This window comes from Croceicoccus hydrothermalis, assembly GCF_022378335.1.
Lineage (GTDB): Bacteria > Pseudomonadota > Alphaproteobacteria > Sphingomonadales > Sphingomonadaceae > Croceicoccus > Croceicoccus hydrothermalis.
The window spans coordinates 57,284-170,008 of record NZ_JAIQCI010000014.1; the positions used below are offsets into that span (position 1 = coordinate 57,284).

Below are 112,725 nucleotides of genomic sequence, written 5' to 3' on the forward strand. Positions count from 1 at the left end.
CGCACGGCGCGCAAGGCCGCCTCGTCGAGCCGGGAGGAGCGGCTTCCCTCTGCAACATTCAGCGTATCGACCCGGCCCGACGGATCGACCAGCACGCGCAGCAGCACCGTGCCTTCCTCGCGTGCGCGCCGCGCGATGAACGGATATTCGGGGGCGGGATTGTCGCGCTGCGCCGCGGCGACGTCGGGCGGGGTGATCGGTGCGGGCGCAGGAGCAGGCGCTGCGGGCGCGGATGCCGCCACGGGCATGGGCGGCAGGGCAATGGGCGCAAGCGGCACGTTTGCCACCGGCGCGGCCGTGCGGGCGAGCGCGATGCTTGGCACGGGCGCGACCGTTTCGCGCATCGGGGCAGAGGGTGCCTGTGGCTGAGGCTGCGTATCCGGTTCGGGGTTGGCGACAGGTTCGGCCGGTTCGGGCACATTGGCGGCGAGCGGGATGTCGAAGCTCTGCACGACCGGGGCCGGGTCCGCGTGGTTCGCCGCCACGCCAAGGGTCAGCAGCCCCGCGAACGCGATGGCGTGAATGGACGCGACCACCGCAACGCTGCGCCAGTCGAACGTGGCGGCGCGATAGCCGGACGGCACAAAGGCCGCCGCGGAACCGGCATCGTCATACAGGGGTGCCGGGGCCGCCCGTGCCGACCGGGCGGGGCGGTCCTCCGGCTCCATCGCTATGTCCGATTGATCGAAAAGGCTCGAATTGCCGGAGTGCAGATACACGCGATTCCCCTTAATCAGCGATATTGCGAATGATTTGCACCCCGGCGATCCGAAAATCAATAGCGGACGCTGAGTGTGGCGAGCGCCTGGCGCCCCGCGGCCGGCACCGCGAAATGCGGATTACGCAGCTTTGCCACATAGCGTTCGTCGGTCAGGTTCTGCACGTTGAGACGCAGGCCGAGATTGTCCGTAAACAGGAATTCGGCATTCGCGTCGAACCGGATATAGCCGTCCGCGCTAATCAGATTGCCGCCATCGGCGTAACGCTTCGACGCGCCATATGCACCGCCGCCTACCGCAAAGCGCGGCGTCACCTGATAATTGGCGGTGACGGCATAGTTATGCTTCGGCGTGTTGGGCAGGGCATTGCCAAAATCCGGATTGGGGACGATCTCGCCTTCGCGGTTGATCATCTCCCTGTCCCGCAGCTCGCTGTCAACATAGGTGTAGCCGGCTAGAAGCGTAAGCCCGCCGACCGTGCCCGATGCGCTGATCTCGGCGCCCTGCAGACGTCCCGAACCGAACACATTGGTCAATTCGCCATTCGCGTCTGCTTCGAGGATGTTGTTGCGGTTCACCCGGTAAAGGGCGCCCGACACCAACATGTTGCCGCCGAACAACTCGGCCTTGGCACCGACCTCCCAGTTTTCGAAGCTTTGCGGTTCGCGCGTTTGATTGTTGCTCCCAAGATTATCCGACCCTTCGCCCACCGTGGTGCCCGGGGGCGTCTTGGAGTCGGCGTAGGATGCGTAAATGCTGGTATTTGTGGTCGGCTTGAAGATGACGCCCGCCTGATAGGTGAAGAAATCGCCGCTGTTGGACGCATCATAACAACCGCCGCGACCGCAACCCGATGCCGACGCGGAAAAGTCGGTCCACCGTATCCCCGCATTCACCAAAAGCGAAGGTGCAAGCGTGATCGTGTCGAACATGTAGAGGCTGTAATCTTCGGCATGGGCGAAGCTCGGGCTGTCGCTGACCGTGATGGAACCGTTCCACGGATCGGACGGATTGGGATTGTCGAGGCTGGTGCAATTGAAATTGCCAAATGCTTCTTCGGGGCAATTGCGGTCGCCGGTATCCACGCTGTAGCCTCGGTTCGTGCTGTCCGAGGCGGTAAATTCGAACCCGGTCGACAGGCTGTGGCCGATGCCGCCGGTATCGAAAACAGCCGCGATATTGGTGTTGCTGCCCATGCTTTCATTCAACGAATTGCGGCTCTTGGTGGCGCGCCAAACATTGCCGTCGGCCACGTTGCCCGCGCTGTCGTCGGGGTTGGTCACAATGTAATTGTTGCGCGACCGGCTGATCCGCGTGCCGTGCGACAAGGTGACGCCGCCGCCCAGATAGCCTTCGAACTGAAAATTGCCCGAATCGACGCTGGTGTCCTGAAAATCGCGGGACAGCAGGCCGTAGAAATTGTCGAAATCCGTGTCGGCGGGCCGACGCACCCCGCCATCGAGCTGATCGCGCGAGGTCAGCGGGATACCATAATCGGGAATGCCATCCGATTCATAATGGTAATAGGCAAGGCTGGCCGTGATCGGCGTGCCCACGCCCCAGGTGATCGAGGGCGATACGCCCCACCGATCGCTGAATACGGCGTCGCGGCCCGCAACCTCGGAATCCTGATACATGCCGACGACCCGCACGGCGAGCTTATCCGCGATCTGGGTATTGACGTCCGCCGTCGCGCGATAAAAATCGCTTGTTCCGATCGTGCCTTGCGCGCTGAACGCGGTGCCTTCACGCGCGACCTTGGACACAAGGTTGATGGCGCCCGCCGCGGTCCCGCGCCCGCCGAAGGTTGAGCTTGGCCCCTTTGCCACCTCGATCGCTTCGAGCGCGAAGGTTTCGCGCGTCTGCGAACCGATGTCGCGCAGGCCATCGACGAACACATCGCCCGTCGCATCGACCCCGCGAATGAGCGGAATGTCCGCCGCCGCCGTACCGCCTTCGCCCGCGCCCAGCGTGATGCCAGGCACCGTGCGTAGCGCATCCTCAAGCGTGAAGGACGCGGTGTGTTCGATCACGTCCTCTGTCACGACATTGACGATGCGCGGCGTATCGATGAGCGGGGCGGTAGCCTTGGGCGAACGCTGCGCCTCTGCGCGATAGCCGTCGCTGACCGCATCGTCGGTGATGGTCATCCCCTCCAGCCGGGTTTCGGCCTGTTCGACGGTGCCGGTCGCCGTGGTTCCCTGCGCCAGCGCGGGCGAGGCGAAGGCGGCGGCGGTGCCGATGCAGCCAAGGACGAGCGAACGGTTGCGAAATGCGGTTGAGCGGTCGGTGTTCATGAGTTCCCCTTCATGGTGAGCCCGATCGGTCGGGCGTCGTGATGGGGGCGCTATTGCGAACCATTTTCACTACGTCAAGCTTATTGCAAAAGATTCGTAATAGCATTTCGTGTCGCGTCAGCTATCCGCCCAGCGACGTAGCAGGTTGTGATACAAAGCGGTAAGCGCGATCACCGTCGCATCCTCGCCGCCGTGGCGGGCGGTGAGGTCCTGTACCGCGCGGTCGAGCCGGAACAGCTCCTCGCGTTCCGCATCGCTGCGCACCATGCTCTGTAACCAGAAGAACGAGGCGGTACGGGCGCCACGGGTCACCGGCTCGACCCGGTGCACGCTCGACGCGGGGTAAAGCACGGCGTGACCCGCCGGCAGCTTCACCCGGTGCTCGCCGAACAGATCCTCGACCACGAGCGCGCCGCCGTCATAATCCTCCGGCTCCTCCAGAAACACGGTGCAGGAAAGGTCGCTGCGGATGACGAAGTCGGTTCCGCGCAAGCGGCGGATCGCATTGTCCACATGCGCGCCGAACGTCTCGCCGCCCTCATACCGGTTGAACAGCGGGGGAAAGACCTTGAGCGGGAGCGCGGCGGAAATGAACAGCGGCGACCGGTTGAGCGCCGCTGCAACAAAGGCGCTTGCCTTGTTCGCCGTGTCGGATCCTTCCTGCAATTGCCGGTTCTTCTTGGCGAGGCGAGATTGATGGCCCGACGTCTCGTTCCCGTCGACCCACGGGCCGGCATCGATCACCGCGCGCAACTCGTGCACCTGTTCGCGCGACAGGAGTTCGGGAATGGAAAGCATCATGATCGCGGTCTCACAGCATGGCGCGCCAGGCGGCGCTGTATCGGATGGTTCCGCCAGCATCGGTCACGCGGGCGGGCAGGTGGCGGGCGTCGGCGAATGACATCGCGTCACCGGGCGGCATCGCCATCAACGCGGTGGCAAGCGCGTCGGCCTGCATGCAATCGCGGTGGAGGACCGAGACGGCGCGCGATCCGCCGCGCATCGGCGCCCCGGTCGTGGGTGCGATGGTGTGCGACCAGTCCTGCCCGCCGGCGGAGCGCCGCCGATGCCAGTCGCCGGAGGTGGCAAGCGCCCAGTTGCTTAACGCGACGCGGGCCGGCGGGGCGTCGATGCCGGGCGCATTTTCAAGCCCGACCCACCACGGCTGCCCGTCGCGGCGGACCCCGCATCCCCGCAATTCCCCGCCGATCTCGACGAGGTGATGCCCAATTCCCGCACGCGATAGCAGGATGGACGCGAGATCGACGGCATATCCCTTGGCAATGGCACTGAAATCGAGCGTCACTCCGCCGGGCTGTATGATGGTGTCGCTCTCCGCATCGAACATGATGGCGCGCCAGGCGGATGTATCGCCTGCGGGTGCGGGCATGGTCGCGGGCGGCGGTGCGGCGCCGAAACCCCACGCCTCGCTGACCCGGCCCAGCGCGGGGTCGAACGCCCCGCCGGTGGCCCGTGCGATATTGAGCGCGCAGTCCAGCACCAGCGCGAATTGCGGCGGCATCGCGAAACGCGTGCCCGGACCGGCGCGGTTGAAGCGGCTGAGCAGCGAATCGGGGTTCCACTGGCTCATCTGCGCGGTGACGAGCGCGATCGCGACCGCCATGCAGCGCCGCGCGCAGTCCGCGCCATCGCCATCGCCATCGCCCACACCGACGATACGCCAGGATGTTCCGATCGCCGCGCCATCGACGGTGAAATCCACGCCGTCCGCAAGGGGCAGGAACGACTGCGGCCGCCCCGCCATGGGCGGGACGGCCACGTCGATGGCGGCTTCGGCCAGCGCCGTCACGCCGGATTGAATTCCAGCACGGCGGAGTAGCTCGCACGGCGTCCACCGTCCGCTTTGGCGGATGTCTCGATGAAATACATGCCGGGCACCTCGGCGGTGAGCGTGACCAGCCCGTCCGCGTCGGTGGACATCGTCTCGATCCCCGCCTCGTCGCGATAGCGCGTGTCGCCCTTCACGAATTCGATCTCCATCTCGGCGGGCTTTCCGTCGAGGAGGAAGCGGAACTGTGCCGGTTCGCCCGCGATCAGATCGTTGGGATGGGTGACGGGCACCATCTCGATGCCCTTGCCGGTGGGCTGCAACGCCGTTTCATTCGGCGCGCCAAGCGTCACGAAGGTTTCGACCCGGCTCGATACCGCGGTGAGCTGCACCTCCGTGGCGCCTGCGGGAATGGCGGTGTCCGCCTCCGCCGCGGTGCCGCGCCACCGTTTCGCCTCGCCATTCAGCATGTAGCGTCCGAACATTCCCTCGCTCGCCAGCGCGATGCGATAGGTGCCTTCGGTTTCGAGCGGCACGTCGAACACGCTGCGATATTTGCCGGTGCCGATGATGGCGGGCGCAACCGCATTACCGTCGGGACCGGTCACGACCAGATCGTCCAGTCCCGCGGCATGATGGTCGAAATTGAACAGGGCGTTGGAAATGGCGGCATCGACCGTCACTGTCTCGCTCTGCCCCGAAAGGACGGTGGCGGACGGCAGCAACCAGCGGCGATGCGCCTGCGCCGGGGTGGCGAGCGTCATGCCGACGACGCCGGCGAGAGCGAGGGCGGTCAGTGTCCGGCGCAGGCGCCGTCCGGGTTTCGTGCCCTGCGATGTCATGGTCATGCTGCGGCTCCTTGTGTGGGTCGTGTGGTGTGGGTCATGGATTGATGGTGAGCGTGACGGTGCCGAGTTCCTTCGAACCCTTTGCCGATTTGGCGATGCGTCCGCCGCCCCAGCGGAACGGGATCGACACGATCTCGCGCCCGCCAACCTCGCGCGCGGCCTCGACGCGAAGGACGTAGTTTCCGGCGGACAGTGCACGGGCGGCGCGGGCGGGCACCTTGATCGCGTGGCGGCCGGGCGCGCGGGTCGGCCCGGAAATCCCGTTTATGGGCAAGTCAAGCGATCGGCCCGACTTGCGCCACCAGGTCCGGATGTCGCTCAACCATTTGCGCCCTTCGCCTCCACGCATGTCGGTATCGTACCACACGGCGACATCGGCGACGGCCTTGCCCGATCCGTCCTCGATCCATGCGGCGAGATAGGGGCGGTGATATTCCGCCACCGAAAGGCGGGGAATTTCCACGCCTACGGTCATGTCCTGTGCGGCGGCGGGCGCGACGGCGAATGTGGAGCCGAGCAGGCCGACCGTGACGCGCGCCGCGATGCGCGCATGGGGGGCGGGGGTGGAAAAATGCATCGTCGCGTCGACCTCAATGTTGGATGAAAATGATGATGAGCAGCGCCGGTATGGCAAACCCCGCCCCGACCAGCGGCCAGGTCGAACGCCGTTTCTTCGCATGGAGCCAGAGCAGGAACAGCCCGCTCAAGGCAAAAACGAAGCAGGCGATGGAGAATATATCGATGAACCAGCCCCATGCCGTGCCGGTATCGCGCGCCTTGTGCAGATCGTTGAGATAGGAGATCCAGCCCCGGTCGGTGCGTTCCATGATGACGTCGCCGGTCGGCAGATCGAACGCCACCCATCCGTCGCCGCCGGGGCGGGGGAGGGGGACGTAGACTTCCTGTTCCGACCATTCGGCGGCGCGCCCGGCGAGCGCGGCATCCAGCGTTTCGCGCGACCATTGCACGATCGATGCGGGCATTTGCGGATCGTCTTCGCGCTGCGCCGCCTGAAGAGCGCGGAGCAGGGAGGGTTGCAGCGTGTCCTCGACCGTGACCACGACGGGGTCGGCGGAAATGTCCGCGGCGTGGTTCAGGGTGATGCCGGTAAAGGCGAAAAGCAGCAATCCGACGAGACAGATCGCGCTGCTGATCCAGTGCCAGAGGTGAAGCTGTTTCGACCAGAAGGGGGAGACGCGGCGCCCCCGTGCCGCCGCCCGTCGCGGTGGCGCAGCAGGCTGCGCACCGGGCGCGGGCATGCCGCCCGCGTCGGCTGTCGCCGGAAACGCACGGGGTGAGCGCATGGATTGATTCGTCGAGGTCATCGACGGCGTGTTAGCTGTTATTGCGAAAGATATGCAATAGCGAGTTTTGCAAGGCGCGCGCAATACCGGCCGCGAAGGGCGCTGGCGGCAGAAACGACTGGACCCCGGATCTCGCCAAAACGAGATCCGGGGTCCTTTTGCTACGTCCCGCGCGGGGCGTAGAAACTGTTTGGCCGTTCAGGTCAGGCGATCAGCCTTTGACGCCCTGGGGAATGACGGCGCTCGCCTTGAGATAGACGCGGTTGTCGTCGATCTTCTCCACCTCGTCGAGCGAGATGAAATGGTGCATGTTGTCACCGGCGTCGGACTTCGTCAGCTTGATGCGGTTGTCTTCGACGTCGTCCACGGTGCCCACATGCTGACCATTGATGTCGGCAACTTCCATGTGTTCCTTGATGCGGATCTTCTCGAACATAAAAACCTTCTTTCTTTTTTTGTGTGCTGCCTTGTTGCGGCGCTTGTATGATAAACGGACGGATCGCCGCATCGGTCCACGCTTCACCGTGTAAAACGCTCGCTTCGTGGCGTGGCCCCGCGTTGGTCGGATAGGAACCGCCCGCCGCCCGTTCCCTGCCCGCAACCCGATGAAAAAAAAGCCGCATGGCACCACATGCCGCGCGGCGGGATAAGGAGCAAACATGGACGACGATCGTATCTGGACATTCGAGGAAGAGCTGTGGACCGGCGGCAAGGATGCATATGAACGCAAGGTCGGCGATGAATGCCTGATGGCGTTGCCGACGATGCCTTTCGTGTTCGATGGCCGCGCCGCGAAGAACGCGGTTGAGGACACGCCGAGCTGGGAAAAGGTCAGCTTCGAGGACACGAGCGTCGAACGGCCGCAGGAAGGGTTGATCGTGATTGCCTATCGTGCGCGTGCATCGCGCGGCGATGAAACCTATCACGCGGTATGCACGAGCACGCTGATGCGGATCAAGCATGAGGAATGGAAAGTCGTACAGCATCAACAGACGCCGTTCGACACCAATGTCGCATCGCCGGATTGATCCCGCGATCACGCGAATTTGAAAAGGCCGGGCGGATCGACCGCCCGGCCTTTTCATGGGCGGGTTCGTGTCCGCCGGGACATGGCAAATGCCCCTCCCTCGATGAAGAGGAAGAGGCATTCCCGTGGCCCCGAACCGCCAGAAGGGCCAACGGTATTCGTAAGGCGTCGTTCGCGAAAAGGGGTCAGCGCCCCTGTTCTTCCTCGAACTGCACCGCATTGGCGCCGGTGGCGGACAGGCGGACGATATCGCCCTCCACATCCGAGACGAGGCCGATTGCGATGTAATGGTGGTGCCCGGCATGGCTTTGCTGTTCGAAACCGGCGCTGGCGCTGTCCTTGGTCAGCTTGATCCGGTCGCCCTCGACCCGGTCCACGGTTCCGACATGCGCACCATCGGCGCCCACGACCTGCATATGCTCGCGGATGCGGCCCGTGTCGGCGGGCGCGCTTACGGGTGTGGTGGACGCAGGTGCGGCGCGGGCATTTTCACCGTTGCGCGATTCGCCTTCCTTCACACCGGTGCGTTCGGGTTCAATTCCGTTTTCCTGGGCCCAGCGACCGCCGCTATTGGTGGCGGCGCCGGTGACCTTGCGGGAATCGTTCGGTTCGTATTCGCCCATCGTCACACACTCCGCTTTGCTGCTGTTTTATTCTGGTCGCCGCCCGGCGCGCGAAGGGGGAGCGCAGCCAGACGACTTGCTGTAAAAAGCGCATGGAGATGGCTTCGGTTCCGGCGGTTTCGCCTTGATTGCGCCGCATTTCCGCCTTTTGCCGACGAGCCGACATGCACGTGCGACCGGAGGAAAAATTGCGGCTTTCACCGGTAATCCACTGCCATCCGCCGCAAAGGGGATGCATAGCGGCAAATCTGTTGTTAAACACAAGATCAAGCGCAGCGGAGCCGATCCGACCCGCTGTATCGTGTGCCTCATGCGTATGGGGCGCAGCTGCCGTTCTGACCGTTACGAAAGAAGCCCCGCCCATGTCGCTGACCGAAGCCCGCAAGACCTACAAGCCGTTCGAATATCCGTGGGCCTATGATTTCTGGAAGCGTCAGCAGCAATTGCACTGGCTGCCGGAGGAGGTGCCGCTGGGCGAGGATTGCCGCGACTGGGCACAGAAGCTGACCCCGCACGAACGCAACCTGCTCACGCAGATCTTCCGCTTCTTCACCCAGGCCGATGTCGAGGTGCAGGATTGCTATCACGACAAATATGGCCGGGTGTTCAAGCCGACCGAGGTCAAGATGATGCTGACCGCGTTCTCCAACATGGAGACGGTGCATATCGCGGCCTATTCCCACCTTCTCGACACCATCGGCATGCCCGAAAGCGAATATGGCATGTTCATGGAATATGCCGAGATGAAGGACAAGCACGACTATCTGCAACAGTTCGGCGTCGACACGGACGAGGATATCGCCCGCACGCTCGCGATGTTCGGCGGCTTTACCGAAGGGCTGCAGCTGTTCGCCAGCTTTGCCATGCTGATGAACTTCCCCCGCTTCAACAAGATGAAGGGCATGGGGCAGATCGTGTCCTGGTCGGTGCGCGACGAATCGCTGCACTGCGAAGGGATCATTCAGCTGTTCCACGCCTTCTGCGCCGAACGCGGCTGCCTGACGCGCAGCGTGAAGGAAGACATCATGGACGCGTGCCAGAAATCGGTGCGGCTCGAGGATGCGTTCATCGATCTCGCGTTCGAGCAGGGGCCGGTGACCGGCATGACGGCCAAGGACATCAAGAAATATATCCGCTACATCGCCGACTGGCGGCTGGGGCAACTGGGCCTGCCGGCGATCTACATGATCGAGGAACACCCGCTGCCGTGGCTGACCCCGCTGCTCAATGGCGTGGAGCATGCCAATTTCTTCGAAACGCGCGCCACCGAATATTCGAAGGCCGCGACGAGGGGCAACTGGAACGACGTGTGGGCCAGCTTCGACAATCGCAAGGCGAAGGCCAACGATACCGAAGAGGCGCAGGACGACGGCCCGGGTCTTTTCGGCGAGGTGCAGGCGGCGGAGTAACGCCTGCGGGAACCGTGCCACGGTCAGTCCGTTCATCATCCGGAAAGGTCGAAAGTCACGACTTTAACAGGAGAGAACATGGCCGACGCACCCGCACCTCGCAAACGTCCGAACTGGCTCTGGATCGTCATACTGGCGCTTCTGGCCTTGCTCGCGCTGCTCTGGATCTTCGGGGCGTTCGGCGGCAACACGGATGCCGAGCCGGATCTTGCCGAGGCGGTCGGCGTCGAGGACGCAGGCACCGAAGTGTATGAACCCGCCGTCACCGGCGACATGGACACCACCACCGGTGCGGCGACGGGCGAAATCGACGTGACCGGCGCCGAAACCGATCCCGCCACGCTCGCCACCCTGCCCGACATGGTTGGCGAAACGATCGCGTACAGCAATCTGCTGGTCAATCGCGTGATCGGGGACGAGGCGTTCACCATCGGGACGGGGTCGTCGGAAACGCTGGTCCGCTTTGACGAGAAGCGCACGCCAAACACCGCGATGGAAGGCAATGTCGACGTCAATCCCGGCGCGACCGTTTCGATGCGCGGCGAGGTGCGGAGCCTTTCCGACGATACGGACCTCCCGGCGAGTGTGCGCAACGATCTTTCGGCGGGGCGCGGCGTGTATATCTGGGCGACCGACGTACGCTGGCCGCGCGAAGTGACCATCGATCGTCAGCCGTAAGCCACACGCGAAACCACGCAAAAAGGGCGGCCCCCAAATGGGAGGCCGCCCTTTTTCATGTGCGCTTGCCGGCCGTCACTGCGCGACCGTGATATCCTCGATCCGCGTGATCACGGCATCGCCGCACACCACGTCGACATAGGCGTAGGATTGATAACCCGGTACCGCCTCCCCGCGCACGGGATGCCAGCCGGCCGCCTCGTTCGAAGGCTCCACCGAAAGACGCATGATCTGTCCGGGCGGCTGCATCCGGTTCGTCGGCCCTTGCGTCAACGACACGCTCGCCCGTTCGGGCAGAAGCGCCTCGCCCTGCACGATGAGCGTGGGGCGCGCATCCGGCCCCGGCATCGCATTGACGAACGCGGTCCAGTTGCGCGTTTCGGTCGGGCAGACCGGCACGGCCATCACCTGCTCCTCATCATTGCCGGTCATGGCCGTCGTGCATCCCGTCACCATGGTCCCGACGGCCAGTGCCGCCGCGATGCGTCCCGTGTTCTTCATCTCTTTCGTTCCTCTGATCGAATGCGCGCCTGTTCCCTGGCCATCGCGCTCTTGCGATTCGCGGCGCAGGGATGCAAGGCATCGGCCATGAGCGATAGCACGAACGACATGAATGGCACGCTGCGCGATGCCGCCGCCGCGTCCAAGGCCTGGCCTTTTGAGGAGGCGCGCCGGATCGTCAAACGCTATCCCGGCGGCAAGCGTGACGCGGACGGCAATCTGGTGCCCGTATTGTTCGAAACGGGATACGGGCCGAGCGGGCTGCCGCATATCGGCACGTTTCAGGAGGTTTTGCGCACGACGCTCGTCCGCCGCGCTTACGAGGCGCTCACCGGCGGGCATCCGACCCGGCTGGTGGCCTTCAGCGACGACATGGATGGCCTGCGCAAGGTGCCGGACAACGTGCCGAACGCCGCCGCCCTCGCGGATCAGCTGGGCAAGCCATTGTCCCGCATCACCGATCCGTTCGGCGAACATGACAGCTTTGCCGCGCACAACAATGCGATGCTGCGCGCGTTTCTCGACCGGTTCGGCTTCGATTACGAGTTCATCGCGGCATCGGACCGGTACGGTTCCGGCGGTTTCGACGATGCGCTGCGCAATGTGCTGCGCCAGTATGACAAGATCATGGGCGTCATGCTGCCCACCCTGCGCGCCGAACGGGCGGCGACCTATTCGCCGGTCCTGCCGATCAGCCCGACAAGCGGCCGCGTGCTTCAGGTCCCGGTCGAGGTCGTCGATGCCGAGGCGGGCCTTGTCAGTTTCGAGGATGAGGGCGAGACGATCGAGCATTGCGTGCTGGGCGGCGGCGCCAAGCTGCAATGGAAGGTCGATTGGGCCATGCGTTGGGTCGCGCTCGGCGTCGATTACGAGATGTATGGCAAGGACCTCACCGACAGCGGCGTGCAATCGGGCAAGATTGCCAAGATCCTGGGCGGGCGCAAGCCGGAGGGGCTGATTTACGAGCTGTTCCTCGACGCCCGGGGCGAGAAGATTTCCAAGTCCAAGGGCAATGGCCTCACCATCGACGAATGGCTGCGCTATGGCAGCGAGGAAAGCCTGGGCTTCTACATCTATCGCGAGCCCAAGAGCGCAAAGCAGCTTCACATCGGCGTCATTCCCAAGGCCGTCGACGAATATTGGCAGTTCCGCGAAAAGCTTGCCGAGCAACCGATCGAGCAGAAGCTCGGCAATCCGGCCTGGCACACGTTGCGCGCGAATACCGGCGGGGCAGGGGCCGACGCACCGGGCGAGGGCGACAGCCTTCCCGTGACCTACGGGCTCTTGCTCAATCTGGTCAGCGTGCTCGGCGCGCAGGCCGATGCCGATCAGGTATGGTCCTATCTCGGCAATTACATCGCCGATGCCTCGCCCGCGGCGCATCCCGACCTTGCCGTGCTGGTGGACCGGGCGCTCGCCTATAACCGCGATTTCGTGGCGCCCACGATGCAGCGTCGCGCGCCGGAGCCGAACGAGGCCGCCGCGCTCGCCGCACTGGATGCCGAACTCGCCACGCGGGGCGAGGATACGCCGGCCGAGGAATTGCAGAATCTCGTCTATGAAATCGGCAAGCGCGAGGAATTCGGGTTCGAGAAGCTGCGCGACTGGTTCCGCGCGCTTTACGAAACCCTGCTCGGCAGTGCGCAGGGGCCGCGCATGGGCAGCTTCATCGCGCTATACGGCGTCGGCAACAGCAGGGCGCTGATCGCGGAGGCCATCGCCCGCAAACCGTGAGGCGCGGCGTTCAGTACCAGCGCCGGCTGCGATACCAGCGGGTCACGACATATTTGACCCCGGCGAGCACCGGCGTCCCGGCGTGCAGCGTATCGACATTGGGCGTCCCGTCGTCGAGCGCGTTGTTCCATGCGACCAACGTGCCGCGCTGCGGCGGGATGGACACGTTGACGCGCGGAAAATCGGTCGTGCCGCCTTCCTCCACATCGTTGAGATAGACCATCAGAGTCCAGGCCCGCTGTCCCCCCGTGGCGACCTTCTCGGTCCAGTAGGGCGCGTCGGTATCGAACCAGTCGTGGTGCGCCTTGAACTGCTGCCCCACCTCGTATCGCTGTCCCTGAAGCGTTTCGCCGAAATTCTCCTCCACGCCGAGCAGATCGTCCATGCGCCGGTGCAGCATACGGATGAACGGGTCCGACGGGTCCATGTCGCCGGAATAGCTGGTGCGGGCGGACCGCCCGTAATCGACATCGAACACGGGCGAGGGGCGCGCGACCCGGTCGATCATGCCGCAAAGCCGGTCGCATTCCTCCGCCGAGAAGAAATCGGCCACGCCGAACAGCTGCAGGTTTTCATCGACGAGCTTCTCGACCGAGCTATCGGCCTCCAGCCGGGCGAGAACATGCCGGTTCAGCGCGGCAATCTCGCGCTGATTGTCTTCATCGATCTGGGAGACTCTGGCCATGGAATCCTTCGTTCGTGGATGGCGCCCGGAAATTCTGCATTGTTCCTCTATGCCAGGGTGATAAACATGAAACCATGGACAGGATCAACACCCCGCATGACCGCTATTCTAGCGTTGCCATCGCGCTCCATTGGATCATGGCCGTGTTGATCATCGGCAACTGGTTCATTCCCATCCTGACCGAAGAGATGCCGCAGGACGTGCACCGCGCCGCGATGGGGTGGCACACGGCGATCGGCATCACCGTGCTCCTCCTTGCCGTCGTGCGCATCGCATGGCGCATCGTGCATCCGCGCCCCCCGCTGGAGCCCGGCGTGCGGCCGTGGGAGCGGGCGCTGGCGAAAACGACCTACACGCTTTTCTATATCCTGATCGTGGCGATTCCGGTGGCGGGGTGGATCATGGTTTCGGCGGGGAATGAGGGGATCGCGGCGAATATTTTCGGCATCCTCGTGCCGACACTTCCCATCGCGAACGAATCCGCCGGGGGGGTCGCCCATGAAATGCATGAAATCCTGGCGTTTTTCCTGGCCGGGCTGGTCGTGCTGCACGTGGCGGGCGCGTTGAAGCATCATTTCGTCGATTCCGACGGGACGCTGGCCCGCATGGTGCCCTTCTTGCGCCGATAGGGACCGGCCCCGTGCGCCGTTTGCGGGCGCGGGGCGGGGCTGCCTACCAAAAGAAATCGTGGATGACGTCGACGATGCGGCCATTGAACGTATCGACGAGCAGCACATCGTCGTAATACCGGATCCAGCGGTAATCGCCATAGACCGACGGCAGGCGATAGCGCCACGGATCGTTGATCCAGTAACGCTGGCTATAAAAAGGCGCACCGATCGAAAAGCCGATGTTGAACCGGTTGTAGCGCCAGTCGCGATAGGGCGGGGCGTAACGGCTCACGCGGTAAAGCCGGCGGTTCGCCATGCGGTAGCGTTGCCAGTCATAACGATCGCTGTCGCGCCAGCGCCGGTCCCATCGCTGCCCTGCGTGGCGATCCCCGCGCCAGTCCCTGTCACGCCAATTGCGATCGTTCCGATCGTCGTCGCGGTTTCGCCAATCGCGCCCATCTCGCCGATCGCGCCTGTCCCAACGGTCCTGCCGGTCGTCACGATCCCGCCAGTTCCCGCCATCGCGCCGCTCGCCGCCGTCATTGTCGCGCCAGCGGTCACGATCCCGGTCGCGATCGTCCCGACGTTCATCGCGGCGGTCATCGCGGCCTCGATCATCGTCCCGGTCGCGAAGGCGATCGTCCGTATTACGGTTCCAGCGGTCGCGCCCGTCCCTCCACCCGCTCTGACCCGTTTGCGCGGCGGCGGCGTCGCGAATGGTGCGGCGATGCTGCACCGCGGCGTCTCTGGCCCGCTGCGCCGGGGGGGCGGCGCTGCGTTCCGCCTGCCTGTCCGTACGGCGCGCGGGGCGGTTGGCGGCAGGGGCAGCGCGCTCGCCCGTGCGGCGGCCGGATACGTCGTTGCGAGGCTCTCGCGGGATGTCCCGCCCGATGGTGCGGTCTGGTCGCATGCCGCGTTCCGGGGCCATTGCGGCGCGATACGCGTCGGCAAAGGGCGCCATGATACCGGCGGCGTCGAACCCGTGCGAAGCGTGGGCGGGAGGGGCGGCGGCAATCATGCTGGAGGCCAGCGCGGTGGCCGCCATGGCTTTCAATCGTTCGGCCTTTTTCATGCAAAGCTTCCTCGGCTGCAACGCGCCCCTCGCCGCGCTGGTGGCTATGATGTTTCGATCATAACATGGCGGTCTGTCGCGACCGTGAACCAGCCTGCCGATAATCGTTCAGTATGAATACCTAGATCCTGAACGACGCCGCATCGTCCGAAAATGCGCCAATCCCCATGAAGTCAGAGCGACGTGACGAGATGGCCACCGTCCACCGGGATCACGGCTCCCGTCATGTAGCTGCCCGCGTCTGAGCATAGCAGAAGCAAGGGACCGTCCAGCTCGTGCAGATCGCCGGTGCGGCGCTGCGGTATGGATTTCACGAAACGCTGCCCATCCTCGCTATCGAGGAAATCCGAATTGATGTCGGTGCGAAAGTAGCCGGGCGCGATGGCATTGACGCGAATGCCATGCCGCGCGAGTTCAAGTGCCATGTTCTTCGTCATTTGCACGACCCCCGCCTTCGATACGGCGTAGGCGGTAAGATGATACCCCTGACGCAGTCCGAGGATGGAGGCGGTGTTGACGATGCTGCCGCCCTTACCGCGATCGCGCATCGCCCTCGCCGCTGCCTGCGCCATCGCGAACGCGCCGTTGAGATTGACCGACAGCACATGATCGAACGTGGCGCTGTCCTGATCGAGTACGGGGGCCGCTTCGGTCATGCCGGCATTGTTCACCAATATGTCGAACGTGCCCATCTCCTGCGCCGCGGCAATCGCGCGTTCGGGACCGTCCGCACAGGTGACATCCATCGCGACGGTACGGACCTCGATGTCGAACTGGCGCAATTCCCGCGCTAGCGTGTCGAGCCGGTCGGCCCGCCGCGCGGCGAGCGCGACATGCGCGCCGTTTCGGGCAAGAACCCGCGCGAAATGGGCGCCGAGCCCGCTCGACGCGCCCGTGATCAACGCCACCTTTCCGGTCAGATCGGCCGAAATTCCCGTCACAGCTTACGCAACGGATCGGTGCCGTCCCAATTGGCCGCCGTATTGCGAATATGCGCGAAGAATTCGGCGCCGCCTTCGTCCAGCTTCACATATTCGACAACCCCGCCGGGGCCGAAGCCGGGATCGGCATAGATGACAGCACCCGATTTTCCGACGGTTCCTTCGACCAGGATTTCCGCGCCTGCGTCCCTGCATGCACGATACGCGTCCTCTATATCGTCCACGACGATACATACGTGCTGCACCCGGTCGTGAACCGCATGTTCGCCGGTATAATGGGCAGGAGCGTCGTTTTCGGGGCGCACCAGCTCGATCTGCATGTCGTTCCAATAGGCGATGGCAACGCTGAACACCGCGTCGGTGGGTTGCCCCTTGTACTTCATATCGCCGAGCTGAATGTTTTCGAGCAGAAAGAACGGACCGACACCCATCGTCTTTGTCCAGTATTCGATCGCGTCGTCGAAATCCGCGGGCAGATAGGCAAGCTGCATGATTTCGCCGATACTGGCGAGGCTTCCGGCCTTTGGCATCGTCTCTCTCCCTTATCCGAACAGTTGCTCGGGATTTTCCAGCAATGTCTTGAACGTCTGCAGGAACTGCGCCCCGGTCGCACCGTCTATCGCGCGGTGGTCGACCGACAGGGTAAAGGACATGCGGGTTTCGAATGCGATCGCGCCATCCTCCGTCTCGACTGGTACGCGCTTCGACGTACCCACCGAAAGGATCGCGCCCTGCGGCGGATTGATGATCGCATCGAAATTCTCGATCCCGAACATGCCGAGGTTCGACACGGTGAACGTGCCGCCGTCCATATCCTCGTAACCGAGCGCGCCCTCCTTCGCCTTTTCGATCACGCCTTTCGTGGCATTCGCGATCTGGTTAATACGCATGCGGTTTGCCTGACGGATGATCGGCGTGACGAGCCCTTTGGGGCTGGCGACGGCGACGGACACGTCGGCATGGGCGAAACGGTGCACCGCATCGCCATGCAATTGCACGTTGACGTCCGGGTGCCGCGCCAGCGCGCGTGCGGCGGCCATCACAATGAGATCGTTGACCGACGCCTTGCACCCCAGCACGAGATTGGCCGCCTTGCGTATCTCCGGCATCGGATCGGCATTCACGCTGATCCTGAGATAGAAATGCGGAATCTCCTGCTTTGCCGCGGTCAGGCGTTTGGCCACGACCTTTCGGATCCTGTCGAACGGAACGATCTCCGCATCGTTCGCGACAAGCCGGAACGGCGCGCCCGAAACGGCACCGCCATCCTCGTCCGGCATTTTTGCCAGCACGTCCTTTTTTGAAATACGCCCGCGCGGTCCCGTTCCGCCGATCGAGGACAGGTCGATATCGTGGAGCGCCGCGATCCTTCGGGCGAGCGGGGAGGCAAAGATCGCATCCTCATTCGGCAGGACGGTCGTGCCTCGGGGCTTTGCCGTGTTCGGCCCGTGTATCGCCTGGTGCACATCCTGATAGGTGATGCGCCCTTCGCGGCCCGATCCCTCGATCCCGGAGATATCGACGCCTTCCTCTTCGGTGAGTTTGAGCGCCTCCGGGCTGCTTGGCCGGTTTGTGTCGATCTTCACGCGTGCTTTCGGCTCGGCTGTCTCCGGCTCGGGTGCGGGTTCGGGGGCGCTTTTCTCCGGGTCGGATTTCGCCGCGCCGCCGCCGGGTTTGAAATTCGCGATGAAGGTTTCCACCTCCTCCTCGCTCGCATCTGCGCCGTCGTCGAACACGGCGAGGAGGGCGCCCACCGGCAGTTCGGCGCCCGCCTCGGCGATGACGCGGCGAACCTTCGCGCCATATTCGGCATCGACCTCATTGGTGATCTTGGCCGTCTCGATCGAACAGATCGTATCGCCCTTTGCAAAGTCCTCCCCTTCCTTCACCTGCCATTCGGCGATGGTGCCCTCTGTCATTTCTATGCCCCATTTGGGCATGGTGAACGCGCGTAGCCTGGCCATGTTCGATCCCCTTCCTCAGCGATAGTCCAATGCCTTGCGAACGGCGGTCTCGATCTTGCCCGGGTCGGGCAGATAGGCGCTTTCCAGTTCGCGGGCGAAGGGGACGGGGGTGTGCGGAGCAGTCACCATCTGCGGCGGCGCCTTCAAACTGGCGAAGGCCTTGCCGGAGGCAAGCGCGACGATATCGGTGGCAAGGCTGCACCGGGGCGGCGCCTCGTCCACCACGACGAGCCGGCCCGTCGTCTCGACGGAATCGAGCACGGCTTCCTCGTCGAGCGGGCTCGTCGTGCGAAGGTCGATTACGTCGCAACCGATGCCATCCTTGGCGAGCGTATCGGCGGTCTTTTCCGCCAGGCCCACCATCATGCCGGTCGCGACGATAGTCACGTCCTCGCCCGCACGGGCAAGCCGGGCATGGGCGAAGGGAATGGTGAAATCGGGATCGTCCGATACTTCCCCCGACAGGCCATAAAGCGCCTTGTGTTCGAGGAAGATCACCGGGTCATCCTCCCGGATCGCTTCGCGGAGAAGGCCCACGACATCGCCCGGTGTCGAGGGCATCACGACCTTGAGCCCCGGCATCCCGGTCAGGATCTGATGCACCGACTGGCTGTGTTGTGCCGCCGCGTTGAACCCTGCGCCATAGACCATGCGGATGATGGCGGGGCATTTCGACTTGCCGCCGAACATGTAGCGGAACTTCGCGATCTGGTTCCAGATCTGGTCGAGCGAGACACCGATGAAATCCGCGAACATCAATTCCGCGATCGGCCGTTTCCCGGTGAGCGCGAGTCCGCCCGCCGCGCCGACGATGGCGCTTTCCGATATCGGCGTGTCGATCACCCGGTCGGCGCCGAACGCGTCGTAGAAACCGGTGGAGGTCGACCATATGCCGCCGATGGCTTCCGGCCCGCCAGCCGTGCCCATGCCGCCGACGATATCTTCGCCCAGTACGACGACGTTCTCGTCGCGCTCCATTTCCTGAAAGATCGTTTTGCGAACCGCGTCGCGGTAAACCATTTTAGCCATCTGCGCGATCCTGTGATTCAGTAGCTGATGTATACGTTTTTATGAACGTCGTCGGGCGTGGGTCGCGGCGCGCCGCGGGCCTCTTCGACCGATTCCTCGATCAGCTGGAGCACCTCCTCGTCGACCTTGTCGAGATCGGCAGCGTCGAGCAGACTGGCCTCCGTCACCTTCTTGCGAAAATTGACGATGCAATTGCGTTCTTCCCAAAGCCGGTCGAGCTCGCCATCGCCGCGATAACGCTGCGGGTCGCCCTCGAAATGGCCGTAGAACCGCTCGGTATCGAATTCGACGGACGCCGGGCCGTTGCCCGCGCGGACATACTCCAACACCTCGCGCATGGTGTCGTACACGGCGAAGAAATCGGTGCCGTCGGCGCGCCAGACCTTCATGCCGAAAGCCTCCGCGCGGCTGGCGATGTCCTTGTTGGTGCCGACGGCGTAATCGACGCCGGTATGTTCGGAATAATGATTGTTCTCGAACACGAAAATGCACGGTGCCTTGGTCACGACGGCGAAATTCATCGCCTCGAACGTGGTGCCCTGATTGCATGCGCCGTCGCCCGAAAAGGCGATCGAAACATTGCCGTTGCCGTTGATCTTGGCGGTAAGCGCCGCGCCCACGGCGATGGGTGCGCCCGCGCCGACGATGCCATTGGCGCCCAGCATGCCCTTGTCCGTGTCGGCGATGTGCATCGAACCGCCCTTGCCATTGCAAAGCCCGTCCTGGCTGCCCCAGATTTCCTTCATCATCCCCTTCACGTCGCACCCCTTGGCCAGACAATGGCCGTGGCCGCGATGGGTCGACACGATCTTGTCGTTGTCGGACAGATGTTCGCAAACGCCGACCGCGACGGCTTCCTGACCGCAATAAAGATGGGTGAAACCGGCGATTTCCCCGGTGGCGATTTCCTCGTGCAGCCTTTCCTCGAACTCGCGGATGATCTTCATCCGCCGATAGGCTTGCAGCAGGTCTTCTCGGCTTAGCTGCATCTCACTCTCCCGTTGTTTTCGCCGTTCACAGACCGAGAACGGTCTTGGCGATTATCGTTGATTGCACTTCGTTCGTACCGCCGAATATGGTCCATGCCCGGCTGTTGAGATAGCGGGCCGATGCGACCTGTGCATCGGGGGAACATAGCGGGTCGGGCGCATTCTCGCCGTAGAGCGGGCGCGCATTGGGAAGCTGAAGCCCCGCCGGCCCGTAGAGATCGACCGCCAGCAGGTCGATGTCCTGCCGCAGGTTCGATGCGATCATCTTCGTGAGCGAGGTCTGCGGACCCGGTTCGCGGCCATTCGCGATCTCGGCGAGGATCTTCAGCTCGATCATTTCCAGCGCATCGACCTCCAGCCGCAGTTTCGCCACCCGACGCTGCCAGTCGCGGTCGTCGGAAAGCTTGCCGCCCCTGCCATCGGGCTGCTCCGCCGCCGCGATCATGACCTGTTCGATGTCATAGGCAAGCTTGGGTGCGTGACACGATCCGCCCCGTTCGTTTTCGAGCAGGAATTTCGCGATCGTCCACCCCTGGCCTTCCTCCCCGACGAGATTCGCGGCCGGCACGCGCACGTTCTCGAGGAACACCTGATTGACTTCGTGATCGCCGGCCAGCGTCACGATCGGACGGATCTGCACGCCCGGATCGTCGAGATCCATGAGCAGGAAGGAAATGCCCGCCTGTTTCCGGCCGTCCGTATTCGTGCGCACGAGCAGAAACATGCGGTTGGCGAAATGGGCATGGGTGGTCCAGATCTTCGACCCGCTGATCACGTAATCGTCGCCGTCGCGCACCGCCCGGCAGGAAAGCGAGGCGAGATCGGACCCGGCATTGGGTTCGGAAAATCCCTGGCACCAGTAATCCTGTCCCGAAAGGATGCGCGGCAGATATTCGCGGCGCTGTTCCTCCGTCCCGAAATTGAAGATGACCGGCGCCACCAGTTTCAGCCCCAAAACGGTGAGGTTTGGCGCCCCTGCAAGCGCGCATTCCTTTTCGAAGATATAGCGCTGCGTCGAGGTCCAGCCGGTGCCGCCATATTCCTCCGGCCATTGGTAGCCGAGCCAGCCCATGTCGGCGAGGATCGCGTTCCAGTCCTGCCCCACGTCGGGTTCGACGAACACGGTAGGCGAGCTGGCGGCGCCGCGCTTGATCCGGTCGGGCAGATTGTCGCGAAGGAACGCGCGAACCTCGTCGCGAAAGGCGATTTCCTGCGATGAGAGATCGATATCCATGTTAACGTTCCAGAATGGTCACGGCAGAAACGCCGGGTGCGCCATAGACATGGCTGTAAGCGGTTTTCGGGGCGCCGGGCACTTGTCGCGGACCGCCGTCGCCGCGCAATTGCACGACATTTTCGTAAACCTGGCGAAGCCCCGACGCGCCGATCGGTTCGCCGCAAGCAAGACAGCCGCCATCGGTGTTGACCGGCAGGCGGCCATCGATTTCGGTCCATCCCTCGCGAAGATAGCGTTCCTGCTCACCATCTGCGACGAAGCCGTTTTCGGCCATGTGCATCAATTCGGCGCCCGCTTCGGTATCCTGCAATTGTGCGATGGCGATTTCTTCGGGACCGATGCCGGCGATTTCGAATGCATCGCGGCTGGCGATATTCGTGGCGGAACCGCCGCGCTCGACGTCGATGGACGGAGCAAACACCTCGAAACTGCCGGGCGGGCGGGTGCGCATCGTCGCGGCTTTCAACCTCACGATCGGCTTGCCAAGCTCGCGCGCTTTCTTCTCGCTCGCAAGGATCAACGCGACGCCGCCCTCTGCAGGCGAGCAGAACATGTATTTCGAATAAGGGTCCGACACCATCGGCGCATCGAGAATGACGTCCAGCGGGACCGGTTCGCGCCGCCAGGCATGGGGCGCCCTTGCTCCGTTGCGAAATGCCTTTTCCGCAACCCGGCCCAGCGTTTCGCGCGAAATCCCGTGGAGATGCATGTAGCGCATGATCTTCATGGCGAAGAATTGCGTCGTCACCATGTATCCCGCATCGCCGTACCATTCGGGAAGGTTGTATTCCGAAGGTTTTGCGTCGAACGCGCCGCGCGGATGCTTGTCGAACCCGACGGCAAGGCCGATGTCCGCCTCGCCCGCCTTGATCGCCATCTGTGCCGAGAACAGCGCCGATCCGCCCGCCGCGCACCCGTTGCGCACATTGATGAACTGCGCACCGGTCAGGCCAAGCTGCTCCACCATCGTATCGGGATTGCCGGCCGCATCCGACGCGCCATACGCGAAATCGACGTCTGTCCATTCGATCCCGGCGTCGGACAGAGCGTCGCGCACGGCATAGACGCCCTGTTCGAGACCCGAACGTTGCTCGGTCCGGCCGAAGGGGTGAATGCCGATACCCACGATGCAAACGTCGGTCATGCCGCTACTCCCTCGGGCCGGAAGGCGGGGATGGCGACGCCTTGTGCCGCATCGAGGTCGAGCGGTACCTGCGTCAGTACGAGCGCCATGCCGATTTCGATGTCGCCGAAATCCACGTCGGTGAGCCGCGCCTCCACAATGGTTTCGCCCGGCAATTCGACATAGCCGATCGCCCATGGGGTGAATGCCTCGGGTCCGGCATAGGGCGGCGATTTCGGCCGGAAACGCTGTATCGTGTAGCTCCACAAGGTCCCGGTCCGCGACAGGGGATAGGGTTCGAAACGCTCGCCCGGCGGGCAGGGGAACACGATGCGCCCGGTCTCGCGGTTGCGGCCGCCGACCAATCGCGGCGGGGCGTCCTTCGTGAACAGTCCTTGGGCGATGGGTTGCATGGTGATCCTCGAAAGCCTGCGATTGGGTTGCGGGGAAACGCCCGCCAATCCGTTCGGGCAAACTAAAGCGCAAAGCGGCCCGGTTGGCAGGCTCCCTAAAACGATAGGGTGTGCGCGCGCATGGCTGTGCAAGGGTGCGCGCCGAGGAGAATGCGATGAGCGAGCTTTGGGACTACATCATAATCGGTGCGGGGTCTTCGGGCTGTGTCCTTGCCGAGAAACTGAGTGTGGACGGACGCTCTCGCGTGCTCGTGCTGGAGGCCGGGGGCGAAGCTTCGTTCTGGAACCATATCCCCAAGGGCGTCGCCAGGCTGGTGAAGGACCCCGCCAAGATCTGGATGTACAAGGTCACGCAGCCCCGCGACTATGTCGATGGCGAGGATGGCGACGATGGCGACCCGCCGGGCGAATTCTGGATCAGGGGAAAGGGGCTTGGCGGGAGTTCAGGTGTCAACGGCATGATCTGGAGCAGGGGGGAACCTGCCGATTATGACGCGTGGGAAAACGATTACGGTGCCACCGCATGGAACGGCGATGCCATGACGCAGGCGTTCCGCAGCCTGGAGGACCACGCCGATGGCGCATCGGACACAAGAGGCGAAGGCGGGCCGGTGCATGTCGATCCGCAAATCTACAGCTATCCGCTTGCCCAAGACATGATCGCCGCAGGCGAGACGCTTGGCCTCAGACCCGTGCGCGATCTTAACGGGACGACCGGGCCAAGGGTCGGATATTACAGCCACAACATCAAGGCCGGGGTGCGGCAGAGCGCGGCGACCACATTCCTCGAACCGGCAAGGGCGCGGCCCAACCTCCGCGTCGTGACAGGCGCACTGGCGCAGCGGATCGTGATGGAAGAAGGCCGCGCCGTCGCTGTCGAGGCCCATATCGACGGCAAGCCGGCGCGGTTCGATTGCGCGGGCGAGATCGTCGTGTCGGCAGGGGCGATGGAAAGCCCGCTGCTGCTGCAACGCTCAGGCATTGGCGATCCCGAACGGCTGGTGCGCGCAGGCGTCGATCCGTTGGTAGATGCGCCCGACGTCGGGGAGAGGATGATCGAGCATCTCTCGCTTTCCATGCCGTTCCGCCTGGATGACGATAGGGGTACGCACCGCAATTTCTTCGGGCTGGGCCTGATGCGGGCGATGGCACGCTGGGCGATGCGGCGGGACGGCATCATGGCGACCGGCCCGTTCGAGGTCGGCGCGTTCGACAATGTATACCACCCCGACGGAAGGACGGATGCGCAATTCTATCTCGGTGCCTACAGCTTTGCGGTGGGCGGAGACAATGATCCGGTCCCGCTCGACAAGATCGACCGGCGGCCGGGCCTTACCATATATGGCTCGCTATTGCGTCTGACGAGCGAGGGTGCGTTGCGTATCACCGGTCCGGACGCGGGCGATCCGCCAAGAATTGAACCGAATTTCCTGTCGACCGAACATGACCGGCAAAGCGCGGTCGCCATTGTACGACGGATGCGCCAGCTCGTCCGGGCCGCGCCCCTCGGCCAAAGCGTTGGGCGCGAGGAGATCCCCGGCGATGACGTCGACGATGATGCGCAAATCCTGTCCGCGTTTCGGCGGCTGTCGTCCTGCGGGCTGCACGGCATTGGGACGTGCCGGATGGGAAGCGATCCGCGTGCCGTAGTCGATCCGCGGCTTCGCGTGAACGGGGTAGGGGGGCTTCGCGTGGTCGATTGTTCGGTGATACCGGGCCATGTCACGGGCAACACCAACGCGCCGGCGATGGCCATCGGCCTGCGCGCCGCCGATCTCATTCTCGAAGACCGCCCATAACGCGTTTTGCAAAAAGGAGGCCGACGATGGCACAAGGCAATACGATTACCCGGCCCTCCTATGGCTGGACGGCGCTCGAACCGGCGCGTTCGCTCTTGAATGTGGCGGCGCTCATGGCGAGCTGGCCCATGCTCGGTGCCGCGCCGCGTGGCGACGGGCACCCGGTCATGGTCTTGCCGGGATTTGCCACCAATGACGCGATGACGGCGTTGCTGCGCATGTTTCTCAAGCGGATCGGGTATGATGTGCACACGTGGGATCTGGGCTGGAACTTCGACCATCGCAGCACCGGCGAAAACGGCGAACATATCGCCGCCCGCATCGCTGCAATAGCGCGCCGGACCGGACGGAGCGTCAGCCTCGTGGGATGGAGCCTGGGCGGGGTCATCGCCCGCGAAGCCGCCCGCCGCGATCCCGCCGATGTGCGCCAGGTCATCGCACTGGGCAGTCCGTTTACCGGGAACCCGGATGCCACCAATCTGGGCGAGCTGTACGAATTGCTTACCGGCAATCGCGTGTCGGATATGGAGCGGCACCCGCGCTATGTCATGGGAGGCAGGCCGCTTTCGGTGCCGTCGACGGCGATCTACTCCAAAAGCGACGGCATCACTGCATGGGAAAACTGCGTCAGCGAGACCGACGCGCAAACCGAAAATATCGAGGTGTGGAGCAGCCATTTCGGTTTTATGGCCAACCCCGCGGTTCTTTATGCCGTGGCCGACCGGCTGGCCTGCGCAGAGGATGGCTGGACCCGGTTCGTGCCGGGCGGGCCATTTCGCGCGTTCTACTTTCCCACGACCTGAACGCGCTCAGTCGCCAGGGAAATTATCGGGCAGGCCATACACCTCGTGCGCGGACCGTAGCCGGTTCATGTCGAGTGCGAGTATGACGATGTCGTTCGTCACCCCGCGCGCATCGCGAACCTGGTTGCGCAGCAATGCTTCGGGACGAAAGCCCATATCCGCGAACAAGGAAAGGGCCGATGTCTGATCCGGCGTCATGCGCACGACAAGCCGCTCGATCCCGCTTTGCTGCGCAACATCCATGCTGTCCTGCGCCAGCGCACGGCCAAGCCCGCTTCCCCGCGCGTCGGGCGCGATGAGGATGCGGATCTCACCCACATGCGCCGACCAGCTCAATTCGTCGCGAACCAGCGCATTGCTGCCTACGACGCGGTCGCCGGAAAAGGCCAGCGTGCTGCGGATCGTGCCACGCTCGCATTGATCGAGCCAGGCATCGACGACCTTGGGATTGCGAATGTCGCGTTCCAGGAACATCAAATCGTGGAGGGGAATGTCGCGGGCAAAGGCGATGACCGCGTCGCGATCACGCCGATCTAGCGTGCGGAGTTTCCATTGCGCGTCATTGCGGTTTGCGCGTTCCCCGTTCGTCTTCGCGCCCGTCATACCGAACGCCTCGCCAGCCAGCTGTCGATATGCGGCCACAATCGTTTTACGGCCGCCGGCCCGGCAACGAGGCTAACATGCCCGCCCTTGGACACCAGATCATGCGTGTCGCGGGACGAGGTGTTCTCCATTAATGGCATCGTCGATTCCTTCTTGACCACATGATCGTGCACGGCGGTGATGTTGAGCACCGGCATCGAGATGTTGGACATGTCGGCAATCCGTCCTCCGATATCGAGCCGGCCCTCCGACAGCGCATTGTCCCAGAGCAGATCCTTGATAAGCTGCCGGAAATAGGTGCCGGGCACGGGCAGTGTTTCGGCCGCCCACCTGTCGAACATTCGATAGGATCGTACGAAATCGTCGTTCCACATATTGGACCATAAATGCATCTTTCCCGCCGTGCGATTGGCCGGGCGGGCAAGATCGAACGCGCCGAGCATGATGTCCGGCGGGATGACGTCGAGTTCCTCGACAAGATGTTCGAGATCGAAATGCCGCCGGTCCGCCCATTTCTGGAAAAGCGTCATGTGATGAAAGTCGACCGGCGTTGCAAAGGCGACGAGATTGCGCGCCGATGCGGTTCCGTAAAGCGCGGCGTGAATAACGGCGAGCGTTCCGCCCATGCAATATCCGGCCAGCGTCACCTGCGTTTCGCCGGTCAGCTCGCGAATGCGCGAAATGCTTTCGGGGATGAATCCGTCGACATAATCGCCAAGGCCGAGTTCCGCCTCGTCCCGGCGCGGCGGGTTCCAGTCGAGATTGAACACGTCAAACCCACGCTCGGCCATGAATTCGACGAAGCTCTGCCCCTTGGCGAGGTCGAAGATATAGCCGCGATTGCTCGGCGGCGACACGAGCAGAAGCGGCGTGCGGTATATCTCGTCGAGCACCGGGCGATAGCGATAGAGCACCGCCGTCCCCTTGCGATAGACGACATCCTTCGCCATCGCGCCGACCGGCTGCGTCCCGGCGGCAAGGAATTCGAGCCCCTTGATATTGCGTTTGATCGCACGGTCGATTTCGCGCCGGGCGAGTTCGGCGATCTCCTCGCCCGACGGCAGGGTCAGCGCGCTCACGATGCGCTATCGCTGGCGTCGCCTGCCGGCGGTTTGCGCGTGCGTCTGGGTTCGTTGCGGGCAATGGATTTGGCCGGGGTCTCGTCGCGTTCGACCGCGATGCGCAGGCGTTCCAGACCGTCTTCGAGCGACGCCATGCGTTCGGCGAGCTCCTGCATCTGAGAGCGGGTCGGCAGGTTCATGGATTGCAGCATCTTCTCCATCTGCTCGGTCATCGCCTTCTGCGCGACGACCGAATATTTGGTCGCCGGTCCCATTGCGGCGCTGAACTGTTCGGATTGCGTGACGCGGGTGGACCAGTCGTTCATTTCCTGCTCCCATGCTGCGACGAATTCCTGCCACAGGACGGTCGGACTTTTCGGCGGTTTCGGCATGTTCGGTCCTCTCGCGTAAAGACGATGCAACACGGGCGACCCGTTCGCCGCCATTCGTTCGCGCAAGCATCCGGTCCGCAAGGCCGGTATTATGCACCGATCGGGCAATCTGCCAACTCGCCTAGCTTTTTGCGCAGCACACGAACGCGATCTTTTCCTGTTAGATCACCCTTCGACAAAGGGGACGGACATCGTGAATTTCGATCTGACCGAAGACCAGGAAATGTTGAAGGCGGTGGCAGAACGTTTTGTCACCGACCGTTACGATGTCGAAAGGCGGCGCCAATATCTCGATGAGGCGGGCGGTTTCGGCGCGGAAAACTGGAGCCTGCTGGGCGAACTGGGCATCATCGCGGCACCGTTCGACGAAGCGTTGGGCGGGCTCGACCTCGATGCGACGGGGGTGGCCGTCGTGTACGAGGCGCTCGGGCGCGGTCTGTTCGTGGAACCGTTGATCGAAAATGCGCTGATGGCCGGGCGAGTGTTTGCCGCAATTGCCGACGAAGCGCAGCGGACCAAATGGATGGATGCGATCCTGTCGGGGGAGAAACGGCTTGCGATGGCGCATGCCGAACGCGGATCACGCAACGGCAGCTTGTGCGTGAGGACACGCGCCGATGTGTCGGGCAAGGACGCGACGCTGTGCGGGCACAAGCCGTTTGTCGTCGCCGGGTTCAACGCCGATGCCTATATCGTCAGCGCCCGCCACGATGGCGGGCCTAGCGATGCTTCGGGCTGGGCGTTCTATCTTGTTCCGGCCGATGCGCGCGGGCTGACCGTGAAGCCGTGGCGGATGGCCGACGGGTCGATGGCCGCGACGCTCGACTTCGACGAAACGCCGGCGATCGTGCTCGACGCCGGTGAGAACGCGGCGGACGTGCTGACATCGGTGGAAACGCTGGTGTCGCTCGCGCGGTCGGCGGAAATGCTGGGCATCATGGAGCGCATGTTTGCCGATACGCTCGACTATCTTCGCACGCGCGAACAGTTCGATCAGCCAATCGGCAAGTTTCAGGCGATACAACACCGCATGGCGGCCCAGTATGCGATATTGACCCAAGCACGCGCGCTGGTCGAGCTGGCCGTGGTGAAGGAAGCCAAACCGGAATTTGCGAAGGCCGTCGACGGTGCGCGCGCCTTTATCGCGGGACACGCGCTCGAAATGGGCCACGAGATGATCCAGTTCCACGGCGGCATGGGCATTACCGACGAACTCGCGCTGGGTTTCGGGCACAAGCGGCTTCTGGTGCTGTCGCGCTGGCCGGACGATGCCGATACCGCGCTCGACCGCTATATCGATGCGGCCTGATCCTGATGCGAAAGACCTGGCATCGTGCGGAATGTCGGATCATTCGCGCAGGCACGCAAGGCCTCAGCCTTTAGCCGGGCGGTCCTTGATCCACGCGATCCCGCGCCGCAGCAGATCGTAGAACACCGGAAGCTCCCACGCGCAACGATCGAGGCTCGGCCACCAGTCGAGCATCGGCTGCAGATCGTAATGCCCGCGGCAATGCCCCAGCGTGTTGTAGAGCACCGCGCCCTTGCCATGGGTCTTGATATAGACAACCGGATGGGTGCCGGGCGCATCCTTCGCCTCGGCAAAGCCGGTGCCTTCCTCCGTGCATTCGGTTTCGAGCAACACGTGCAGATCGCCATGCGTTTCGAGGTGATAGAGTTCGTCCGTCGTTTCGAACGGTTCGACCCCGCGCGTCAATTCGTGATCGTCATCCGCCACGGTCACCGTATATGGCGCGATGGGGGGGTGCGAAACGAATTGGCTGCCCAAAAGGTCCATCATCAAGGGCGCGTGACGCGGCGCATGCCAGAGCCCGTCCTCCATCATGCGCAGGATCGAATTCGTCCCGTGCAGCGCATACCAGCGACCGCCGTTTTCAAGCCAGTCCTTCAGGGTCTCCTGCACCTTCAGCGACGGGGTCACATCGCAGGTATAGGTGATGAGGATATCGGCCCCGGCGATGGCTTCGACATTTTCGTAATCCTCGAGTACGCGGGTACGCACCCGCGGGTCTTCGGCCAGGAGTTTGAGCAGTTCCAGCCGCGCGAAATCGATATCGTGCCACACGCCCGCGGCGATCAGCACGCAATCGATGCGCGGCGGATGATTGCTTTCGTCATATCGCGCGAGCGGGTCGGAGCCGTGATCAGTATCGCTCATTTGCGCGCCGGGCCTCCAAGCTCACCGTCGATATATTTTTTCATCGTGTCCTGAAACTGACGGATGCGGATTTCCTGATAATTGGCATAGTTCACGAGGCCGTTCTTCGAGCATTTCAAACCTTCCTGCACATAGGGAAGGTTTTCCATATCCTGTTCGAACACATGGCCCAGCACGCCAAGTTCCGGCGCGTCGGTCCATTTCTGATCGCGGGTGAGGAACTTGCGCTCCGCGCCGCGCGGCTTTTCCTCGCCCTTCTTGGTGCGGGCGATCACGCGCACCTCCATCGTGCACCAGTCCGGCGTATCGCCCGGCAACCAGCGATAGACGATGTTCGGCATGAACCCGCCCCACGGCGCGAAATTCGGGAAGACGTTATAGACCAGCGCGTCGAGCACTTCTGAATCGGTGGCGTGCGAATGATCGTATCCGGTCTGCTCGGTATAGGTCTCTCGCATCGTATTGCCCAACGCTTCGCGCGCGGTCTTGTCGTCGGGCACGTCGATCGCCATTGGGTCGCCGGCGGCCTCGTAATTGTCGGAGGAACGGCCGTTGTATTTCACGAATTCATCGACGATCCACTGCTCGCCCGCGCCCTTTTCGACATGCGGCGACATCACGCCGAACGGCACCAGATTGACGTTCACATGGTCGCCCCAGGTCCGGTATCCCGAATTGGAATCGGCGGTAAAGGGCAGCAATTGCGGATGGGTAACCACCGTGTGGTAGCTTTCCATGAAGGCTTCGGACACGACCTTCCAGTTGGCCGGCACTTCCTTCGCGACATAAAGGACGGTGGTGCATTCCTCGTGGCGCCAGCGTTCGAAATGATCGGGGAGAGGCTTCAGATATTCCTCCAGGCTGGGACCGCCGCGTTCCTCGCGAAGGAAGATATAGCCTTGCCACTGGCCCACTTCGGGCTGCGGCAGGTCCATGTCCGCATCCTCCAGATGGCGGAAATCCCATTTGCAGGGCATGTGATCGAAACTGCCGTCCTTGCTCCACGTAAAGCCGTGGAAGGGGCACGTGAACTTGTCGGCATTCCCGTCCTCGGTGCGCAGCTTGCGTCCGCGGTGGAGGCAGACATTGTGCATCGCCCTTACCGAACCGTCCTCCTGACGCGAGATCAGGAAGGAGCGGCCCGCGTTCTCGAACACGACATAGTCGCCGATATCGGGCAGGTCTTCCTCCCGCGCGGCGAATTGCCAGACATAGGGCCACATCCGTTCCCGCTCCAGCTTCGCCCATTCCTCGCTGGTGTAGCGTTCGGCCGGGATCGGGTCGGAGCCGCGATATTCGTAACTGTCGCTCGTCAGGGATTCGGGGGCCGGCCTGCTGTCCGCCTCCATCAGCTCGTTCCAGCTCGGTCCTTCGCAACGGTCGGCGCCAAGCGGCAGGTTGGGGTCGCGATCGGCCATCGTGTCTGCATCCTCGATCAGAATTTTCAGGTTTCGGTATCTTGTTTTGACAACAGGTCTGAACCATCGCGCGGGTGGTGTCACCTTGCCGAAATCATAGGTTGCCGACCGGCCCAAAGGCGTGAACCCTTCGCATCAAACCGAATGGACAGGAGAATGATGCGTGGGTGACAAGCTTTCGGGTAAGGTGGCGCTGATCACGGGCGGCACGTCCGGTATCGGGGCCGCGGCGGTGCGGCGATGACGGGCGAGGGGGCAAAGGTGGTCTTCACCGGATCGCGCGAGGATGCGGCGCGCCCGCTTTGCCAAGAAACCGGCGCCACCTTCGTATCGCACCGGGTGCAGGATGCCGAAGGATGGGAAGAGGTAACCCGGCGGATCATGAACGACCATGGCCGGCTCGACATCGCCTTTGCCAATGCCGGCACCGAAAAGAACGACGCCAGCGTCGAGGATGTTTCGCTCGAGGCATGGAACACGCTCGTCGCGATCAATCAGACTGGCGTCATGCTCACGGTACAGAACGCCATTCGCATGATGAAGCAGAACGAGGGGCAGACCGGTTCGATCATCGTGAATTCTTCGATGAACGCACGCGCCGCGATGGGCAATTTCGTCGCCTATTCGGTGACGAAGGCCGCGATATGCGCGCTCGCCAAATCGGCGGCGATCCATTGCGGTAAAAGCGGTTACAAGATTCGCGTGAATGCCATTCTGCCGGGCGTAGTGGAAACCGACATCATCGCCAACATCATCAATTCGCAACCCGATCCGGAGGCGACGCGCGCCATATACGAAGGGATGTCGCCGATGAACCGGCTGGCCTCGCTCGACGAGATATCGGGGCTCGTCGCCTATCTGTCCAGCGATGAGGCGGCGTTCATTTCCGGCGGCGAATATGTGATCGACGGGGCAACCACCGCCGGGATGATGGGGGTATGACCATGCAGCTTACCGACAATGTCGCGCTCGTCACCGGCGGGCTTCGCGGGATCGGCCGCGCCATCGTCGACCGCCTTGCAGGTGCGGGCGCGCATGTCGTGCTCACCGATCTTGATGACGAGGATAGCGAGGCGGTCGGCGAACTGCGCGCCGCCTTGGGCGACACGGTCCGCTACGTCCGCGCCGATGTGACGAGCGAGGACGATTGGCGCGGCTTGCACGACATGGTGGCCCAGGGGCATGGTCGGCTCGACATATTGATCAACAATGCGGGCACGGATCTTACCGGCGCGGTCGAGACGATTTCCATGCAGGACTGGCGCCGAATCATGGCCATCAATGTCGATGGCGTTTTCCTCGGCTGCCGGACCTTCACGCCGATGCTGAGCGAAACGGGTACGCGCCGGAAAGGCGGGTCGAGCATCGTGAACGTCAGCTCCATCATGGGGCTTGTCGGCTATGGCGAAGTGTCGGCCTATAACGCGTCGAAGGGGGCGGTTCGCCTTTTCACAAAGGGGCTCGCGATCGAATTCGCGACGAAGAAGATGCCGGTGCGCGCCAATTCGCTGCATCCCGGTTTCGTGCGCACGCCGCTCACGACGGCGGGGTTCAAGCGCTGGGTCGAGAAGGGCGTCGCGGAAAAGGAGCAGGATCTCATCGATGCGATGAACGCGCAGACGCCCGTCGGACGCATGGCCGAACCGGACGAGATCGCCGGCCCTGCGCTGTTCCTCGCGAGTGACGATGCCAGCTACATGACCGGGGCGGAACTCGTCATCGACGGCGGCTGGACCGCGCAATAATATTTTTGGAGACACGCAATGTCGATTTCCCTTCCCGATTGCATCGCGCTCATTACCGGCGCGACCGGCGGCATCGGCCGCGAGACGGTCAAGGCGCTCAACGACGCGGGCGCGACCGTCATTGCGACCGACCTTGCCGGTGATGCACCTGATCTCGGTGCGGATCATTACGTCCGGCACGACGTCACCGATGCCGATGACTGGGCCAAGGTCGCCGATATGGTGTCGCGCGAATATGGCCGGCTGGACGTGTTGGTGAACAATGCCGCCATTTCCATCGTGACCAGGTTCGAGGACACCGACCTGTCGCAGTTTCACAAGGTCAATGCGGTCAATGTCGACGGCGCCATCATCGGGGTGCAGACATTGCTTCCGCTGCTCAAGAAAGGCGGCGAGCATCGCGCGGGCGGCGCCTCCATCGTGAATTTCAGCAGCGTGGGTGGCCTGCGCGGCGCGCCGTTCAACGCAGCCTATTGCATGAGCAAGGCGGCGATTGCGATGCTGTCCAAATGCCTCGGGGCGGAGTTCAGCGCGCTGGGCTACAACATCCGGGTCAATTCGGTGCATCCCGGCGGCGTCGATACGGGCATGATGGATTCGATCATGGAACGCTATGTCGAACTGGGCGCCGCCCCGTCGAAGGAAGAGGCGCACAAAGGGGTGGTCGCATCGCACCCGATCGGACGGCTGGCACGGCCCGGCGAAATGGCCGGCGGCGTCGTATATCTCGCGTCGGAGGCGGCGAGCTTCGTCACCTGCACCGAATTTGTCATCGACGGCGGTTTTACCCAGGTCTGAAGTGGCGTCCAGCGGCGCGCACGGCTTGACCGGCAAAAAGCCCCGCCGAACCGATCGGCGGGGCTTTTTTAGGCGAGGGCGGATGGCGCGGGATCAATCCCTTGAAGGACCGCCCAGCACGACATCGTTCAGCAATTCGTGGAATCTCTGTATCCGCTTTTCCTGATGGGTGAGGATGCAGCCGTCGAAGCCCCGCGAATTGAGGCCCTGCTGCTGCGACGTGCCGATCGATAGATCCTGATCCGCGACGAAGCCAAGCGTGTTGCCATCGCCGTAATAGCCGTGCCGCACCAGCGCATCGTGCCGCAGCGGGAGCGTGCCGACGGGCGTCTCCACCTCCTTCATCCCCTTCACCGGGGGGTAGAGGCACCAGTGCTGAAACACGCATTTGGCCGGGTCGGTCGGATGCGGTTCGGTACGCAGGATCTGACACTGTTCCGGGGACATGGTGATCGTAAGATTGGGCCACAGCGTGCAGTGGAAATAATCGACGAGCTGCTGATCGCTCATCCTGTCGTAATTGGAATATCCGCGTTCCGGCCCTTTTTCGCGCTTCGCCTTGATCACCGCCTCGCGCAGGTCGCCAGTGCGGCCGTGATAATCCTCCACCCGAATGCCCCATGTCTCGGCCACCTGGCCCAGCGTTTCGGGCACTTCGCCCGAATGATAATCCTCGCGCGTGGTGGCCTGATGGCCGACCATCCACATGGCATTATGCCCGTTTTCATACATCTCGAACACGGTGCTCGGCAGGCCGTCGTTGATGAAAGTCGCAAGCTCCGGGTGGATCGTGGGCAGGTGGTAGCTTTCGTTGAAATTGTCGCGGATGATCTTCCAGTTGAAGTCCGCCTCCGCGGACACGGCAAACACCCTGATCCAGTTTTCCAGCCCGTAACCTTCGAGCCGTTCGGGATAGGGTGACAGCCATTCGAGCAGCGGCTTTGCATTGAGATCCATGTTCCAGAACACGAACGGCCCCCATGTCTCGCAGCGCAACTTTTTGAGATGCACCTTGCCGCATGGATTGCCGCCGGGAAAATCGTCCGGGTCCTGCACGTTAACGAGCGTGCCGTCGGTATCGAACTGCCATCCGTGATAGCCGCAAGTGATCCGGTCGCTCGACGCGATATCACCCAGGATCAGCCGGTTTCCGCGGTGCGGGCAGGCATTGTAGAACGCCTTTACCGAACCGTCGCCCTGCTTGACCATGATAACGCTCTCGCGCCCGAAATTATGGCGCACGATGTCGCCTTCTTCCTCGAGATCGGCGATCACCCCGCCTAGGTGCCACACATGCGGCCAGAGCTTGTCATACTCGCCCTCCATCCATTCGCGGGAGGTGTATCGGTCCGCGGTGATCTTGTCGCCGCGCACGGGCTGATCGAAATCTGGGGAGTAGCGGGCGGCTCCGGATTGAACATTCATGGCATCATCCTCTTTGTTCTATTTTCGCGCGGACCGATTGCGGCCATTCGCGCCAATCCGAAAAATCGCGGCCGTCACGTTGTCCGGCGGGGGCGTCCGGGTTTTCGTCGAAGAAACCGCGGTTTCCCGGATTGTCGGTTACCCAATCGGTGATAAGTGTCCGGGCCGCGATCTTCCACTCACCATTCCGGCAGGTATATTCATCGACGTAGCGCCCTGCGATGATGAGATCGCGCCTGTGTCCCGCTTCGTCGACGATGTCGTGATATGCCTGAAAATAGGTTTCGGCCGAGGCGTGGTTGCCACCGCGCATGGCGATGTGCTGTTGGCCGAGCTGATGATGGGTACGGTGCATGGATTGAAGGAATCCCAGCGCGAAATCGGCGAAGGCAACCGGCCCGCCCTGCATCAACCCGCAATCGACCCATGCATCGTCATGAAACGCCGACAGGAGCATCGCGCGATCGATCCGGTCGAGCCCGCGCGTATAGCGAAACGCCGCGTCGGTGATCTGACGGCGCGCGAGGATTTCGCGAAGCTCCGCCTCAATGTCGAGGGGCGCACTCACAAGGCTTCCTGCATCTGCATCACCGTGTCGCCTTCGGGAAATTGCAGCCAATCATGCGCGCTGCGGGTCCAGCAATGCGCGGTCGGCACCATCTCGGCGGCATTGTCGAGCGTGCCGCCCTTTACAAACACGATACCCGCAGCCTCGGCCGCATCGGTATCGGTCAACACCGGCGAACCACAAGTGGGACAGAACAGCCGGCGCACACGATTGCCATTCTCGGCAGTATCGACATAGGTTGCGAGTACGCCGGACAATTGCAGATCGTCGCGCCGCGTAACCCCGATGAGCGAGAGCGGCGCGCCGGATTGCTTCTGGCAATTGACGCAGGAGCAGGTCACCGCCTGCATCATCGGCCAGGCAACAGAATAGCGTACCGCACCGCAAAGACACCCGCCCTCGCGCCGCGCCCCGGTCACCCTTCGCGCTCCAGCGATGCCCAAAGATCGTAAACAGGATCACTGCGGTCGGCCCGCCCCGCAAGCGGCAGCGTTTCGTAAAGCCCGTCATGCTGCATCGTGCTGGGGCGGGTGGAGTTCCAGTCGGTGATAAAGGCCCGCTCGGCAATGTACCATCGCCCGTCCCGCCGTTCGTATCGGTCGAGATAGCGCCCGCCGGTCAGCGTTTCGCGACCATCGGCGATCATCGCCGCGATGACGTAGAGTTCGCCCACGCCATGATCGCCCGACACCTCGATCCATTCGTTCGCGATGGAGTGGAACACGGTCTGCGCGGCGTTTACCACGAACCGGCATATGTCCTCGGCGAATTGCCGCGCCGTGCCATTCGTGACCTGAAGCGAAACGGGCGCGTCGGGAAGGAATACCGACAGGAGGAGCGCCTTGTCCGCGCGGTCCACCCCCCGGCAATAGGCCGCGCACAAATCGTGGATTTCCGCGCGTGATAGCGCCGCGTCCAGCCGTGCGTCGTCCCGGTCCGTGCTGCCCTTGGTCATGGGGTTTCCTTCGCGCGTTATGCGGTTTGCAAAATGGTTGAGAATGCCGCGGCCGGGGTCGCTCGCCCGCTTGGCACCATGCATGGCATAGCCGGCAAAATCCGCCGACGAACCTGGCCGCGAAACGGTTGATGGCGCGTTCATGTTGCCCGCCATGACATATTGGCGATGAACGATCCGCCATTCCCCCGAACGACACTCGTGCCTGTCGAGATAGCGCCCGAAGATCAGCCGCTGCATCGCATCCTCGGCATAGGCGATGACATAGCTTTCCGAGACGGCCCGTTCGCCGTCCACCGCGATCCAGCAATGCCCCGTGCGGTGCGCGGTGGGGGGCGTATCCTTCTGTGCATCGGACAGGATCGTTGCGAGATCGGCGGCTACGCCATCGAAAAACCCGTAATCGACGGTCGCATCATCATGATAGGACGCGGCGATCAGCGCGGCATCGGCCCGGTCCACACCCCGCGAATGCAGTGAAAGGGCGTTTTCGATGTCATGCCGCGCGACGAGATCATGCGCACAGGGCCGCCTTGCGATCAGCGCCATCGTGCGCGTCCCTCCGCACGGCTGTCTCGCGACGGTTGCGCGCCGGATCGGGCGGCGGATGCCGGCGGCGGCCTGTTCAGTTCGCGGGTCATCGCTCTCTCCCAGCGCGCGAGGAATGCGCCCTCAATCAATTTGGTGGCGGGTTATTTGAAAAACCGTCCATGTTGCCGGTTTTTGTAGACAGCCCGGCCGGCGGCTTCCTACTGAAGTTTTGAATAGGCAGGCTGGTGCTGCCTTCCCCTCGGGAGATCGACCATCGCCGCGCGCCGCACGAAACTTCTCAATTCGATCCGCGGCGACGGCGTTGCCGAAGGCGATGTGCGCTGGCAGCAGAAAAAGAGTTCGAATACGCGGGCGGCCATACTCGATGCTGCGATGCAGATCCTGGTTGAGGGGGGCTATGGCCAGCTGACCACCGTGGGCGTGGCGGGCAGGGCGGGCGTTTCGCGCGGTGCCATGCATCACCATTTCGCCAACCGGGACGCACTGGTCTGCGCTCTGGTCGATCATGTGCTCTATCGCCGTATGCGTCATTTCCTGGGTGAATATCTGCGCGATATCGCCGCCTTGCCAAAGGAAAACGCGCTCGCGATCGCGACCGAGCTGTATTGGCGCAGCGTGCACACCGACGAATATGCCGCCTATCTCGAACTCGCCCTTGCCGCGCGCAGCGACCATGCGCTCAATACGGCTTTCCTCCCCGCGGCCGAACGGTTCGATGCGATCTGGAACGCGGAAATGGCGCGCAGCTTTCCGAACTGGTCGCACATTCATGAACAGATGCGGCTGACCAACGACATCGTGCAATCGGCCTGTCTCGGGCTGTTGCTGCACGAACCGGTCATCGGGGAAACGCGCACTTGGGAACAACGCGCCCTGCTGATCGAGATCGTCAAACTCGTCCACGCCGGCCTGCGCGGAAAACAGGCAGACCTGCCTGATTTACTGTAATAAGGGATAGTATCGCGCCTCCATCGGGTTTGCGACGAGGGTCGTACGATACGGGAAGAGGAACTTTCGATGACCCAGCAGGCGCATGTTCCGCCGCCGATGGACGGACGCGATCCATCCAACCTGCGCGCCGATCCGATCACCGGCGACCGCTATTTCTCGCACGGATTCGCGCATTCTACAATTCATGCGGTCACCGCGGCATGCGCATGGTGAACGAAACGTGGTCGATGGAATCGATTACCTGCCCCTATCATGGATGGCGATGGGGGAAGGACGGCGTGCTGCAATCGGCACAGGATGCCGAGGTCGATTTCTCACAAGGAAATCCGTGCGGTGCATTGTCTCTGATCGAATTGCGCTGCGACCGCTGGGGCGGGTTCGTGGGGTACACGATGGATGACGATGGGCCGGAATTGCGCGACTATCTCGCGCCGATGCCCGCGCTTTATCGCAATCACCCGATGGACGCGGCGGTGCGCGTTGCATGGTACCGAATCAAGGTCGATGCCAACTGGAAATTCGTGACCGATAATTTCAGTGAAAGTTATCACACCCGCACCGCCCATCCGCAGGTGCCGCCTTGGATCGACCAGGACGTCGACAGCGGCCGCCACGAAATGTGGCCCGCCGGGCATGGCCGGACGGTACAGCCGATGCGCCCGTCGCTGTCCGACCGCCCGCCCGAGGGGGTGGACCACATCTTCCGCCACATATTGTCGGCATGGGACATCGAGCCCGACGCCTACGAAACCTACGAGGATTTCGCGCTGCAGGGGTGGAGGGATCTGAAGGCGGCGAAGCAGCGGCTCTGGAAGGAGCGCGGCTACCTCCACTATGAACACATGAGCGACGAGGAAATCACCGACAGCCCGCACACGGTGATCTTTCCCAATGTCACCATCAGCTTCCTTCCCGACAATCTCATCTTCTTCCGCTCCGAACCTGTGAAGGACGAACCTGAAAAATGCTGGTTCGATCTGTGGTGCATGGCCTTTCCGGTGGAGGGGCAGGACGAGGTGGAATCGATCATGGCGGGGCCAAAGCCGCTGCGCGAGGCGATGGCATGCGAACATTGCGACTTCGACGGAGGGCAGGGCGTGCCCGAACTCGCCGGGCAAATCGTGTATCAGGACATGGAACTGGCCGAAAAAATGCAGGCCGGCATGCATTCGCGCGGGTACCGCGATGCCCATCTGTCGGATCAGGAAACGCGGGTGCGCTTCTTCCACAAAGTGCTCAACGACTGGATCGAAGGGAGAAAGCCGTAATGGCCAATGTCTATATCGCCGGATGCTCGCGCGGGATCGGGCTCGACCTTGTGCGCCGTCATGCCGAACGCGGCGACACCGTCTTTGCCATGAACCGCAATATCGGGACACAGGGCGATCTGCGCGCGCTGGCCGAACGCCACCGGAACGTATCGACATACGAACTCGACGCCGCCGATCTCGACGGAATAGCGGATGCCGCAGCCGCCACGGGCGGGGGGCCGGTTGACCTGCTCTATATCGTGGCGGGGGTGACGGGGCCGCTTAACGACGAATTGAACACGCCGATCGACTGGGACGGATGGGACTGCGCGATCGACATCATGGTCAAGGGGCCGCTCGCCATATTCAAGGCGTTCTTGCCGCGCATGCACGAAGGTACGAAGGTCGTGCCGTTTTCGAGCCAGCTTGCCGCATCGACATGGCCGGCGGGCGGCATGTATGCCTATGTCGCGTGCAAATCGGCATTGAACGGCGTGATGCGCGGCGTGGCAAAGGACGTGAAGGACAGAGGCATCATCGTCGCCCTGCTGCATCCCGGCTGGGTGCAGACCGACATGGGCGGGGAGCAGGCCGACATCACCGTCGAGGAAAGCGCATCGGGCATTGTGGCGCTCGCCGACGGATTGTCGATGAACGACAGCGGCGAATTCTTCGCATGGAACGGCGAAAAGCACGCCTGGTAAGCGACGGGACGAAACGCATATGGCATTCACAGGCCCTATCGAGGACCGGCTCGCGATCCGGGAGCTACTCGAAACCTATTCCAACGGCGTCACGGAAAAGAACGCGGAAAGCTGGGGCGCATGCTGGGCACTCGATGCCTATTGGGCGCTTCCCGAATTTCCCGACCTCGACGGGCGCGAGGCCATCGTCGATGCATGGGTGAAATCCATGGATATCTATGGTCTCGACAATTGCACGAAGCCGATGATCTACGTCACCACGCCCGGCAGTATCGTCTTCGATGGCGACGCCGCCCGTGGGCACAGCTTTACCTCCGAGATATTCCAGGACCCGGAAAGCGGTCGGGACATGCGTGTTCGCGGGCGTTACGACGATGAAATCGCGCGGATCGACGGGCGCTGAGTGTTTACCCGACCTATCGCGTGATGCATATGACATCGTCTGCGGCGTAGGCCGACGCGTGCCGCGTATCGTCCCCTTGCGAACCGTTCGCGGCGCGGTCTATTCCACGGGCGGCATTTCGGAGACGCGTTCGTCGAGCACGTAGCTGCGCATCGTCGCCGCATCGAACAGCTTCGGCTCGTCCTCCGCGATCATGGCGGCGATTTGCGGATCCTGAACTGAGGCGAAGAACGCCTCCATCCGCTCCTGCGAAGGGAAATCGATCTCGAGCACGGCATCGACCTCGTCCCCGCGTTCCTCCCCGTCGATCGGGGTCGTGAAGCGCCGGACATAGCGGGTCGCATATCCGGCTAGAACCCGTTCGCCGATCAACCGGTGAACCGTTTCATAATAATCGACGAACGCGGCATGGCTCATGCCCGCCCGGCGCCGAAAGATCGACATCAACGTGATGGCCATGATGATGCGCGCTCCTACATTTCCGGCTTTGGCGCGTCCTGGTCGCCCGCGACATACCAATTCAGCCATTCGTGGAAATATTGGTTCCCGCGCTCGTTCTTGCCGAAGATCAGCGCCTCGTGCGCGCCGCTTTCGAGGCCTTTCTGAATCTCCATGCCGATGACGTAATCCTCTTCATAGGTCACGTTGCGGAAGAAATCGCAATATTGCTCGAGCGCCTGTGCGTCTTCCTCGTCCTTTGGCGGATCGCGGCGCAGGTAGTTCAATACGGTGCGGTTCCTGTCCGGCGTCGGTCCGGGGAAAAGCTGCGCCACCTGCGTGATTTCCGGCGCGACGAAGATGGATACGTTGGGAAACAGGATGCGCACGAAGTCATATCCGTAATTTTCCCGCGTGCCCCATTCCTCCTCCGGCACGTCGTTCAGAAGAGTGCTGATCTCGTGCTGCGGAAACCCGATCCGCATGCTCGGCCCGAACCCTTCGTAATGCATGCAGTTGGACGGTGTGCGCGGGTGGATCGTTTCGGGGTGAAGCGAGGAGAAATGATACCCTTCGAGATAGCCGTCGAACGCGATTTTCCAGTTCGCGCCGTGGATCGTCCGGCTCCCCACGTAATGCCAGTTCGCGAAATCCAGATCCTCGAAATCGCCGAGATAGCCTTGAAAATAGTCGTCGAGGTCGATTTCGCCATCGGGGTCGAGGCAGACGAAGATCATGCCGCCGCGCTCCTCGCAGGGCAATTGCTTCAACCCGCGTTCGGCCTTGTCGACCTTGCCGAAGGTGCCCTGTTCAGCAACGCCCATCAGCCGCCCGTCCTGTCCGAACGACCATGCGTGATATTTGCACACGAAAACCGGGCAATTGCCGCGCCCTTCCTCCGCCACCGGCGCGCCGCGGTGCGAACATACGTTGAGGAAGGCGCGGACCTTGCCCTTCTTGTCGCGATTGATGAGGATCGGCATGCCGACCGCCTCCATCGCCTTGTAATCGCCGTTGTTGGGCAATTCGGCGGTGAAGGCGAGCATGAGCGGGACCGTCTTGAAGATCCGCTCGATCTCCGCCTCGAACTGTTCGGGGTCGGTATAGGACCGGGTGGGGACGGTCATCGTCTTGTCGGTCTGATGGGTCTTTTTATTCTCGACATAGTCCATCATGATGCCGGCGACTTCGCCCATCTTCTTCTTGCGATCGATATATTCCATATGCTGCGCCTCTCCGCATGCGTTTCGGCACGTTTCTGTGTACCTGCTTGTCGGGATTTTTTACCAAACCGCGCCGGTCCCGATAACTGCGAAAGGTGACAGGTGCCTCGCCTTTTCGACAATGGAAGAAGCGTGCGTCGCATGGCACGCCATGACGGATGAGCGGGCCCGCGCATGTCGGCGCATCGGGGAGGAAACGCGGATGAACAGCTACGAGAACGACGAACCGCACTCGGGCGGTACCACGGTTGAAGCGACGGGCGCCGCGCATGGCGGCGCGGGCGGAACGAAGCCGTGGGACTGGCTTATGATACCGCCTGCTCATCTGCGCCCCTTTGCCGATGCCTGGCGCGGGTTGACCATCGCCGACCTTGCGGAGCGCCGGGTTGCCGAGGACCCCGAATTCGTCGCGATGATCGATGACAAACGCGCGCTGACCCGGCGGGAATGGCTGGCCGATGCGCATGCGCTGGCCTCCGCCATGCGCGCGCGCGGGTTGCAGGCAGGCGACGTGGTCGCGTTTCAGGTACCCAATTGGCACGAGGCGGCGGTGCTCAACCTCGCCTGCGCGATCGCGGGTTTCATCGTCAATCCGATCGTGCCGATCTACCGCGATGCGGAGGTGCGGCAGATGCTGCGCGATTGCGGGGCGCGGGCGTTCTTCACCTGTACCGAATTCCGGCGGTTCGATTTTTCGCAAATGGCGCAGCGCCTGCGTAATGAGCTGGCGGACCTTGCTTTCACCTTCACCATTCGCGGGTCGGGTCCGGACAATTTCGCCGCGCTTGTCGACGAAGGGCGCGGCATGCCGCAGCAACGCGCCGCAATCGACCCGAACGGGGTGAAGATGGTGCTCTATACCTCCGGCACGACCGGCCTGCCCAAAGGGGTGCTGCACAGCCACAACACAATCGAACACATCCTGCGCACGAGCTACGAGCATTGGGGCGTGGCGGCGGGCGATGCGATCATCATGCCATCGCCGGTCACGCATATATCGGGCTATGCCAACGGGCTGGAAAGTCCGCTGGTGTCGGGCACATCCGTCATATTGATGGAAGCATGGAACGCGGACGAGGCGATCAGGCTGATCGAGAAGCATGGCGTGACGGGGACCGTGGCGGCCACGCCCTTTCTCGTGGAGCTGGCCGATGCGGCGCGCGACGCGGGCACCCGCCTGCCGACGATGCGATGGTTCGCGTGCGGCGGCGCGGCGGTTCCGCCCGATCTCATCCCCTGCGCACACGAAGCGTTCGACAATCTGAACGCGTTTCGCGTGTTCGGCGCCTCGGAGGTGCCGCTCGTCACCTATGGCTGGCCGCAGGACGAGACGCTCGCCGCGACGACCGACGGGCAGGTCGTTACCTATGACGTGCGCGTGGTCGACGAGGCCGGTCGGGATGTGCCAGCCGGTACGGAGGGAGAGATTCTCGCACGTGGTGCATCGATGATGCTGGGCTACGCCGATGCGGATCAGACCGCAGCCGCGATAACGCGCGACGGTTATTTTCAGACCGGCGACCTCGGCAATATCGAAGCGAACGGCGCAATCACCATTACCGGTCGCAAGAAGGATCTCATCATTCGCGGCGGCGAGAATATCAGCGCGGTCGAGATCGAGGACGTGCTTCGCACCCATCCGCAGGTTCGCGATGCGAGCGTCGTTGCCATGCCGCACGAACGGCTGGGCGAGGGGGTGTGCGCCTATATCATCTCCGCAGGTCCGCCCGCCAGTGTCGAGGCGCTCTGCCGCCATGTGCAGGACAGCGGCCTTGCGAAACAGAAGACCCCGGAGCGGTTCGAATTCGTCGACGACTACCCCCGAACGGCGAGCGGCAAGATCCGCAAGGATATGTTGCGCGCAGATGTTCGCGAAAAACTCGAAGGCTGAATGCCCGATCCTTCGCATGCCGGTTGGCGGAGGGTCGGACAAAGGTTGACGAAAGCGGTCCAGGTGGGACTATTACTCTCAGCGACGCGTAGAACGCGCGCGAGAGGATGACAAATCACATGGCACGTTTCGACAAGATTCTGGAAAAGGTTACGATCCGCACGCCCGCCGATGTGCGCGGTGCGGCGGAAAACCTGCGCGATATTTCACGCGAACTGGGCGAATATCGAGTCGCCGTATGCCATAATATCGCCATTCGCGAACAGATGAACGATGCCGATGGCCGATGTCTTGCCACCGACGTTTTCGGATGGACCGACGATGATGAGGATCGTTGGTGGCGTACGCCGCAACTCGCGCTGGATTCGCCGCTGCCGACCGCGTGCCGGTATGAAAGCGAACCGTTCTGGTGCAACGAGGAAGGCTTCAGGACCATCGTACCGAACCCGATGCTGGCCTCGCTCGATTGTCGCGATTTTGTGAAGCGCGGGCTGACCCCGGCGGCGATCGTGGTGCCGACGCACATGCCGTTCGGCCAGATCGGCGCGGCAAGCTTCATCCCGCACGACCGGACGAAGCTCGATCTAGCGGAGGATTTCGCGCGCAACGGCACGGTGCTCGGCCTGCTCGCACGGCTGTTCATGGTCGGCTATGTCCATGCCATGTGCGACAGCCGCGAGGTTCCCATTGCGCCGCAATTGACCAAGCGCGAAGTGGAATGCCTGCACTGGGCCGCGATCGGCAAGACCGACACCGAAATCGGCATGATCCTCGAACGCAGCCGCGCCACCGTGCGTTTTCACATGAAGAACGCCAGCGACAAGCTCGACGCCGTCAACCGGGGGCAGGCCTTGTTCAAGGCGACGCAACTTGGCTATATCGCGCCGCGATAGGTTCAGCCGCCGGCGTGGCGTTTGATACTGGCTGCGATGTCCGCCTTGGACGGATTGCCGCGCAGGCGAAGGCCGCCGTTCACTTGTAGCACCTCGCCGGTCATGAAACATTCGTCGCTCGCCAGGAACACGGCGGCGGCCGCGATATCATCGCTCGTGCCGTAGCGGCCGAGCGGGTAACCCGGCACGAAGGCTTCGTAGATGCCGGGCACATCGCCGGCCTCGGCCGTCATCGGCGTTTCGGTCAGACCGGGGGCGATAGAATTGGCGCGTATGCCGTCATGGCCGAATTCGTTGGCGATACAGCGGATGATCTGATCCGTGGCGGCCTTGGTGCCCATGTAGGCCGAATGATCCCAGAGCATGATGCTGGCCGTGGCGGAGCTGATCTGAATGATCGACCCGCCCGCGCCCCCCTGCGATTTCGCCATCTTGCGCAGCATCGCCTGATAAAACTGAAACGGGCCGATGAATTGGAGGGCGGCCATGTCCTCAAGCTGTTGCCGCGTATTGTCGAGGAATGGGGTAAGCAGGCCCCACCCCGTCGCGTTGACCGCGATGTCGATACCGCCCATTTTCCGCACCGCCGTATCGGCGAGCGCATTCACGCTGTCCTCCTGTGTGAGGTCGCATGTCGCGTAATCGCAGCCGGTCTCCTGTGCGAACTGATCGAGTACGTCGTCCTTGCGACCCGACACCAGAACCCGGGCGCCTTCGTCCATGAAACGGCGGGCCATGACCTGACCCATGTTGCCCGCGCTGCTCGCGCCCAGGATCAAGGCGCGCTTTTGCTTCAGTTTCGCCATCGGTCACTCTCCCTCGTTCTTGTCATATCGCTTTGCGGCGCCCCACACCCGGCGTGCCCGCCCGGATGCGCGCGATCAGTGCCGCACCATCGCACCACCGTCGACGAAATGGCCGTGGCCCGTCATGAAGCGCGCATCGTCGCTGCACAGGAATGCCACCACATCGGCGATGTCCTCCGACCGTCCCAGCCGGCGGAGCGGCGCCTTGTTTTCCCAGAAGGTCCGATATTCCGGCATTTCGGCAAAGGCAGGTGCGGTCATCGGCGTGTCGATGGCGCCGGGCTGCACGCAATTGGCGGTGATGCCATGGGGGCCAAGCTCCGCCGCGACCGATTTGGTAAGCCCCAGCACCGCGTGTTTCGACGCGGAATAGGCGGCCAGCCCCTCATCCCCGAAGGAGGAGGTGGTGGACCCGATGGTCACGATCCGCCCCGCGCGCGATAGTTTGAGAAACGGCAACGCATCGCGAATGAGGTGAAAGACGGCCATTACGTTCACCTCAAACACCGTGCGGAAATAAGCATCGTCATGCCCGTCGAGCGGACAGAACGCCGAAATCCCGGCGCACGGTACCAGGATATCGATCCCGCCGAGCCGTTCTGCCGCATCGCGGACCAGTGCAGTGTTCGCGCCATCTTCGGTAAGGTCGCCGGTCATGTCAACCTCGCCTGCACGATCGGCGGTAAAGACATGGGCCCCGTCGCGGCGCAGGCGGGCGGCGACCGCGGCGCCGATGCCCGACCCAGCCCCGGTGACGATCGCGCGGCGCGCGTGGAGACGGGCCTCGTGCATCATGCGATTTTCAATATCTGCTTGCCTTCGTTCGCCCCTGTAAACAGGCGCATGAAGGTGTCGTAGCTGTTCTCGATTCCCTCCTGCACATCCTCGTCGATGCGCAGCCTGCCTTCGCCGACCCATTCCATGATTTTTGCGCCGCCCTCGGGAAAACGGGGTGCGTAATCGGCGATGAGGAAGCCGTGTATCGTCGCCTGATGCACAATCAATTGCCATAGGTTGCGCAGGCCGACGCGTTCGTCCGCGTTATATTCACTGATCAAGCCGCAAAGGACGATGCGGGCATGGGCGGCGAGGTTGAGCATCTCGGCCTCCATGATCGGGCCGCCGACGTTCTCGAACACCATGTCGAGCCCGTCGGGCGCCGCCTTCGCGATCTCGCCGGAAAGGTCCTCGATGCTCTTGCCGCGATAGTCGATAGCGATGTCGAAGCCGTAATCATCGATGAGGCGGCGGCATTTTTCCGGGCCCTTGGCGATACCGATCACACGGCATCCGTGGATCTTGCCGATCTGCCCGACGACCGAACCGACCGCGCCGGCCGCGCCCGTCACGCACAATGTCTCTCCCGGCTTCGGCTTTGCGACGTCGGTCATCCCGAAATAGGCGGTGAGCGATACGGCGCCCATCGCGGTCAGGAAACGGGTAGGCGAATCCACAGCGCCGATATCGACCGGCGCGGTGAAATGGCCGGGCGTCACGACGGAATACTCCTCGATCGCGTTCAGCCCAATCACCCATTGGCCGACCGGGTAATCCGGATTGTCAGACGCATGCACGATGCCCACGGTCGTCGCACGAACTGGATCGCCCAATGCGATCGGCGGCATATAGCTCGGCTCGTCATCCATCCATCCGCGCATCGCGGGGTCGATGCTGCAATAATGGTTGCGCACGACGAAGCCGTTCGGCGGGGGGGAGGGCACGGTTTCGCTCACCAGTTCAAAATCGTCGCGCGCCGGATCGCCTTCGGGCCGGCGGCGGAGCAGGAAACGTCGGTTCTCGGTCATGCATGCATCTCCCTTGGCGTCAGAAATGTCGGATTTTGAAGGGGCGGGCACACCTCACAAAAAGGGCAGTAACGCAAATCCGATCAACATGCGCAAACTGCGACAACCGAGGCTGCGGTAAAAAGCTGGCCCGGGCATATTCCGTGGGGAGGAAGACCTTGAAGAAAAGCTTTTCGCGCGCCATCGCGGCCGCAGCCTTTGCCAGCTCTGCCATGTTCGTTGCACAGGCGGCGCATGCGCAGGCGTCCAACGAGGATACGGACATCGTTCCTGATCCGGAGGGGCCGACCCCCGCCGCGGGGCCCGTGACGCAATCCACCAACGCCAATCAGATCATCGTGACCGCCCGCCGGCGCGAGGAATCGTTGCAAAACACGCCGATCGCGATCACGGCCATCAACGCCGCGATGCTGGAAAACAAGAATTCGCTCAATATCGGCGATCTTCAGGGCGAGGCGCCCAACCTCCTCATCACGCAGCAGAACTCGGGCGCGGCGGCGGCGAATCTCTCGATCCGCGGCCTGACCTATGCCGACGTCGAAAAATCGCAGGAGCCCACCGTGGGCGTTGTGATCGATGGCGTCTTCATCGGCACGAACACCGGCCAATTGCTCGATTTCTTCGACATCGAACAGATCGAGGTTCTGCGCGGGCCGCAGGGGACCTTGTTCGGGCGCAACACGATCGGCGGCGTCATCAATATCCGTCGCACCCGCCCCACCTTTACCACGGGGCTGAAGGCAGAGGCATCCGTCGCACGCTTCGGAACCTATAGCGGTCGGGCCGTCGTCAATTTCGGTATCGGCGACATCATCGGGGTCAAGCCGTTCTTCTTCTACAACGAAAGCAACGGTTTCTATCGCGACAATGAAACGGGCGACCGGCGTGGCGGATCGAAGAACTACAATTACGGTGTCGCCATTGCCGTCGAACCGAGCAGCGATTTCGACCTCTTGATGACGGTCGAGAAACAGGAACAGGATTTCGAAGTCGTCAACCCCGGCATCTCGCGCACGGGGGAGGTGATCTGCAATTTCGCGCCGGCCGATCAATGCAATCGCAACACTACCGACGATCTTTACACCGTGTTCGGAAGCCCTGCATTCGGCACCTATAGCGCGCCGGCGCTCACCGCCGAGATGAACTGGGATACCGGCCTTGTCCGGCTCACCTCCGTCACCGGCTGGCGCAAGTCCAGCGAGGATCAGCAGCAGGATTTCGACGGGACCAGCGTCGATCTGTTCTTCTCCAACCGTGTGCAAAGCTACAAGCAGTTCAGCCAGGAAATCCGCGCAGCAGGCGATCTGTTCGACGGGTTCGATTATGTCGTCGGCGGATTCTACTTCAATTCCGATTTCTCGTTGCAGCAATTCACGCGCGTATTCCGGTTCAACGACCAGCTGGACGTGCGCGATGCCGATACCAATCCCCGTTCGGTCAATGGCGCCACCGAAAGCTACGCGGTTTTCGGCGATTTCAACTGGGAAGTGTTCGATGCGGTTCGGCTCTCGTTCGGTGGACGCTGGACCAAGGATAGAAAATCGCTCTCGAACGGTTTTCTGCAAACCGGCCTGATCGGACAGGGAGAGGCGACATTCGACAAGTTCACGCCCAAGGTCGGCGTCGACTGGCGGCCGAACCCGGACATGCTCCTTTATGCCAGCTGGTCGCAGGGCTATCGTTCGGGCGGGTTCAATCCGCGTGCGCAAACGCCGGAAACCGCCGCCCTTTCGTTTCAGCCCGAAATCGTGGACAGCTACGAAGTCGGCGCCAAGCTCGACATGCTGAACAATACGCTTCAGTTCAACGTCGCGGCTTTCCTGTCGAAATATGACGGCCTGCAACAGAACACGACCATTCCCGGCGGGCCGCAAGGGAACCAGACGATCACGTCGAACGTCGGTTCCTCCACGATCAAGGGTATCGAGGCCGATGCCACATGGCGGCCCGTCACCGGCTTGCGTTTGAACGCGACGCTCGGACTGCTCGATGCCGAATTCGACGATTTCATCGCGGGCAATCTGGTTGGAGGCGTGCTCGTGCCCTTCGACTATTCCGCGAACGACCCTATTTACAGCCCGGATGTGACCGCCTCCATCGGCGCGCAATATTCGCAGCCCGTTTCGTTCGGCGAACTGGTCGGGACGGTCGGCTATCGCTTCATCGGCGAATATGATCAGCAGATTTCGCTCGGCCCGCTATCAGGCGATTTGGTCAACGGGCCGGTCATCGTGGGTGGCAACGATCCGCGGGTGCGCACCGACAAGCAGAATCTGCTCGATGCGACACTCACTGCGAATTTCATGATGGGCAATACGGAGGCCTATATCAGCGCATTCGGCCGCAATCTGCTCGACGATCGCGGGACGACGGCGGCGTTCACGGTCGCGGGGCTGTTCTCCTTTGCCTCCGCGCGTGAACCGCGCACCTATGGCGTGACGGTGGGCATGGATTTCTGATCGCCCCCCGGTCAAACGAAAGAAGGGACGCGCATCCACCGATGCGCGTCCCTTTTGTTTTCGATGTGGCGGGGCGCGGTTATTGCGCCGTCATGCCGCCGTCCACGACAAACTCGCTCCCGGTGATATAGGTCGAGCGGTCGGAAACCAGGAAGAGCACCATCTGCGCGATATCGTCTGGCTTACCCATGCGTTTCATCGGGATGCCCTGGGTGATGATGTCGTATTGTTCCGGATTGTCCTTGATCGCGACCTTCTGCATGTCTGTCCAGATCATGCCCGGATGCACGGTGTTGACGCGGATGTTCTGTGCGGCCACCTCCATCGCGATGCTTTTCGACATCACGCGCACCCCGGCCTTGCTCGCGGAATAGGCGGTGCAGCCGGGAATGCCGATCATTCCCGCGACCGAAGACAGGTTGACGATCGAGCCGCTTTCCTGCGCCTTCATCATCGGCAGCACGGCGCGGCATCCCATATAGACGCTCTTCATGTTGATATCGATCTGACGGTCCCAGCTTTCTTCGGTCAGATCGTCCATCATGCGAAGGACGGCAATACCCGCATTGTTGACCAATGCATCGATGCGCCCGGTTTCCTCCTTCACACGAGAGATGAGGGCGTTCCACGCGCTCTCGTCGGTGACATCCTGCTGTGCGGCGACGACCTTGCAACCGTTGGCGGACAGCTCCTCTGCCCGTTTCATCACGGCATTCCCGTCGATGTCGGTGATGTAGACGGTCATCACATCCTGGGCGAGCAGGCGAGCGGCGGCATAGCCGAGCCCTGCGTCCGATGCCGCACCTGTCACGATGGCGGTTCTGTTCTGTGTCATGAAATCTCCCGGTTGTGTTGTATGGTTGTCCCTGTGGTTTGACGCGGCGAACGCACAGGGCAACTGTGACAAGGGGGAGTGTCGGTCCTTGCGTAGAATCGTCACATTTTGTCGTCGGCGGCAAACCGGGTGTGTCGAAGCAATATTCACCGGGCGGTGATCGCTTTTTCGCGCCGGAGAAAATACGCCGGTAACGATCTGGGAAGATGTGCAATGGGTGGAAAGTGGCGGCTGTGGCTTGGGGTCTGTGCTCTGGCACTATCGGGGGGCGGTGCGGCGGCCTGGGCGGACATGACGCGCCAGGCATCGGCGACGACGGCGCAGGGTTCGGCGCCGCTGCACGCAATGCAGGATGGCGCGGTGGATCGGACGTCGCCCTACTCCGCCCCGCTTCGCGAACCGGCCGAAAACAACCTGTATTTCGGCGATCTGCACATGCATACGAACCTGTCGCCGGATGCATTTCTGACCGGGACACGGGGGGTCGCGCCGGAAGAAGCCTATCGCTTCGCCATGGGGGATACGATCACCGCCGACAATGGAATGGATGCGCGCCTGCGTCGCCCGCTCGATTTTATCGCCATCACCGATCATGCCGAATATCTGGGCGTCTTTCCGCGCCTGCTCGCCCGCGACGATGCGTTCGCCCAATGGGATCTGGGACGCAAATGGCTCGGCTATCTCAAGGCAAACGAGCAGGCGAAGCTGATCGTCGATTTCGCGGATGCCATTCAATCGAGGGAACGGAAATATCGCACGCCCGACCGTGTCGTGCGCAGCGTATGGAACGATGTCGCCGATCTTGCCGATCGTTACGATCGTCCGGGCCGTTTCACCGCTCTCATCGGCTATGAATGGACGTCGATGATCAACGGCGACAATCTGCACCGCGTCGTCCTGTTTCGCGGCGATGCACAGCAGGCGAAAAACGTCCTGCCCTATACGGCGCAGGATTCCACGGACCCCGAAGATCTGTGGAACGCCCTGGCGAAATACGAGGCGGCGGGCACGCGGACGCTGGCAATCGCGCATAACGGCAATGTGTCGAACGGGCGCATGTTCGCACCGGTTCGCAACAATGGACAACCGTTGAACGCGCAATATGCCGAAATGCGCAGCCGCTGGGAACCGGTGTACGAGGTCACGCAGGTGAAGGGGGACGGAGAAGCGCACCCCAGCCTGTCGCCCGGCGATCGCTTTGCCGATTTTGAAACCTGGGACAAGGGCAATATCAGCCTCACGGCCGAGAAGCAGGAGTGGATGCTGCCGTACGAATACGCGCGGTCCGCCTTGCGCGAAGGGCTGCGCCATGAACGCGCGCTTGGCGTCAATCCGTTCAAGTTCGGCATGATCGGCAGCACCGATACCCATACCGGCCTGTCGACGACGCAAGAAGACAATTTCTTCGGCAAGTTCCTGGAATCGGAACCGTCCCCCGATCGGTGGAAGCAGAAAATGGCGGCTGTCCTTCAGGAAAGCTGGGAACTGGGCGCGTCCGGCCTTGCCGCGGTATGGGCGCCCGAAAATACGCGCGCGTCGATCTTCGATGCGCTGATGCGGCGCGAAACCTATGGAACGACCGGGTCGCGCATCCGGTTGCGATTCTTCGGCGGCTACGACTATGCCCCGCGCGATGTGGATCGCCCCGATTATGCGCGCATCGGTTATCGCAAGGGGGTCCCGATGGGCGGCGATCTTGCGCGTGCCGCAAACGGGCGCGCCCCCGGCTTCATGATCCATGCGGTGCGCGACGGGGACGGCGCCAATCTCGACCGGGCGCAGGTGGTGAAGGGTTGGCTCGACGCCGAGGGGCGCACGCATGAAAAGATCTATGAGGTGGCCCTGTCGGACGGACGCCGTGTCGGTCCCGACGGGACCGTGCCCGATGTCGGGAGCACGGTGGATGTCGCCGACGCCAGCTACGACAATTCGATCGGCGATCCCGAACTTTCGACCTATTGGAGCGATCCGGATTTCGATCCCGATCAGCCGGCGTTCTACTATGTCCGGGTCATCGAAATTCCGCGGCCGCGCTGGACCACATATGACATGAAATATTTCGGGATACAGTTGCCCGCGCGCGTGCCCCGGGTGGTGCAGGACCGGGCCTATAGCTCGCCGATCTGGTATCATCCGCGATGACGATGCGCGAGCGGCTGTCGAAGGTCGATCCGCTGCTGCTGTTTCTCGTTGTCGGCGTTCTGATCTTCGTCATTGCCGGGATCGTCGATCCGCGCGGCTCCGATGGCGAGGAAACCATCGTGGTCGATCGTGCGACGCTCGAACGCTATCTCGCGGCGGGCGGGGGGGAGGCGTTGGCGCAGGTGGCGCAGCGCGCCGACGCGCCACCCTCGCTCGACGCGCTTTCGCCGGAGCAGCGCGCGACCCTGATCGATCGCTATGTCGAGGAGCAGGCCCTTTATCGCGAGGCCGTCGCGTGGGGGCTGGACGATGGCGATATCGCGATCCGCCGCCGGCTCGGACAGTCGTTGCGCTTTGCGCTCCGTCCGGACATTGCCGAAACCCCGTCGCAGGACACGCTCCGCCGCTATTTCCGCCGGCACGCGGCGCGCTATCGCGAACCGGAAACCATCGGTTTCGATCATGTCTTCTACGATGCGGGGCGGGGCGGGGAGGACGCGGCGCTGTCCCGCGCCCGCGCGGCCGGATTGCCACCCGCCGACTGGTTGGCCGCAGGCGAACGGTTCGCCTATCAACGCAGCTTCGTCGGTGCCGGGCCGAACCGGATTGCCTCGGTAATGGGCGACGATTTCGCCGATAGGATCGCGCAATTGCCAACGGGCGAGTGGACAGGGCCCGTGCGCTCGCGGCTCGGCTGGCACTATGTCCGCATCGTTCGCAGGGATGCCGGAAGCGACCCGCGTTACGAAGACGTGCGCGAGGCCGTGCTCGACGACTGGTATCGGGAACGGCGGGCCGCCGGTATGAACGCGGCGACGCGGGCCGTCGTCGCACGTTACGACGCGCGCATTGATGACGACATCGGAACGCTCCGCCGATGATCGGCTTGCTGCGCGCGCTGTTGTTCGTGGCTCTCACGCTTTGTGGCGGGGCCGCGGCGCGGGCCCATGAAAGCCTGCCGCTCGTCGTGACGGTAACCGAACGAACCGAGCATGGCTACACGCTCGAAACGCGTCTGCCCGGCAATGTGCCGCCGTCGCAGGCGCCGCAACTACAGCTCGACGGTCCGTGCGAAGGCGTGGCCGCAAGCCGGATCGTGCGATGCCTGGACCGCCCCGCCGCGCTCTTGCTGCGCTGGCATTCGGGGACGCCGGCGTCGGCGATATTGGTGCGCAGCGCATTCCAGAACGGTCAGAGCGCCAGCATGACCGCGCCTGCCGGATCGACCCGGATCGCCTTGCCGGAAACCGAAACCGCGTGGGGTGTCCTGCGCCGGTATTTCGGGATCGGCGTCGATCATATCCTGTTCGGTTTCGACCATCTCCTCTTCCTCCTGTGCCTCGTCCTGATTGCGGGGGAATGGCGACGCACGGCGATAACCGTGACCGGTTTCACCCTTGGACATGCGGTGACGATATGCCTGGCGACGCTGGGCAATGTGCGAGTCAATGGCGGCGCGGTCGAGGCGGTCATCGCACTCAGCATCGCGTTTCTCGCGGCGGAACTCGTTCGGGGACGCAAGAATGGGCTGACCTTCCGCTATCCGGCTTTGGTGGCAACTGGTTTCGGTCTTTTGCACGGGCTGGGCTTTGCAGGGGCGTTGTCCGAAATCGGCATTGCGCAGACGCAGGTCGCGCTGTCGCTCGCAGGGTTCAATTTCGGGGTGGAGGCGGGCCAGCTGCTGTTCGTGGCGGCGGTTCTGGGACTTGTCGCGGCGTCGCGGACCTACGCCTCCCCTGCATGGCAGGCGCGCAGCGATCGGCTGCGCGCCACGATGCTGCTGGCGATCGGCGTGCTCGCCGCATACTGGTTCGTGGAGCGCGGCGTCGGTATCCTGGCCTGATCGACGACGTCACAATTTCAGCAGCGTTTTCCCGACGTTTTTGCCGGTCATCATCCGGCCATAGGCGACGAGCGTGTTTTCAAGCCCATGCGTCATGTCGAAGGGCAGGTCGATGCTGCCTTCGCGAAGCCAGCCGAGCAGGCGTTCGTAAAGTTCGGGACCCTTTTCCGGCACATCGGGCAGGAAGATCCCCTCGATACGAAGCCGCTTCATCAACACTTGGTCGAAATGTCTGGGGCCGGGCATCGGTTCGTCGCGGTCATATCCCGCGATCAGCCCGCAAACGCCGATCCGGCCTTTCAGCGCCATGTTCGGCATCACCGCCTCGAGGATCGCACCGCCGACATTCTCGAAATACGCGGTCGGCGCGTCGCCGAATGCGACGATGCGTTCGGCCACGTCCTCGTTCTTGTAATCGATCGCCATGTCGACGCCGAACCGTTCGGTGAGGATCGCGCATTTTTCCGGCCCGCCGGCAATGCCTATGACTTTCGCACCGAGATTCCGGCCGATCTGACAGGCGAGCGATCCTGTTGCCCCGGCCGCCGCCGACACGACGAGCACGTCGCCCTCGACAAGACCGATGATGTCCCGAACGCCATAAAGCGCGGTCCAGCCATTGAGCCCAAGCACGCCGAAATGCTGGCGAATGTCGGGCACGTCATCGTCGAGCACGACGGCCCAGGCGTCGTCCGGGACGACGGTCGAATATTCGGCCCATTGCCCGAAAACGCGGACAAGCGAACCTTCTGCAAAGCGGCCGTCGCGTGATTCCACGATCCGCCCGATCGATTGTCCCGACATCGGCGTGCCGAGCGGGAGTGGCGGCTGATAGCCATCCTCGCGCTCGCCCATCCACATGCGGGTGCCGGCATCCATCGACAAATACTCGTTCTTCAGCCGGATTTCCCCATCCTTCAACGGGGCAAGCGTTTCCTGCTGCAGCGACAGCGCGCTGGCAAAATCGTCGCCGTCGGGATGGCGGTCCAGCCGCCAGAAACGATTCTTGGTCATGGGCATCCTTTCTTTTCCCGCATGGTCGCGAGGGGGCGGGGCCGATGCACCTGTTCGTTTCGATAGCTATGGCAAACACGAGGAGGAAAAGGGGCCGGGTTTTCCTAAGCTCGACCTTCAACAAAAACAGGCGACCGGACGACCAAGTCCGGCGCCGCATCTACGGGAGAAACGACGATGGCCCCCACGGTGAAATCCGTCCTCATGCTGGGCTGTGCCGGCGCGGCATTATGCGCAACACCGGCCTTTGCGCAGCTTGCCGAAAGCGAAACCGATTATCAGGCGACGGGCGAACAGGCGCGCGGCGGCCTTTCTGAAATCGTCGTTACGGCGCGCAAGCGCGAGGAAAGCGTGCAGGACGTGCCCGTGGCCGTCACCGCCATATCCGAACAGGTCATCCAGAACCGCGACATCACCAGTGTCGAAAAAATCGCCGCCATCGCACCGCAATTCAACGTGGGCCGCGCCTCCAACGGTTCGGGGGCGCAATTGACCCTGCGCGGGATCGGGTCGTCCTCGACCTCCATCGGGATCGAGCAATCGGTCGCGGTCGTCGTCGACGGCGCCTATTACGGGCAGGGGCGGATCATCAACGAAGGGTTCTTCGACCTGCAACGGGTCGAGGTGCTGAAGGGGCCGCAGGCGCTGTTCTTTGGCAAGAACGCGACCGCTGGCGTCATTTCGATCACCACCAACGATCCCGGCCCGGTGCCCGAATTCATCGTGCGCGGATCGTACGAGTTTCAGGCCGAGCAATACAGGCTCGCGGCCATCGCGTCCTACCCGCTCTCCGATACGTTCGGCATCCGGCTCGCCGGGCGCTACACCAATCAGCAGGGCGGCTATTACACCAACAAGGCCGAGCCGTTCGATTACACCACGGTCGATTTCGCCGACCTCGCCGCGGGCGGCGACGGCGATCCCCTGAGCTTCACCGCGCCGCCGGCCCCGCGCGAACAGCCGCAGGAAGAAGAATTCCTCGGCCGCGCCACGCTGAAGTTCGAGCCGACCGACAGGCTTACCTTCACGCTCAAGGGCAGCTACGACATCAACAACGCGAACAACAATTCGTGGAACTACGTCGCCTATCGCTGCGGTCTCGACAGCGGGTTGTCGCAATTGACGGGCGAACCCTGCGCCGATGAGTTCGTCAATTACCAGAACAACTTCCCGGCCGAGATCGCCGCGAATTTCCCGGTTGCAAAGCCTGACGGCAGCCTGTTCAACCGTTACGAATCCGCCGCCGGCACGCTCAACATCGTCTACGATGCCGACGTGTTGCAGATCACCTCGGTCTCCAACTATCAATGGACCAACAACAAATGGGCCTGCGCCTGCGATTTTCAGTCGGGGCCGGGTTCGAACTGGGCGACGGAGGATTCCAGCTGGGACGCCTGGTCACAGGAGCTTCGTTTCCTGTCGCAGCTCGACGGTCCGCTCAACCTCATGGTCGGGGGGCTGTATCAGAATACGACCCGCGATTTCGATCAGTACATCATCCTCGGCAATATCCGGAACAGTGCCGCCCCGCCCGGATTCGAATATGTCGGCACATCGAAGACCAGCTTTACCGATGGCGAGACATTCGCCGTGTTCGGACAGCTGACCTTCGCGATTACCGACACGCTCGAACTGGCGGGCGGCGCGCGCTATACGGACGAAACGAAGGACAGCTTCTTCACCCAGCCTTACAACAATCCGGCTTTGACAGGTATCTTCCGCCCTTCGGACGCGGCGGACGGGCTGGGCGTGATCACTGCGCGGCAGCATTTCGAGGATGTTTCGCCCGAAGCTTCGCTCACTTGGAAGCCCAGCCGCGACCTCCTGGTGTTCGGGGCGTACAAGACCGCATATAAATCGGGCGGTTTTTCGAACTGGGGCATCAATTCGCAATTCTCACCCAATCCGCAGGACGATCTGACGTTCGAGCCGGAAACAGCCGAGGGTTTCGAAGTCGGCGTGAAATCGACCATCCTCGACAATCAGCTCAGGCTGAACGTGATCGCCTTCACCTATGATTACAGCGATCTGCAGATCGATTTCTTCAACTCGCCGATCTTCGCATTTCAAACGCTGACCGCCGATGCGCGTACCCGCGGCGTCGAGGTGGAGTTCGAATACGCGCCCTATGCGGTGGAGGGGCTGAACGTGTATGGCTCGGTGAATTATACCGATGCGGAATATACCGATTTCGCGCAGGCACCGTGCTATGCCGGGCAAACGCCCGCGGCCGGCTGCACCCCGATTAGCGCGATCGCCGCGCGGCAGAACCTGACGGGGACCGAGCTTTCGGTGGCGCCGGACTGGACCGGCAACCTGGGCGCATCCTACGACCGTGACCTCGGCGTGGACTACAAGATCGGTTTCAACGTCGATGCGAAATATTCGGGCAACTACAACCCGTCGGGCTTCGGCAATCCGCTCAGCCGGCAGGACAGCTATGTCACGCTGGATGCCGGTGTGCGCTTCGGCGCGGCGAATGACCGGTGGCAGATCGCGGTTCTGGGCAAGAACCTGACGAACGAGTTTTACGTGACCGGCGTCGTCGATGGCCCTTCGACAGGGGGCGGCACCGGTACGCCGGGCGGCTTTCCGGCAGATCAGCTCGGCTTCGGCAACCTGCCCCGCACGGTACAGGTGGAGCTTACGACGCGGTTCTGATCCTGAGATCTGCAAGCGACGAAAGGGCGGACCCTCCTTTACGAAGAGGCCGCCCGTTTTCGCGTCCCGCCTGGGTTCAGCCCTGGCGGTGAATGTTACGGAACGCGCGCCGCTGGAAATACCAGCGACCGTCGATCTTGACGCATTCGTCGTCATATTCGCCGCGATCGCGTTTTGTGACGCCGTCCTGATCGTACACTTCAGAGGTGTAGGCACGCACCTTCGCCGTATCGCCGTCGACCTCGATGCTGCCACAATAGGCCTCGAAAATGATGCCGGGGTAATGGCCCATGGCCTCGGTCCACAGCTTTACGATGTTTTCGCGGCCCGTCTGAGCGGGAAATTCGGGGTAGTCCGGCATGGTCCAGTGCGCATCCTCGGCCCAGGTCGCGCCCCATGTTTCGGGGTCGCGCTGCGTCACGGCGTCGGCATAGGTGTCGATCAGCTCGCGGATGGCGATGCGATCCTCGAGCGGTCCGGTAAATGGCATGGCTTGTCTCTCCCCATTATCGGCGCGGCCCGGACGGCGCGCACCCGTAAAGTCAGGTTAGGACGCGCATGCCGCGATGCGAACCTGCCTCTATGGGCAGGCTGCCGCGATCCTTCGCGGATCAGCCTGTCGATACGGGCAATTCTTCCATGCCGGGCTTTTCATCGGGGATGCACACCTTGATCATGCCATCCGTCACCTCAGTCTCGAACATGCGAAGACAGGGATAGGCACCGCCGATACACCGCCCGGTTTCCACATCGAAACGCGCGCCGTGGAGCGGACACATGATCGCCCCGCAGCGAATGCGTCCGCCTGAAAGCAGGGCGGCCTGATGCGTGCAGCGGTCGTTGACCGCGCTATACCCGTCCTCCGTCTTCGCCGTTAGCACGTACCAGCCGGCGATCTTCGTCGCGAGCTTGCCGTCCTCGGGAAATTCGTCTTCTGCAATAAGATCGTGCCAGCTGTGGCTCATAGGGTAATTCCTGTCGCTCTATTTGAAACGGATGGGGCGGACGGGGTCGCTACCGTCCCAGTTCTGCGCGCTGCGGCGTACGAAATCATAAAAACCGGTCAATTGTTCGCGCCCTTCGTAAAGCTCGACCATATGTCCGTACACGTCCCGCGTATCGACAAAGGCAAAGCCGAACCCGTCGTTCATCTCGCCATAAAAAGCGATGTCGTGGCCGGCGTCCTGCCATGCCCCCATCGCCGTGGGGAGATCGTCGACGAAGACCGCGACGTGATGCAGGCCGAAACGCGCGCCCTGCGCGGGATACATGTCGCGAAAGGCGGACGGGCCATCGTTGTGCTGCTGCACGAACTCGACCATGACATCGCCCCATTGGCCATAGGCGGAGCTGTGGTCGAGCGGGGCGTCGACGCCCCGGTGCCGCGAATGGCGCAGCGCAATGTTGTCGGCAACGAAAAACGGCCCGGATCCGAAACGCGCATGGTGCCGCGCCGCACTGTCCCGGACGTCGGCGCAGAAATAGGCGATCTGCCGGATCGGCAGGTTCGGTGCGACCATGTGCTGTCTCTCCCGTTTCCTGCTTCTCATAGCGGGGCGAAGGCCGGGCGGCAGGCTATTCATTCCGATAGCTGACGGCGCATCGCCCCATCGCCGACAATCAGGCACCGATATACGACACGGGAAGAGCGACAATGACGAACGAAGATGCGGCCAAGCTGGTTAGCGACCTTTTCGCCGCAACCGGCTCGGGCGACTGGGACAGGGCGGAATCCATGCTGACTGACGACCTTGTCATCTACGAGGCCGATTGCGTGCCCATGGCCGGGGAGTATCGCGGCAAGACGGCGCTTCGCGAACTGTACAACGACGTGTTCACCTCGCTCGACATCGCCGAACTGGAACAGTTGGGGCAAACCGTCGGCGGCGATTACGTGATCAATATCGCGCGCATGCATTTCGCACAGCCCGGGTTGAAGCCCGCCGAATTGTGCGAACGTTTCACCATCCGCGACGGAAAGGTGAGCGAGATCAAACCCTATTATTTCGACCCCACCGCGCTGACCGCCGCCGCCGATGCTACGAAGAAAGCCGGGAATTGATGACCGACACGCTGGACGACAACCCGCTTTTTACCATTTCCGATCGTGCCCGCAACATCGGCAGGCGTGTCGAGACATTCGTGCGCGAAACGATTGCCCCGTACGAACAGGATCCAAGGCGCGACCATCATGGCGTCCCGACGAATGCGCTGGTCGAGGACATGCGGGCCAAGGCGCGCGAGGCCGGATTGATGACGCCGCATATCATGGAGGACGGCTCGCATCTTTCGCAGGTGGAGACAGCCTATGTGCTGATCCGGTCGGGGCTGTCGCCGCTGGGACCGCTGGCGCTCAACACCTGTGCGCCGGATGAGGGGAACATGTATCTGCTCGGCCATGTGGGCAGCGACTTTTTGAAAGACCGTTTCCTGAAACAGTTGAAGACGGGGGAGGCGCGGTCCGCGTTCTTCATGACCGAGCCTGCCGAATGGGGCGGGGCCGGTTCCGATCCCTCGATGATGAAGACCACATGCCGCAAGGACGGCAACGCATGGGTGGTGAACGGGCGCAAGGTGTTCATTACCGGGGCCGATGGCGCGAAGGTCGGGATCGTCATGGCGAAATCGACCGACCCGGAAAGCGAGGGGGGCGCTTGCATGTTCCTCGTCGATCTGCCCAACGATGCGATCCGCATCGACCACGTGCCCAACACCATCGACAGCTCCATGCCCGGCGGCCATGCGACCGTCGTCATCGACGACCTGCGCGTGCCGGGCGAACAGATGCTGGGCAATGCGGGCGACGGTTTCAAATATGCGCAGGTCCGGCTCTCTCCTGCACGGTTGTCGCATTGCATGCGCTGGCTCGGCGCGTGCATCCGCAGCCATGAAATCGCCAGCGAATATGCATGCGAGCGTCAGGCATTCGGCAAGCCTCTGGTCGATCACGAGGGCGTTGGCTTCATGCTCGCGCAGAACCAGATCGACATAAAACAGGCCGAACTCATGATCTACTGGTGCGCGAGCGTGCTCGACACAGGCGATCTCGGCACCACCCAAAGCAGCATGACCAAGGTTGCCGTATCCGAAGCCTTGATGCGGATCGCCGACAATTGCGTGCAGGTGATGGGCGGCACCGGCGTCACGGACAAGACCATCGTGGAGCAGGTGTTCCGCGAAATCCGCGCGTTCCGCATCTATGACGGGCCGACCGAGGTGCACAAATGGTCGCTCGCGAAGAAGATCAAGAAAGCGCACCGCACGGCAAGAGAACAAAGGCTCGCCCATTGAGGACGATATGAGCAACGTCGCCGAACAGAACACCGGCACCACCGCCGTGCGGGAGGGTTACGAGATCGACCGTGACGCGCTGGCCGTATGGATGGAGTCGCATGTCGATGGCTTTGCCGGGCCATTGCAGGTCGCGCAGTTCAAGGGCGGGCAATCGAACCCGACCTACCGCCTGTCGACGCCGTCGCGCGATTACGTCCTGCGCCGCAAGCCTCCGGGCAAGTTGCTGAAGGGCGCGCATGCGGTGGAGCGGGAGGCGGCGGTGATGACCGGCCTCGGCAAGGCAGGCTTTCCCGTGCCGCATATCTACGCCCTGTGCGAGGATGATGCCGTGCTGGGCACCGCGTTCTTCGTCATGGGAATGGTCGAGGGGCGCATCTTCTGGGACGCGACGTTCCCGGATGTCGGGCGGCATGAACGGCCCGCCTATTTTGACGCGATGAATGCCGTTCTCGCCGATCTGCACACGGTGGATTACGCCGCCGTCGGTCTCGGTGATTACGGCCGGCCCGGCAATTATTTCGCGCGACAGATCGGCCGGTGGTCGAAACAATATCTGGCGGATGACAAGGCGGGCCGCGATGCCGACATGGACAGGCTGATCGAATGGCTGCCGGACAATATTCCGCCGGGCGACGAAACCGCCATCGTCCACGGCGATCTGCGCTGCGACAATATGATTTTTCATCCCAGCGAACCACGCGTGCTGGCCGTGCTCGACTGGGAATTGTCGACGCTGGGTCATCCGCTCGCCGATTTTGCCTATAATGCGATGATGTACCGGATGCCGCCCGATATTGTCGCCGGGCTGAAAGGTGCCGACCCCGCCGCTCTCAACATCCCGAGCGAGGCGGACTATGTCGCGGCCTATTGCAGGCGCGTGGGGCGCGAGCGGATCGCGAACTGGGATTTCTACATCGCGTTTAACTTCTTCCGCCTCGCTGCGATCTTTCACGGGATAAAGGGGCGCGTCATCCGCGGTACCGCCGCCAGCGCGCAGGCGCAGGACCGCGCGAAAGATTTTCCCCGCCTCGCCGCGCTCGCCGCAGAGGCAATGGAGGCCTGCCGGACCGCGTGACCGCGGGCCGCGCCGCCATCGGCGCAACAGGGGCGCGAAGCTGGCTAGACCTCTCGCGCATCGCCCGCTAGGCGGATGCCATGCTCCCCCGGCTGATCCCTCCCTCGCTCGTTCGCCGCGTCTCGGCGGTCGAGACGGGCGACTGGCGGCGCAGGATCGCCACATTGGCGGGTGCGGTGGCGATCGGTCTCGTCGCGCTGGGCTTTGCATGGGCGGGCGATTTCGCGCTTCACCGGTTCGAGATGCTGGCCGGGCGCTGGCCCTAGGCCCCGATGGCGCTGACGCCCGCGATCTTTGCGTTATGTGCGTGGATGACATGGCGGTTCGCGCCGGAAACGGGCGGGTCGGGCATACCGCAGGTGCTGGCCGCGATCCGCCGTGACGATGCCCGCGCCGATCAGCTTTTTTCCGTAAAGACCGCGCTGGCCAAGATCGGCCTGACCGTACTCGCCCTGTTCGGCGGTGCATCGGTCGGCCGCGAGGGGCCGACGGTGCAGCTTGGCGCCGCGATCATGACCGGCACGCACCAACTGACCGGGGCGGCGATGCGACGCGGCGTGCTGATTTCCGGGGGCGCGGCGGGCGTGTCGGCAGCGTTCAACACGCCATTGGCCGGGATTGCCTTCGCGATCGAGGAACTCGCCGTGGCCTATGAACAGCGCATGGCCGCGCTCGTCATGGGGGCGGTCATCATCGCGGGCATCACGGCGCAGGGGTTGGCCGGTAATTACGTCTATTTCGGGGAGCTGGGCGCTTCGCTGCCGCTGCATACGGTGCTCATTGCCGCGCCATTGGCGGGTCTGGTCGGTGGTGCGCTGGGCGGTGGGTTTTCGCGGTTGCTGCTGACGCTGCGGGCGCGGGTGCGGGCGGGCGCGCTGGGGCGGCGGCCGGTCTTGTTCGCCCTTGCATGCGGGATCGTGGTTGCCATGCTCGGCATCGCGACGGGCGGGGCGACGTGGGGCACGGGGTATGAACCGGCGCGCCTGCTGCTCATGGGGACGGAGGCGAACCCGTGGCTCGGCCCGGCGAAATTCGCCGCGACCCTGTTCACCAGCCTCAGCGGTATTCCCGGCGGCATCTTCGCGCCGTCGCTGGCGGTGGGGGCAGGCTTCGGTCAATGGCTGTCGCTGCTGTTTCCCGATAGCGCGATCGGCGCCATCGTGATGCTGGGCATGGTGTCCTATTTCACCGGCGTCGTGCGGGCGCCGTTGACCGCGGTCATCATCCTGACCGAGACGACGGGGAATATCGGGCTTATCCTGCCGCTGTTCGCTGCGGCTTTGTTTGCCGACTGGGCCGGGTCGCTCGTGTGTCGCAAGCGGCTCTATCACGCGCTGGCGGAGGATTTCATGCCGTCTGCCGAAAAGGACGAAGTGGCGAAACCGGCCGGCTGATCCGCGCAGGCCCCCAACAAAAACGCCGCGCCCCCCGGCATGGGGAGCGCGGCGCTTCTGCATCCCTCGCAATGGCGTCAGTCGCGGCTGAGCTTCTTATACGCCAGCCGGGTCGGACGGTCCGCCGCATCGCCCAGACGGCGGCGCTTGTCCTCTTCGTAGCTTTCGAAATTGCCCTCGAACCATTCGACATGGCTGTCACCTTCGAACGCGAGGATATGCGTCGCCAGCCGGTCGAGGAAGAAACGGTCGTGCGAGATGACCACGGCGCAACCGGCGAAATTCTCGATTGCCTCTTCCAATGCGCCCAGCGTTTCCACGTCGAGATCGTTGGTCGGCTCGTCGAGCAGCAGCACGTTGCCGCCCTGCTTCAGCATCTTGGCCATGTGGACGCGATTGCGCTCACCACCCGACAGCTTGCCGACGTTCTTCTGCTGATCCGCGCCCTTGAAATTGAACGCCCCGACATAGGCACGGGTCGAGGTGTCGTGCCCGTTGACCTGCATGTAGTCGAGCCCGTCGGAAATCTCTTCCCAGACATTGTGCTTGGGGTCGAGATGGTCGCGGCTCTGATCGACATAGCCCAGATGCACCGTGTCGCCGATCTCGACCGTGCCCTCGTCCGGGGTTTCCTTGCCGGTGAGGATCTTGAACAAGGTCGACTTACCCGCGCCGTTCGGCCCGATCACGCCGACGATCCCGCCCGGCGGCAGGGTGAAGGACAGGTTTTCGAAGAGCAGCTTGTCGCCATAGGCCTTGGTGATGTTGTTCGCCTCAATCACCTTGGAGCCGAGACGTTCGGGCACCTGGATGACGATCTGCGCCTTGCCGGGCTTGCGATCGCCCTGCGATTCCTGAAGCTGCTCGAACTTGCGGATACGCGCCTTGGACTTGGTCTGACGCGCGGCAGGCGTCTGCCGGATCCATTCGAGTTCGCGGGACAATGCCTTCTGCCGCCCGCTTTCCTCGCGCTCCTCCTGTCCGAGGCGTTTGGCCTTCTTCTCCAGATAGGTGGAGTAATTGCCCTCGTACGGGAAATATTTGCCGCGATCGAGTTCGAGGATCCATTCCACCACATTGTCGAGGAAGTAGCGATCGTGCGTGATCATCAGCACGGCGCCCTCATATTCCTTGAGGTGATTTTCCAGCCATTCGACGCTTTCGGCATCGAGGTGGTTGGTCGGCTCGTCGAGCAGCAGGATCGACGGCTTCTGGATAAGCAGGCGGGTCAATGCCACGCGGCGCTTCTCACCACCCGAAAGGCTTTCCACCGACCAGTCGCCCGGCGGGCAGCGCAACGCCTCCATCGCGATCTCGAGCTGATTGTCGAGGGTCCAGCCATCGACGGCGTCGATCTTTTCCTGCAACGTGCCCATCTCTTCCATCAGGGCATCGAAATCGGTGTCGTCCTGCGGATCGCCCATCTCGGCCGAAATCGCGTTGAAGCGATCGACCATGTCGGCGGTTTCGCGCGCGCCATCCTTCACATTTTCAAGGACGGTCTTGCTCTCGTCGAGTTGCGGTTCCTGCGGCAGATAGCCCACGGTGATATTCTCGCCCGGCCATGCCTCGCCCGTGTAATCGGTGTCGATGCCGGCCATGATCTTCATCAATGTCGATTTGCCGACGCCGTTCGGGCCGACGATGCCGATCTTCGCACCCTGATAGAATTGCAGGTTGATATCGGACAGCACGGGCTTCTGCGCGCCGGGGAAGGTCTTGGTCATGTTCTTCATGACGAATGCGTATTGGGCGGCCATCAGTCGTCCTTTGGGGAAATAGCGGTCGTATGGGAAAAATTTCTCGATCGCAGATAAGCCGAAGCGGGGGGAAGGGCAAGGCCCGCGCACAAGCCGCGCCCGCTGTGGCAAGCGGCTTGGCAAGCGGGGGCGGCGGCGGTATCGCTTGCAACCATGAACAGGACAACGCTCGCCGCTTTCGCCGCCATCGCCCCGCTTGCCCTTGCCGGCATCGCCCCCTCCGCCGCCACTGCGCAGGTCTTCGTGCCCGCCGCGGCCCTCGACGGGGCCGATGCGCGCATTGCCGCCGCGCGCGACGCCGCCATGGACGGCGATGACATCGCGATGGATTTCGTCGAAGGCATCACGACCGAAGTCGGTCCCCGCCAGGCCGGCACCCCGGCAGAGGCACGCGGGCGCGAATGGGCGGTCCGCTGGCTGCGCGCGAATGGCTTTTCCAACGTGCGCGACGAACCCTATACCATGCCGACCTGGGTGCGCGGCGCCGAAACGGCGGAAATCGTGTCACCTTTCGCACAGCCGCTGCACCTGACCGCGCTCGGCAATAGCGGATCGACCGGGGCGCAGGGTATCGAGGCGGAGATCGTCGCGTTCGAGAATTACGCCGCGCTCGCCGCCGCGCCCGAAGGCAGCCTTGCCGGCAAGATCGCCTATATCGGCCATCAGATGCGCCCCGCGCAGGATGGGTCGAGCTATGGTTTTGCAGGGCCGGCGCGTTGGACCGGGCCGGCGCTCGCCGCGCGCAAGCGGGCGATTGCCGCGGTGATCAAATCGGTCGGCACCGACACGCACCGGATGCCGCACACCGGCAACACCGGCTTTGCCGAGGGGCAGGACCCGATCCCCGCCGCCGCGCTGTCCGTGCCCGATGCCGAAAACCTGGAACGCATGGCCCGTCGCGCCGACGCCGCGGGAACGCCCCTCGTGCTGCGCCTGACATTGACGCCGCAACAGCTTGGCGAGATGCGATCGGGCAATGTGATCGCGGAAATTCCGGGGCGTGATCCGTCGCTGCCGCTGGTGCTGCTGGCGTGCCATCTCGACAGTTGGGATCTGGGCACAGGGGCCATCGACGATGCGTCGGGCTGCGGCATTGCCGCCGCCGCGGCAAAGGGCGTCGCCGCGCAGGGGCAGCCGCTGCGCACCATTCGCGTATTGTTCGCAGGCGCGGAGGAAGTCGGCGTGTGGGGCGGCAAGGCCTATGCCGCATCGCACGGGGACGAGCCGCATGGCGTCGCCTATGAAAGCGATTTCGGCGCCGACCGCATCTGGCGCATGGATACGGCGCGACTGAATGCGGCGCTCGCCGACCGGATCGCCGGGCTGGTCGCGCCGCTCGGCGTGGCGCGCGGTTCGGCCGAGGCGGGCGGCGGTGCCGACATCGGGGCGATCATCGCGGCCACCGACATGGCGGTCATCGACCTTCAGCAGGATGGCACGCGCTATTTCGAATTGCACCACACCGCCGACGATACGCTGGACAAGATCGACCCTGCGCAATTGCGGCAGAATGTCGCCGCATGGGTCGCGGCGACATCGGTGCTCGCCAATGCAAAAGGCCCGCTCCGCGCCGAATAGCGCGAGGCGGGCCGTCGTGCCGGAATAGGAGCGAGGGTCAGATCGCGTCGGTCCGGCGCAGCACGCCGCACGCGATACGCGACCCGGCATCGCCGCTCGGCTGGCTGACGCCATCGTCCGCATTCGCGTGGATGATGAATGCCGAACCGTCCCCGGACAACATCGCATCGAACGTACCGACCGGCGCCATCGCGTCGATCGAACCGCTGCCATCGGCGCCGATCACTAGATTGGGCAGATCGCCGGCATGGGCGACGCCGTCATCGTTCATCGTGCCGTGCGGAACATTGGTCGGGTTCCAGTGGCCGCCGGCGCTCGAAAAATCGGGCGCATCGCAGCGTCCGGTGGTGTGGATATGCGCGCCATGCGTGCCGGTGGGCATGTTGTAGGCGTTTACCATCACGTGGATGCCGCCGTTCATCGGCATGGTCGTAACCGTGCCGACATCGGTGCCGTCGGCGGTGCGCAGCGTCGCGGTCGCGGTTTCGTCGGACAGGCCGATATCGTCCGCAGCCTCGTTCAACGTGGCGCAACCGCCCATGGCGAATGCGGACCCGGCGAGCAGGGCGAGAGTGATCTGTTTCATGTGATGTCCCCAGTTTGGTGAATGTTTTTGAATGTCTCGCCATGGCAACGCGCCGGGCGGTGCATGCGTTCCTTTGCATCGTCGCGAACGAAGCCGATGCATAGGTTTGTGAACTTTTGTTTCAACATTTCAACAAGTGTTGGTAAAAAGTTTTTGAATTGCCTGCATCTTTTTTGAGAGTGAACCGTATATCCTGTGGCTGGCACGAAAGTCGGCTTCAAGAAAAAAGGGCGTCCGCATCATTGAATATTGCTTTTCGGATGGTCGCAGCATTGCGGGCACCCGGTAATGCGCCACGTGCGGTGTTCTTTTTCTTAACATTCTTATCAACTGTAAGCCGCGGTCACATCATATGGTCCGGTTTGAGTCGGAAATACGACAAAACGAGGAACGACAATGAAATCTTATGTCCATCGCAAACTGACGCTCGCTTTCATGGCCGGAAGCGCGACTCTTGCTCTTGCCGCCACGGCGCAGGCCGATGCCACGCCGGATTGCAACGATGCGAATGCGCAGAGCACGGAATGCGGCACCGATGCCACCACCGGCACGGCGGAAGGCGCGACCGCCGTCGGTAATGGCGCGGTTGCGACCGGCACAGATGCCGTCGCCATCGGCAGCGACGACGAGGGCGCGAACCCCGCCACGGCCACCGGGCCGAGCACGGTTGCGATCGGCGGCGAAAGCGACGCCACCACGCCGGGCGCAACGGCGCTGGGCTGGCAGTCGCAGGCGACCGGCATGATGGCCACCGCCGTCGGGCATCAGACGACCGCTTCGGGTGCGCAGAGCTTCGCCGCGGCAGAGGACGCCATCGCATCGGGCACGAACAGCATCGCCATCGGCAATACTGCCGTCGCCGATGGGGGCGATGCCATCGCCATCGGCGGCAATCGTGACGGTGACGCCGGCATGGCGACCACGGCGGCCGGCCCGTCCACAACGGCGGTCGGCGGACAGTCGACGGCGGCCGGACCGGGCGCAACCGCCTTCGGCTGGCGCGCGGAAGCGACGGCGGAACGCGCGACCGCGCTTGGCCACCTGGCCACGGCACAGGGCGAACGTTCGCTTGCGGTCGGGGAAAATGCCGATGCGCAGACAGGCTTTGCAACCGCAATCGGCAACGAATCTGTCGCGAACGGCACCGATGCGCTGGCCATCGGCGACACTGCGGCGGCGAACGGCAATTCGACGACTGCGGTTGGTGGGGAAAGCGTTGCCACCGGTCCGGGTGCGACCGCCTATGGCTGGCAATCCTCGGCCTCTGCGGAACGTGCGACCGCGCTTGGCCATCTTGCCGAAGCGAGCGGCGTTCGCTCCGTTTCGGTTGGCGAGGAAGCGACCGCATCCGACAGCAACGCCATCGCGATCGGCAATACCGCCGTGGCCGACGGCGGCGATGCGATCGCCATCGGCGGCAATCGTGACGGCGCGGACGGCATGGCGACGACCGCAACCGGCCCATCGACAACCGCCGTCGGCGGTCAGGCCACGGCCGCGGGGCCGGGTGCGACCGCCTATGGCTGGCGCGCGGAGGCGACCGCGGAGCGGGCAACCGCGCTCGGCCATCTTGCCGAAGCGAGCGGCGTGCGCTCCGTTTCGGTCGGCGAGGCGGCGTCTGCGACCGGTGACGGCGCCGTCGCGATGGGCAACGAGGCCGTCGCATCGGGCGAAAACTCGGTCGCGATCGGCAATGGCGCGACCGCGACCAACGCCGGACAGGTCGTGGTCGCCTCGCTCGGCGACAGCACCGCATCGCAGACAGGGCCGCTTGCCTTCGTCACCGCCGATGCCAACGGAACGCTCGGCACCAGCGTGTCGCCGGCGGGGATGAGCAATCTCGCCAGCTTCTCCGACGTACAGGCGAACATGGCGGCCATCGGCACCAATACCGCCGCGATCGGCGCCAATACCGCCTCCATCACGCAGTTGCAGGGACAGACCTCGCAACTGTTCGATCTGAACGAAGTCAATCGCCGCGACATTCGCAAGGCGAACGAAGGCGTGGCGATGGCGCTGGCCATGGAATCGCCGATCCTGATGCCGGGCACCAATTTCGGCGTATCGGGCGGTCTCGGCTATTTTCAGGAACGCGTTGCCGGTTCGGCGGCCTTTGCGGCACGGGTCGGTTCCAATACGGCCGTTTCGGCAGGCGTCGGCGTCGGCTTCGACAGCGGCGAGGTCGGTGGACGCGCCGGGTTCCAGATGGCCTGGTAAGCGACACGAACCTGTCCTTGAAAAGGGGGTCGGAGCCACGGGTTTCGATCCCCTTTTTTCGTGCGCTCCTCATGGGCGGCGGTCGCGGCTTGTGTTTGGGGGGCGGCTGCGCTTAACAAACCGGCGATGAACGACGATTACGGACAGGACGCCCCGCAATGAATTACGTGCAAACCTTGCAGGAACAGGTGAACGGCATGGTGCGCGGGGTGGTGGCCGCCCTGCCGAACCTTGCGGTGGCGCTCATCGTGCTGCTCATCACCTGGATCGTGGCGCGCTTTGCCGTGCGGATCGCCGACAAGCTGACCGGCCGGACCCACCTGCGCCCGAGCCTTCAGAACCTTGTCGAAACGCTTGTCCGGCTTGCGATCTGGATCATCGGCATCATGATTGCGATGACCATCATGCTGCCGGGGCTCGATCCGGCGGGGCTTGTCGCGGGGCTGGGCGTGGGCGCTCTGGCCGTCGGTTTCGCGTTTCAGGATATCTTCGAGAATTTCCTCGCCGGCGTGCTCATCATGCTGCGCGAGAAGATGCGCATGGGCGACATCATCGAGGTTGAAGGCGTGATGGGCCGGGTGGAACACATTACCCTGCGCGAAACGCATATCCGGCAGCTGACGAACGAGCTGACGATCATGCCGAATTCGATGATCTTCAAGAATGCCGTCAAAATCCTCACCGATGCCGAAATGCGGCGTGACGAGCTGATCGTCGGCGTGTCCTACGACAGCGATCTCGAACGCTCGGAGGCCGTCATTCGCAAGGCGTTCGAGGGGATCGAGGGGATCATCACCGACAAGCCGATCCTGATCTTCGCGCGCGAATTCAATTCCAGCTCCATCGATTTTCAGGTGCAGTGGTGGAGCGAGTCCAAGCCGCGCGACATGCGCGAGGTAAAGCATCACGTGGTCATGGCGATCAAGCGCGGGCTGGACGATGCGGGGATCGAGATCCCGTTCCCCTACGTCACCAATACGTTCAAGGAAGCACTCCCCATTCGGCGCGGCGACAATGACGTCGCCGCGTGACCGGCCTGGCATGAAGAAGGGGCCGGGAATGCATGGTGTGCACTCCCGGCCCCGTTCATGTGGCCATCATTGACGCGTCCGGGGTTCAGACCGGGCGGCGCACCTTCGCGTAATCGGCGCGCGATGCGGCCCCGCCATCGTGGTAGATCACGGCATTGTCGGTGATCTCCAGGCTGTCGACGGACACGATGCGCCCATCCTCGAGCCGGACGGCGGCGACATGTTCGTGGTTCTTGTCGACCAGCATGTCGTCGATCTTGCCATAGCTTGCGCCGGCAGGGTCGACGACATTACGGCCGCGAATGTCCTGATTGTCATGGACGAGCTGCCAGGAACTGAGTTCTTCCAGCTCTCCGAAACGGTCGTTGTCATGCATGGTGCTTATCCTTTGGTTTCGCGTGTGTGCGGCGTTCAGGCTTCTTCGAGAATGTCGATGTTCGCCTCGTCGACGATCATGAACACGTCCTGATCGGCCAGCACGTTGCGCGTGTCTTCGTCGAGGGGAACGCCCTCCACATCGGTCATCGCGCCGGCTTCGCGGATGGTGCCACCCGAAATGCTGAGACGCTGACCCGGATTGATGTCGAGCGGGACTTCGCGCGGTTCGTCGATGATGAGCGCAAAGACGCGCGCGCCATCGTTCTCGACCCAGAAACCGCGATCGGTCAGCGGACCGCCGACGTCGACTTCGCCAGTGAATTCCTGCCCGATATAGTTCTGCGGATTGGCGGCGATAGCGGCGATGGTCATTTCCGAGGCCATCGTCGGCGTCGCCGTATCGATTGTTTCCGTAACTTCGGTATCGGTCGTCAGCATCTCGACGTCGTCATCGTCATCCGCCAGAATCCACCACAGAATCAGCGCACCCAAAATCAGGGCCAGCAATATCCAGAGCCACGATTTCGATGATTTTTTCTCGACGGGAATTTCAGCCATGGGTTGTCCTCCTTTTCGCCGCGCAGGACTGTCTGCGCATGACGATTAAGCGAACAGAAAGGTTTATCGTTCCGAAGTTCCGGGATCCGCCCCGCTGTCGGGCGCAGCGGCGACCGCCTAACGCCGGGTGAGGTCGCGCACCCTGTCGCGCGTGGGGACGGCCATCTCCTTCGCCGCGATCCAGCGTTCGAGCGCATCGACATCGACCGGCCCGATCACCGTGTCCCGGCCCTCTTCGAATGCGGTGAAACCATCGCCGCCACCTGCGAGAAAGCTGTTCATCGTGACGCGATAGGCGGCATCGGGGTCGATCGCCCGGCCGTCGAGCGTGGGGTTCATGATGCGTCGCCCTTCCGCCGCCGCGCGGTCGAAGCCGTAGGAGAACCCGTCCGACACCGACAGGATTGCGGCCTCGTCCCCGCGAAACTGCTGCTCCAGAATGGCGAGCAATTGCGCCCCGGTGAAGGTTTTCGTGACCAGCGTGTTGCCGAATGGCTGGCTCGTGTAAATATCGCCGAAGGTCACGGCATTATCCGCGCCCGGCGTGATCGGCGCGCGCACCCCGCCCGCATTCATGAAGGCGATCTGTGCCCCTGTCTCGCGTGTCGCGGCAAGCTGCGCATCGGCGATGACGAGGCCCAGCGTCCGGGTGTCCAGCGCCCCCGAAAGCTGCCCCACCACCCGTTCCGAGGCGGCGCGCGCCGCATCGACATAGCGCGCGACATAGGCGGCGATCCCCGTGTCGGCGGCAAAGGCGGGAAGGGCGGTATCGCGTTCCGCGCCATCGGCATTCTGCACCACGATATTATGCGCATCGACCACCTGCGCGGTGCCGTTCGCGGTGTCGATGGAAAGCGCGATATCGGTCAGCATCGTCCCGCGCGACCCCGCGCTCGTCACCCAGAACGGGCGGGCGGGATCGACTTTGCCATAATCGCAGACATTAGGCATTGTGTGTATGCCCCGACAGGACGAGATCGACGCGCGGATCGAGCCGGTCCAATATGGCACGAAGATCCCCCGACAACGCGCCGCAATCCCCGTCGTCGAACCCTTCGGAATTGACCAGCCCCTGGTGAATGGACACGATGATCGCATCGGCGCCCTCCGCCTCGATTCCGGGGATGAGTGCGTTGATCGTCTCCGCCTCGTCGCGGAAGGTCAGACCCGCGACCCCGCCCGGACTGACGAGCGAGGGCGTCCCTTCGAGCGTGAGGCCGATGACCGCGACGGCGATCTCCTCCGCCCCGCTGCCGAACCGGCGCATGGCATAGGCGGGGAACAGCGTGCCCCCGTCCGCCGTCGCGACATTCGCGGCGAGGAAACCGAAATCGGCGCCCTTGAAATCCGGCTCCACCGCGCAGGGCGTGCGCAATGTATGCACGTCGCACCCGCCATTCGCCATGCGGCGCAATTCGTCCGCACCCCGGTCGAATTCGTGATTGCCGACCGCATTGAAGTCCAGCCCGATGCGGTTCATCGCGCCGATCGTGGGTTCATCGAGGAAAAGCGAGGAGGCGAGCGGGCTTGCGCTGATGAGGTCGCCGGCCGAAATGACGAGACTGTAATCGTCCTGCGCACGCAGCGTATTCACCGCGCTGGCGAGATAGGCGGCGCCCCCTGCGGGCAGGCTGCGGGTCCGGCCGTCGGGCGTCGTCACGACGAGCGGGCGGGGCTGCGGCTCCAGATTGCCGTGGAAATCGTTCAGCCCGACGATCCGCACTGTCACCGGCGCGGTCGATGAATCGGACGAAGATTGCGGCACCGTCGCACAGGCGGTGAGGGCAAGCGCGGCGCTCGCGGCGAGAAGAATGCGTGTCATGCCGCGCGGTTTAGCGCGGCAATCTGACCGTGCAATGACTCTCACGCGCCAAGATGCGACAATTCCCGTTCCACCCCGCCGCGATAGGATGCCCCGAAAAGCCGCAGATGGACGAGCAACGGCCACAAGCGGTGACAGCCCAGCCGCGCGCGCCAACCCGGTTCGGGCGCCATGGCGGCAAAAAACCGGTCCGGCGGCGAATTGAACAGCGTCAGCATGGCCCAGTCGACCTCGCGATGGCCGATGTAACAGGCCGGATCGATCAGTGTGCAGCCGCCGTCGCCGCCCACCATGACATTGCCGCCCCACAGATCGCCGTGGAGCAGGGCCGCATCGGGTCGTGCGGGCAGGATGTCACCCATCCGGTGGCAAAGCGCGTCGATCCTGCGCGCGAGCGCCGCCGCGACATGCGGGATGTGCGGCCGGAGCCGCCGCTCCGCCCAGAATTGCGGCCAGTCGTCGCCGCGTGCATTTTCGATACCGACCGCGCCGAACGCATGGTCCCGGTCCCAGCCGTAAGGCTCGCCCGTGGGCCGGTGCAGCAGCGACAATTGCGCGGCAAGGTCGTCCCACGCCGCGGCGTCAAGCCGGCCCGTGCCATCGACGTGCGAAAGGATCATCCACTTACCCTTGCAAGCGATGACATCGGGCACGCGCACGCCGGTCGTGCCCATCCGGCGCAGCATGTCCGCCTCCGCCGCGACATTGCCGGCCTGTTTCGCAATGACACGCGCGCCGTCCGGCATCGTGACGCAAAAGACGGCGGAAAGATCGCCGCCCGAAAGCGGGCGCATCGCCGCGGGCGTTTCGTCCAGCAGGCATCCCACCGCCCGTTCGGCGGGGCTCATCCCTGCAATTGCGCGACCAGGGCGCGGGCCGCTTCGTGCACGTCGTTCCAGGTGGTCACGAACCCGTCGGCATCGCCGAAATAGGGATCGGCCACCGGCTGTCCGCGCTTGTCCGGCACCACGTCCATCAACATGCCGAGTTTCGCGGTGCCATCGGCGGGGCGAATGGATTCCAGCACTTCGAAATTCGCTTCGTCGAGGGCGAAGACATGGGTGAACCGGCGGAAATCATCCTCCGTCACCTGTCGCCCCTTGTACGCGCTGATGTCGATATCGTGCATTCTGGCCTGCTCGATCGCGCGGGGATCGGGCGGGTCGCCGACGTGCCAGTTGCCGGTGCCTGCCGAATCCGCCTCGGCATCGAGCCCGGCCCGTTCCGCCTCGGCGCGGAATGCCGCCTCCGCGAGCGGAGAGCGACATATGTTGCCGAGGCAGACGAAAAGAATCTTGGAACGCTGGCTCAAGATTGAAGCGTCCGCTCCAGCGTGATCTCGCAATCGAGCAGTTTGGAAATGGGGCAGCCGGCCTTGGTCCCGTCGGTGATTTCCTCGAACTTGTCCTGCGCAAGCCCCTCGACCTTCGCCGTCAGCGACAGTGCGGATTTCGAAACCTTGAACCCGTCGCCATCCTTTTCCAGCGTGACGGTGCATTGCGTGTCGAGCTGACCATCTTCATAGCCCGCCTTGGCGAGCGCGAAGCTGGTGGCCATGGTAAAGCAGGACGCGTGGGCGGCGGCGATCATTTCCTCGGGGTTGGTGCCAGGCTTGTCCTCGAACCGCGTGTTGAAGCCATAGGGCGCATCAACCGATCCGCTCTTCGTGGCGACATGGCCTAGCCCGTCCTTGCCAAGACCCTTGTACTGTGCGGTTGCCGTATTGGTCGTCATATTCGTTTTCCTTCGATTGGGGTTTACCCGCACAACCGAGAAAAGCGCCGCCCGTTCCGCCCACCGCCACGAGGCGGGCGGGGGAACGGGCAGGCCGATCAGATATCGAGATTGGCGACGTTCAGCGCGTTGTCCTGAATGAAATCGCGGCGCGGTTCGACGACATCGCCCATCAGCCGGGTGAAGATCTCGTCGGTGACGTCGGCGTCCTCCACCTTCACCTGCAACAATGCGCGATTGTCGGGGTCGAGCGTGGTCTCCCAAAGCTGATCCGCGTTCATCTCGCCCAGCCCCTTGTACCGCTGGATCGACAGGCCCTTGCGCCCGATGGCGAAGATCTGTTCGAGCAATTGCGTCGGGCGGTTGATATGCGCGCCCTTCGCGCTCGCGCTGTCGTCGTCCTCGCTCTCGGCGCCGGCCTTCACCAATTGCGCACCGGCTTCGTAGATGTCCTTCTGAAGCGCGGCGAGCGAGGCCAGCTTGCGCGCCTCCGCACTGTCGAGGAACTTCGCATCGATGGGATGATGGTCGGTGACGCCGCGCCACACGCGGTCCACGGCATAGCCTTCGCCGGTCTGATAGGCGGACCATTTCGCCTCGGGGTCGAGGCTTTGCATCCAGGCTGCCGTCGCGTCGAGCGCCGCCCCGCGCGCATCCGCATCCAGCCCCGGCGTCAGCGCCCCCGAAAGCGCGAGCGCCTCGACGATGGTGGGGTCATAACGATTGGGCGCGAAGGCCAGCGTGCTCTTGAACCGGCGCGCCTGCTCCACGATGGTGGCAAGATCGGCGCCGCTTCGCGCACCGCCCCGCGTTTCCAGCACGCGCCCGGTCAATGCCGCCTCGATCAGATAGCGGTCGAGTGCGTCATTGTCCTTGAGGTAAACCTCCGACTTGCCCTTCGCGACCTTATAGAGTGGCGGCTGCGCGATATAGAGATGCCCTTCCTTCACGATCTCGGGCATCTGCCGCTGAAAGAAGGTGAGCAGAAGCGTGCGGATATGCGCGCCATCGACATCGGCGTCGGTCATGATGACGATCTTGTGATAGCGCAGCTTTTCAATGTTGAATTCATCGCGCAGGCCGGTGCCCATCGCCTGGATCAGCGTGCCGACCTCCTTTGACGAGATGATCCGGTCGAACCGTGCGCGTTCCACATTCAGGATCTTTCCCTTCAATGGCAGGATCGCCTGAATCTTGCGGTCGCGTCCCTGTTTCGCCGAACCGCCGGCGGAATCGCCCTCGACCAGGAAAAGTTCGCATTTCGTGGGATCGCGTTCCTGGCAATCGGCGAGCTTGCCGGGCAGGCTGGCAATGTCCATCGCGCCCTTGCGACGGGTCAGTTCGCGCGCCTTTTTCGCCGCTTCGCGCGCGGCGGCGGCATCGACGATCTTCTGCACGATGGTTTTCGCATTGGCGGGATTTTCCTCCAGCCAGTCGCTCATCTTGTCGGCCATCAGGCTTTCCAATGGCTGACGCACTTCGGAAGAAACCAGCTTGTCCTTCGTCTGCGAGCCGAATTTCGGATCGGGCAGCTTCACCGATACGATCGCGGTCAGCCCCTCGCGCATATCCTCGCCGGTGAGCGAGACCTTCTCCTTCTTCATCAGCCCCGACCGGTCGGCATAGCCGTTCAGCGTACGGGTCAGCGCGGCGCGAAACGCGGCCAGATGCGTGCCGCCGTCACGCTGCGGAATGTTGTTGGTGAAGCACAGCACGTTCTCGTAATAGGAATCGTTCCATTCCAGCGCGACCTCGATCCCGATGCCGTCGCGATCCGCCGAAATCGCGATGGGTTCGGGGATGAGCGCGGTCTTGTTCCGGTCGAGATATTGGACGAAGGCGCCGATGCCGCCGTCGTAATACAGATCGTGTTCGGCCACATCCTCATGCCGCCGGTCGCGCAGGATGATGCGCACGCCGGAGTTCAGGAACGCCAGCTCGCGATAGCGATGTTCCAGCCGGTCGAAATCATATTCCAGCACGTTCTTGAACGTCTCGTCGCTGGCCTTGAAAGTGACGCGCGTGCCCTTGCGCGGTTCGCCCTTATCGTTGAGCGGCGCATCGCCGACCACCTTCAACGGTTCGACCGTATCGCCATGCTCGAACCGCATCCAGTGTTCCTTGCCGTCGCGCCAGATGGTCAGCTCCAGCCATTCCGACAGCGCGTTCACCACCGACACGCCCACGCCGTGCAGACCGCCCGACACCTTGTAGGCATTGTCGTCGGTCGTGTTCTCGAACTTGCCGCCGGCGTGAAGCTGCGTCATGATGACCTCGGCCGCCGACACGCCTTCCTCGCGGTGGATATCGGTGGGGATGCCGCGGCCATTGTCGTCGACCGACACGCTGCCATCGGGGTGAAGTTCGATCAGCACGCGGTCGCAATGACCGGCCAGCGCCTCGTCGATGGCGTTGTCCGACACCTCGAACACCATGTGGTGCAGGCCAGAGCCATCGTCGGTATCGCCGATATACATGCCCGGACGCTTGCGCACCGCGTCGAGACCCTTGAGAACCTTGATCGATTCCGCGCCATATTCGCCGCGCTGCACCTGCCGCGTGGTGGCGGCGTCGGCGGCGATCGCCGAACCGGAATTTTCGGGCGCGGTTTCCGGCGTTTCGCCGATGGGCGCGCCGGTATCTTCATTGGTGTTTTCTGCCATCGTCATCATATAGCCCGCGGTGCCCGATTTCCCAAGCAAAACCCCTTGTTTTCCACAACCGGGCACGACATGCGCCACGCAGGCGCGGGCAGGAGAGACGCGATGATGATGACGCTTCTGGTGGTGCTGGCGGTATCGGCCGCGCTCATCGCGGGCGCGGCATGGGGCATTTACGGCCGCATGGGCGATACCACGCGCGCGTTTCTGGTGGCGCTGGCGGGCGGGGCGCTGGTGCTGTCGCTGGTGACCGAACTGGTCGAACCGTCGGTGGAGCGAAGCTCGCTCGCCATGGCGATGATGGGCGTGGCTGCGGGCGCGGTGGTGTTTGCCGTGGTCGATTACCTCATCGACGAATATTGGGGGCCGGATTCGGGCGGCGGTCTGCTCGCCGCGATCACGCTTGACGGAATACCGGAAAATCTCGCGCTGGGCGTGGCGCTCATCGGGGCGGGCGTTGGCGAGGTCGCGGCGCTCGCGGGGTCGATCCTGCTCTCCAACCTGCCGGAGGCGGCGGGCAGCGCGCGCGAGATGGCCGCGCATGGCGGGCGCTCGAAACTGCGGATACTGGGCATCTGGGCGGCGACGGCGGGGCTTTTGTCGCTGGCCGCGCTGGCGGGCAATCTGCTGCTCGACACGGTGGGGGAGGGGGTGCTGGCCTTCATCCGCTGTTTCGCGGCGGGCGCGGTGGTCGCCAGCCTCGCGACCGAGGTGTTCCCGCAGGCCTATCAGGATGACAAGCATCTCGCCGGGGTGGCGACCGCGCTCGGGCTTATCCTCGCGCTGGTGCTGGGCAATATCGGCGGATAGGCAAAAACCCGCCGCCCGCATCCCGGCGATCCGGGGCGGGGCGGCAGGTTTTTGTAACGGTCAGATCAGCGTGGCGGTAAAGAACAGCCCGCTGGCCGAAGCCGCGACGATCACACCACAAAGCGGACCGACGAGATTGAGAGCGATATTTCGCATGGAGTGTCTCCTGTTGGCATGAAAGCCTTCAGTGCATCCGTTCCCAAAAGGTGAAGGGCGGCGGGACCGGAAACTTGGGGGTCTTCCCGGTGCGTGCCCCGTTGGGGACTGGGGGGAACAGGGCGCCGCCGCCCGACGAGGGGGCATTTATGATACCGCGGTTACAATCGCAAATGCGAAAGTAACATTGTTGATTGCAACTTTCGCAATCGTGCCGACCGCGGAAATCCCATGCACCCCGCGCTGGACAGATGCGGGACGGCTTTCTATCGCCCGCCCATGCCCGACACACTCACAGATTCGACCACCGACGACACCATCCTGATCGTCGATTTCGGCAGCCAGGTCACGCAGCTCATCGCGCGCCGCGTGCGCGAGGCGGGCGTCTATTCCGAGATCGCCCCCTTTACGCAGGCCGCAGAGGCGTTCGCCCGGATGAAGCCGCGCGGCATCATCCTGTCGGGCAGCCCCGCGAGCGTGCCCGGCGAAGGCAGCCCCCGCGCGCCGCAGGAACTGTTCGAGGCGGGTATCCCCATCCTCGGCATCTGTTACGGGCAGCAGGTCATGACGAAGCAGCTCGGCGGCGAGGTGCGGCCCGGCCACGAAACGGGCGAGGGCGGCGAATTCGGGCGCGCGTTCCTTACCGTGACGGAAAAATGCGCCCTGTTCGACGGGCTGTGGCAGGTCGGCGAACGGCATCAGGTGTGGATGAGCCACGGCGACAAGGTGACCGAGTTCGCCCCCGGTTTCGAAATCGTGGCAGCCAGCGACGGCGCGCCTTTCGCCGTGATCGCGGACGAAAAGCGTCGTTTCTACGGCACGCAATTCCACCCCGAGGTTATTCACACGCCCGACGGCGGCCGGCTGATCGCCAATTTCGTGCGCCATGTCTGCGGCTGTGCCGGCGACTGGACCATGGCGGAGTTCCGGCGCACCAAGATCGCCGAAATCCGCGAACAGGTCGGCGACGGCAAGGTGATCTGCGGCCTGTCGGGCGGGGTCGATTCCGCCGTCGCCGCCGTGCTCATTCACGAGGCGATCGGCGATCAGCTGACCTGCGTGTTCGTCGATCATGGCCTGATGCGCATGGGGGAGGCGGAGCAGGTCGTCTCGCTCTTCCGGGGGGCGTATAACATCCCGCTGGTGCACCGTGACGTGTCGGCGTTGTTCCTGAACGGATTGAAAGGCGTCACCGACCCGGAAGCCAAGCGCAAGTTCATCGGCAAGACCTTCATCGACGTGTTCGAGGATGAGGCGAAAAAGATCGGCGGCGCCGATTTCCTCGCGCAGGGCACGCTCTACCCCGATGTCATCGAAAGCGTGTCGTTTACCGGCGGGCCGAGCGTCACGATCAAGAGCCACCACAATGTCGGCGGCCTGCCCGAACGCATGAACATGCGCCTTGTCGAACCCTTGCGCGAATTGTTCAAGGACGAGGTGCGCGACCTTGGCCGCGAACTCGGCCTGCCCGATGTGTTCGTCGGGCGCCATCCGTTTCCGGGGCCGGGCCTCGCCATCCGCATTCCGGGCGAGGTGACGCGCGAACGATGCGACATATTGCGCAAGGCGGACGCGATCTATCTTGAGGAAATCCGCAACGCCGGGCTTTACGATGCGATCTGGCAGGCGTTCGCGGTGCTGCTTCCCGTGCGGACCGTCGGCGTGATGGGCGACAGCCGCACCTATGACAGCGTGTGCGCCCTGCGCGCGGTGACGAGCACCGACGGCATGACGGCGGACGTGTACCCGTTCGACAGCGCGTTCCTGTCGGCGACCGCCACGCGCATCGTGAACGAGGTGCAGGGCATCAACCGCGTGGTATACGACTACACGTCCAAGCCCCCCGGCACGATCGAATGGGAGTGACGCCAGACTCGTAATGACTCGGGGCGTCATTGCGGCGGCGTCACTCGCGAGCGATAGCGAAGCGCAAAACGCCAGACTCGTAATGACGCGGGGCGTCATTGCGGCGGTATGATCCGCCGGCGGCCGACAAGGCACGGAACCTGCCCCGCCACCGACCATTGACGATCCAATGGCACTGATCCCCGAAGCAGAGGTCGAAACCGTGTTCCGCCGACTGGCCGATGCGATGCCGGGCCGCACCAGCGACGCGAAGGGACCGAAGGGTCAGCCCGACGCCTTCCGGTCCTGCATCTCCTGCATGCTGTCGGCGCAATCGCTCGACCGGAATACGGCGGCTGCGGCGCGTGCGCTGTTCAGATTGGCCGAAACGCCGGAGGAGATGCTGCGGCTTGAGGATGCGGCCATCGTCGATGCGATCCGCCCGTGCGGCCTTTACAACATGAAGGCGCGCAATATCCGCGCCTTTTGCACGGCGCTGCTCGACCGGCATGGCGGGACCGTGCCCGACACGCGCGCGGGGCTGATGGCTCTGCCCGGTATCGGGCGAAAATGCGCCGATATCGTGCTGTCCTTCACCTTCGGGCGCGACGTGATCGCGGTCGACACCCACGTGCACCGGGTCTGCAACCGTATCGGGCTGACCGATGCGAAGAGCGCCGACCGCACCGCGGCGCAATTGGAGGAACGGGCCCCCGACTGGGCGATGCACGACGGGCATTTCTGGCTCATTCAGTTCGGCAAACGGATCTGCCGCGCGCGCAGCCCGCTTTGCGAGCGATGCCCGGTCGTCAATCATTGCCTGTGGTACGAAACCCACCGCGCAGATTGACCGGAACCGTTTGGGCCTTCACGCTTTGCCATGGTGGCCCCAAAGATCCAGACCCGATACACGCAACCGGGGCCGTGGGAGCGAGACATGGCCGACAGACGCGATACGCAAACCCCTTTCCAACATTTGCCGACCGACATGGGCATGCCGATGCTGGCGGCGTGGATGGAAATGTGGATGTGGCCGATCACCATGATGGCGCGCATGATGGGCAGCGGCGAATACCGCCCCGAAGCGGAGCCGGAGATCGACCGCGCCTGCAAGGACAGCCAGCTTCCCGTGCCCAACCCGATTCAGAAATCCGCCGATAGCGACATCTTCGCCTGATCGCGGCGCATTTGACGCAGACGCATGAAAAAGGGCGGCACCCGGACACGGATGCCGCCCTTGTCGTTCCCATGGTGAACGCGCGGTCTAGCTCACGTTTTCCCAGATCGCGGCAATGCCCTGACCGCCGCCGATGCACATGGTGGTAAGGCCCATCTTCGCCTTCTGCCGCCGCATTTCATAGGCGAGCTTCGTCGTCAGGATCGCGCCTGTCGCACCGATCGGATGGCCGAGCGAGATGCCGCTGCCGTTGGGGTTCACCTTCGCATTGTCGAACGCCATTTCATTGACCACGGCGCAGGCCTGCGCGGCGAAAGCCTCGTTCGATTCGATCACGTCGAGCATGTCCTTGTCGATCCCCGCACGTTTCAGCGCGATCTTCGTCGCAGGGACGGGGCCGATGCCCATGTATTGCGGGTCGACACCTGCGTGGCCATAGGCGACGAGCCGCATCATCGGGGTGAGGTTATGCTCCTTCACCGCGGCCTCGCTGGCGAGGATCACGGCGGAGGCGCCATCGTTGATGCCCGATGCATTGCCCGCGGTCACGGTGCCGCCTTCCTTCTTGAACACGGTGCGAAGGCCCGAAAGCTTGTCCGCGCTCGTGCCCGCTTTGACGTGTTCGTCGGTGTCGAAGGTCGCGACATTGCGGCCCTGGCGCACCTCGACCGGCACGATCTCGTCCTTGAACCAGCCCTGCTCGATCGCGTGGGCGGCGCGGCGCTGGCTCTCGGCGGCGAGTTCGTCCTGCATCTCGCGCGTGATGCCATATTTTTCGGCGACGTTTTCCGCCGTCATGCCCATGTGATATTCGTGGAACGGGTCGTGCAACGCGCCCAGCATGCCGTCCTTTACCGTGCCGTCGCCCATCTTCATGCCCCAGCGCGCGCCGGTCATGAAATAGGGCGCCCGGCTCATCACCTCGCACCCGCCGCCGACGGCAATCTCGCAATCGCCGAGCGCGATCATCTGCGCCGCCGACACGATCGCCTGAAGCCCCGAACCGCACAGCCGGTTGACGGTCATGGCGGGCGCCTCGTGCGGGATTCCGGCCTCGACCGCGGCGATGCGGCTGACATAGGCGTCGCTGGGTTCGCACGGGACGACATTGCCCATCACCACATGCCCGACCGTTTCAGGGGACAGCCCCGCGCGTTCGAGAGCCGCCGTGATGACCTTCCCGCCAAGATCGCCGGGCTTCGCTTCCTTGAAGGCGCCGCCGAACGTGCCGATGGCGGTGCGTGCGGCGGAAACAACGTAGATGTCCTTCATGACCGGGTTCTCCAATGGTGAATCTACCCCGCTGATTAGGCAAATTCCGACGTGAACGCCAGCGATAGCCGGGAAGCTACTCCATTGGAGAGGGCATGCGCCCGCACCGGTGTCGCACGCGGCCCTTGCCATCGGCGCGAAACGGGTGGCATGGCCGCGGAATAACGATTGTAAAAGAGGATACGCCCATGTCGATCAACGCCCCCTGCCGGCCCGGTTCGCACGCATGAACGATCATGACGTCATCATCGTCGGTTCGGGCGCGGCGGGATTGTCGGCGGCATTGGTGCTGGCCGAACGGGCGCGGGTGCTCGTGCTGGCGAAGGGCGCGCTCGACGCAGGGTCCACCGCCTGGGCGCAGGGGGGCATCGCCGCGGTGCTGGACGCGGGCGACACGTTCGAGGACCACATCCGCGACACCATGGTGGCGGGCGCGGGGCTCAACCGGCGCGAGGCGGTGGAATATGTCATCGAACAGGCGCCGAAGGCGATCCAGAGACTGATCGATCTCGGCGTGCCGTTCAATACGGAGGGGCAAACGCTCCACCTCACGCGCGAAGGGGGGCATTCGCATCGCCGCATCGTGCATGTCGACGATGCGACCGGCTGGGCGGTGCAGGATGCGTTGCTGCGCGCCGCCGATGCGCATCCCAACATCACCATGCGCGCGAACATGGTGGCCATCGACCTCATCGGCGACCGCCACCGCACGGAGCCGGAAGGCGGGCAGAAGATCTGGGGCGTCTACGCGCTCGACACGGCGAAGGAGGCGGGACAGAAGGGCCGGGTCGAGGCGTTGACGGCGCGTGCCACCATCCTTGCCACCGGCGGGGCGGGGCGCACCTATCTCTTCAGCACGGCGCCGCGGGGCGCGACCGGCGACGGCATCGCCATGGCGTGGCGCGCCGGGTGCCGCGTGTCGAACATGGAATTCATGCAGTTCCACCCGACCTGCCTTTATAATCTCGACGTGAAGAATTTCCTCATCACCGAGGCCGTGCGCGGCGAGGGCGGCATATTGAAACTTCCGCCGGAGGCCGGGACCGAGGCCGGGCGCCGCTTCATGCCCGATTTCGACGAGCGGCTCGAACTTGCCCCGCGCGACATCGTGGCCCGCGCGATCGACCATGAAATCAAGCGGCTCGGCCTCGATTACGTGCATCTCGACATCAGCCACCGCGAACCGGAATTCGTGCGCGAGCATTTCCCGACGATTCACGAACGGCTGCTGAAACTCGGCATCGACATGACGGTGCAGCCGATCCCCGTCGTCCCGGCACAGCATTATACCTGCGGCGGGGTGCGGGTGGATATGGCGGGGCGTGCGGACCTGCCCGGATTATATGCGATCGGCGAATGTTCGGACACGGGCCTGCACGGGGCGAATCGGCTCGCGTCGAATTCGCTGCTCGAATGCTTCGTGTTCGGCGATGCCTCGGCGCGCGACATATTGGCGCGGATGGACGACCTGCCGCCGCCGCCGCCGGTCCGCCCGTGGGACGAAAGCCGCGTGAGCGCCGCCGATGAGGAGGTGGTGATCAAGCAGAACTGGACCGAGATCCGCCGCTTCATGTGGAATTACGTCGGCATCGTGCGCACGGACAAGCGCATGGAGCGCGCGGCCAATCGCATCCGCCTGCTAGGTGACGAGGTGCAGGAATATTACGGCAATTTCCGCGTGACACAGGACCTGATCGAACTGCGCAACCTATTGCAGACCGCCGACCTCATCGTGCGCAGCGCGCGGCGCCGCAAAGAAAGCCGGGGCCTGCACTTCAATGCCGACTATCCGATGACCGACGAGGTGGCGCGCGACACGGTGATCGTGCCGTGACGCGCGCCGCGACCTAGAAGAACAACCGCCCGATCAGGATCAGCGCCATCCCGCCCAGGATCGAGGCGAGGCAGCCCGCCCGGTGAAAATCGGAGCGTCCCCGGCTCGTGACGAGACCGGCGAGCAGCGACCCGCCAATGCCGAGCGCGATGGTGGCGAAGAACCCCATGTCCACCTCGCCGGGAAAGAAGAAGCGCGCCAGCACGCCGATGATCGCGCCCGAAACGATGGCGCCGATGATATTGAGCATGGGGTAGGATCCTTTCCGGCATCATGGCCTTGAAAATATCTGCCGGGATAGGTTCGGTGGGCGCGGGATGCAAACCCTGTCGGCGTGACGGATGCGATGGTGATTTTGTCCGGGGATAAAAAGAAAAAATCGCACGATTCCCCTTGCATCGCGCGGGGGCCAGCATTGCCCGCGCGTCGCGGCATGTTCGGGCCATCCGGCGCGCGCCACAGGTGGCGGCATGCGTATTGACACCGCGCCCGCTTTTATAGAGACATACCACCCATCGACGCGATCTGGGCGGCAAAACGCTACATATCGGTGTTCTGGCTTTTTTTGGTCGTTATCGTTGCAACCGTTCCGGGGCTGTGTTTCCGGGCGCTGCGGTGCTGCGACCGCAGGTTCGGCAGGTGGGCAAATCCATGGATTTCAAGGACGGAGACGACGCGCAGGTGACTTCGGCAGCTGGGGATATCGACATGTTCGCCGACACGGTGGAAAAGGCGCAGAAGCCGGCGAAGAAGGCGAAGGCCTCCACGCCCGCCGCAACCGAAGCGGACGTGGAAACCGCCACCGCATCGGCCATGGCCAATATGGTGAGCGAGGTGGCGAAGGCTGCCGCGGCGAAACCCCATCCCGGTAAAACAATGTCCTCGCGCGACATTGCCGAGCGGCGCTTTGCCATCACCACCGATGACAGCCGCGATGCGCTGCTCACCGATTTCGGGAAGGAAACGCTGAACGATCGGTATCTGCTGCCGGACGAAAGCTATCAGGATCTGTTCGCCCGCGTGGCCGATGCCTATGCCGATGACGAGGCGCATGCGCAGCGGCTCTACGACTATATCTCGCGGCTGTGGTTCATGCCCGCGACGCCGGTTCTGTCCAATGGCGGCACCGGGCGCGGCCTGCCGATTTCATGCTATCTCAATTCGGTGGAGGACAGCCTCGAGGGGATCGTCAACACCTGGAACGAAAACGTCTGGCTGGCGAGTCGGGGCGGCGGCATCGGCACATATTGGGGCAGCGTGCGCGGCATTGGCGAGCCGGTCGGCCTGAACGGCAAGACCAGCGGCATCATCCCCTTCGTCCGCGTGATGGACAGCCTGACTCTCGCCATCAGCCAGGGTTCGCTGCGCCGCGGGTCGGCGGCGTGCTATCTCGACGTGTCCCACCCGGAGATCGAGGAATTCCTCGAAATTCGCAAACCCTCGGGCGACTTCAACCGCAAGGCGCTGAACCTGCATCACGGCGTGCTGCTGACCGACGAATTCATGGAAGCGGTCCGCAACGGCGACGAGTTTCAGTTGCGCTCCCCCCGCGACGGCAGCGCCCGCGCCACCGTCGATGCACGCTCCCTGTTTCAGAAGCTCGTCGAAACCCGGCTGCAGACGGGCGAGCCCTATATCGTGTTCTCCGACACGGTGAACCGCATGATGCCGAAACATCACCGCGATCTGGGGCTCAAGGTTTCGACGTCGAACCTGTGCAGCGAGATCACGCTCCCCACGGGCCGCGACCATCTCGGCAACGATCGCACGGCGGTGTGCTGTCTCTCCTCGCTCAATCTTGAAACCTGGGACGAATGGCACAAGGACGAAATGTTCATCGAGGACGTGATGCGTTTCCTCGACAATGTGCTGCAGGATTATATCGACCGCGCGCCCGATGAAATGGCCCGCGCGAAATATTCGGCGGAGCGTGAGCGCAGCGTCGGCATGGGGGTCATGGGCTTCCACTCGTTCCTGCAGAAGAAGAACATCGGTTTCGAAACCGCGATGGCGAAGGCCTGGAATCTGAAGATGTTCCAGCATATCAATGCCCGCGCGAACGAAGCGTCGATGATGCTGGCCAAGGAACGCGGGCCCTGCCCCGACGCCGCCGATCAGGGCGCGATGGAACGCTTCAGCTGCAAGATGGCGATCGCGCCGACCGCGTCGATCTCCATCATCTGCGGCGGGACGAGCGCGTGCATCGAGCCGATCCCGGCCAATATCTACACGCACAAGACATTGTCGGGCAGCTTCATCGTGAAGAACCCCTATCTGGAAAAGATCCTGCGCGAAAAATCGAAGGATTCCGCCAATGTGTGGAACTCGATCCTCGAACGCGGCGGATCGGTGCAGCATCTCGATTTCCTCTCGGCCGAGGAAAAGGCGGTGTTCAAGACGAGCTTCGAAATCGATCAGCGCTGGCTGCTCGAATTCGCGGGCGACCGGACGCCCTATATCGATCAGGCGCAGTCGCTGAACCTGTTCATCCCGGCCGATGTCGACAAGTGGGATCTGGCCATGCTGCATTTCCGGGCGTGGGAAATGGGGATCAAGTCGCTCTACTACCTGCGCTCCAAATCGGTGCAGCGGGCAGGCTTCGCCGGCGGGGTGGAGGCGGACAACACCATCGATCCTGCGAAATACGAGCTTCCGACGACCGATTACGACGAGTGTCTCGCCTGTCAGTAAGCGCTGCGGCGCGGGTTCCGAAGCCCGCGCCCGTTTGCTGTCCAGGCGTCAATCGCGCGCGCGGATCATCGCCTCGATATCGGTGAACTTCTCCCGCGGGGCGCCGTCGCGCGCGGCGCCGGTTTCCGCCTCCTCGATCCGTTTCCAGTCGCGGAAGGTCACGATGTCCAGCCCGCGCTCTGCCGCGAGCGCGTCGAACCCCTCGCGGCCCCGCTTGCCCGCGGCATCCGGCATGTCGGCCGCGATCTTTTCCACGATGGCGAAACCGTCGGGCTTGTTCGTGCCGATGGTGCCGGTCGGCCCGCGTCTGGCCCAGCCGACACAATACAGGCGATCGCCCACGCGCCCGTCGTCATTGGCGATGCGCCCCTGTTTTTCATCGAAGGGCACGCCGGGGATCGGCACGCTGCGATAGCCGATTGCGCTCACCACCAGGCCGCAGGGAATGTCGTAACTCTCCCCCGTGCCGACCGGGCGGCCATCGTCGAGCCGCGTCCGCTCCACCGTGACGGAGCGCACCCGATCCTCACCCACGATGCGCACCGGCGAGGCGAAGAAATCGAATTCGATCGCGAGCGGCTTGTCGCGAACGCGGTTCTGCGCGAATTGCCGCAGCAGGGCGACCGACTTGCGCTGTCCGGGGTCCAGCGCTTCGTCTTCGCTTTCGGGCGGAAGATCGCCCGGCTCCACGATCGGCACCGCCCGTTCCAGCTCACCCAGCTCGCCCAGCTCCTTGGGCGTCATCGCGATCTGATGCGGCCCGCGCCGGCCCAGCACCACGATCCGCCGCAGCCGCGACGCGTTCAACCCGTCGAGCGCATGGGCGACGATGTCCGACCCTGCGAATTCGCGGGCCGTTTTCGCCAGGATCCGCGCGATGTCGAGCGCCACATTGCCATTGCCAATGACGACCGCGGTTTCGGCGCCAAGGTCCGGCGCCAGCCCGGCGAATTGCGGATGCCCGTTGTACCAGCCGACGAACTCGGCGCTCCCATGCACGCCCGGCAGATCCTCTCCCTCGATGCCGAGCGCGCGGTCGCGCGGGGCGCCGGTCGCCAGCACGACCGCATCGTAAAGCGATTGCAGCTGCGCGATCTCGATATCGGTGCCGATGGAGATATTGCCGACAAAGCGGACATTGTCGGTCAGCGCCGTCTTTTCATAGCGCATCGCGACCTTCTTGATCGTCTGGTGATCGGGCGCGACGCCGGTGCGAATGAGGCCATAGGGCACGGGAAGCCGGTCGAACACGTCGATGCGCACATCGTCGCCCCATTGCTTCAACGCGGCTTCGGCGGTGTAGTAGCCGGCCGGGCCGGACCCGATGATGGCGATGTGACGCATGGCGCTTTCCTTCCCGTCATGGCCGCGCGCCTTGGCGGGCGGGGCCGATGGTTCTTTGGCGCGATGGTATCGAAGCGGCGCGAAAAGAAAAGCGGTTCAGGCCGCCTCACGCCCGCCGCGCGCCGTGCCACCATCGCGTGCGACATGTGCGGCGCCCGACGCCCCGCGATCTTCGCCCCCCACAGCGCCGAAAAACCGTTTCAGGCGCGGCAGAACCCGTTCGGGCGAGGCCAGCGGCGCCAAATGGCCGCCGCTCTCCAACTCGAACATTTCGGCAGAGGGGAGGGCGCAGCGCAGGAAGCGATTATGCGCAACCGGCACCACGATATCGTCGCTCGTTCCCATGATGAGCACCGGCGCCCGCACGAACGGCAACAGCGGCAGCACGCTCCACCCCGCGAGCGCCATGATCTGCCCCGTGACACCGGACGGAGTCGGCGCGGCAAGCCGGGTGAGCAGCCCCGCGCCCGCGCCGCCTTCCTTCAGCATGGCGGACAGGTTCCGGCTCATCCGGCGTGGGTCGGTATATTCGCGCGGGTCCATCAGCCGCGCAACCATCTCCGCATCGCCGAGGGGGAGCGGCACGCCCGATGTGGTCGACACCAGCACGAGCCGCCGCAAATGGTTCTGCGCCTGCACCGCGATCTGCTGCGCCAGCGCGCCGCCCCAGGAAAAGCCGAGGCAATCGAACGCCTCACCCGGATAAAGCGTGTCCATCATCGCCGTCATGTCGCTGGCCATGCACGCCATCGCATAGGGGAGGGCGGGATCGGGCGATCCGCCGCACCCCGGCATGTCGGGAATGACGATGCGCCGCCCGGCAAACCCTTGGGCCAACCCTTCGAGCAGAGCGGTATTGAACCCGATTCCGTTGAGCAGCAGCAGCGGCGGCATCGCGCCCGAACCATCCGCATTCGTCGCGACGTTGAGAGTGCGGCGGCCCGCTTCGATGCGGGAATTGTGAAATTTCATGGGCCGCGCTCTATCACCGGATCGTGCACAGGCACAGCACTAGTTGCTGACAGCGCCGTACAGGCGGGCTAAGGGGCGCGCATGACCGACCTATCGCTTATCCGCAATTTCAGCATCATCGCCCATATCGACCACGGCAAATCGACGCTGGCCGACCGGCTCATCCAACTGACCGGCGGGCTGACCGAGCGGGAAATGAGCCAGCAGGTGCTGGACAACATGGATATCGAGCGCGAGCGCGGCATCACGATCAAGGCGCAGACCGTGCGCCTCGATTACACCGCCAGCGATGGCAAGACCTATCAGCTCAACCTGATGGACACGCCCGGCCACGTCGATTTCGCCTATGAGGTGAGCCGCAGCCTCGCCGCGTGCGAAGGTGCGCTGCTCGTCGTCGATGCGGCGCAGGGGGTCGAGGCGCAGACGCTCGCCAATGTGTATCAGTCGATCGAACACGACCACGAAATCGTGCCCGTCATCAACAAGATCGACCTGCCCGCCGCCGAACCCGACAAGGTCAAGGCCGAGATCGAGGACATCATCGGCATCGATGCGTCCGACGCCGTGCTGACCAGTGCGAAATCCGGCATCGGGATCGAGGAAGTGCTCGAAGCGGTGGTGCGCCGCATCCCCGCGCCCACCGGCGAGCGCGATGCCCCGTTGAAGGCCATGCTGGTCGATAGCTGGTACGATCCCTATCTCGGCGTCGTGATCCTCGTCAGGGTGATGCAGGGCGTGCTGAAAAAAGGATTGAACATCAAGTTCATGCAGGGCGAGACCGAGCATCTGGTCGACCGGGTCGGCTGCATGCGCCCCAAGATCGAGCAATTGCCCGAACTCGGCCCCGGCGAAATCGGCTTCATCACGGCGCAGATCAAGGAAGTCGAACAGGCCAAGGTCGGCGACACCATCACCACGGTGAAGAACGGCGCGGACAAGGCGCTGCCGGGGTACAAGGAAGTGCAGCCGGTCGTGTTCTGCGGCCTGTTCCCCGTCGATGCCGCCGATTTCGACAAGCTGCGCGAATCGATCGGGAAACTGCGCTTGAACGATGCGAGCTTTTCGTTCGAGATGGAATCGAGTGCGGCGCTCGGCTTCGGTTTTCGTGCCGGGTTCCTGGGGCTTCTGCATCTGGAGATCATTCAGGAGCGGCTGACCCGCGAATATGATCTCGACCTCATCACCACCGCGCCCTCGGTCGTCTACCGCATACAGCTCGGCAAGTCGCGGACCGACGATGCGGAGGAAATCTACCTCCACAACCCCGCCGACTATCCCGATCCCTCGCGCATCGAAACGATCGAGGAACCTTGGATCAAGGCGGTGATCTACACGCCCGACGAATATCTCGGCTCCATCCTCAAGCTGTGTCAGGACCGCCGGGGGATTCAACGCGATCTGACCTATGTCGGCGGGCGCGCGCAGGTGAGCTACGAACTGCCGTTGAACGAGGTGGTGTTCGATTTCTACGACCGGTTGAAATCGATCAGCCGCGGCTATGCCAGCTTCGACTATGAACAGATCGGCCTGCGCGAAGGCGATCTTGTGAAGATGAGCATCATGGTGAACGGCGATCCGGTCGATGCCTTGTCGATGATCGTGCATCGCGGCGTTGCCGAGGAACGCGGCCGCCACATGTGCGAACGGCTGAAGGATCTGATCCCCCGCCACCTGTTCAAGATTCCCGTTCAGGCGGCGATCGGCGGCAAGGTCATCGCCCGCGAAACCATTTCCGCCATGCGCAAGGACGTGACCGCCAAATGTTACGGCGGCGACATCAGCCGCAAGAAAAAGCTCCTCGAAAAACAGAAGAAGGGCAAGGCGAAGATGCGCGAATACGGCAATGTGCAGATCCCGCAGGAAGCGTTCATCGCCGCGCTGAAAATGGGGGATGAGTAGCACCCGCTACCCTTCCCCCCGCTCCCCCCATAGCGCGTTACCCCGCCTCGACCTCGGCCATCCAGCGTTCGATCTGCGCATCGAGCACGTCCAGCGGCACCGGCCCTTGCGCGATCACCGCATCGTTGAACGCGGCAAGATCGAACCGCGCGCCCAGCCGTTCCTCCGCCCGCGCGCGCAATTCGCGGATCTTCAGCTCGCCCATCTTGTAGCCCAGCGCCTGCCCCGGCCAGCTGATGTAGCGATTGACCTCCGCATCGATATTCGCCGCCGAAAGCGCGGTATGCTCGGTCATGAAATCGACGGCCTGGCTCTTCGTCCAGCCCAGCGCATGGATGCCGGTATCCACCACGAGCCGGCACGCCCGCCACATTTCATAGGACAGGCGACCGTAATCCTTCTCCGGCGTGTCGTAGAGCCCCATGTCGATGCCGAGCCGTTCGGAATAAAGCCCCCAACCTTCGGTAAAAGCGGTGAAATAGCCGAATTCGCGGCGCAGCGGGTGAAGGTCCAGCTCCTGCTGCAACGCGATCTGATGATGGTGGCCGGGCACGGCCTCGTGCGCGGTGAGTGCGGGCAGTTCCCAAAGCGGCCGTTGATCCAGCTTCGACGTGTTGACGTAATAAAATCCCGCCGTGCCGTTGGCCGGGCTGCCCGGCTGGTAATAGGCGGTGGTCGTGCCCTCCGCCGTTTCGGCCGGAATCGCCCGAATGCCGTAGGGAAGGCGGGGCAAGAGGTGGAAATAATCGGGCATCATCCCGTCGATTTCCTTCGCCTGCGCGGCGGCGGCGGCCATCAATTCGTCGGGCGTGGTGGCGTAGTAGGCGGGATCGGTGCGCAGTTTCTCCACAAAGGCGGCGCGATCGGCATAGCCCGCATCCGCGGCGACGCGGTCCATTTCCGCCGAAATACGTGCCACCTCGCCCATGCCGATGTCGTGGATCTGCTGCGCCGTGTAATCGGTCGTGGTGCTGGCGCCGACGCGATATTGGTAGAACGCGAGCCCGTCCGTCTGCGCCGAAATGCCGACCGTTTCGACACAGGCCGGGACATATTCGTCGCGCAGCATGTCGGCGGCATCGCGATAGGCCGGCGCGACGACATCGGCGATCGCGGCGCGGGCGCGGTCCTTCAACGCCGTCCATTCCGCCTCGCTCACATCGGCGGGGCGGGCGCGGGTGAACGGCGTATAGAACCGCGTCTCTTCCGGCGCCGCCGCGACCGCGCCGCGCACCGACCCTTCCAATCCGCCCAGCGTGACACACGGCAGGACATAACCGCCCGCGATGCCCGCGCGCGTATTGGCGATGACCTGCGCGCTGGCGTCGGGAATGGCGTTCAGCCGGTCGAGATATTCCTCGTAATCCTGCCCCGACGCGAATTGCATCGAATCGCCGATCCCGGCCCAGCCTTGCCAGGGGGAGGAATAGCTCGAAAACGTGATCAACCTTTGCCCGAACCGGTTGCCATCGATCGATTCGCGCAGCAATCGCCCGGTGATTGCGTAATCCGCCCGGCGCAACGGGGGCAGGGCGGATGCGTCGATTTTGTCCAGCCGGGCAAGAAACGCCGCATCCCGCGCGGCCCAGCGGTCCATCGCCGCAATCGAATAATCGCCAAGCTCGCTATCGTAATCCTCCACCCCTGCGGCCGATGCGCTGATGGGGCTCGCCTCCAGCCGGGCGGCGTAGATATCGTCCATCAACGCGGTGAGATCGTCGGCAGGGGCGGCCGACGCGGGCGTCCATGAACACAAAAGGGCCGCTCCGGACAGGAGCGAAAGTGCGAAGCGGAAACGGCGATGGGACATGGTGGCAATCCTTCGGTCGAAAGCAGGGCAGGTGTCGCGAAACATGTGTCGTGCCCTGCACCATTTGACTAGCTGTGTCGTGCCCCATTCCGGAATATGCTGAGTGGCAAAAGCATCAACAAAGAGGTTGCCCGATATTTTGGCCAGCATTACCCCCACGATCCGCCCCGATCATGTTCCCGATGCGCGCGTCGTCGATTTCGACATCTTTGCCCCGCCGGGCGCGGAGGAGGATTATTTCGCCGCGTGGAAAAGCCTTCGGGGCGGACTGGGCCTCGTATGGACGCCGCGTAACCACGGCCACTGGATCGCGACGCGCGGCGCAATCATTCGCGAATTATGGGGCGATAGCGAGCGCCTGTCGAGCGAGGCGCTGGCCGTGACGCCGGGCTTGGGGGAGATGATGGATTTCATCCCGCTGCAACTCGACCCGCCGCAGCACAAACCGTTTCGCAATGCGGTGATGCGCGGTTTCGCCAATCATCACGTCACCGCCATGATGCCGATGGTGCGCGATGTGTCGCGCGACCTCATCGCCGGTCTGGCGCCGCAGGGCGGGTGCGAATTCATGACCGCCTTTGCAGAAATCGTGCCGCTGCATATCTTCCTTTCGCTGATTGGGGTCCCGGTGGAGGATCGCGCGCGATTGCGCCCGCTGGGGCAGCAGCTGACGCGGCCCGACGGCAGCATGACCGTGGTGCAGTTGCGCGACGCGGCCGACGATTACCTGCGTCCTTATGTGGAGGCTCGGATAAGCAATCCCGGCGACGACCTGTTCAGCCGCATCCTGTCCGTTCCGATCGAGGGGCGGGCCTGGACCTTCGAGGAGGCGCAGCGCATGTGCCGCAACCTGCTTTTCGGCGGGCTCGACACGGTGGTCGCGATGTTCGGCAATATCGCGTCGCACCTCGCCCGTTTTCCGGAGGATCAGCATCAGTTGCGGGAGGATGCCGCCCGCATTCCCGCCGCCACGGATGAACTCATGCGTCGCTATCCCACCGTTTCGGTCACTCGCAACCTGGTGCGGGACATCGAAATGGACGGTGTCACGATGAAGGTTGGGGATCTGCTCTATCTGCCCAGCGTGTTGCACAATCTCGATCCCGCCTGTTTCGATGCGCCGGAAACGGTTGATTTCGATCGCGGTCTTTCACCGGTGCGTCACACGACGATGGGGGCGGGCGCGCATCGCTGCGTGGGGGCGGGGCTCGCCCGGATGGAGGCGATGGTCTTTATCGAGGAATGGCTGTCCGGAATTCCACCGTTCGGGATCGACCCCGACCGTCCGGCGAAAATGCGGGCCGGCAATGTGGGTGCGTTGACCGAGCTTTACCTGAAATGGTGACGTTCCGCGGTATTACTGATCGGCTTTCGCCGCAGGCGAACGCGGAACGATCAGCGCCGACCGCCCGGCCAAAGCATTGGCGCAAGCTTCGCAGGCACCCCGATAGAGTTGCAAAACCCGATTGCCATGGGTTCAGATTACACCGAATTAAGCCGCACGATCATGCAAGCGAGATGTCCAGCCTCGGAAAAAAAGCGGACGGAAATCCAATTCGTTTGTCTTGAACCGAATGCCAAGCGGTTCTCGTCCGCCCGCTGTTCGAGATGGGCGCAAAGCTTCACTTGGCGTTCAGCGGGCGTCTGGCTATAGGCGATTTCATGAACGCTCCTGCCGCAACTCGCCCTCGTTTTCGCATCGCTTCGCTCGTCATGGCCACCGCCGCCATGGCGCTGACTTCCGCGTGCGGGGCGGGCTCGGGCACACAGAGCGACACCGCCTATGTCGCGCGCGATGTCGAATCGCTTTATTTCGCGGCGAAGGACCGGCTCGACCGCGGGCAGATCAAGCAGGCCGCCGCCCTCTTCGACGAAGTGGAACGCCAGCACCCCTATTCGCCCTGGGCCCGCCGGGCGCAATTGATGAGCGCGTTTTCCTATTACGCGGCGCGCGATTACAACACCGCGATTCAATCGGCGCAGCGTTTCCTCGCCATCCATCCCGGCAACAAGGACGCGCCTTATGCGTTCTATCTCATCGCGCTGTCCTATTACGAGCAGATCAGCGACGTCACCCGCGATCAGCAGATCACCGGCCAGGCGCGTCAGGCGCTGACCGAGGTGGTGCGCCGCTACCCCGACACGGCCTATGCCAATGATGCGCGGCTGAAGCTCGACCTCGTCAACGACCATCTCGCGGGCAAGCAGATGACCATCGGCCGCTTTTATCAGCGGACGGGCAAATGGCTCGCCTCGACGCTGCGCTTCCGCGAGGTCGTCGACGATTATCAGACGACGAGCCACACGCCGGAGGCGCTCTATCGCCTGACCGAAAGCTATCTCGCGCTCGGCATTCCGCAGGAGGCGAAGAAGGCCGCCGCCGTGCTCGGCGCGAACTATCCCGGTTCCGACTGGTATGAAAAGGCGTTCGAGCTGATGCAGGACAAGGCGCCCGATTACGTCTGATCGCGCCTGCCAAGGCTCGCTGTCCGCCGCGCCCTGCGGACAAAGCTGTGGAAAAGCCGCACCGATGATGCCTCGGCGCGTGGCGCGCGCTGGCGCAGGCGGGGCCGCTGCGCGACAAGGGTGCCCGCGATGCTGACCACTCTTGCCATCCGCAATATCGTCCTGATCGAAGCGCTCGACCTCGCCTTTGCGCGCGGGCTCGGCGTGCTGACGGGGGAAACCGGCGCGGGCAAGTCGATCCTGCTCGACGCGCTGGGCCTCGTTTTGGGCAATCGCGCCGATAGCGGGCTGGTCCGCGGCGAGGACAAGGCCAGCGTCACCGCGACATTCGAATTCGAACCGCTGCCGCCCGCGCTTGCCGATGCGCTCGACGATGCGGGGGTGGAGATGGAGCCGGGCGAACCGCTCATCCTGCGCCGGCAATTGAAGGCCGACGGGGGCAGCAAGGCCTTCGTCAACGGGCAACCCGTCGGCGTCGCGGCGCTGCGTGCGCTGGCCCCCTCGCTCGTCGAATTGCATGGACAGCATGACGATCGCGGTCTCGTCAATGCGCGGGGGCACCGGGCGCTCCTCACCCGCTATGCCGACGCGGACGAAGGGGCGGTCGCCGCCGCGTGGCGCGACTGGCGCCGGGCGGAGGATGCGCTGAGCGCCGCGCGCGAACAGGCGGACAATGCCGCGGCGGAGCAGGATCTTATCCTCGCCCATCTGGAGGAGCTCAATGCGCTCGCCCCCGTCGAAGGGGAGGAGGAGGAGCTCGCGCTCGCCCGCGCCGACATGCAGAAGGGGGAGCGGCTGTCCGGCGATCTTGAGGAATTGCGCCATTTGTGGGCCGGTTCGGACAGCGCGCTCGCCCAATTGCGGAGCGCGGCGCGGCGGCTCGACAGGATCGCGCCCGAACATGAATTGCTGGCCTCCGCGCTCGGGGCGCTCGACCGCTGCATCGTGGAGGGGACCGAGGCGGAGGAGCAGATCGCCCGCGCGGCAGAGGCGCTGTCCCACGATCCCGAACGGCTCGACGCGACGGAGAAACGATTGTTCGACCTGCGCGCCGCTGCGCGAAAACAGGATTGCACGGTCGATGAACTCCCCGCCAAGATGACCGAACTGCGCGACCGGCTCGACGCGATCGAGGGGGGCGAGGCGCGCATCCGGCAATTGTCCGAAACCGCCGCCGCAACCGGTGCCGCCTATCGTGCCGCCGCCGAAAGGCTGAGTGCCTGCCGCATCGAGGCGGCGCAAAGGCTCGACGCCGCGGTCGCCGCCGAACTGGCCCCGCTCAAACTCGACGCGGCAAAGTTCCGGACCGGCATCACCCGGCTGGAGGAGGAGCGTTGGGGCCCGCATGGGATGGATGCGGTCGAATTCCTGATCGCGACGAACCCCGGCGCGCCCTTCGCCCCGCTCGCCAAGATCGCCAGCGGCGGCGAATTGTCGCGCTTCATCCTCGCCTTGAAGGTCGCGCTGGCCGAACAGGGCGGGGCGGCGGTCATCATCTTTGACGAAATCGACCGCGGCGTCGGCGGCGCGGTGGCCAGCGCCATCGGCGACCGGCTCGCCCGGCTGGCGAGCGGGGGGCAATTGCTCGCCGTCACGCACAGCCCGCAGGTCGCGGCGCGCGGCAACACCCATTACATGATCGCCAAAAGCAGCGAGGGCACCGTCACCCGCACCAGCGTCGTCAGCCTTTCGGATGCGGAACGGCAGGAGGAGATCGCCCGCATGCTGTCCGGCGCGGAGGTCACGCCCGAGGCCCGCGCCCAGGCCGAACGCCTGCTCGAGGACAGCTGACCGGCGGGTCCGCCGTGCCGACCCATCCCTTGTGACAGTGCCCTTCGCTGGCGCACCATCTAAGATCGCGTCCTGTAAACCTTACAACAACGAACATCGGGAGATCGACGCATGGATCTGGGATTGAATGGCCGCAAGGCGATATTGATCGGCGCGAACGGCGGCATCGGGCGCAAGGTTGCGCATGTCCTTGCCGCCGAAGGGTGCGCCGTCGCTGTCTGCGGCCGCAGCCAGGAGAAGGTCGACAAGACAAAGGGAGAGCTCGACTACACCGGCGTCACCGTCTTTGCAGACACGCTCGACGTCACGGACAAGGGCGCGGTCCCCGCGTTCGTCGAAAAGGCGGCGGGCGCGCTCGGCGGGTGCGACATCTTCATCAGCTTCACATCGATCAATCCGGGCGAGGATACCGACGCGGCGTGGGAAACGATCCTCGAAACCGACATCCTGTCGATCCGCCGCGGGGTCGAGACGGCCAGGCCTTTTCTCCAAAAATCGGACGCCGCATCCATCATATGCATGAGCAGCACCGGCGCGACCGAGGAATTCATGGGGGTGCAGCCCTATAATGCGGTGAAGGCCGCGGTGATCAACTATGCCAGTGCCATGGCGCAGAATTTCGCCGCCGACGGCATTCGCGTCAATACCATCACCCCGGGTCCTGTGATGACCGAAGACGGACCCTGGCCGCATATTCGCGATAATATGAAGGATTTCTACGACGCGACCCTTGCGCAGATTCCCATCGGCCGGCTTACCACGGGCGAAGAGTTGGCCAATATCATCGCCTTTACTGCCTCGCCTGCGTGCCGAGCCATGACGGGTGCGAATATCGTCGTCGACGGCGGCTTTACCAAGCGTGTGCAATATTAAGGCGCGATTCTGACGCGAAGACAATGGGGCGGTCCGCCAACAGTCCGCCCTTTTCGCGCAACGCCCCTTTTGCCGGCGTGCGCGGGACGCTATCTGCGGCCGATGACGATCGGCGGGAGAATGGCGCGTGGTGGATAGAGGCGGGGCGGATGACGGCGTAAGAGATAGCGGCGTGGACGCGGCGGAAGAGGCGGAGGCGGCGAACGAGCTGATGCGGCTTGCGCGCAAGATCGCGCGCGCCAACCGGCTTTACCATGCCGAAGACGCGCCCGAAATCACCGACGCCGAATATGACGCGCTCGTCCGCCGCAATACCGAGCTTGAGGCCGCGTTCCCGCATCTCGTCCGCGCCGACAGCCCGTCGCGATCGGTCGGCCACGACATCGCCGCCTCCCCGCTCGCCAAGGTGCGGCACGATGTGCGCATGATGAGCCTCGACAATGCGTTCAGCGATGAGGAAGTCGCCGAATTCATCGCCCGCGTGCGCCGTTTCCTCTCGCTTTCCGGAGACGAGCCGGTGTGCGTGACGGCGGAGGACAAGATCGACGGTCTGTCCTGTTCGCTGCGCTATGAAAACGGTGTGCTGGTGCGCGCGGCCACCAGCGGCGACGGGCAGGTGGGCGAGGATGTGACCCCCAATGTCGCCCATATCGCCGACATTCCGCAAGAACTGACCGGCGACGTACCGGAATTGTTCGAAATTCGCGGCGAGGTATTCATGGGAAAAGCGGATTTTGCCGCACTCAACGCCGCGCAGGAGGAGGCGGGCGCCAAGCTTTTCGCCAATCCGCGCAACGCGGCGGCGGGTTCCCTGCGGCAGAAGGACGCGGGCGTGACCGCGCGGCGGCCGCTGCGGTTCTACGCGCATGGCTGGGGCGCGGCATCGGACGTGCCGTGCGACACGCAATTCGCGATGATGGAACGGATTGCCGGGTGGGGCGTGCCGGTCTCGCCGCTGCTCACCCGGATCGACGACGTGCCCGCAATGCTGGCCCATTATGCGAAGATCGGCGCGGGCCGGGCCACCATGGATTACGAGATCGACGGCGTCGTCTACAAGGTGGACCGGCTCGACTGGCAACAACGGCTGGGCTTCGTGGCGAAGGCGCCGCGATGGGCGATGGCGCATAAATTCCCGGCGGAGCAGGCCGAAACCACGCTCGAGTCCATCGACATACAGGTGGGCCGCACCGGCAAGCTCACGCCGGTGGGGCGGTTGGCGCCCGTGCTGGTCGGCGGGGTGACGGTGACCAATGTGACGCTGCACAACCGGGACGAGATCGCGCGGCTCGGCGTGCGGGAAGGCGACCGGGTACAGATACAGCGCGCCGGCGACGTCATCCCGCAAGTGGTCGCGAACCTGACCCCGGACGCGGCCCGGCCCGCCTATCGCTTCCCCGACCACTGCCCGCGTTGCGGCAGCGAGGCCGTGGCCGAGGAGGGCGAGGTCGACGTGCGCTGCACCGGGGGGCTGATCTGCCCGGCGCAGCGGACGCAGCGGCTCGAACATTTCGTGAGCCGGGGCGCGCTCGACATCGATGGCCTCGGCACGCGGACCATTGCCGATTTCTTCGCGCGCGGCTGGCTGGAAAGCCCGGCCGACATCTTCCGCCTGCGCGACCGCCGGTCGGAGATCGCGGCATTGGACGGGTGGCAGGACAAGTCTGTGGACAATCTGTTGGCCGCTGTGGAAAACCGCCGTGCGCCCGATGCCGCGCGCCTGCTGTTCGGTCTCGGCATCCGGCATGTCGGCACGGTGACGGCGCGCGATCTGATGAAGCATTTCGTGACGCTGCCCGCGCTTCGCGATGCGGCGGAGCGGGCGCGATCGGGCAATTCGGATGCCGCCGCCGAAATCGCGAGCATCGACGGCGTCGGCCCCGTCGTGGTGAAGGCGCTCGGCGATTTCTTTCACGAGGATCACAACCGCGCCGTGTTCGACGATCTCCTGTCCGAACTCTCGCCCCCCGACTATGTCGTCGAAACGCGCGACAGCCCCGTGTCCGGCAAGACCATCGTGTTCACCGGAAAGCTCGAAACCATGAGCCGGGACGAGGCGAAGGCGCAGGCCGAACGGCTCGGCGCGAAGGCATCGGGCAGTGTGTCGGCCAAGACCGACCTGATCGTGGCCGGGCCGGGCGCGGGCTCCAAGCTCAAGAAAGCGGCGGACCTCGGCATCGAGGTGATCGACGAGGCGGCATGGGCGCAAATGGTTGCACAAGCAGACTGAATTCCCGCGGCCCCGACGGCCACCGGGGTTGTCAGCGCAGCCATGACCGCTAGGGATGGCGCATGTTTCGTCAGTTCAGCATCCTGCTTGCCGCCGCCGCTGCCTCCATGTCCTTCGCCGCCCCCCCGGCCGAAGCGCAGAACGACACCGCAGCCGCCGCGGCCACGGTCGCGGAGCCGGAGGACGCCTCGCCCGCCAATGCGCCCCCTTCCGACAGCGCGGAGGCGGAGCCTGCCGCCCCGCGTCCGGCGTCGCCAGAATACATGCCCACCACGCGCGGATCGGGCGGTGTGCGCGTCGCCGTGGCGGAAATCCCGCCCTATGCGATCCGCAACGCGGATGGCCGCTGGACCGGGCCGGCGATGGATCTGTTCCGGGCCGCGGCGGAGGAATCGGGGCTGGATTACACGCTTGTCGAAACGCGGCCCGACGCGGTGGATACATCCGATGCCGGAATCGCGTTTCCCGCCTTTGCCACCGCCCGCATCCCGGCGGGGTCGGCGCGCAGCCTGCCGATCCATATCGATTCGGTCGGGCTGATCGGGCGTTCGCCGGGCGGCGGTTTCCTGAAAGGTCTGGCCGGGCTGTTCAATACCAGCTTCCTGCGCGTGGTGGCCATCGTGTCCGGACTGCTGCTTGTGGTGGGTGCGATCTTCTATTTCGTGGAGCGCAAGACGAATGACGGGCTGCATGCCGACAACGGGCGAATCCACGGGATCGGGCATGGTTTCTGGTGGGCCGGGGTGACGGCGACCACCATCGGCTATGGCGATCTGGTGCCCAAAACCACATGGGGGCGCGTCGTCGCGATGATCTGGATGCTGTTTTCCATGGCGCTGACCGCGATCCTGACCGCCTATATCATCTCGCTCACCGGGGCGAAGGGCGGGAAGACCGATCTGAACGAGGCGGTTTCCGGCCTGGCGCTCGGCTATGTCGCCGATGGCACCATCGCGGGCGACGATCTGCGCGGGGCCGACAGCGTGCGGAAATTCGCGACGATGGAGGACGCGCTCGCCGCCTATGACGAAGAGGAGATCGACGCCGTCGCCGCCCCCTATCTGCAGGCGCGCGAGGCCGCCGGCGACCGGAATGTGCAGCGCACGAGCGGGTCCGCCGTCATGCCGGTGTTCCGCGTCGCGGGGCAGGACGAATTTCGCGCCGCGGCGGACCGCATCATCCTTTCCCCCGACTGGCAGGCACGGATAGAGCGCGAGTTCGAGGAGCAATAGCCTCCGGCCCCGCGCGGGGCGCCGCGGCGCGTCACGGCTCCGGCACCCATTTCATCACCCCGCCGGGAAAGGGCGTCCACGCCCCCGTCGCAATACCCGCCCGGCGCAGCACGCCGCCCGTCCATTCGTTGCAGGTCGTGTACAGCGTATAAGTGCCCTTCGCGTCGTAGAACACATCCTGCGGCGAATAGCCGGGATGGACAATGCGCGATCCGGCCCGATCGGTGAGGCTGCGCCGGATTTCCTGAATAATCATGCGATATTCCGCCCGGCTGATGCGCAGCGGGCGATAATGCGTCGAGGGTGCAGGCCGGACATAATGCGCCACATGCAGCAGCCCTTCGCCGCCCGTCGCGACGATCCGCGCCACGGTGACGGGGGAAAGATCCGCCCAGGTCGGCGTGCCGAGAAACACCTCCCGCTCGCCCCAGCTGATCGCCACATGGGTATATGGCGCGGCCACCCGGCCATCGCGATTGACCGCAAGATCGGACGCCGGGAACAACGCGGTCCAGTCCATGTCAGCATTGACGCGCGGCATCACGATTTCGGTATGGACGCCGTTGCTGCCGATCATGATCTCGACCGCGTCGGGACCGCGCGCCTGCTCCCACCCGCGATGGGCGGGGAGCGAGGATCCGATCCACCCCGCCACCGCATAGATCGCGAGCATGCCCGCCAGCGCCGCCACCGCGACCGCGAACCCGCGCGCCAACCCGCGCGCCACGCGCCGGATCGGCCCGCGCGGCCCTATCGCCCGGCGCGCTTGCGCAGCCACAGGATCGACCAGTCGCCCCGCACCGCCCTCCGCGCGAGCCGGAACCCGGCGCGAAACGCGGCGCGGCGCACGTCGCGCTCCTGCGTCTCCAGCAATCCGGCGAGCAGCAGATGCCCGCCCGGCACCACCGCCCGCCCGAAATCCGGCGCCAGTTCGACCAGCGGCCCCGCGAGGATATTCGCGATCAGGAGGTCGTAAGGCCCGCGCGATTGCAGGATCGGCGAATCCATTCCCGCCGCGATCGTCATCGCCAATTGTCCCGGTCCGCTGCCAACGGGAATGCGGTTTGCGGCGGCATTGTCGATGACGACATCGTGGCACACCGCGTCGATGTCGCTCGCGGTGGCGAGCGCGCGGGGCCACAGATGCATCGCGGCAAAGGCGAGCAGCCCCGTGCCCGTCCCGATGTCGGCGATATTGCGCACGACCGCGCCCTGCGCCCGCATCGCGTCCAGCATTTCGAGGCAACCGGCGGTCGTCCGATGCTGCCCGGTGCCGAACGCCTGGCTTGCCGGAATGACGAAGCTTTTGATTCCGGGGGCATCGCTCGCCGGATGGTCGGGCGTGTGGACGTGGAAACGGCCCGCGGTGATCGGCTCGACCCCCTGCTGGCTCAACGTGACCCAGTCCTCCTCGGGCAATTTTTCAGCCGATAGCGGCGGCGGCGTGTCGAACAGGGCGGCGATCGCGGCGTGATCCTTTTTGGTCGGGCGGCGCGGCAGATACGCGTCGAGCCGCCATTCGAGCGGTTTCTGCTCTGCAATCTCGCATCCGGTGACGACGATATCGTCGTCCCAGTCGGCGCTGTCCTCTTGCCGCAAGAGCGCGGCATGCACCGCATCGCGCGGGGCGAAGGCCGTGATGATCCAGCTCGTCATCGCACGAAGCTTGCGCCATTGGCATCGATCACCGCGCCGGTCATGCTTTCCGGGGCATCGAGCGCGCAGAACGCGGCGATGCGCGCGATCTCCTCCGGCCGCGCCACCCGGCCGAGCGGAATGTCGCGCAGCAATTGCGCGCCGCCCCGGCTTTCGAGGTAATCGCCCGCGATGGCCGTATCGACGAAGCCGGGACACACGGTATAGGCCAGCACGCCGTCGCGCGCATAATGCCGGGCGATGGTCTTCGTCATCGCGACGAGGCCGGATTTCGCCGCGGCATAGTGCCAGTGATCGGGCGAATCGCCGCGATAGGCGGCGCGGCTGGCGATATTGACGAGCCGGCCCCCGCCATCGCCGTCCTCTTGCCAGTGCCGCACGGCAAGCCTGGACAATTGCGCCGCACTCGACAGGTTGATCCGCAGCGTGCGGTCCCACGCGTCGAGCCATGCGATGTCGGACAGGTCGATCGGTGCGGCGTCGAACAATCCGGCATTGTTGACGAGGATATCGATGCGCGTGCGGCCTGCGTCGCGCGCGGCGGCGAGCGCATCGACCCACAATTGCGCAGGCGCGGCCGGATCGTCGAGATCGGCCGCGATCTGCCCGCCGCCGACGGGGCCGGCGCCGCTTCCGTGCGTAATCACGTGCACGCCGCGCCGCCGCAGCGTGTCGGCAATGGCCTTGCCGATGCCGCGCGTGCTCCCGGTGACGAGTGCGGTCGGGGCGACAGGGTTCGTTTCTCGATCGTTCATCGCCTTTGGTTAGGGCCGCACGCCGCGCATCACAAGGGGACAGCGCGGCGAAGGAGGGCAGGACAGTGCCTGCCGCCGCCCCGCCAAACGGCGAGTTCATGCCAATTCGCCCTTGCCCTCTTGGCGCCATGGTGCCATTCGCGGACGCAACACCACATATGACCGCGCGTGGCCCGCACGGTCATGGCAAGCGCAGGGGAAGAACCTATGGCCGATGCAAGGGGCGGAAACCGCCTGGCGAAACCGCGTCCGCTTTCGCCGCATCTCTCGATCTGGAAATGGGGACCGGCGATGGCCGTCTCCATCCTGCACCGCGTATCGGGCAATGCGATGGCGACGGTCGGCCTGCTCATCCTGCTGTGGATGGTCGGCGCGATTGCCGCCGGGCCGGACGCCTATGCCGATTTCGCCGCCGTCATGGGAAGCTGGATCGGGATCATCGTGCTCATCGGGATTTCCTGGTCGTTCTTCAACCACATGTCTTCGGGCATCCGCCACCTCGTCCTCGACGTGGGTGCGGGCTACGAAGTCGATCGCAACAATCGCTGGTCCACGATCTCGATCCTGACCGGCATTTTGCTCACCGTCGCCTTCTGGGCGGTGGTGCTGCTGGCCTGACGAAAGGGGATACGAACCATGGGTAACGGAACCAGGATCGGCCGCGTTCGCGGGCTCGGCTCCGCGCACGAAGGCGCGCACCACTGGCTGCTTCAACGCTTTACCGCCGTCGGCAATCTCGTGCTCGTGCTCTGGCTGGTGTTCAGCCTTTTGACGCTGCCGGATTACGGCTATCTGACGATGGCCTCGTGGCTGTCCAGCCCGCTTGCGGCGACGGCGATGGTATTGCTCATCATTTCCACCTTCTGGCACGCGCGGCTCGGCATGCAGGTCATGATCGAGGATTACGTGCATGGCGCGAACCGTTTCGCCGCCATCGTGGCCATGAACCTGTTCTTTGTCGCGGGCGGTGTGTTCGGCATCGTGTCCGTGATCCGCATCGCGCTGGGAGGCGCATAAGATGGCCGACGCTTCGACACAGCCCGCCTATCAGATCATCGACCACACCTATGACACGATCGTCGTGGGTGCGGGCGGTTCCGGCCTGCGCGCCACCATGGGCAGCGCGGAAGCGGGCCTGAAAACCGCCTGCATCACCAAGGTGTTTCCGACCCGTTCGCACACCGTCGCGGCACAGGGCGGCATCGCCGCATCGCTCGGCAACAATACGCCCGATCACTGGTCGTGGCACATGTACGACACGGTCAAGGGGTCCGACTGGCTCGGCGATCAGGACGCGATCGAATATCTCGTGCGCGAGGCACCACAGGCGGTGTACGAGCTCGAACACGCCGGCGTGCCGTTCTCCCGCAATCCCGAAGGCACGATCTATCAGCGTCCCTTCGGCGGCCACATGCAGAACATGGGCGAAGGCCCCCCGGTGCAGCGCACCTGCGCCGCCGCCGACCGTACCGGCCACGCGATGCTCCACGCGCTGTATCAGCAATCGCTGAAATATGACGCGGACTTCTTCATCGAATATTTCGCGATCGACCTCATCATGGTCAATGGCGAGTGCAAGGGCGTCATCGCCATGTGCATGGACGATGGCTCGATCCACAGGTTCCGCGGCCATGCGGTCGTGCTGGCCACCGGCGGCTATGGCCGGTCCTATTTCACTGCCACTTCCGCGCACACCTGCACCGGCGACGGCAATGCCATGGTGCTGCGTGCCGGCCTCCCGCTGCAGGACATGGAATTCGTGCAGTTCCACCCGACCGGAATCTACGGCGCAGGCGTGCTCATCACCGAAGGCGCGCGCGGCGAGGGCGGTTACCTCACCAATTCCGAAGGCGAGCGTTTCATGGAACGCTACGCCCCTTCGGCGAAGGATCTGGCCAGCCGCGACGTGGTTTCGCGCTCCATGGCGCTCGAAATTCGCGAAGGGCGCGGTGTCGGCGCGGAAAGCGACCATATCTTCCTGCACCTCGATCACATCGATCCCAAGGTGCTGGCCGAACGGCTTCCCGGCATTACCGAAAGCGGCAAGATCTTCGCCGGTGTCGATCTCACGCGGCAGCCTTTGCCGGTGGTGCCGACGGTCCATTACAACATGGGCGGCATCCCCACGAACTATCACGGCGAGGTGATGACCATCGGCGCCGACGGGAACCCGGAAACCGTGGTCCCCGGCCTTTTCGCGGTGGGCGAGGCGGCCTGCGTGTCGGTTCACGGCGCCAACCGGCTCGGCTCCAACTCGCTGATCGATCTCGTGGTGTTCGGCCGCGCGACCGGCCACCGGTTGAAGGAGCTGGTGAAGCCCGGCACGTCGCATGACGGCCTGCCGTCGGACAGCGCCGATTTCGCACTGTCGCGGCTCGACCATTTCCGCCATGCGAAGGGCGGCTCGCCCACCGCGCAGATCCGCGGCGAGATGCAGCGCACCATGTCGGGCCACGCCGCCGTGTTCCGCACGGACGAGCTGATGCAGGAAGGCAAGGCCAAGCTGGAACAGGTGTACCGCCGGATGGAGGACATCCACGTCACCGACCGTTCGCTCATCTGGAACAGCGACCTGATCGAGACGCTGGAACTCGACAATCTCATCAGCCAGGCGACGGTGACGATGCATTCGGCCGCCAATCGCAAGGAAAGCCGCGGCGCCCACGCGCACGAGGATTATCCCGAACGCGACGATGCCAACTGGATGAAGCACACCGCGGCCTGGTTCGACGGCTGGGGCGGCAAGGGCGGCGGGGTGAAGATCGACTATCGCCCGGTGCACGATTTCACGCTGACCGACGACGTCAAATATATCGAACCGAAAAAGCGCGTGTACTAAAACGCTGCCAGGGGGCCGGGGTCGTATGATCCCGGCCCTTTTTCGGGCCCGCGCGGATGGGCGACGAAACAGAGAAAGCCCGAAGCCGGTATCCCCGCTTCGGGCTTTCGCATGGTCAGCGGCCGGAAGTGCCGCCCTTGGGTGCCTTTATCGCCTCAGACGTTCGGCGATAATGCTCCCCGGACATTTTCCGACCTCTGTGCTGGACCATGAGACATCGGATCACCTCCTTTCGCGACGGGATTCAGGGATGCCGTGCGGCGCAAGGTCCCGCGTTGCCTTGCGGACGGCCGGACCGGGGCACGCGGTGCGCAGCGCCACTTTCCTGCGCCGCAATCTGCGTCCCCCGCGGCGTTCAGGCAAGACTTGAATTCGAAAATTTCGCTGTCATGATCGCTGACTTCGCGTGCGGCGATGCACCATGCGTGGCCCGAATTTGCGCCTCCTCGACCAGTGCCGCCGATCGCCCGTCATCATGCCGCGACACGCGCCCGGCGCTTATCCCCGGCGAATCGCTGGCTTTACCGGCAATCCTCGGCGACGCGGGCAATTTCGGCCCATGTCGGCATATAGAGCGTGCGCGTTCCCGGCGCCGCGACGGCAAAGCGCCCGCGCGAGAAGATCATCGCGTCGATGATCGGATCGTGCGGCGCCAGCGTCGCCACCACCTGCCCATTGGCCGCAGGCTGCGCGGTGAGCATCTTCGTCTGCGAGGTGGTGGTGATCGTCATGGTCGTCGCCCGCGCATCGGGGGTCATGCGCCATAGCTTGATCTGCCGGTTGCCCGGCTCGCACGCCATCACGAAATCCGCCACGTCGGACCCGAACAGCGCGCGGGTCGCATTGGCATCGGCGCGATAGGTCCACTCGCCCATCGAAATCGGGGCGTCGCGCCAATCGTCCGGCACCGGAACCGGCGGCGGCGGGGCGGGAACGGGGATTGGCGGGGGCGCCGGCACCGTCGGGGCGGGTTCGCGCACCGTCGGCGCGCACGCGGCCAGCCCCAGCCCGGTGAGCAGCACCGCCGTCCCCGTCATGGTCCAGCAACGGCGCATGGCACGCGCGGCCTGTTTCCGGCGGGCGAGCGTTTCGGGCGTATCGTCATGGCTTGGCGTCATCGCGCGCTTATGCGAAGAGGACGCGCCCGGCACAAGCGGCAAACGTCGAACCGGTCCGCCCCCGCGATTTCGCGTTTCGAACACCACCGGATAGCCACGCACCATGCCCGCACCTGCAAAACCCGCCAAGACCCGCGTCGACCAATTGCTGGTCGATCGCGGCCATGCCGAAAGCCGCACGCGGGCGCAGGCGCTCGTCATGGCGGGGCTGGTATTCACAGGCGAGACGAAGATCGCGAAGCCGGGACAGCAGATCCGCAGCGATGCCGCGCTCGACGTGCGCGGGCGGGACCATCCCTGGGTGTCGCGCGGGGGGATCAAGCTTGCCCACGCGCTCGAAACCTTTGCGCTTGATCCCACAGGCGCCGTCGCCATGGACATCGGCAGCTCGACCGGCGGATTCACCGACGTGCTGCTCCAGAATGGCGCCGCGCATGTGGTCGCGGTGGATTCCGGCACGAATCAGTTGGCATGGAAATTGCGGCAGGACGAACGCGTCACCGTATTGGAACAGACCAGCGCGCGTATCCTGACGCCGGGTCATATCACGCAAGGCTGCAACTGGGTCGTGTGCGATGCGAGCTTCATCGGCCTGGCCAAGGTGCTCGAGGTGCCGCTCGCGCTCGCCGCGGCGCATGCAACCCTCGTGGCGCTGATCAAGCCGCAGTTCGAGGTGGGCCGCGGCGAGGTCGGGAAGGGCGGCGTGGTGCGCGACCCCGCGCTGCACGAACGCGTCACGGGGGAGGTGCGCGACTGGCTCACCAGTATTGGCTGGACGGTGCGCGGCCTCACGCAAAGCCCGATAACCGGGCCGGAGGGCAATGTCGAATTCCTGATCTGGGCGCAGCGCTGAGGGAACGGAGCGGGCCGCGCCTGCGTTTTGATGCCATGACAGACCCGAACACGCATCCCGACAATCGCCAGACCCCCCGCGAAAACGCGTCAACGACGCCGGTCTCGGCGCGGGTCGGCGACGCAGACCGGCACGATGACGGCGTCGATGATGACACGGACGGGCCCGGAATGCCCGCCGCACACGCCGAGCACGGCTCCGAACCCGTCGATGCGACGCCTGCGCATGTCCCTGCCCATCGGCAGAAATCGCTGCTGTGGTGGGCGCTGCTCTGCGTGCCGGCGGTGGTCGCGGCGGGGCTGGTCGTCGGGCAGCTTTCGGGTTCGGGGGAGAGCGATCCGTGGTTCGCCTCGCTGGTAAAGCCGGACCTCTATCCGCCGGGCTGGCTGTTCGGCGTGGTTTGGACGATCCTCTACGCGCTGATGGGGTTTGCCCTTGCGCTGGTGGTGGCGAGCGACCGGCGCGCGTATAAAGGTTCCGCGGTTGCGGTGTTCCTGATCCAGCTTGCGGTTAATCTTGCCTGGTCGCCGATCTTTTTCGGCGCGCATCTCATCGGGATGGCGTTCTTCTGGATCCTGCTCATGCTCGTGCTCATCATCACGACCATGGCGATATTCGCGAAGGTCAGCAGGCTCGCGGCCGCGCTGCTCGTGCCCTATCTTGCCTGGGTGTCGTTCGCGGCGATCCTGAACCTGCAAATCTGGCAGTTGAATTGAACGCGGAAAAGGACCACATTCCCACCATGCAAAGCGACAACCCCCGGATCTCCGACCTCACCCGCATGATCACCGCCGCGGCCGGCACGTTTGCCGGCATGGGGCGCGAAGCGTCGGAGGCCGCGCGCGAACGCTTCAAGGAAGCGATGGGCGGGCTCGATTTCGTCAGCCGCGAGGAGTTCGAGGCGGTGAAGCAGATGGCCGCCGCCGCCCGCACGCAGAATGACGCGCTCGCCGCCCGCATCGCCAGGCTCGAGGCGAAACACGCAGGCGACGGCGACGATACGGCGCAAAGCGACGCCTCCCCGAAACAGCCCGACGATTACACCGGGCTCTGACCCTATCGCGCCGGTTCAGGCGCGCTGATCCCGCACAGTGGCCTGTTTCTGCGTAGGGGATACGGACCTGCGCGGGTTTTCACTATCGCACGGACACGGGAACCGGGCCTTGCGTCCCGCCTCTGATCCTTGCCCGATGGCGCGGAAATATCCTGTTGTCTACGGGGCGCTACCCAATCGAACCCGTTCGCGTGCGCGCAAAGGTCCAAGCGCATGCCACCGGGGTGAACGACGGGGCGCAGGAGCATAGGTCGATCCGGGGGCACGGCAACCGCCGCAACCGCCGCGACCGGCGAATCCGGCGCGCGCTCCATCCATCGGTCCGTATGTACCGCACTGCCTCATGGGGCGGGCGAAAACGCGCGGGTCGCACAGAACAGGATCGCGCCCGCTACGGCTCCACGCGCGAGCCACCGGGGCGGATACGAAAACGGCGGACGGGATCGCTCCTGTCCGCCGTTTCGCGTTTCCGGTTTGGCAGGATCAGTCCTGCTTGACCGCCATCCGGTCCCAGTAGCGCAGCTTGCCGCATGTCTCGACAAAGGTTTTCGCATCGCCCGCGCCGGTCAGCTTCACGAAGCCGTCGTCGATCTTCCCATCGACGCCCGCCCCTTTCAGCAGGGCCATGGTTTCAGGCACGTATGCTATGAATTTCGCGTGGGCGAAGGCGTCGTTCACGAAATCGATGCTGGGCTTGTCATCGGCGTAATTCTTCGCCGCATCCTCGCCCATCACCAATGCCACCGCGTCATAGACCACCGACGGCCCGCCATCGATCTTCTCCGACGCCTCGATCATCTTGCCGTCGGACAGTTCGGCCCCGGCGACATGCGGGGCGATGATCTCGACCATGGCGCCGGCATCCATCGCCGCGGTCTTGAGCGCGTCCACGATGGCCGCATCGCCGCCCTTGGCGACATAGATGCCGAGCTTGCGCCCCTTGAAGCTGTCCGGCCCGTTCTTGAGGATCGACAGCGCGTCGGACGGCGGCAAGTCGGTAATCGGCTCACGCGCCAGCGGCACCTTCTCCGGCAGCTCGGTTAGACCGATGCCGTCGCACACCGCCTGCGCCAGATCGGCGTCGATATGACGCAGATGGCCGACCATCCGCTTGCGAATGTCCATGCGTTCCACCTTCGACAATTCGAAGGTCAGCGCATTGGCGATATGCCTCTGCTCGATTTCGGTCTGGGAGATATAGAATTGCCGCGCCTGGCTGTAATGGTCGGCGAAGGTTTCGCTGCGCACGCGGACCTTGGGCCCTGTCACCGGCGCTTCGTAACTGGTGAACCCGTTCATGGGACAGGCGCGCGGGCCGCGGTCCTCGCCCGTATCGCCGCCCCAGCTGTTCGGTT

109 protein-coding genes (2 of these 109 only partly in view) are annotated in these 112,725 nt (G+C 63.8%); 50 read left to right on the forward strand and 59 right to left on the reverse strand.

The window, feature by feature from the left end; all coding sequences use genetic code 11:
- From K4G67_RS17555 to K4G67_RS17670, 8 genes are all read right to left on the reverse strand, one after another.
- A protein-coding gene (locus tag K4G67_RS17555; protein ID WP_338026419.1) for an energy transducer TonB crosses the window boundary here: on the reverse strand, positions 1–719 show its 5' portion. Its footprint begins 88 nt before the window's first position; 719 of the gene's 807 nt are visible here — the first part of the coding sequence; its start codon is at positions 717–719; its stop codon lies off the left edge, out of view.
- A 56-nt stretch (positions 720–775) separates the two neighbouring features.
- The gene (locus tag K4G67_RS09675; protein WP_239806174.1) at positions 776–3,016 is read right to left on the reverse strand and encodes a TonB-dependent receptor; all 2,241 of its coding nucleotides are present in this window, start codon (positions 3,014–3,016) and stop codon (positions 776–778) included.
- Positions 3,017–3,133: 117 nt separating this feature from the next.
- Positions 3,134–3,817 carry a Fe2+-dependent dioxygenase gene (locus K4G67_RS09680; RefSeq protein ID WP_239806175.1) on the reverse strand — a complete coding sequence of 228 codons (684 nt, stop codon included), beginning with the start codon at positions 3,815–3,817 and terminating at the stop codon, positions 3,134–3,136.
- A 10-nt stretch (positions 3,818–3,827) separates the two neighbouring features.
- Positions 3,828–4,826 carry an FAD:protein FMN transferase gene (locus K4G67_RS09685; RefSeq protein WP_239806176.1) on the reverse strand — a complete coding sequence of 333 codons (999 nt, stop codon included), beginning with the start codon at positions 4,824–4,826 and terminating at the stop codon, positions 3,828–3,830.
- Positions 4,823–5,653: a DUF4198 domain-containing protein gene (locus tag K4G67_RS09690; RefSeq protein WP_239806177.1), complete on the reverse strand. Its 831-nt coding sequence runs from the start codon at positions 5,651–5,653 to the stop codon at positions 4,823–4,825. Before K4G67_RS09690 ends, K4G67_RS09685 begins: the two co-directional genes overlap by 4 nt.
- Before the next feature lie 34 nt (positions 5,654–5,687).
- Positions 5,688–6,230: a DUF2271 domain-containing protein gene (locus K4G67_RS09695; RefSeq protein WP_239806178.1), complete on the reverse strand. Its 543-nt coding sequence runs from the start codon at positions 6,228–6,230 to the stop codon at positions 5,688–5,690.
- A 13-nt stretch (positions 6,231–6,243) separates the two neighbouring features.
- A complete protein-coding gene (locus K4G67_RS09700; RefSeq protein ID WP_420830023.1) occupies positions 6,244–6,912 on the reverse strand; it encodes a PepSY-associated TM helix domain-containing protein in 669 nt (222 codons plus the stop codon).
- A 256-nt stretch (positions 6,913–7,168) separates the two neighbouring features.
- Positions 7,169–7,618, reverse strand: coding sequence for a DUF2171 domain-containing protein (locus K4G67_RS17670; RefSeq protein ID WP_338026420.1), 450 nt, complete (start codon positions 7,616–7,618; stop codon positions 7,169–7,171).
- Between K4G67_RS17670 and K4G67_RS09710 the strand changes: the two genes are divergently transcribed.
- Positions 7,617–7,985: a DUF4440 domain-containing protein gene (locus K4G67_RS09710; RefSeq protein ID WP_239806180.1), complete on the forward strand. Its 369-nt coding sequence runs from the start codon at positions 7,617–7,619 to the stop codon at positions 7,983–7,985. The two genes, K4G67_RS17670 and K4G67_RS09710, sit on opposite strands and share 2 nt — an antisense overlap.
- 184 nt (positions 7,986–8,169) lie before the next feature.
- On the opposite strand, the gene K4G67_RS09715 is transcribed toward K4G67_RS09710, so the two are convergent.
- Positions 8,170–8,400, reverse strand: coding sequence for a DUF2171 domain-containing protein (locus tag K4G67_RS09715; protein ID WP_239806291.1), 231 nt, complete (start codon positions 8,398–8,400; stop codon positions 8,170–8,172).
- Between the two features lie 569 nt (positions 8,401–8,969).
- Here K4G67_RS09715 and K4G67_RS09720 point away from each other — a divergent pair.
- Both K4G67_RS09720 and K4G67_RS09725 read left to right on the forward strand, forming a co-directional pair.
- Complete coding sequence (locus tag K4G67_RS09720) at positions 8,970–10,016, forward strand: ribonucleotide-diphosphate reductase subunit beta (protein WP_239806181.1); 1,047 nt, start codon at positions 8,970–8,972, stop codon at positions 10,014–10,016.
- Positions 10,017–10,094: 78 nt separating this feature from the next.
- Positions 10,095–10,694 (forward strand): hypothetical protein, encoded by a 600-nt coding sequence (locus K4G67_RS09725; RefSeq protein WP_239806182.1) that lies wholly within the window; start codon positions 10,095–10,097, stop codon positions 10,692–10,694.
- Between the two features lie 75 nt (positions 10,695–10,769).
- Here the strand turns inward: K4G67_RS09725 and K4G67_RS09730 are convergent, their stop codons facing one another.
- Complete coding sequence (locus tag K4G67_RS09730; protein ID WP_239806183.1) at positions 10,770–11,195, reverse strand: hypothetical protein; 426 nt, start codon at positions 11,193–11,195, stop codon at positions 10,770–10,772.
- Between the two features lie 87 nt (positions 11,196–11,282).
- Between K4G67_RS09730 and K4G67_RS09735 the strand changes: the two genes are divergently transcribed.
- Entirely contained in the window at positions 11,283–12,929 is a 1,647-nt protein-coding gene (locus tag K4G67_RS09735) for a lysine--tRNA ligase (RefSeq protein WP_239806184.1), read from the forward strand.
- Positions 12,930–12,939: 10 nt separating this feature from the next.
- Here K4G67_RS09735 and K4G67_RS09740 read toward each other — a convergent pair whose 3' ends face one another.
- Positions 12,940–13,614 carry a prolyl hydroxylase family protein gene (locus tag K4G67_RS09740; RefSeq protein ID WP_239806185.1) on the reverse strand — a complete coding sequence of 225 codons (675 nt, stop codon included), beginning with the start codon at positions 13,612–13,614 and terminating at the stop codon, positions 12,940–12,942.
- A 74-nt stretch (positions 13,615–13,688) separates the two neighbouring features.
- Here K4G67_RS09740 and K4G67_RS09745 point away from each other — a divergent pair, with 74 nt between their 5' ends.
- A complete protein-coding gene (locus tag K4G67_RS09745) occupies positions 13,689–14,243 on the forward strand; it encodes a cytochrome b (RefSeq protein ID WP_275588817.1) in 555 nt (184 codons plus the stop codon).
- 43 nt (positions 14,244–14,286) lie between these two features.
- Here the strand turns inward: K4G67_RS09745 and K4G67_RS09750 are convergent, their stop codons facing one another.
- The 9 genes from K4G67_RS09750 to K4G67_RS09790 form a co-directional block, all read right to left on the reverse strand.
- A complete protein-coding gene (locus tag K4G67_RS09750) occupies positions 14,287–15,297 on the reverse strand; it encodes an RcnB family protein (protein WP_239806187.1) in 1,011 nt (336 codons plus the stop codon).
- Positions 15,298–15,470: 173 nt separating this feature from the next.
- Positions 15,471–16,238 (reverse strand): SDR family NAD(P)-dependent oxidoreductase, encoded by a 768-nt coding sequence (locus tag K4G67_RS09755; protein WP_239806188.1) that lies wholly within the window; start codon positions 16,236–16,238, stop codon positions 15,471–15,473.
- Positions 16,235–16,768 carry a VOC family protein gene (locus tag K4G67_RS09760; RefSeq protein WP_239806189.1) on the reverse strand — a complete coding sequence of 178 codons (534 nt, stop codon included), beginning with the start codon at positions 16,766–16,768 and terminating at the stop codon, positions 16,235–16,237. The genes K4G67_RS09755 and K4G67_RS09760 overlap by 4 nt, the downstream gene beginning before the upstream one ends.
- A gap of 12 nt (positions 16,769–16,780) precedes the next feature.
- Complete coding sequence (locus K4G67_RS09765) at positions 16,781–18,202, reverse strand: 2-oxo acid dehydrogenase subunit E2 (RefSeq protein WP_239806190.1); 1,422 nt, start codon at positions 18,200–18,202, stop codon at positions 16,781–16,783.
- 15 nt (positions 18,203–18,217) lie between these two features.
- Positions 18,218–19,231 carry an alpha-ketoacid dehydrogenase subunit beta gene (locus tag K4G67_RS09770; protein ID WP_239806191.1) on the reverse strand — a complete coding sequence of 338 codons (1,014 nt, stop codon included), beginning with the start codon at positions 19,229–19,231 and terminating at the stop codon, positions 18,218–18,220.
- Positions 19,232–19,248: 17 nt separating this feature from the next.
- Positions 19,249–20,220: a thiamine pyrophosphate-dependent dehydrogenase E1 component subunit alpha gene (locus K4G67_RS09775; RefSeq protein WP_239806192.1), complete on the reverse strand. Its 972-nt coding sequence runs from the start codon at positions 20,218–20,220 to the stop codon at positions 19,249–19,251.
- Between the two features lie 25 nt (positions 20,221–20,245).
- Positions 20,246–21,454 (reverse strand): acyl-CoA dehydrogenase family protein, encoded by a 1,209-nt coding sequence (locus K4G67_RS09780; RefSeq protein WP_239806193.1) that lies wholly within the window; start codon positions 21,452–21,454, stop codon positions 20,246–20,248.
- A 1-nt stretch (position 21,455) separates the two neighbouring features.
- A complete protein-coding gene (locus tag K4G67_RS09785; RefSeq protein WP_239806194.1) occupies positions 21,456–22,601 on the reverse strand; it encodes a thiolase family protein in 1,146 nt (381 codons plus the stop codon).
- Positions 22,598–22,993, reverse strand: a complete 396-nt coding sequence (locus K4G67_RS09790; RefSeq protein ID WP_239806195.1) for a Zn-ribbon domain-containing OB-fold protein — start codon at positions 22,991–22,993, stop codon at positions 22,598–22,600. Before K4G67_RS09790 ends, K4G67_RS09785 begins: the two co-directional genes overlap by 4 nt.
- Before the next feature lie 155 nt (positions 22,994–23,148).
- On the opposite strand from K4G67_RS09790, the gene K4G67_RS09795 reads away from it, so the two are divergent.
- Positions 23,149–24,792, forward strand: a complete 1,644-nt coding sequence (locus tag K4G67_RS09795; RefSeq protein WP_239806196.1) for a GMC family oxidoreductase — start codon at positions 23,149–23,151, stop codon at positions 24,790–24,792.
- Positions 24,793–24,818: 26 nt separating this feature from the next.
- Positions 24,819–25,595 carry an alpha/beta fold hydrolase gene (locus K4G67_RS09800; protein ID WP_239806197.1) on the forward strand — a complete coding sequence of 259 codons (777 nt, stop codon included), beginning with the start codon at positions 24,819–24,821 and terminating at the stop codon, positions 25,593–25,595.
- 6 nt (positions 25,596–25,601) lie between these two features.
- Here the strand turns inward: K4G67_RS09800 and K4G67_RS09805 are convergent, their stop codons facing one another.
- The 3 genes from K4G67_RS09805 to K4G67_RS09815 are packed head-to-tail and all read right to left on the reverse strand — an operon-like array spanning position 25,602 to position 27,651.
- Complete coding sequence (locus K4G67_RS09805; RefSeq protein ID WP_239806198.1) at positions 25,602–26,198, reverse strand: GNAT family N-acetyltransferase; 597 nt, start codon at positions 26,196–26,198, stop codon at positions 25,602–25,604.
- A complete protein-coding gene (locus tag K4G67_RS09810; protein WP_239806199.1) occupies positions 26,195–27,277 on the reverse strand; it encodes an alpha/beta fold hydrolase in 1,083 nt (360 codons plus the stop codon). The genes K4G67_RS09805 and K4G67_RS09810 overlap by 4 nt, the downstream gene beginning before the upstream one ends.
- The gene (locus K4G67_RS09815; protein WP_239806200.1) at positions 27,274–27,651 is read right to left on the reverse strand and encodes a poly(R)-hydroxyalkanoic acid synthase subunit PhaE; all 378 of its coding nucleotides are present in this window, start codon (positions 27,649–27,651) and stop codon (positions 27,274–27,276) included. The genes K4G67_RS09810 and K4G67_RS09815 overlap by 4 nt, the downstream gene beginning before the upstream one ends.
- A 193-nt stretch (positions 27,652–27,844) precedes the next feature.
- On the opposite strand from K4G67_RS09815, the gene K4G67_RS09820 reads away from it, so the two are divergent.
- Positions 27,845–28,960, forward strand: coding sequence for an acyl-CoA dehydrogenase family protein (locus K4G67_RS09820; RefSeq protein ID WP_239806201.1), 1,116 nt, complete (start codon positions 27,845–27,847; stop codon positions 28,958–28,960).
- Between the two features lie 63 nt (positions 28,961–29,023).
- On the opposite strand, the gene K4G67_RS09825 is transcribed toward K4G67_RS09820, so the two are convergent.
- Positions 29,024–29,827: a ThuA domain-containing protein gene (locus K4G67_RS09825; protein WP_239806202.1), complete on the reverse strand. Its 804-nt coding sequence runs from the start codon at positions 29,825–29,827 to the stop codon at positions 29,024–29,026.
- Entirely contained in the window at positions 29,824–31,245 is a 1,422-nt protein-coding gene (locus tag K4G67_RS09830) for an aromatic ring-hydroxylating oxygenase subunit alpha (protein ID WP_239806203.1), read from the reverse strand. The genes K4G67_RS09825 and K4G67_RS09830 overlap by 4 nt, the downstream gene beginning before the upstream one ends.
- A gap of 240 nt (positions 31,246–31,485) precedes the next feature.
- Between K4G67_RS09830 and K4G67_RS09835 the strand changes: the two genes are divergently transcribed.
- From K4G67_RS09835 to K4G67_RS09845, 3 genes are read left to right on the forward strand one after another with little or no spacing between them, the layout of a single operon-like run.
- Positions 31,486–32,187, forward strand: coding sequence for an SDR family NAD(P)-dependent oxidoreductase (locus K4G67_RS09835; protein WP_239806204.1), 702 nt, complete (start codon positions 31,486–31,488; stop codon positions 32,185–32,187).
- Positions 32,184–32,990, forward strand: coding sequence for an SDR family NAD(P)-dependent oxidoreductase (locus K4G67_RS09840; RefSeq protein WP_239806205.1), 807 nt, complete (start codon positions 32,184–32,186; stop codon positions 32,988–32,990). Before K4G67_RS09835 ends, K4G67_RS09840 begins: the two co-directional genes overlap by 4 nt.
- An 18-nt stretch (positions 32,991–33,008) precedes the next feature.
- Positions 33,009–33,788, forward strand: coding sequence for an SDR family NAD(P)-dependent oxidoreductase (locus tag K4G67_RS09845; RefSeq protein ID WP_239806206.1), 780 nt, complete (start codon positions 33,009–33,011; stop codon positions 33,786–33,788).
- A 93-nt stretch (positions 33,789–33,881) separates the two neighbouring features.
- Here the strand turns inward: K4G67_RS09845 and K4G67_RS09850 are convergent, their stop codons facing one another.
- Genes K4G67_RS09850 through K4G67_RS09865 form a run of 4 tightly spaced genes read right to left on the reverse strand, consistent with a single transcriptional unit; the run spans position 33,882 to position 37,285 of the window.
- Positions 33,882–35,213, reverse strand: coding sequence for an aromatic ring-hydroxylating oxygenase subunit alpha (locus K4G67_RS09850; protein WP_239806207.1), 1,332 nt, complete (start codon positions 35,211–35,213; stop codon positions 33,882–33,884).
- Between the two features lie 4 nt (positions 35,214–35,217).
- A complete protein-coding gene (locus tag K4G67_RS09855) occupies positions 35,218–35,781 on the reverse strand; it encodes a nuclear transport factor 2 family protein (protein WP_239806208.1) in 564 nt (187 codons plus the stop codon).
- The gene (locus tag K4G67_RS09860) at positions 35,778–36,200 is read right to left on the reverse strand and encodes a GFA family protein (protein WP_239806209.1); all 423 of its coding nucleotides are present in this window, start codon (positions 36,198–36,200) and stop codon (positions 35,778–35,780) included. Before K4G67_RS09860 ends, K4G67_RS09855 begins: the two co-directional genes overlap by 4 nt.
- Complete coding sequence (locus K4G67_RS09865; RefSeq protein WP_239806210.1) at positions 36,197–37,285, reverse strand: nuclear transport factor 2 family protein; 1,089 nt, start codon at positions 37,283–37,285, stop codon at positions 36,197–36,199. Before K4G67_RS09865 ends, K4G67_RS09860 begins: the two co-directional genes overlap by 4 nt.
- Before the next feature lie 288 nt (positions 37,286–37,573).
- Between K4G67_RS09865 and K4G67_RS09870 the strand changes: the two genes are divergently transcribed.
- The 5 genes from K4G67_RS09870 to K4G67_RS09890 all read left to right on the forward strand — a co-directional run bounded on the left by K4G67_RS09870 (position 37,574) and on the right by K4G67_RS09890 (position 40,596).
- Positions 37,574–38,236 (forward strand): TetR/AcrR family transcriptional regulator, encoded by a 663-nt coding sequence (locus K4G67_RS09870; RefSeq protein ID WP_420830024.1) that lies wholly within the window; start codon positions 37,574–37,576, stop codon positions 38,234–38,236.
- 69 nt (positions 38,237–38,305) lie between these two features.
- A complete protein-coding gene (locus tag K4G67_RS09875; protein ID WP_239806212.1) occupies positions 38,306–38,452 on the forward strand; it encodes a hypothetical protein in 147 nt (48 codons plus the stop codon).
- Entirely contained in the window at positions 38,440–39,507 is a 1,068-nt protein-coding gene (locus K4G67_RS09880; protein ID WP_239806213.1) for an SRPBCC family protein, read from the forward strand. Before K4G67_RS09875 ends, K4G67_RS09880 begins: the two co-directional genes overlap by 13 nt.
- Positions 39,507–40,193: an SDR family NAD(P)-dependent oxidoreductase gene (locus K4G67_RS09885; RefSeq protein WP_239806214.1), complete on the forward strand. Its 687-nt coding sequence runs from the start codon at positions 39,507–39,509 to the stop codon at positions 40,191–40,193. Before K4G67_RS09880 ends, K4G67_RS09885 begins: the two co-directional genes overlap by 1 nt.
- A gap of 19 nt (positions 40,194–40,212) precedes the next feature.
- Positions 40,213–40,596 carry a nuclear transport factor 2 family protein gene (locus tag K4G67_RS09890; protein WP_239806215.1) on the forward strand — a complete coding sequence of 128 codons (384 nt, stop codon included), beginning with the start codon at positions 40,213–40,215 and terminating at the stop codon, positions 40,594–40,596.
- Between the two features lie 99 nt (positions 40,597–40,695).
- Here K4G67_RS09890 and K4G67_RS09895 read toward each other — a convergent pair whose 3' ends face one another.
- Together K4G67_RS09895 and K4G67_RS09900 are read right to left on the reverse strand one after the other, a co-directional pair.
- Positions 40,696–41,055, reverse strand: coding sequence for an EthD domain-containing protein (locus K4G67_RS09895; RefSeq protein ID WP_239806216.1), 360 nt, complete (start codon positions 41,053–41,055; stop codon positions 40,696–40,698).
- Between the two features lie 14 nt (positions 41,056–41,069).
- On the reverse strand, positions 41,070–42,257 hold the full coding sequence (locus tag K4G67_RS09900; RefSeq protein ID WP_239806217.1) for an aromatic ring-hydroxylating oxygenase subunit alpha: 1,188 nt from the start codon (positions 42,255–42,257) through the stop codon (positions 41,070–41,072).
- A gap of 151 nt (positions 42,258–42,408) precedes the next feature.
- Here K4G67_RS09900 and K4G67_RS09905 point away from each other — a divergent pair, with 151 nt between their 5' ends.
- Both K4G67_RS09905 and K4G67_RS09910 read left to right on the forward strand, forming a co-directional pair.
- A complete protein-coding gene (locus K4G67_RS09905; protein WP_239806218.1) occupies positions 42,409–44,148 on the forward strand; it encodes an AMP-binding protein in 1,740 nt (579 codons plus the stop codon).
- Positions 44,149–44,267: 119 nt separating this feature from the next.
- Complete coding sequence (locus K4G67_RS09910; RefSeq protein WP_239806219.1) at positions 44,268–45,041, forward strand: helix-turn-helix transcriptional regulator; 774 nt, start codon at positions 44,268–44,270, stop codon at positions 45,039–45,041.
- A gap of 2 nt (positions 45,042–45,043) precedes the next feature.
- On the opposite strand, the gene K4G67_RS09915 is transcribed toward K4G67_RS09910, so the two are convergent.
- The 3 genes from K4G67_RS09915 to K4G67_RS09925 all read right to left on the reverse strand — a co-directional run bounded on the left by K4G67_RS09915 (position 45,044) and on the right by K4G67_RS09925 (position 47,652).
- On the reverse strand, positions 45,044–45,847 hold the full coding sequence (locus tag K4G67_RS09915; RefSeq protein WP_239806220.1) for an SDR family NAD(P)-dependent oxidoreductase: 804 nt from the start codon (positions 45,845–45,847) through the stop codon (positions 45,044–45,046).
- Positions 45,848–45,922: 75 nt separating this feature from the next.
- Positions 45,923–46,642, reverse strand: a complete 720-nt coding sequence (locus tag K4G67_RS09920) for an SDR family NAD(P)-dependent oxidoreductase (protein ID WP_239806221.1) — start codon at positions 46,640–46,642, stop codon at positions 45,923–45,925.
- Positions 46,639–47,652, reverse strand: coding sequence for an NADP-dependent oxidoreductase (locus K4G67_RS09925; RefSeq protein ID WP_239806222.1), 1,014 nt, complete (start codon positions 47,650–47,652; stop codon positions 46,639–46,641). The genes K4G67_RS09920 and K4G67_RS09925 overlap by 4 nt, the downstream gene beginning before the upstream one ends.
- A gap of 158 nt (positions 47,653–47,810) precedes the next feature.
- Between K4G67_RS09925 and K4G67_RS09930 the strand changes: the two genes are divergently transcribed.
- Positions 47,811–50,111, forward strand: coding sequence for a TonB-dependent receptor (locus K4G67_RS09930; protein WP_239806223.1), 2,301 nt, complete (start codon positions 47,811–47,813; stop codon positions 50,109–50,111).
- Between the two features lie 79 nt (positions 50,112–50,190).
- Here the strand turns inward: K4G67_RS09930 and K4G67_RS09935 are convergent, their stop codons facing one another.
- Complete coding sequence (locus tag K4G67_RS09935; protein WP_239806224.1) at positions 50,191–50,946, reverse strand: SDR family NAD(P)-dependent oxidoreductase; 756 nt, start codon at positions 50,944–50,946, stop codon at positions 50,191–50,193.
- A 213-nt stretch (positions 50,947–51,159) separates the two neighbouring features.
- On the opposite strand from K4G67_RS09935, the gene K4G67_RS09940 reads away from it, so the two are divergent.
- From K4G67_RS09940 to K4G67_RS09950, 3 genes are read left to right on the forward strand one after another with little or no spacing between them, the layout of a single operon-like run.
- Entirely contained in the window at positions 51,160–53,088 is a 1,929-nt protein-coding gene (locus tag K4G67_RS09940; protein ID WP_239806225.1) for a DUF3604 domain-containing protein, read from the forward strand.
- Complete coding sequence (locus tag K4G67_RS09945; protein ID WP_239806226.1) at positions 53,085–53,969, forward strand: peptidyl-prolyl cis-trans isomerase; 885 nt, start codon at positions 53,085–53,087, stop codon at positions 53,967–53,969. Before K4G67_RS09940 ends, K4G67_RS09945 begins: the two co-directional genes overlap by 4 nt.
- On the forward strand, positions 53,966–54,931 hold the full coding sequence (locus K4G67_RS09950) for a HupE/UreJ family protein (RefSeq protein ID WP_239806227.1): 966 nt from the start codon (positions 53,966–53,968) through the stop codon (positions 54,929–54,931). Before K4G67_RS09945 ends, K4G67_RS09950 begins: the two co-directional genes overlap by 4 nt.
- A 9-nt stretch (positions 54,932–54,940) precedes the next feature.
- Here the strand turns inward: K4G67_RS09950 and K4G67_RS09955 are convergent, their stop codons facing one another.
- The gene (locus tag K4G67_RS09955; RefSeq protein ID WP_239806228.1) at positions 54,941–55,945 is read right to left on the reverse strand and encodes an NADP-dependent oxidoreductase; all 1,005 of its coding nucleotides are present in this window, start codon (positions 55,943–55,945) and stop codon (positions 54,941–54,943) included.
- Between the two features lie 177 nt (positions 55,946–56,122).
- On the opposite strand from K4G67_RS09955, the gene K4G67_RS09960 reads away from it, so the two are divergent.
- On the forward strand, positions 56,123–58,606 hold the full coding sequence (locus K4G67_RS09960; RefSeq protein ID WP_239806229.1) for a TonB-dependent receptor: 2,484 nt from the start codon (positions 56,123–56,125) through the stop codon (positions 58,604–58,606).
- A gap of 76 nt (positions 58,607–58,682) precedes the next feature.
- Here K4G67_RS09960 and K4G67_RS09965 read toward each other — a convergent pair whose 3' ends face one another.
- The 3 genes from K4G67_RS09965 to K4G67_RS09975 form a co-directional block, all read right to left on the reverse strand.
- Positions 58,683–59,096 (reverse strand): nuclear transport factor 2 family protein, encoded by a 414-nt coding sequence (locus K4G67_RS09965; RefSeq protein WP_239806230.1) that lies wholly within the window; start codon positions 59,094–59,096, stop codon positions 58,683–58,685.
- Positions 59,097–59,217: 121 nt separating this feature from the next.
- Positions 59,218–59,571, reverse strand: coding sequence for a Rieske (2Fe-2S) protein (locus K4G67_RS09970; protein ID WP_239806231.1), 354 nt, complete (start codon positions 59,569–59,571; stop codon positions 59,218–59,220).
- 18 nt (positions 59,572–59,589) lie between these two features.
- Positions 59,590–60,126, reverse strand: a complete 537-nt coding sequence (locus K4G67_RS09975; protein ID WP_239806232.1) for a VOC family protein — start codon at positions 60,124–60,126, stop codon at positions 59,590–59,592.
- Between the two features lie 134 nt (positions 60,127–60,260).
- Between K4G67_RS09975 and K4G67_RS09980 the strand changes: the two genes are divergently transcribed.
- The 5 genes from K4G67_RS09980 (at position 60,261) to K4G67_RS09995 (ending at position 64,369) form a co-directional block, all read left to right on the forward strand.
- Positions 60,261–60,668, forward strand: coding sequence for a nuclear transport factor 2 family protein (locus tag K4G67_RS09980; RefSeq protein WP_239806233.1), 408 nt, complete (start codon positions 60,261–60,263; stop codon positions 60,666–60,668).
- Positions 60,668–61,897, forward strand: coding sequence for an acyl-CoA dehydrogenase family protein (locus K4G67_RS09985; RefSeq protein ID WP_239806234.1), 1,230 nt, complete (start codon positions 60,668–60,670; stop codon positions 61,895–61,897). The genes K4G67_RS09980 and K4G67_RS09985 overlap by 1 nt, the downstream gene beginning before the upstream one ends.
- A gap of 7 nt (positions 61,898–61,904) precedes the next feature.
- Positions 61,905–62,975: a phosphotransferase gene (locus K4G67_RS09990; protein ID WP_239806235.1), complete on the forward strand. Its 1,071-nt coding sequence runs from the start codon at positions 61,905–61,907 to the stop codon at positions 62,973–62,975.
- 80 nt (positions 62,976–63,055) lie between these two features.
- On the forward strand, positions 63,056–63,241 hold the full coding sequence (locus tag K4G67_RS17675) for a hypothetical protein (protein WP_338026422.1): 186 nt from the start codon (positions 63,056–63,058) through the stop codon (positions 63,239–63,241).
- A 6-nt stretch (positions 63,242–63,247) separates the two neighbouring features.
- Positions 63,248–64,369, forward strand: coding sequence for a chloride channel protein (locus K4G67_RS09995; protein WP_338026423.1), 1,122 nt, complete (start codon positions 63,248–63,250; stop codon positions 64,367–64,369).
- Positions 64,370–64,446: 77 nt separating this feature from the next.
- Here the strand turns inward: K4G67_RS09995 and ettA are convergent, their stop codons facing one another.
- Complete coding sequence (ettA, locus tag K4G67_RS10000; protein ID WP_239806236.1) at positions 64,447–66,129, reverse strand: energy-dependent translational throttle protein EttA; 1,683 nt, start codon at positions 66,127–66,129, stop codon at positions 64,447–64,449.
- Positions 66,130–66,282: 153 nt separating this feature from the next.
- On the opposite strand from ettA, the gene K4G67_RS10005 reads away from it, so the two are divergent.
- Positions 66,283–67,707: a M28 family peptidase gene (locus K4G67_RS10005; protein ID WP_239806237.1), complete on the forward strand. Its 1,425-nt coding sequence runs from the start codon at positions 66,283–66,285 to the stop codon at positions 67,705–67,707.
- A 37-nt stretch (positions 67,708–67,744) separates the two neighbouring features.
- On the opposite strand, the gene K4G67_RS10010 is transcribed toward K4G67_RS10005, so the two are convergent.
- Complete coding sequence (locus tag K4G67_RS10010; protein ID WP_239806238.1) at positions 67,745–68,293, reverse strand: superoxide dismutase family protein; 549 nt, start codon at positions 68,291–68,293, stop codon at positions 67,745–67,747.
- A gap of 396 nt (positions 68,294–68,689) precedes the next feature.
- Here K4G67_RS10010 and K4G67_RS10015 point away from each other — a divergent pair, with 396 nt between their 5' ends.
- Together K4G67_RS10015 and K4G67_RS10020 are read left to right on the forward strand one after the other, a co-directional pair.
- Entirely contained in the window at positions 68,690–70,510 is a 1,821-nt protein-coding gene (locus K4G67_RS10015; protein ID WP_239806239.1) for a hypothetical protein, read from the forward strand.
- Between the two features lie 158 nt (positions 70,511–70,668).
- Positions 70,669–71,541 carry a mechanosensitive ion channel family protein gene (locus K4G67_RS10020; protein WP_239806240.1) on the forward strand — a complete coding sequence of 291 codons (873 nt, stop codon included), beginning with the start codon at positions 70,669–70,671 and terminating at the stop codon, positions 71,539–71,541.
- A gap of 85 nt (positions 71,542–71,626) precedes the next feature.
- On the opposite strand, the gene K4G67_RS10025 is transcribed toward K4G67_RS10020, so the two are convergent.
- The 8 genes from K4G67_RS10025 to gyrB all read right to left on the reverse strand — a co-directional run bounded on the left by K4G67_RS10025 (position 71,627) and on the right by gyrB (position 78,696).
- Positions 71,627–71,917, reverse strand: a complete 291-nt coding sequence (locus tag K4G67_RS10025; RefSeq protein ID WP_239806241.1) for a PRC-barrel domain-containing protein — start codon at positions 71,915–71,917, stop codon at positions 71,627–71,629.
- A 35-nt stretch (positions 71,918–71,952) separates the two neighbouring features.
- Positions 71,953–72,477, reverse strand: a complete 525-nt coding sequence (locus K4G67_RS10030; RefSeq protein ID WP_239806242.1) for a hypothetical protein — start codon at positions 72,475–72,477, stop codon at positions 71,953–71,955.
- Positions 72,478–72,594: 117 nt separating this feature from the next.
- Positions 72,595–73,428 carry a bifunctional metallophosphatase/5'-nucleotidase gene (locus K4G67_RS10035; RefSeq protein ID WP_239806243.1) on the reverse strand — a complete coding sequence of 278 codons (834 nt, stop codon included), beginning with the start codon at positions 73,426–73,428 and terminating at the stop codon, positions 72,595–72,597.
- The gene (locus tag K4G67_RS10040; protein ID WP_239806244.1) at positions 73,421–74,299 is read right to left on the reverse strand and encodes a metallophosphoesterase; all 879 of its coding nucleotides are present in this window, start codon (positions 74,297–74,299) and stop codon (positions 73,421–73,423) included. Before K4G67_RS10040 ends, K4G67_RS10035 begins: the two co-directional genes overlap by 8 nt.
- 41 nt (positions 74,300–74,340) lie before the next feature.
- Positions 74,341–75,147, reverse strand: a complete 807-nt coding sequence (locus K4G67_RS10045) for a fructosamine kinase family protein (protein ID WP_239806245.1) — start codon at positions 75,145–75,147, stop codon at positions 74,341–74,343.
- Positions 75,144–75,611 carry a low molecular weight protein-tyrosine-phosphatase gene (locus K4G67_RS10050; RefSeq protein ID WP_239806246.1) on the reverse strand — a complete coding sequence of 156 codons (468 nt, stop codon included), beginning with the start codon at positions 75,609–75,611 and terminating at the stop codon, positions 75,144–75,146. The genes K4G67_RS10045 and K4G67_RS10050 overlap by 4 nt, the downstream gene beginning before the upstream one ends.
- Positions 75,608–76,033 carry an OsmC family protein gene (locus K4G67_RS10055; RefSeq protein ID WP_239806247.1) on the reverse strand — a complete coding sequence of 142 codons (426 nt, stop codon included), beginning with the start codon at positions 76,031–76,033 and terminating at the stop codon, positions 75,608–75,610. The genes K4G67_RS10050 and K4G67_RS10055 overlap by 4 nt, the downstream gene beginning before the upstream one ends.
- Positions 76,034–76,131: 98 nt before the next feature.
- Positions 76,132–78,696: a DNA topoisomerase (ATP-hydrolyzing) subunit B gene (gene gyrB, locus K4G67_RS10060; protein ID WP_239806248.1), complete on the reverse strand. Its 2,565-nt coding sequence runs from the start codon at positions 78,694–78,696 to the stop codon at positions 76,132–76,134.
- Positions 78,697–78,741: 45 nt separating this feature from the next.
- Here gyrB and K4G67_RS10065 point away from each other — a divergent pair, with 45 nt between their 5' ends.
- The 4 genes from K4G67_RS10065 to K4G67_RS10080 all read left to right on the forward strand — a co-directional run bounded on the left by K4G67_RS10065 (position 78,742) and on the right by K4G67_RS10080 (position 82,681).
- On the forward strand, positions 78,742–79,503 hold the full coding sequence (locus K4G67_RS10065) for a ZIP family metal transporter (protein WP_239806249.1): 762 nt from the start codon (positions 78,742–78,744) through the stop codon (positions 79,501–79,503).
- A gap of 435 nt (positions 79,504–79,938) precedes the next feature.
- Entirely contained in the window at positions 79,939–81,525 is a 1,587-nt protein-coding gene (guaA, locus tag K4G67_RS10070) for a glutamine-hydrolyzing GMP synthase (protein ID WP_239806250.1), read from the forward strand.
- A gap of 169 nt (positions 81,526–81,694) precedes the next feature.
- On the forward strand, positions 81,695–82,354 hold the full coding sequence (locus K4G67_RS10075) for an endonuclease III domain-containing protein (RefSeq protein WP_239806251.1): 660 nt from the start codon (positions 81,695–81,697) through the stop codon (positions 82,352–82,354).
- A gap of 87 nt (positions 82,355–82,441) precedes the next feature.
- Positions 82,442–82,681 (forward strand): hypothetical protein, encoded by a 240-nt coding sequence (locus tag K4G67_RS10080; RefSeq protein ID WP_239806252.1) that lies wholly within the window; start codon positions 82,442–82,444, stop codon positions 82,679–82,681.
- A gap of 87 nt (positions 82,682–82,768) precedes the next feature.
- On the opposite strand, the gene K4G67_RS10085 is transcribed toward K4G67_RS10080, so the two are convergent.
- Positions 82,769–83,953 carry an acetyl-CoA C-acyltransferase family protein gene (locus tag K4G67_RS10085; protein ID WP_239806253.1) on the reverse strand — a complete coding sequence of 395 codons (1,185 nt, stop codon included), beginning with the start codon at positions 83,951–83,953 and terminating at the stop codon, positions 82,769–82,771.
- 226 nt (positions 83,954–84,179) lie between these two features.
- Here K4G67_RS10085 and nadB point away from each other — a divergent pair, with 226 nt between their 5' ends.
- Entirely contained in the window at positions 84,180–85,787 is a 1,608-nt protein-coding gene (gene nadB, locus K4G67_RS10090) for an L-aspartate oxidase (RefSeq protein ID WP_239806254.1), read from the forward strand.
- Between the two features lie 13 nt (positions 85,788–85,800).
- Here the strand turns inward: nadB and K4G67_RS10095 are convergent, their stop codons facing one another.
- Entirely contained in the window at positions 85,801–86,037 is a 237-nt protein-coding gene (locus K4G67_RS10095; RefSeq protein ID WP_239806255.1) for a GlsB/YeaQ/YmgE family stress response membrane protein, read from the reverse strand.
- A gap of 563 nt (positions 86,038–86,600) precedes the next feature.
- On the opposite strand from K4G67_RS10095, the gene K4G67_RS10100 reads away from it, so the two are divergent.
- Positions 86,601–88,478 (forward strand): ribonucleoside-diphosphate reductase subunit alpha, encoded by a 1,878-nt coding sequence (locus K4G67_RS10100; RefSeq protein ID WP_420830025.1) that lies wholly within the window; start codon positions 86,601–86,603, stop codon positions 88,476–88,478.
- A gap of 48 nt (positions 88,479–88,526) precedes the next feature.
- Here the strand turns inward: K4G67_RS10100 and K4G67_RS10105 are convergent, their stop codons facing one another.
- On the reverse strand, positions 88,527–89,822 hold the full coding sequence (locus tag K4G67_RS10105) for an FAD-dependent oxidoreductase (RefSeq protein WP_239806257.1): 1,296 nt from the start codon (positions 89,820–89,822) through the stop codon (positions 88,527–88,529).
- Between the two features lie 96 nt (positions 89,823–89,918).
- Positions 89,919–90,794: an alpha/beta fold hydrolase gene (locus K4G67_RS10110; protein ID WP_239806258.1), complete on the reverse strand. Its 876-nt coding sequence runs from the start codon at positions 90,792–90,794 to the stop codon at positions 89,919–89,921.
- A gap of 81 nt (positions 90,795–90,875) precedes the next feature.
- On the opposite strand from K4G67_RS10110, the gene lepA reads away from it, so the two are divergent.
- The gene (lepA, locus tag K4G67_RS10115; protein ID WP_239806259.1) at positions 90,876–92,693 is read left to right on the forward strand and encodes a translation elongation factor 4; all 1,818 of its coding nucleotides are present in this window, start codon (positions 90,876–90,878) and stop codon (positions 92,691–92,693) included.
- A gap of 37 nt (positions 92,694–92,730) precedes the next feature.
- On the opposite strand, the gene K4G67_RS10120 is transcribed toward lepA, so the two are convergent.
- On the reverse strand, positions 92,731–94,503 hold the full coding sequence (locus K4G67_RS10120; protein WP_239806260.1) for a DUF885 domain-containing protein: 1,773 nt from the start codon (positions 94,501–94,503) through the stop codon (positions 92,731–92,733).
- Positions 94,504–94,642: 139 nt separating this feature from the next.
- Between K4G67_RS10120 and K4G67_RS10125 the strand changes: the two genes are divergently transcribed.
- The 6 genes from K4G67_RS10125 (at position 94,643) to K4G67_RS17560 (ending at position 103,095) form a co-directional block, all read left to right on the forward strand.
- The gene (locus K4G67_RS10125) at positions 94,643–95,848 is read left to right on the forward strand and encodes a cytochrome P450 (protein WP_239806261.1); all 1,206 of its coding nucleotides are present in this window, start codon (positions 94,643–94,645) and stop codon (positions 95,846–95,848) included.
- Between the two features lie 317 nt (positions 95,849–96,165).
- Positions 96,166–96,969, forward strand: a complete 804-nt coding sequence (locus K4G67_RS10130; protein WP_420830022.1) for an outer membrane protein assembly factor BamD — start codon at positions 96,166–96,168, stop codon at positions 96,967–96,969.
- A 129-nt stretch (positions 96,970–97,098) separates the two neighbouring features.
- On the forward strand, positions 97,099–98,760 hold the full coding sequence (recN, locus tag K4G67_RS10135; RefSeq protein WP_239806263.1) for a DNA repair protein RecN: 1,662 nt from the start codon (positions 97,099–97,101) through the stop codon (positions 98,758–98,760).
- 111 nt (positions 98,761–98,871) lie between these two features.
- On the forward strand, positions 98,872–99,633 hold the full coding sequence (locus K4G67_RS10140; protein WP_239806264.1) for an SDR family NAD(P)-dependent oxidoreductase: 762 nt from the start codon (positions 98,872–98,874) through the stop codon (positions 99,631–99,633).
- Between the two features lie 211 nt (positions 99,634–99,844).
- On the forward strand, positions 99,845–101,863 hold the full coding sequence (ligA, locus tag K4G67_RS10145) for an NAD-dependent DNA ligase LigA (RefSeq protein ID WP_239806292.1): 2,019 nt from the start codon (positions 99,845–99,847) through the stop codon (positions 101,861–101,863).
- 62 nt (positions 101,864–101,925) lie between these two features.
- Entirely contained in the window at positions 101,926–103,095 is a 1,170-nt protein-coding gene (locus K4G67_RS17560) for an ion channel (RefSeq protein WP_275588820.1), read from the forward strand.
- Between the two features lie 31 nt (positions 103,096–103,126).
- Here the strand turns inward: K4G67_RS17560 and K4G67_RS10155 are convergent, their stop codons facing one another.
- The 3 genes from K4G67_RS10155 to K4G67_RS10165 are packed head-to-tail and all read right to left on the reverse strand — an operon-like array spanning position 103,127 to position 105,506.
- Positions 103,127–103,822: a DUF2459 domain-containing protein gene (locus K4G67_RS10155; RefSeq protein WP_239806265.1), complete on the reverse strand. Its 696-nt coding sequence runs from the start codon at positions 103,820–103,822 to the stop codon at positions 103,127–103,129.
- A 23-nt stretch (positions 103,823–103,845) separates the two neighbouring features.
- Positions 103,846–104,751 (reverse strand): 50S ribosomal protein L11 methyltransferase, encoded by a 906-nt coding sequence (locus tag K4G67_RS10160; protein WP_239806266.1) that lies wholly within the window; start codon positions 104,749–104,751, stop codon positions 103,846–103,848.
- Positions 104,748–105,506: an SDR family NAD(P)-dependent oxidoreductase gene (locus K4G67_RS10165; RefSeq protein ID WP_239806267.1), complete on the reverse strand. Its 759-nt coding sequence runs from the start codon at positions 105,504–105,506 to the stop codon at positions 104,748–104,750. The genes K4G67_RS10160 and K4G67_RS10165 overlap by 4 nt, the downstream gene beginning before the upstream one ends.
- Positions 105,507–105,713: 207 nt before the next feature.
- On the opposite strand from K4G67_RS10165, the gene sdhC reads away from it, so the two are divergent.
- The 3 genes from sdhC to sdhA are packed head-to-tail and all read left to right on the forward strand — an operon-like array spanning position 105,714 to position 108,345.
- A complete protein-coding gene (gene sdhC / locus K4G67_RS10170; RefSeq protein WP_239806268.1) occupies positions 105,714–106,124 on the forward strand; it encodes a succinate dehydrogenase, cytochrome b556 subunit in 411 nt (136 codons plus the stop codon).
- Between the two features lie 18 nt (positions 106,125–106,142).
- Complete coding sequence (sdhD, locus tag K4G67_RS10175) at positions 106,143–106,523, forward strand: succinate dehydrogenase, hydrophobic membrane anchor protein (RefSeq protein ID WP_239806269.1); 381 nt, start codon at positions 106,143–106,145, stop codon at positions 106,521–106,523.
- Position 106,524: 1 nt separating this feature from the next.
- A complete protein-coding gene (gene sdhA / locus K4G67_RS10180; protein ID WP_239806270.1) occupies positions 106,525–108,345 on the forward strand; it encodes a succinate dehydrogenase flavoprotein subunit in 1,821 nt (606 codons plus the stop codon).
- A 521-nt stretch (positions 108,346–108,866) separates the two neighbouring features.
- On the opposite strand, the gene K4G67_RS10185 is transcribed toward sdhA, so the two are convergent.
- Positions 108,867–109,463 carry a hypothetical protein gene (locus tag K4G67_RS10185; RefSeq protein ID WP_239806271.1) on the reverse strand — a complete coding sequence of 199 codons (597 nt, stop codon included), beginning with the start codon at positions 109,461–109,463 and terminating at the stop codon, positions 108,867–108,869.
- Positions 109,464–109,566: 103 nt separating this feature from the next.
- Between K4G67_RS10185 and K4G67_RS10190 the strand changes: the two genes are divergently transcribed.
- From K4G67_RS10190 to K4G67_RS10200, 3 genes are read left to right on the forward strand one after another with little or no spacing between them, the layout of a single operon-like run.
- Positions 109,567–110,316: a TlyA family RNA methyltransferase gene (locus K4G67_RS10190; protein ID WP_239806272.1), complete on the forward strand. Its 750-nt coding sequence runs from the start codon at positions 109,567–109,569 to the stop codon at positions 110,314–110,316.
- 35 nt (positions 110,317–110,351) lie between these two features.
- Positions 110,352–111,032 (forward strand): TspO/MBR family protein, encoded by a 681-nt coding sequence (locus K4G67_RS10195; protein WP_239806273.1) that lies wholly within the window; start codon positions 110,352–110,354, stop codon positions 111,030–111,032.
- 26 nt (positions 111,033–111,058) lie between these two features.
- Entirely contained in the window at positions 111,059–111,370 is a 312-nt protein-coding gene (locus K4G67_RS10200; protein ID WP_338026424.1) for an accessory factor UbiK family protein, read from the forward strand.
- Positions 111,371–111,853: 483 nt separating this feature from the next.
- Here K4G67_RS10200 and K4G67_RS10205 read toward each other — a convergent pair whose 3' ends face one another.
- Positions 111,854–112,725, reverse strand: partial view of a catalase gene (locus K4G67_RS10205; protein WP_239806274.1) — the 3' portion only. Its footprint extends 1,213 nt past the window's final position; 872 of the gene's 2,085 nt are visible here — the last part of the coding sequence; its start codon lies beyond the right edge, outside the window; its stop codon occupies positions 111,854–111,856.

What these genes read in the sequence shown, in the direction of transcription:
- K4G67_RS10020 (WP_239806240.1), top strand. Translation starts at nt 70,669, where the DNA reads ATGAATTACGTGCAAACCTTGCAGGAACAGGTGAACGGCATGGTGCGC.
- K4G67_RS09680 (WP_239806175.1), bottom strand. Translation starts at nt 3,817, where the DNA reads ATGATGCTTTCCATTCCCGAACTCCTGTCGCGCGAACAGGTGCACGAG.
- K4G67_RS17560 (WP_275588820.1), top strand. Translation starts at nt 101,926, where the DNA reads ATGTTTCGTCAGTTCAGCATCCTGCTTGCCGCCGCCGCTGCCTCCATG.
- K4G67_RS09955 (WP_239806228.1), bottom strand. Translation starts at nt 55,945, where the DNA reads ATGACCAAGAATCGTTTCTGGCGGCTGGACCGCCATCCCGACGGCGAC.
- K4G67_RS09835 (WP_239806204.1), top strand. Translation starts at nt 31,486, where the DNA reads ATGACGGGCGAGGGGGCAAAGGTGGTCTTCACCGGATCGCGCGAGGAT.
- K4G67_RS10010 (WP_239806238.1), bottom strand. Translation starts at nt 68,293, where the DNA reads ATGAAACAGATCACTCTCGCCCTGCTCGCCGGGTCCGCATTCGCCATG.
- K4G67_RS09910 (WP_239806219.1), top strand. Translation starts at nt 44,268, where the DNA reads ATGGCACGTTTCGACAAGATTCTGGAAAAGGTTACGATCCGCACGCCC.
- K4G67_RS10015 (WP_239806239.1), top strand. Translation starts at nt 68,690, where the DNA reads ATGAAATCTTATGTCCATCGCAAACTGACGCTCGCTTTCATGGCCGGA.
- lepA (WP_239806259.1), top strand. Translation starts at nt 90,876, where the DNA reads ATGACCGACCTATCGCTTATCCGCAATTTCAGCATCATCGCCCATATC.
- K4G67_RS09875 (WP_239806212.1), top strand. Translation starts at nt 38,306, where the DNA reads ATGACCCAGCAGGCGCATGTTCCGCCGCCGATGGACGGACGCGATCCA.
- K4G67_RS09850 (WP_239806207.1), bottom strand. Translation starts at nt 35,213, where the DNA reads ATGAATGTTCAATCCGGAGCCGCCCGCTACTCCCCAGATTTCGATCAG.
- K4G67_RS09950 (WP_239806227.1), top strand. Translation starts at nt 53,966, where the DNA reads ATGATCGGCTTGCTGCGCGCGCTGTTGTTCGTGGCTCTCACGCTTTGT.
- K4G67_RS10100 (WP_420830025.1), top strand. Translation starts at nt 86,601, where the DNA reads ATGGCCAATATGGTGAGCGAGGTGGCGAAGGCTGCCGCGGCGAAACCC.
- K4G67_RS09720 (WP_239806181.1), top strand. Translation starts at nt 8,970, where the DNA reads ATGTCGCTGACCGAAGCCCGCAAGACCTACAAGCCGTTCGAATATCCG.
- K4G67_RS09775 (WP_239806192.1), bottom strand. Translation starts at nt 20,220, where the DNA reads ATGCAGCTAAGCCGAGAAGACCTGCTGCAAGCCTATCGGCGGATGAAG.
- K4G67_RS17675 (WP_338026422.1), top strand. Translation starts at nt 63,056, where the DNA reads ATGCTCCCCCGGCTGATCCCTCCCTCGCTCGTTCGCCGCGTCTCGGCG.
- K4G67_RS10110 (WP_239806258.1), bottom strand. Translation starts at nt 90,794, where the DNA reads ATGAAATTTCACAATTCCCGCATCGAAGCGGGCCGCCGCACTCTCAAC.
- K4G67_RS09765 (WP_239806190.1), bottom strand. Translation starts at nt 18,202, where the DNA reads ATGGCCAGGCTACGCGCGTTCACCATGCCCAAATGGGGCATAGAAATG.
- K4G67_RS10195 (WP_239806273.1), top strand. Translation starts at nt 110,352, where the DNA reads ATGACAGACCCGAACACGCATCCCGACAATCGCCAGACCCCCCGCGAA.
- K4G67_RS09690 (WP_239806177.1), bottom strand. Translation starts at nt 5,653, where the DNA reads ATGACCATGACATCGCAGGGCACGAAACCCGGACGGCGCCTGCGCCGG.
- K4G67_RS10055 (WP_239806247.1), bottom strand. Translation starts at nt 76,033, where the DNA reads ATGACGACCAATACGGCAACCGCACAGTACAAGGGTCTTGGCAAGGAC.
- K4G67_RS09780 (WP_239806193.1), bottom strand. Translation starts at nt 21,454, where the DNA reads ATGGATATCGATCTCTCATCGCAGGAAATCGCCTTTCGCGACGAGGTT.
- K4G67_RS09980 (WP_239806233.1), top strand. Translation starts at nt 60,261, where the DNA reads ATGACGAACGAAGATGCGGCCAAGCTGGTTAGCGACCTTTTCGCCGCA.
- K4G67_RS10130 (WP_420830022.1), top strand. Translation starts at nt 96,166, where the DNA reads ATGAACGCTCCTGCCGCAACTCGCCCTCGTTTTCGCATCGCTTCGCTC.
- K4G67_RS09735 (WP_239806184.1), top strand. Translation starts at nt 11,283, where the DNA reads ATGAGCGATAGCACGAACGACATGAATGGCACGCTGCGCGATGCCGCC.
- K4G67_RS09790 (WP_239806195.1), bottom strand. Translation starts at nt 22,993, where the DNA reads ATGCAACCCATCGCCCAAGGACTGTTCACGAAGGACGCCCCGCCGCGA.
- K4G67_RS09940 (WP_239806225.1), top strand. Translation starts at nt 51,160, where the DNA reads ATGGGTGGAAAGTGGCGGCTGTGGCTTGGGGTCTGTGCTCTGGCACTA.
- K4G67_RS09825 (WP_239806202.1), bottom strand. Translation starts at nt 29,827, where the DNA reads ATGAGCGATACTGATCACGGCTCCGACCCGCTCGCGCGATATGACGAA.
- K4G67_RS09960 (WP_239806229.1), top strand. Translation starts at nt 56,123, where the DNA reads ATGGCCCCCACGGTGAAATCCGTCCTCATGCTGGGCTGTGCCGGCGCG.
- K4G67_RS09750 (WP_239806187.1), bottom strand. Translation starts at nt 15,297, where the DNA reads ATGAAAAAGGCCGAACGATTGAAAGCCATGGCGGCCACCGCGCTGGCC.
- K4G67_RS09905 (WP_239806218.1), top strand. Translation starts at nt 42,409, where the DNA reads ATGACGGATGAGCGGGCCCGCGCATGTCGGCGCATCGGGGAGGAAACG.
- K4G67_RS09800 (WP_239806197.1), top strand. Translation starts at nt 24,819, where the DNA reads ATGGCACAAGGCAATACGATTACCCGGCCCTCCTATGGCTGGACGGCG.
- K4G67_RS09730 (WP_239806183.1), bottom strand. Translation starts at nt 11,195, where the DNA reads ATGAAGAACACGGGACGCATCGCGGCGGCACTGGCCGTCGGGACCATG.
- K4G67_RS10075 (WP_239806251.1), top strand. Translation starts at nt 81,695, where the DNA reads ATGGCACTGATCCCCGAAGCAGAGGTCGAAACCGTGTTCCGCCGACTG.
- gyrB (WP_239806248.1), bottom strand. Translation starts at nt 78,696, where the DNA reads ATGGCAGAAAACACCAATGAAGATACCGGCGCGCCCATCGGCGAAACG.
- K4G67_RS09740 (WP_239806185.1), bottom strand. Translation starts at nt 13,614, where the DNA reads ATGGCCAGAGTCTCCCAGATCGATGAAGACAATCAGCGCGAGATTGCC.
- K4G67_RS09845 (WP_239806206.1), top strand. Translation starts at nt 33,009, where the DNA reads ATGTCGATTTCCCTTCCCGATTGCATCGCGCTCATTACCGGCGCGACC.
- K4G67_RS10140 (WP_239806264.1), top strand. Translation starts at nt 98,872, where the DNA reads ATGGATCTGGGATTGAATGGCCGCAAGGCGATATTGATCGGCGCGAAC.
- K4G67_RS10105 (WP_239806257.1), bottom strand. Translation starts at nt 89,822, where the DNA reads ATGCGTCACATCGCCATCATCGGGTCCGGCCCGGCCGGCTACTACACC.
- K4G67_RS09920 (WP_239806221.1), bottom strand. Translation starts at nt 46,642, where the DNA reads ATGATGCACGAGGCCCGTCTCCACGCGCGCCGCGCGATCGTCACCGGG.
- K4G67_RS10025 (WP_239806241.1), bottom strand. Translation starts at nt 71,917, where the DNA reads ATGCATGACAACGACCGTTTCGGAGAGCTGGAAGAACTCAGTTCCTGG.
- K4G67_RS10005 (WP_239806237.1), top strand. Translation starts at nt 66,283, where the DNA reads ATGAACAGGACAACGCTCGCCGCTTTCGCCGCCATCGCCCCGCTTGCC.
- K4G67_RS09890 (WP_239806215.1), top strand. Translation starts at nt 40,213, where the DNA reads ATGGCATTCACAGGCCCTATCGAGGACCGGCTCGCGATCCGGGAGCTA.
- K4G67_RS10045 (WP_239806245.1), bottom strand. Translation starts at nt 75,147, where the DNA reads ATGAGCCCCGCCGAACGGGCGGTGGGATGCCTGCTGGACGAAACGCCC.
- K4G67_RS09975 (WP_239806232.1), bottom strand. Translation starts at nt 60,126, where the DNA reads ATGGTCGCACCGAACCTGCCGATCCGGCAGATCGCCTATTTCTGCGCC.
- K4G67_RS09985 (WP_239806234.1), top strand. Translation starts at nt 60,668, where the DNA reads ATGACCGACACGCTGGACGACAACCCGCTTTTTACCATTTCCGATCGT.
- K4G67_RS09675 (WP_239806174.1), bottom strand. Translation starts at nt 3,016, where the DNA reads ATGAACACCGACCGCTCAACCGCATTTCGCAACCGTTCGCTCGTCCTT.
- K4G67_RS10190 (WP_239806272.1), top strand. Translation starts at nt 109,567, where the DNA reads ATGCCCGCACCTGCAAAACCCGCCAAGACCCGCGTCGACCAATTGCTG.
- K4G67_RS10120 (WP_239806260.1), bottom strand. Translation starts at nt 94,503, where the DNA reads ATGTCCCATCGCCGTTTCCGCTTCGCACTTTCGCTCCTGTCCGGAGCG.
- ettA (WP_239806236.1), bottom strand. Translation starts at nt 66,129, where the DNA reads ATGGCCGCCCAATACGCATTCGTCATGAAGAACATGACCAAGACCTTC.
- K4G67_RS10085 (WP_239806253.1), bottom strand. Translation starts at nt 83,953, where the DNA reads ATGAAGGACATCTACGTTGTTTCCGCCGCACGCACCGCCATCGGCACG.
- nadB (WP_239806254.1), top strand. Translation starts at nt 84,180, where the DNA reads ATGAACGATCATGACGTCATCATCGTCGGTTCGGGCGCGGCGGGATTG.
- K4G67_RS10165 (WP_239806267.1), bottom strand. Translation starts at nt 105,506, where the DNA reads ATGAACGATCGAGAAACGAACCCTGTCGCCCCGACCGCACTCGTCACC.
- K4G67_RS09815 (WP_239806200.1), bottom strand. Translation starts at nt 27,651, where the DNA reads ATGCCGAAACCGCCGAAAAGTCCGACCGTCCTGTGGCAGGAATTCGTC.
- K4G67_RS09745 (WP_275588817.1), top strand. Translation starts at nt 13,689, where the DNA reads ATGGACAGGATCAACACCCCGCATGACCGCTATTCTAGCGTTGCCATC.
- K4G67_RS09715 (WP_239806291.1), bottom strand. Translation starts at nt 8,400, where the DNA reads ATGCAGGTCGTGGGCGCCGATGGTGCGCATGTCGGAACCGTGGACCGG.
- K4G67_RS09830 (WP_239806203.1), bottom strand. Translation starts at nt 31,245, where the DNA reads ATGGCCGATCGCGACCCCAACCTGCCGCTTGGCGCCGACCGTTGCGAA.
- K4G67_RS09865 (WP_239806210.1), bottom strand. Translation starts at nt 37,285, where the DNA reads ATGGCGCTGATCGCAAGGCGGCCCTGTGCGCATGATCTCGTCGCGCGG.
- K4G67_RS09695 (WP_239806178.1), bottom strand. Translation starts at nt 6,230, where the DNA reads ATGCATTTTTCCACCCCCGCCCCCCATGCGCGCATCGCGGCGCGCGTC.
- K4G67_RS10200 (WP_338026424.1), top strand. Translation starts at nt 111,059, where the DNA reads ATGCAAAGCGACAACCCCCGGATCTCCGACCTCACCCGCATGATCACC.
- ligA (WP_239806292.1), top strand. Translation starts at nt 99,845, where the DNA reads ATGCGGCTTGCGCGCAAGATCGCGCGCGCCAACCGGCTTTACCATGCC.
- K4G67_RS09880 (WP_239806213.1), top strand. Translation starts at nt 38,440, where the DNA reads ATGCGCATGGTGAACGAAACGTGGTCGATGGAATCGATTACCTGCCCC.
- K4G67_RS10080 (WP_239806252.1), top strand. Translation starts at nt 82,442, where the DNA reads ATGGCCGACAGACGCGATACGCAAACCCCTTTCCAACATTTGCCGACC.
- K4G67_RS09925 (WP_239806222.1), bottom strand. Translation starts at nt 47,652, where the DNA reads ATGACCGAGAACCGACGTTTCCTGCTCCGCCGCCGGCCCGAAGGCGAT.
- K4G67_RS10160 (WP_239806266.1), bottom strand. Translation starts at nt 104,751, where the DNA reads ATGACGAGCTGGATCATCACGGCCTTCGCCCCGCGCGATGCGGTGCAT.
- K4G67_RS09895 (WP_239806216.1), bottom strand. Translation starts at nt 41,055, where the DNA reads ATGGCCATCACGTTGATGTCGATCTTTCGGCGCCGGGCGGGCATGAGC.
- K4G67_RS09900 (WP_239806217.1), bottom strand. Translation starts at nt 42,257, where the DNA reads ATGGAATATATCGATCGCAAGAAGAAGATGGGCGAAGTCGCCGGCATC.
- K4G67_RS09840 (WP_239806205.1), top strand. Translation starts at nt 32,184, where the DNA reads ATGACCATGCAGCTTACCGACAATGTCGCGCTCGTCACCGGCGGGCTT.
- K4G67_RS10030 (WP_239806242.1), bottom strand. Translation starts at nt 72,477, where the DNA reads ATGGCTGAAATTCCCGTCGAGAAAAAATCATCGAAATCGTGGCTCTGG.
- K4G67_RS09885 (WP_239806214.1), top strand. Translation starts at nt 39,507, where the DNA reads ATGGCCAATGTCTATATCGCCGGATGCTCGCGCGGGATCGGGCTCGAC.
- K4G67_RS09770 (WP_239806191.1), bottom strand. Translation starts at nt 19,231, where the DNA reads ATGGCTAAAATGGTTTACCGCGACGCGGTTCGCAAAACGATCTTTCAG.
- K4G67_RS10095 (WP_239806255.1), bottom strand. Translation starts at nt 86,037, where the DNA reads ATGCTCAATATCATCGGCGCCATCGTTTCGGGCGCGATCATCGGCGTG.
- guaA (WP_239806250.1), top strand. Translation starts at nt 79,939, where the DNA reads ATGCCCGACACACTCACAGATTCGACCACCGACGACACCATCCTGATC.
- K4G67_RS09710 (WP_239806180.1), top strand. Translation starts at nt 7,617, where the DNA reads ATGGACGACGATCGTATCTGGACATTCGAGGAAGAGCTGTGGACCGGC.
- K4G67_RS09805 (WP_239806198.1), bottom strand. Translation starts at nt 26,198, where the DNA reads ATGACGGGCGCGAAGACGAACGGGGAACGCGCAAACCGCAATGACGCG.
- sdhD (WP_239806269.1), top strand. Translation starts at nt 106,143, where the DNA reads ATGGGTAACGGAACCAGGATCGGCCGCGTTCGCGGGCTCGGCTCCGCG.
- K4G67_RS09725 (WP_239806182.1), top strand. Translation starts at nt 10,095, where the DNA reads ATGGCCGACGCACCCGCACCTCGCAAACGTCCGAACTGGCTCTGGATC.
- K4G67_RS09965 (WP_239806230.1), bottom strand. Translation starts at nt 59,096, where the DNA reads ATGCCATTTACCGGACCGCTCGAGGATCGCATCGCCATCCGCGAGCTG.
- K4G67_RS09915 (WP_239806220.1), bottom strand. Translation starts at nt 45,847, where the DNA reads ATGGCGAAACTGAAGCAAAAGCGCGCCTTGATCCTGGGCGCGAGCAGC.
- K4G67_RS09935 (WP_239806224.1), bottom strand. Translation starts at nt 50,946, where the DNA reads ATGACACAGAACAGAACCGCCATCGTGACAGGTGCGGCATCGGACGCA.
- K4G67_RS09945 (WP_239806226.1), top strand. Translation starts at nt 53,085, where the DNA reads ATGACGATGCGCGAGCGGCTGTCGAAGGTCGATCCGCTGCTGCTGTTT.
- K4G67_RS10040 (WP_239806244.1), bottom strand. Translation starts at nt 74,299, where the DNA reads ATGACACGCATTCTTCTCGCCGCGAGCGCCGCGCTTGCCCTCACCGCC.
- K4G67_RS09995 (WP_338026423.1), top strand. Translation starts at nt 63,248, where the DNA reads ATGGCGCTGACGCCCGCGATCTTTGCGTTATGTGCGTGGATGACATGG.
- K4G67_RS09785 (WP_239806194.1), bottom strand. Translation starts at nt 22,601, where the DNA reads ATGACCGACGTTTGCATCGTGGGTATCGGCATTCACCCCTTCGGCCGG.
- K4G67_RS09700 (WP_420830023.1), bottom strand. Translation starts at nt 6,912, where the DNA reads ATGCCCGCGCCCGGTGCGCAGCCTGCTGCGCCACCGCGACGGGCGGCG.
- K4G67_RS10035 (WP_239806243.1), bottom strand. Translation starts at nt 73,428, where the DNA reads ATGCCTAATGTCTGCGATTATGGCAAAGTCGATCCCGCCCGCCCGTTC.
- K4G67_RS09795 (WP_239806196.1), top strand. Translation starts at nt 23,149, where the DNA reads ATGAGCGAGCTTTGGGACTACATCATAATCGGTGCGGGGTCTTCGGGC.
- K4G67_RS09970 (WP_239806231.1), bottom strand. Translation starts at nt 59,571, where the DNA reads ATGAGCCACAGCTGGCACGATCTTATTGCAGAAGACGAATTTCCCGAG.
- K4G67_RS17670 (WP_338026420.1), bottom strand. Translation starts at nt 7,618, where the DNA reads ATGTTTGCTCCTTATCCCGCCGCGCGGCATGTGGTGCCATGCGGCTTT.
- K4G67_RS10185 (WP_239806271.1), bottom strand. Translation starts at nt 109,463, where the DNA reads ATGACGCCAAGCCATGACGATACGCCCGAAACGCTCGCCCGCCGGAAA.
- K4G67_RS09760 (WP_239806189.1), bottom strand. Translation starts at nt 16,768, where the DNA reads ATGCCAAAGGCCGGAAGCCTCGCCAGTATCGGCGAAATCATGCAGCTT.
- sdhC (WP_239806268.1), top strand. Translation starts at nt 105,714, where the DNA reads ATGGCCGATGCAAGGGGCGGAAACCGCCTGGCGAAACCGCGTCCGCTT.
- K4G67_RS09990 (WP_239806235.1), top strand. Translation starts at nt 61,905, where the DNA reads ATGAGCAACGTCGCCGAACAGAACACCGGCACCACCGCCGTGCGGGAG.
- recN (WP_239806263.1), top strand. Translation starts at nt 97,099, where the DNA reads ATGCTGACCACTCTTGCCATCCGCAATATCGTCCTGATCGAAGCGCTC.
- sdhA (WP_239806270.1), top strand. Translation starts at nt 106,525, where the DNA reads ATGGCCGACGCTTCGACACAGCCCGCCTATCAGATCATCGACCACACC.